This is a genomic window from Xylanibacter brevis ATCC 19188 (assembly GCF_000621725.1).
In the GTDB taxonomy this organism is placed as follows: domain Bacteria; phylum Bacteroidota; class Bacteroidia; order Bacteroidales; family Bacteroidaceae; genus Prevotella; species Prevotella brevis.
Map to the genome: position 1 here is coordinate 1 of NZ_JHXM01000003.1, position 115,343 is coordinate 115,343.

At 49.0% G+C, this 115,343-nt stretch carries 83 protein-coding genes, 1 tRNA gene and 1 pseudogene (1 of these 85 running past the window's edge); 34 read left to right on the forward strand and 51 right to left on the reverse strand.

Going from position 1 to position 115,343, the window contains the following annotated elements; all coding sequences use genetic code 11:
• Together T433_RS16715 and T433_RS0101970 are read left to right on the forward strand one after the other, a co-directional pair.
• A partial coding sequence (locus T433_RS16715; protein ID WP_044109080.1) for a hypothetical protein occupies positions 1-330 on the forward strand: 330 nt, incomplete at its 5' end.
• A 34-nt stretch (positions 331-364) separates the two neighbouring features.
• Positions 365-805 carry an Ig-like domain-containing protein gene (locus T433_RS0101970; RefSeq protein ID WP_081778314.1) on the forward strand — a complete coding sequence of 147 codons (441 nt, stop codon included), beginning with the start codon at positions 365-367 and terminating at the stop codon, positions 803-805.
• A 1,083-nt stretch (positions 806-1,888) separates the two neighbouring features.
• On the opposite strand, the gene T433_RS0101980 is transcribed toward T433_RS0101970, so the two are convergent.
• From T433_RS0101980 to T433_RS0102000, 5 genes are all read right to left on the reverse strand, one after another.
• Entirely contained in the window at positions 1,889-2,071 is a 183-nt protein-coding gene (locus tag T433_RS0101980) for a hypothetical protein (RefSeq protein ID WP_155808277.1), read from the reverse strand.
• Positions 2,072-2,212: 141 nt separating this feature from the next.
• A complete protein-coding gene (locus tag T433_RS0101985) occupies positions 2,213-5,416 on the reverse strand; it encodes an Ig-like domain-containing protein (protein WP_081778315.1) in 3,204 nt (1,067 codons plus the stop codon).
• A 551-nt stretch (positions 5,417-5,967) separates the two neighbouring features.
• A complete protein-coding gene (locus tag T433_RS16370; protein ID WP_155808279.1) occupies positions 5,968-6,150 on the reverse strand; it encodes a hypothetical protein in 183 nt (60 codons plus the stop codon).
• A 102-nt stretch (positions 6,151-6,252) separates the two neighbouring features.
• Complete coding sequence (locus T433_RS16375; protein ID WP_155808281.1) at positions 6,253-6,573, reverse strand: hypothetical protein; 321 nt, start codon at positions 6,571-6,573, stop codon at positions 6,253-6,255.
• Between the two features lie 7 nt (positions 6,574-6,580).
• Positions 6,581-8,398, reverse strand: coding sequence for a chitobiase/beta-hexosaminidase C-terminal domain-containing protein (locus T433_RS0102000; protein ID WP_162164156.1), 1,818 nt, complete (start codon positions 8,396-8,398; stop codon positions 6,581-6,583).
• A gap of 1,402 nt (positions 8,399-9,800) precedes the next feature.
• Here T433_RS0102000 and rplS point away from each other — a divergent pair.
• Positions 9,801-10,166: a 50S ribosomal protein L19 gene (gene rplS, locus T433_RS0102005; RefSeq protein ID WP_027450565.1), complete on the forward strand. Its 366-nt coding sequence runs from the start codon at positions 9,801-9,803 to the stop codon at positions 10,164-10,166.
• Positions 10,167-10,224: 58 nt separating this feature from the next.
• Here the strand turns inward: rplS and T433_RS14370 are convergent, their stop codons facing one another.
• Positions 10,225-10,404 (reverse strand): hypothetical protein, encoded by a 180-nt coding sequence (locus T433_RS14370; protein ID WP_044109081.1) that lies wholly within the window; start codon positions 10,402-10,404, stop codon positions 10,225-10,227.
• 89 nt (positions 10,405-10,493) lie between these two features.
• On the opposite strand from T433_RS14370, the pseudogene glf reads away from it, so the two are divergent.
• The 5 genes and pseudogenes from glf to T433_RS0102035 all read left to right on the forward strand — a co-directional run bounded on the left by glf (position 10,494) and on the right by T433_RS0102035 (position 16,012).
• Positions 10,494-11,618: pseudogene (gene glf, locus T433_RS14375) on the forward strand (UDP-galactopyranose mutase).
• 56 nt (positions 11,619-11,674) lie between these two features.
• Positions 11,675-12,979, forward strand: coding sequence for a phosphoenolpyruvate mutase (gene aepX, locus T433_RS0102020; RefSeq protein WP_027450563.1), 1,305 nt, complete (start codon positions 11,675-11,677; stop codon positions 12,977-12,979).
• Positions 12,976-14,109 (forward strand): phosphonopyruvate decarboxylase, encoded by a 1,134-nt coding sequence (gene aepY / locus T433_RS0102025; protein WP_027454652.1) that lies wholly within the window; start codon positions 12,976-12,978, stop codon positions 14,107-14,109. Before aepX ends, aepY begins: the two co-directional genes overlap by 4 nt.
• Before the next feature lie 62 nt (positions 14,110-14,171).
• A complete protein-coding gene (locus T433_RS0102030) occupies positions 14,172-14,891 on the forward strand; it encodes a phosphocholine cytidylyltransferase family protein (protein WP_027454653.1) in 720 nt (239 codons plus the stop codon).
• Positions 14,888-16,012, forward strand: a complete 1,125-nt coding sequence (locus T433_RS0102035) for a 2-aminoethylphosphonate aminotransferase (protein ID WP_027454654.1) — start codon at positions 14,888-14,890, stop codon at positions 16,010-16,012. The genes T433_RS0102030 and T433_RS0102035 overlap by 4 nt, the downstream gene beginning before the upstream one ends.
• Before the next feature lie 34 nt (positions 16,013-16,046).
• Here T433_RS0102035 and T433_RS0102040 read toward each other — a convergent pair whose 3' ends face one another.
• Positions 16,047-17,390, reverse strand: a complete 1,344-nt coding sequence (locus T433_RS0102040; protein WP_027454655.1) for an adenylyltransferase/cytidyltransferase family protein — start codon at positions 17,388-17,390, stop codon at positions 16,047-16,049.
• Complete coding sequence (locus T433_RS0102045) at positions 17,387-18,463, reverse strand: pyridoxal-phosphate-dependent aminotransferase family protein (RefSeq protein WP_027454656.1); 1,077 nt, start codon at positions 18,461-18,463, stop codon at positions 17,387-17,389. Before T433_RS0102045 ends, T433_RS0102040 begins: the two co-directional genes overlap by 4 nt.
• Before the next feature lie 463 nt (positions 18,464-18,926).
• Between T433_RS0102045 and T433_RS15755 the strand changes: the two genes are divergently transcribed.
• Entirely contained in the window at positions 18,927-19,844 is a 918-nt protein-coding gene (locus T433_RS15755; protein WP_052356944.1) for a LicD family protein, read from the forward strand.
• A gap of 9 nt (positions 19,845-19,853) precedes the next feature.
• Positions 19,854-20,900: a CDP-glycerol glycerophosphotransferase family protein gene (locus T433_RS0102060; RefSeq protein ID WP_027454658.1), complete on the forward strand. Its 1,047-nt coding sequence runs from the start codon at positions 19,854-19,856 to the stop codon at positions 20,898-20,900.
• Positions 20,901-20,926: 26 nt separating this feature from the next.
• Here the strand turns inward: T433_RS0102060 and T433_RS0102065 are convergent, their stop codons facing one another.
• Genes T433_RS0102065 through T433_RS0102095 form a run of 7 tightly spaced genes read right to left on the reverse strand, consistent with a single transcriptional unit; the run spans position 20,927 to position 27,646 of the window.
• A complete protein-coding gene (locus T433_RS0102065) occupies positions 20,927-21,799 on the reverse strand; it encodes a LicD family protein (RefSeq protein WP_044109082.1) in 873 nt (290 codons plus the stop codon).
• A complete protein-coding gene (locus T433_RS15760) occupies positions 21,774-22,823 on the reverse strand; it encodes a glycosyltransferase family 10 domain-containing protein (protein ID WP_081778318.1) in 1,050 nt (349 codons plus the stop codon). Before T433_RS15760 ends, T433_RS0102065 begins: the two co-directional genes overlap by 26 nt.
• Entirely contained in the window at positions 22,816-23,829 is a 1,014-nt protein-coding gene (locus tag T433_RS0102075; RefSeq protein ID WP_027454661.1) for a glycosyltransferase, read from the reverse strand. The genes T433_RS15760 and T433_RS0102075 overlap by 8 nt, the downstream gene beginning before the upstream one ends.
• Positions 23,813-24,562 carry a lipopolysaccharide kinase InaA family protein gene (locus T433_RS14390; RefSeq protein ID WP_052356945.1) on the reverse strand — a complete coding sequence of 250 codons (750 nt, stop codon included), beginning with the start codon at positions 24,560-24,562 and terminating at the stop codon, positions 23,813-23,815. Before T433_RS14390 ends, T433_RS0102075 begins: the two co-directional genes overlap by 17 nt.
• A 3-nt stretch (positions 24,563-24,565) precedes the next feature.
• On the reverse strand, positions 24,566-25,564 hold the full coding sequence (locus tag T433_RS0102085; protein ID WP_027454662.1) for an acyltransferase family protein: 999 nt from the start codon (positions 25,562-25,564) through the stop codon (positions 24,566-24,568).
• A 5-nt stretch (positions 25,565-25,569) separates the two neighbouring features.
• The gene (locus T433_RS0102090; protein WP_027454663.1) at positions 25,570-26,685 is read right to left on the reverse strand and encodes a DegT/DnrJ/EryC1/StrS family aminotransferase; all 1,116 of its coding nucleotides are present in this window, start codon (positions 26,683-26,685) and stop codon (positions 25,570-25,572) included.
• A gap of 16 nt (positions 26,686-26,701) precedes the next feature.
• On the reverse strand, positions 26,702-27,646 hold the full coding sequence (locus tag T433_RS0102095) for a lysophospholipid acyltransferase family protein (protein WP_044109083.1): 945 nt from the start codon (positions 27,644-27,646) through the stop codon (positions 26,702-26,704).
• Between the two features lie 96 nt (positions 27,647-27,742).
• Here T433_RS0102095 and T433_RS0102100 point away from each other — a divergent pair, with 96 nt between their 5' ends.
• A complete protein-coding gene (locus T433_RS0102100) occupies positions 27,743-29,572 on the forward strand; it encodes a sulfatase-like hydrolase/transferase (protein ID WP_052356946.1) in 1,830 nt (609 codons plus the stop codon).
• Positions 29,573-29,885: 313 nt separating this feature from the next.
• On the opposite strand, the gene T433_RS0102105 is transcribed toward T433_RS0102100, so the two are convergent.
• The 3 genes from T433_RS0102105 to T433_RS0102115 all read right to left on the reverse strand — a co-directional run bounded on the left by T433_RS0102105 (position 29,886) and on the right by T433_RS0102115 (position 35,598).
• A complete protein-coding gene (locus T433_RS0102105; protein WP_155808283.1) occupies positions 29,886-31,676 on the reverse strand; it encodes an LTA synthase family protein in 1,791 nt (596 codons plus the stop codon).
• 8 nt (positions 31,677-31,684) lie between these two features.
• A complete protein-coding gene (locus tag T433_RS0102110) occupies positions 31,685-33,514 on the reverse strand; it encodes an ABC transporter ATP-binding protein (RefSeq protein WP_027454667.1) in 1,830 nt (609 codons plus the stop codon).
• 95 nt (positions 33,515-33,609) lie between these two features.
• Positions 33,610-35,598: an LTA synthase family protein gene (locus tag T433_RS0102115; RefSeq protein WP_027454668.1), complete on the reverse strand. Its 1,989-nt coding sequence runs from the start codon at positions 35,596-35,598 to the stop codon at positions 33,610-33,612.
• 104 nt (positions 35,599-35,702) lie between these two features.
• Between T433_RS0102115 and T433_RS0102120 the strand changes: the two genes are divergently transcribed.
• Positions 35,703-37,076, forward strand: coding sequence for a purple acid phosphatase family protein (locus tag T433_RS0102120; protein ID WP_027454669.1), 1,374 nt, complete (start codon positions 35,703-35,705; stop codon positions 37,074-37,076).
• Here the strand turns inward: T433_RS0102120 and miaB are convergent.
• Complete coding sequence (miaB, locus tag T433_RS0102125; RefSeq protein WP_027454670.1) at positions 37,051-38,355, reverse strand: tRNA (N6-isopentenyl adenosine(37)-C2)-methylthiotransferase MiaB; 1,305 nt, start codon at positions 38,353-38,355, stop codon at positions 37,051-37,053. The two genes, T433_RS0102120 and miaB, sit on opposite strands and share 26 nt — an antisense overlap.
• A 140-nt stretch (positions 38,356-38,495) precedes the next feature.
• On the opposite strand from miaB, the gene T433_RS0102130 reads away from it, so the two are divergent.
• Positions 38,496-39,392: a YitT family protein gene (locus tag T433_RS0102130; protein WP_027449970.1), complete on the forward strand. Its 897-nt coding sequence runs from the start codon at positions 38,496-38,498 to the stop codon at positions 39,390-39,392.
• Positions 39,393-39,400: 8 nt separating this feature from the next.
• Here T433_RS0102130 and nrdG read toward each other — a convergent pair whose 3' ends face one another.
• The 3 genes from nrdG to T433_RS0102145 all read right to left on the reverse strand — a co-directional run bounded on the left by nrdG (position 39,401) and on the right by T433_RS0102145 (position 43,900).
• Positions 39,401-39,889: an anaerobic ribonucleoside-triphosphate reductase activating protein gene (gene nrdG / locus T433_RS0102135; RefSeq protein WP_027454671.1), complete on the reverse strand. Its 489-nt coding sequence runs from the start codon at positions 39,887-39,889 to the stop codon at positions 39,401-39,403.
• Positions 39,886-42,120: an anaerobic ribonucleoside triphosphate reductase gene (locus tag T433_RS0102140; RefSeq protein ID WP_027454672.1), complete on the reverse strand. Its 2,235-nt coding sequence runs from the start codon at positions 42,118-42,120 to the stop codon at positions 39,886-39,888. The genes nrdG and T433_RS0102140 overlap by 4 nt, the downstream gene beginning before the upstream one ends.
• Before the next feature lie 118 nt (positions 42,121-42,238).
• Positions 42,239-43,900, reverse strand: coding sequence for a nucleoside kinase (locus T433_RS0102145; RefSeq protein WP_027449973.1), 1,662 nt, complete (start codon positions 43,898-43,900; stop codon positions 42,239-42,241).
• Between the two features lie 134 nt (positions 43,901-44,034).
• Here T433_RS0102145 and T433_RS0102150 point away from each other — a divergent pair, with 134 nt between their 5' ends.
• Positions 44,035-45,765 (forward strand): Na/Pi cotransporter family protein, encoded by a 1,731-nt coding sequence (locus tag T433_RS0102150; protein WP_044109084.1) that lies wholly within the window; start codon positions 44,035-44,037, stop codon positions 45,763-45,765.
• A 1,029-nt stretch (positions 45,766-46,794) separates the two neighbouring features.
• Here T433_RS0102150 and T433_RS0102155 read toward each other — a convergent pair.
• The 15 genes from T433_RS0102155 to T433_RS0102225 form a co-directional block, all read right to left on the reverse strand.
• Positions 46,795-47,988, reverse strand: coding sequence for a hypothetical protein (locus T433_RS0102155; protein ID WP_155808285.1), 1,194 nt, complete (start codon positions 47,986-47,988; stop codon positions 46,795-46,797).
• Between the two features lie 16 nt (positions 47,989-48,004).
• Positions 48,005-48,535 carry a hypothetical protein gene (locus T433_RS0102160; RefSeq protein ID WP_027454675.1) on the reverse strand — a complete coding sequence of 177 codons (531 nt, stop codon included), beginning with the start codon at positions 48,533-48,535 and terminating at the stop codon, positions 48,005-48,007.
• Between the two features lie 95 nt (positions 48,536-48,630).
• Positions 48,631-49,623 carry a hypothetical protein gene (locus T433_RS0102165; protein WP_027454676.1) on the reverse strand — a complete coding sequence of 331 codons (993 nt, stop codon included), beginning with the start codon at positions 49,621-49,623 and terminating at the stop codon, positions 48,631-48,633.
• 27 nt (positions 49,624-49,650) lie between these two features.
• Positions 49,651-51,909: a hypothetical protein gene (locus tag T433_RS0102170; RefSeq protein ID WP_027454677.1), complete on the reverse strand. Its 2,259-nt coding sequence runs from the start codon at positions 51,907-51,909 to the stop codon at positions 49,651-49,653.
• 163 nt (positions 51,910-52,072) lie between these two features.
• Positions 52,073-52,972 carry a hypothetical protein gene (locus T433_RS0102175; RefSeq protein ID WP_155808287.1) on the reverse strand — a complete coding sequence of 300 codons (900 nt, stop codon included), beginning with the start codon at positions 52,970-52,972 and terminating at the stop codon, positions 52,073-52,075.
• Positions 52,973-53,481: 509 nt separating this feature from the next.
• Entirely contained in the window at positions 53,482-54,543 is a 1,062-nt protein-coding gene (locus tag T433_RS0102180) for a GTP pyrophosphokinase (protein ID WP_211249737.1), read from the reverse strand.
• A gap of 23 nt (positions 54,544-54,566) precedes the next feature.
• The gene (locus tag T433_RS0102185; protein ID WP_027454680.1) at positions 54,567-54,869 is read right to left on the reverse strand and encodes an STAS domain-containing protein; all 303 of its coding nucleotides are present in this window, start codon (positions 54,867-54,869) and stop codon (positions 54,567-54,569) included.
• Positions 54,870-54,882: 13 nt separating this feature from the next.
• A complete protein-coding gene (locus T433_RS0102190) occupies positions 54,883-57,273 on the reverse strand; it encodes a SpoIIE family protein phosphatase (RefSeq protein ID WP_081778320.1) in 2,391 nt (796 codons plus the stop codon).
• An 8-nt stretch (positions 57,274-57,281) separates the two neighbouring features.
• Entirely contained in the window at positions 57,282-58,235 is a 954-nt protein-coding gene (locus tag T433_RS0102195; protein ID WP_027454682.1) for an ABC transporter substrate-binding protein, read from the reverse strand.
• The gene (locus tag T433_RS0102200) at positions 58,232-58,792 is read right to left on the reverse strand and encodes an HD domain-containing protein (protein WP_027454683.1); all 561 of its coding nucleotides are present in this window, start codon (positions 58,790-58,792) and stop codon (positions 58,232-58,234) included. The genes T433_RS0102195 and T433_RS0102200 overlap by 4 nt, the downstream gene beginning before the upstream one ends.
• Before the next feature lie 133 nt (positions 58,793-58,925).
• Positions 58,926-59,267, reverse strand: a complete 342-nt coding sequence (locus T433_RS0102205; RefSeq protein WP_027449980.1) for a hypothetical protein — start codon at positions 59,265-59,267, stop codon at positions 58,926-58,928.
• A gap of 272 nt (positions 59,268-59,539) precedes the next feature.
• Positions 59,540-61,957, reverse strand: coding sequence for a TonB-dependent receptor (locus tag T433_RS0102210; RefSeq protein WP_027454684.1), 2,418 nt, complete (start codon positions 61,955-61,957; stop codon positions 59,540-59,542).
• A 348-nt stretch (positions 61,958-62,305) separates the two neighbouring features.
• Positions 62,306-63,280, reverse strand: coding sequence for a fimbrillin family protein (locus tag T433_RS0102215; RefSeq protein ID WP_081778321.1), 975 nt, complete (start codon positions 63,278-63,280; stop codon positions 62,306-62,308).
• A 4-nt stretch (positions 63,281-63,284) separates the two neighbouring features.
• On the reverse strand, positions 63,285-64,079 hold the full coding sequence (locus T433_RS0102220) for a hypothetical protein (RefSeq protein ID WP_155808289.1): 795 nt from the start codon (positions 64,077-64,079) through the stop codon (positions 63,285-63,287).
• A 3-nt stretch (positions 64,080-64,082) separates the two neighbouring features.
• On the reverse strand, positions 64,083-75,467 hold the full coding sequence (locus tag T433_RS0102225) for a LamG-like jellyroll fold domain-containing protein (protein WP_155808291.1): 11,385 nt from the start codon (positions 75,465-75,467) through the stop codon (positions 64,083-64,085).
• A 321-nt stretch (positions 75,468-75,788) separates the two neighbouring features.
• Here T433_RS0102225 and T433_RS0102230 point away from each other — a divergent pair, with 321 nt between their 5' ends.
• Positions 75,789-76,865, forward strand: a complete 1,077-nt coding sequence (locus tag T433_RS0102230) for a hypothetical protein (RefSeq protein ID WP_155808293.1) — start codon at positions 75,789-75,791, stop codon at positions 76,863-76,865.
• Between the two features lie 146 nt (positions 76,866-77,011).
• On the opposite strand, the gene T433_RS0102235 is transcribed toward T433_RS0102230, so the two are convergent.
• The 7 genes from T433_RS0102235 to T433_RS0102270 form a co-directional block, all read right to left on the reverse strand.
• Positions 77,012-77,470, reverse strand: coding sequence for a cupin domain-containing protein (locus T433_RS0102235; RefSeq protein ID WP_231478016.1), 459 nt, complete (start codon positions 77,468-77,470; stop codon positions 77,012-77,014).
• 753 nt (positions 77,471-78,223) lie between these two features.
• A complete protein-coding gene (locus tag T433_RS0102240; RefSeq protein ID WP_027454689.1) occupies positions 78,224-79,165 on the reverse strand; it encodes a M23 family metallopeptidase in 942 nt (313 codons plus the stop codon).
• A 128-nt stretch (positions 79,166-79,293) separates the two neighbouring features.
• Entirely contained in the window at positions 79,294-80,325 is a 1,032-nt protein-coding gene (locus tag T433_RS14395; protein ID WP_081778322.1) for a CapA family protein, read from the reverse strand.
• Positions 80,326-80,338: 13 nt separating this feature from the next.
• Entirely contained in the window at positions 80,339-80,827 is a 489-nt protein-coding gene (locus T433_RS14400; protein ID WP_052356948.1) for a C40 family peptidase, read from the reverse strand.
• Positions 80,828-81,066: 239 nt separating this feature from the next.
• Complete coding sequence (gene recG, locus T433_RS0102260) at positions 81,067-83,163, reverse strand: ATP-dependent DNA helicase RecG (RefSeq protein WP_027454691.1); 2,097 nt, start codon at positions 83,161-83,163, stop codon at positions 81,067-81,069.
• 9 nt (positions 83,164-83,172) lie between these two features.
• Positions 83,173-83,826: a 2-C-methyl-D-erythritol 4-phosphate cytidylyltransferase gene (locus T433_RS0102265; protein WP_027454692.1), complete on the reverse strand. Its 654-nt coding sequence runs from the start codon at positions 83,824-83,826 to the stop codon at positions 83,173-83,175.
• Positions 83,827-83,833: 7 nt separating this feature from the next.
• The gene (locus tag T433_RS0102270; RefSeq protein WP_027454693.1) at positions 83,834-84,403 is read right to left on the reverse strand and encodes a DJ-1 family glyoxalase III; all 570 of its coding nucleotides are present in this window, start codon (positions 84,401-84,403) and stop codon (positions 83,834-83,836) included.
• A 155-nt stretch (positions 84,404-84,558) separates the two neighbouring features.
• On the opposite strand from T433_RS0102270, the gene T433_RS0102275 reads away from it, so the two are divergent.
• The 14 genes from T433_RS0102275 to T433_RS0102340 all read left to right on the forward strand — a co-directional run bounded on the left by T433_RS0102275 (position 84,559) and on the right by T433_RS0102340 (position 100,456).
• Positions 84,559-85,446, forward strand: a complete 888-nt coding sequence (locus T433_RS0102275; RefSeq protein WP_027454694.1) for an NAD kinase — start codon at positions 84,559-84,561, stop codon at positions 85,444-85,446.
• A 3-nt stretch (positions 85,447-85,449) separates the two neighbouring features.
• Positions 85,450-87,141, forward strand: coding sequence for an ABC transporter ATP-binding protein (locus T433_RS0102280; RefSeq protein ID WP_027454695.1), 1,692 nt, complete (start codon positions 85,450-85,452; stop codon positions 87,139-87,141).
• A gap of 152 nt (positions 87,142-87,293) precedes the next feature.
• On the forward strand, positions 87,294-88,112 hold the full coding sequence (locus T433_RS0102285) for an ABC transporter ATP-binding protein (RefSeq protein ID WP_027454696.1): 819 nt from the start codon (positions 87,294-87,296) through the stop codon (positions 88,110-88,112).
• Positions 88,113-88,132: 20 nt separating this feature from the next.
• On the forward strand, positions 88,133-89,011 hold the full coding sequence (locus T433_RS0102290) for a hypothetical protein (RefSeq protein WP_027454697.1): 879 nt from the start codon (positions 88,133-88,135) through the stop codon (positions 89,009-89,011).
• Positions 89,008-89,367: a GntR family transcriptional regulator gene (locus T433_RS0102295; RefSeq protein WP_027450528.1), complete on the forward strand. Its 360-nt coding sequence runs from the start codon at positions 89,008-89,010 to the stop codon at positions 89,365-89,367. Before T433_RS0102290 ends, T433_RS0102295 begins: the two co-directional genes overlap by 4 nt.
• 80 nt (positions 89,368-89,447) lie before the next feature.
• A complete protein-coding gene (locus tag T433_RS0102300; protein ID WP_027450527.1) occupies positions 89,448-90,107 on the forward strand; it encodes an ABC transporter ATP-binding protein in 660 nt (219 codons plus the stop codon).
• Positions 90,091-91,329 (forward strand): ABC transporter permease, encoded by a 1,239-nt coding sequence (locus tag T433_RS0102305; RefSeq protein WP_027454698.1) that lies wholly within the window; start codon positions 90,091-90,093, stop codon positions 91,327-91,329. Before T433_RS0102300 ends, T433_RS0102305 begins: the two co-directional genes overlap by 17 nt.
• 6 nt (positions 91,330-91,335) lie before the next feature.
• A complete protein-coding gene (locus T433_RS0102310; protein ID WP_027450525.1) occupies positions 91,336-92,577 on the forward strand; it encodes an ABC transporter permease in 1,242 nt (413 codons plus the stop codon).
• A gap of 21 nt (positions 92,578-92,598) precedes the next feature.
• Positions 92,599-93,717, forward strand: a complete 1,119-nt coding sequence (locus T433_RS0102315) for an efflux RND transporter periplasmic adaptor subunit (protein ID WP_027454699.1) — start codon at positions 92,599-92,601, stop codon at positions 93,715-93,717.
• Between the two features lie 6 nt (positions 93,718-93,723).
• Positions 93,724-95,052: a TolC family protein gene (locus T433_RS0102320; protein ID WP_248616458.1), complete on the forward strand. Its 1,329-nt coding sequence runs from the start codon at positions 93,724-93,726 to the stop codon at positions 95,050-95,052.
• Between the two features lie 93 nt (positions 95,053-95,145).
• Positions 95,146-95,216: transfer RNA gene (locus T433_RS0102325), tRNA-Gln, on the forward strand.
• 20 nt (positions 95,217-95,236) lie between these two features.
• Entirely contained in the window at positions 95,237-95,932 is a 696-nt protein-coding gene (locus T433_RS0102330) for an SIR2 family NAD-dependent protein deacylase (RefSeq protein WP_027450522.1), read from the forward strand.
• A gap of 6 nt (positions 95,933-95,938) precedes the next feature.
• Positions 95,939-97,531, forward strand: a complete 1,593-nt coding sequence (locus T433_RS0102335; RefSeq protein ID WP_027454701.1) for a pseudouridine synthase — start codon at positions 95,939-95,941, stop codon at positions 97,529-97,531.
• A 93-nt stretch (positions 97,532-97,624) separates the two neighbouring features.
• Positions 97,625-100,456 (forward strand): M16 family metallopeptidase, encoded by a 2,832-nt coding sequence (locus tag T433_RS0102340; protein WP_027454702.1) that lies wholly within the window; start codon positions 97,625-97,627, stop codon positions 100,454-100,456.
• Between the two features lie 80 nt (positions 100,457-100,536).
• On the opposite strand, the gene T433_RS0102345 is transcribed toward T433_RS0102340, so the two are convergent.
• Positions 100,537-101,544, reverse strand: coding sequence for a 2-oxoacid:ferredoxin oxidoreductase subunit beta (locus tag T433_RS0102345; RefSeq protein WP_027450519.1), 1,008 nt, complete (start codon positions 101,542-101,544; stop codon positions 100,537-100,539).
• Between the two features lie 3 nt (positions 101,545-101,547).
• Entirely contained in the window at positions 101,548-103,395 is a 1,848-nt protein-coding gene (locus T433_RS0102350) for a 2-oxoacid:acceptor oxidoreductase subunit alpha (RefSeq protein WP_027454703.1), read from the reverse strand.
• A gap of 212 nt (positions 103,396-103,607) precedes the next feature.
• Between T433_RS0102350 and T433_RS0102355 the strand changes: the two genes are divergently transcribed.
• The 5 genes from T433_RS0102355 (at position 103,608) to T433_RS0102375 (ending at position 109,735) form a co-directional block, all read left to right on the forward strand.
• Positions 103,608-104,453 (forward strand): DUF3737 family protein, encoded by an 846-nt coding sequence (locus T433_RS0102355; RefSeq protein ID WP_027454704.1) that lies wholly within the window; start codon positions 103,608-103,610, stop codon positions 104,451-104,453.
• A 34-nt stretch (positions 104,454-104,487) separates the two neighbouring features.
• Entirely contained in the window at positions 104,488-105,657 is a 1,170-nt protein-coding gene (locus T433_RS0102360; RefSeq protein WP_027454705.1) for a MalY/PatB family protein, read from the forward strand.
• 3 nt (positions 105,658-105,660) lie between these two features.
• Complete coding sequence (locus tag T433_RS0102365; RefSeq protein WP_027454706.1) at positions 105,661-106,134, forward strand: C-GCAxxG-C-C family protein; 474 nt, start codon at positions 105,661-105,663, stop codon at positions 106,132-106,134.
• A 73-nt stretch (positions 106,135-106,207) separates the two neighbouring features.
• Positions 106,208-107,713 (forward strand): butyryl-CoA:acetate CoA transferase, encoded by a 1,506-nt coding sequence (locus T433_RS0102370; RefSeq protein WP_027454707.1) that lies wholly within the window; start codon positions 106,208-106,210, stop codon positions 107,711-107,713.
• 6 nt (positions 107,714-107,719) lie between these two features.
• Positions 107,720-109,735: a ComEA family DNA-binding protein gene (locus T433_RS0102375; RefSeq protein ID WP_052356949.1), complete on the forward strand. Its 2,016-nt coding sequence runs from the start codon at positions 107,720-107,722 to the stop codon at positions 109,733-109,735.
• A gap of 385 nt (positions 109,736-110,120) precedes the next feature.
• Here the strand turns inward: T433_RS0102375 and T433_RS0102380 are convergent, their stop codons facing one another.
• The 5 genes from T433_RS0102380 to secDF all read right to left on the reverse strand — a co-directional run.
• Positions 110,121-110,318, reverse strand: a complete 198-nt coding sequence (locus tag T433_RS0102380; protein WP_027450512.1) for a hypothetical protein — start codon at positions 110,316-110,318, stop codon at positions 110,121-110,123.
• A gap of 89 nt (positions 110,319-110,407) precedes the next feature.
• Complete coding sequence (locus tag T433_RS0102385) at positions 110,408-111,598, reverse strand: phosphoribosylaminoimidazolecarboxamide formyltransferase (RefSeq protein ID WP_027454709.1); 1,191 nt, start codon at positions 111,596-111,598, stop codon at positions 110,408-110,410.
• Between the two features lie 178 nt (positions 111,599-111,776).
• Positions 111,777-112,250: a cupin domain-containing protein gene (locus tag T433_RS0102390; protein WP_052356950.1), complete on the reverse strand. Its 474-nt coding sequence runs from the start codon at positions 112,248-112,250 to the stop codon at positions 111,777-111,779.
• Positions 112,251-112,269: 19 nt separating this feature from the next.
• Entirely contained in the window at positions 112,270-112,908 is a 639-nt protein-coding gene (locus T433_RS0102395; RefSeq protein WP_081778334.1) for a cytidylate kinase-like family protein, read from the reverse strand.
• A gap of 304 nt (positions 112,909-113,212) precedes the next feature.
• A protein-coding gene (gene secDF / locus T433_RS0102400; protein WP_027454712.1) for a protein translocase subunit SecDF crosses the window boundary here: on the reverse strand, positions 113,213-115,343 show its 3' portion. 914 nt of this gene lie beyond the right edge of the window; only the last 2,131 of its 3,045 coding nucleotides appear in the window; its start codon lies off the right edge, out of view — the gene reads right to left on this strand; its stop codon occupies positions 113,213-113,215.

Consider the following 115,343-nt stretch of genomic DNA (forward strand, 5'->3'; position numbering starts at 1 on the left):
CTTACGTGTTGTCCTTCCGCGTTTGTGCCTGAGAGCGAGCTCTCGCACAACGTGGAAGCCCACCACGGTTTGGTTCCCAAACTTGGTCATCACGAGTGGAAAAACCCCGCTTCGCTAAAAAACCATTCTTTCCAGTACGTAGCTGTTATAGGTGGTGTAGGCGCAGCCGGTTTTCTCGGTTTTTCCTCTGAGGATGTTTTTAGTTGCGCAGCAACGAGTGATGTTGTCAGGGCTTGTGCGGGAGCTTGCTCACAGGCACAAAGCCATGACAGCAGCACGGGGCTCGAAGAGCTAAAACATCAGCAGAGGGGTTTTCAAGGTTTTTGTTAAAACATAAGGAACAAAACAATAAAACATAGATATTATGAAAAAATTATTTTCGATATTTGCGATGGCTATGCTGATACTGGCTGTTGCCACAAGCTGCGACAAACAAGATATCTATCCCGCACAGCTGTTCATCAGCGGCGAGGGTATCCAGAATGGCGAGGTGAACCTGAAGGCTCAGGAGACCGTGCAGATAGAACTGTCGTACTTCCCCAAACATGCCATCAAAGAGGGCATCGTGTATAGCAGTAGCAACGAAAACGTGGCTACCGTCGATCAGAACGGTGTGGTGAAAGGTATCGACACCGGTACTGCCACCATCGTGGTGAACTGCACCAAGATGCCAGTGAGATACTGCTGGCTGGAGCACGACTACGCCGTAGCCACGCTCACCGTACACGTCACCGGCAGCACCCTACAGCTGCAGGACAGCGAGAAATCGCAGAGTGAGGCGGACTCACGACAGTTGGAATGGTAGCGTCCCACCGCCAGGGTGGCGCAAAGTAAGAACGTTATTCATGATTATAAGTTTTTTAAGGTAGTTTAGGATAACCTTGTCGGCGTACTCACTTCGTGTGGGTGCGCCGAATTTGTAACCCCACCCCATCCCTCCCAAGGGGAGGGGGTAAAAGGGTCATTTTGGTTTCTTAACTTATTTCTTCATTATGAATCTATCCACTCCCCTCCCTGCAGGGAGGGGCTGGGGGTGGGTCTCCCCCCTCCCCCTTGGGGAGGTTGGGAGGGGGTTGGGAGGGGGTCGGGAGGAGGTTGGGAGGGGGTTAGGAGCTTATGAAGTATTCTGGTTTTTTAGGACCGAAGGTCCGAGGTTTTTCCTTTTTGAGCCAGGCAGCCCCAGAATGGGGTAACGGTGGTGGTGGAAAACGGGCCGTGAACTTGTTCACGAGCAAGTTTTCCTCCAACACCGATAAAGCCTAGACAGAGGCTTCTGGCTCAAAAAGGGGTTTTATTTGGTTTTTGTATGTTTTCCTCCAACACCGATAAAGCCTCGACAAAGGCTTCTGGCTCAGAAAGGGGTTTTATTTGGTTTTTGTAAAGAAACAAGGGCTAGAACCACTAGTTTCGTCTCGCAAAACCTATATGGTTAATGGTCAATAGTCAATGTTTAATAATCCAACACCTACGCTCTTGAATCGCACCTAGCCCCTAGAATGCTCAATTCTAGACTCTAGAATGATGTGATCTAGACTCTAGAATGATGCATTCTAGACTCTAGAATCGTGCTTTCTAGACTCTAGAATGACACCAAAACCTATACTTTTGCAAGTCAAAACTGCCACTATTGGCTCGCAAAACAATAAGTATTGCGACAAGAAACAATAAGAATAGCAGCGCTATTGTTGAGAAAAAAAGGCCCCTCCTGGCCTCCCCAAGGGGGAGGGGAATGACCCCACCCCGTCCCTCCCAAGGGGAGGGAGTAATACAGAACGTGCCGCCATTCGCAATGAATAGCGGCACGATTGCTATATTTCCTCCCCTCGGGGAGGCTTATTATTTGTTGATGGGTTTACAATCCCTCCCCCTTGGGGAGGTTAGGAGGGGGTTATTCCTCTTCTTCCCACACGTCGTAGCGGCGGGAGAGGTTGTTGCCGGTGTCCTCTGTTATTTCCGTGAAGTCGGTTTGTTCAGGAGCAACTCCTTTTGTGTCGAGTAGAGAACTAGTCAGCAGATGCTGGGTCGCTATCTTAGTGATGGCCATCTCTGGCGCAATATATTTCTTTTTCATAATATCTAAATATTTTGACCCCACCCCATCCCTCCAATAACCCCACCCCGTCCCTCCCAAGGGGAGGGTGAAAAATTGGGGCTTTGGTTTATTATCCCCTCCCCCTTGGGGAGGTTGGGAGGGGGTCGGGTCGTTTTCTTTTTATTTAATCACTTTCTTTCCATTCAGGATATACACGCCCTTTGTTGGCTTAGCCACGCGGCGACCGCTGAGGTCATACCAGTTGCCATTCAATTCTTCAATTCTTGAATTCTTCAATTTTTCAACAGCGGTAGCCTCGTCGTCCAGAGAGATGAAGCCGCGGGCATAGGTTCCGCTTGGGATGTTTGTTGCGGGAATGTATGCCGAGTTAGCACGAAGGGTGAAGGGGTTAGCATTCTTATAGAAGCCCAGTCCGTTGGTGCCCTTCTTCAGCACGAAGATAGTGCCGGCATCTTTCACGGTCTCGGTAGTGACGCCCTCCATGATATTAGCCACAGGCTCGGCGCTAGCGCAGACAGGCACGCTGGCCGTCTCGCCGCTTACCAGCAAACCAGTATTTGCAGGCACCTTACCCGTCACCTCATTAAACTTCACCGTAGTGCCATCCACCGTAGCGGTGTAAGCAGTCAGGGCTGTAATACCTGTGAAGTCGAGAGGATAGTTAGAACAGTATGTTGCCCAACCTGCAGCAGAGATAGAAACTGTAACATCAGTTGGAAGTGTTGTCACATAACCATTAGGCTTAGATTCTGCATTTACGACAATCTCAGTGGCACGAATCTGATTACCAGATGTAGCATAACATCTCACTGAAGAAGCATTATTAAATGAATTTATGGTTTGAGTAGTTCCATTTGTTGTGAGAGTTCCTGCAGAAACAGAATTAATTTTATATTTTGACTCTGAAATTGTAGCAACAACACTTGTCAAAACACCAGTGGTTGAAATTTCGAAATAATTGGATGTGCCATCTGTTACAGTCCATGTATTTGGTGTTTTACTAGTATAATGCTGACCTGCAGACAATTTAAGAGTTATATCTGTAGCAGTATCCTTCCATGTCAAACTCTCATTTGTTACTGCTGGTGTCTTGGTAATATCACTAGCATTGAATACTGCAGTTAGTATTCTTTTCTCAACATATACAGCATAGTAATTGATATCAGCATCACCCATATTAGCCTCAGTTACTGTTGCAGGCTTAACAGCTGCAGTTCCATCAATGGCAGCAGTTGCCCATCCCTCGAACACAAATCCACCTACAGCAGGTGTAGGATTAGTTGGGAATACTATAGCAGCCTCTTCCTCTACACTTTCTTCACTAATCTTTGTACCATTATCATAGAAAGCTACTGTATGAGAAGGATTGTTCACAGTAATCTCAATGCTCTTACTGAAAGTTGTACCCTTCTTATAGTTAACATCGTCTTTATCCACATTCAATGTTGCTGTGATATTTGCAGTACCCTTGCCAACAGCAGTAATCACGCCATCAGCAGCTACGGTAGCAACATCGGTATTATCAGAAGCATAGGTATAAGCAGCAGTCCAACCAGCCTGGTCGTTGGCAACGGTTGTATTTGTCGTGTTGCCCTTAATCAGAGTTGTTTCAGTTGCTGTGAAAGAAGTGATATTAACTGCCTCGCGAGTGTCAGCTGCGACAGTGGTGCAGTAGTCTGAATATGTATCAGGAGTACCTGTTACCCAATCAACATCTATCTCATCAAGATACATAGCGCCACTATTAGAAGCCATTCCTATATACGCATAATCTCCAACAATATTAGCCTCAGTACTAGTTCCGTAAACAATAGTACCTAGCAATGTACCCTTTTTGTTATTATCATACAAATCAGATGAAGCCGTATAAGCACTATTCTTACCATAAATATTTAAAGTTCTGCCACTTGCAGTAGTACTTTTCCATGTTACAGTAACTTTCTTAGCAAAACCACCAGACGTGGTAGTCACGATACCACTATTTGTGTTATCACGCATTTGAATAGCACCACCATTTGATGTCGTGTTTCCAGCATATACTGCATCAGATCCCGAGGTTGCTTTTTTGTTTACCCAATTACCATAAGATGAAGGATTACCGAATGTTGCAGTCGTCAATTCGTCTGTCTTTGTTGTCGAACTTCCTGGAGTCACATCAGCATAACAAGCATAATAAGTAACATCTTCATCACCCATTGTTGCGGAAGAAACAAATGTTGGTGCTTCATCTGTAGTGCCGGTAATAGTAGCAGCTACCCAACCAACGAACACTTTTCCATCAACAGCTACAGGATTCGTAGCAGGAAATACAATAGCCTTTCCTACTTCGGTAGGTACAGTGGCATGTGTCTCGCCACCATTCTTTTTGAAAATTGCATTATGATATACTTTAGCAGCAAATGTTGCACTTAACGTAACATCATGTTCCGTCATTGTATAAGAAGTGGCAGCTGTATAAGTATGAGTTGAAGCATCTACAGCTTTCCAATTCACAAAATTATAGTCATCAGAGGGAGTAGCAGTAACGGAAAGAACAGTACCTGCAATAAATTTATCCCCAGAAGTAACTACATCATCTCCATTCTTAACAACAAGAGTTCCACCAGTAGGAGCTATGATTGTAACTGTATACGTTGGGATTTCCTCGAAGTTAATTCGAACCGTACAATTCTCTGTTGCCGTGACAGTAAATTTATTACCAGACTGTGATACTGTTGCTGAACCAGCAATCACCTCATAAGGTGTTACTGTACTTATACGGCATCCAGCAGCTGGAGTTGCAGTAATCACGTTATTCTCGACCGAAACAGTACCTAAAGATGTATTATTCGACTCGCCAGTAAGAGTAAAACTAACCCCTTTTACAACTTTATAGAAAAAAGCCATGGTACCGGTTGTATTGGCATAAGAACGCAGTCCACTTGTTCCGTTTATTCTAAGGTGTCGTGTTGTTGTCGTTTTATTAGCAACTGCATAATTTGTCCCAGAAACCTGCGTAGTACCAATAATAAGATCTGTATTTGTTCCTGTAGAAGTTGCCATACTAAAGGCATTAGAAGTAGGAACTTGCAAATAATATTTTGTACTTCCGATTGTAGCTTCAGCGGTGAATGAATTACCATCATTAGCTTTCTTCAAGGTATAATAGATTGGCGTTTGTGCAGAAGGTAACGCTGTCTTACCCCAAGAAGATGTACCTTCATAATGGAATCCCGTTCCATCAATTCCCAAAACATATTCAGCGGATTCATCAATGTTGGCGATTGAAGTCAATTGCTCATAAGTATCCGCCACACTACTCAAGCCCCCAACTATGAACGTGCATAGCAGGAGCAAAGTTTTTAGTAAAAATGTCTTTTTCATAAATATAATAAATTAGTTAGTCTATGGCAATTTAGTTGAAAGTCGGAGCAGACGTCTGTTTCGCAACAAACGGGGGGCGACTCTGCTAAATGTTGTTATGTTGATTTAATAATTACACAATCAACGCTGCAAAGATATACATTATTTATTTATTTTGCAAACAAATGAAAAGAAAAAAAAGCAATCTGCTCAGTACCAAAATGAGTACCACGTTTTGTACTGGTCGTACCAAGCGTTGGTACTGAGGCTACCAAGCGTCGGTAGCCACACTACCAAGGCGTGGTAGTCAGGCTACCAAGCGGTGGTAATCACGCTACCAAATGGCGGTACAAGTTTGTTTGCCCCTCCCCTCATAACCCCACCCCGACCCTCCCAAGGGGAGGGGGTTAGTGGGGCGTTATGTTTATTTACTTATTTCTTCATTATGAATCTATCCACTCCCCTCCCCTCGGGGAGGTTGGGAGGGGGTTGGGTTCTTTTTTTTGGTTTATTAACCCCTCCCCCTTGGGGAGGTCGGGAGGGGGTTGTGGGGAGGTCGGGAGGGGGTCCCGTTACTCTTCCCAATCTTCCCACACGTCGTAGCGGCGAGAGAGGTTATTTCCCGTTTCGGTAGTTGTCTTGGTGAAGTCGTCCTGTGTAGGAGTACTAGTGGTGTTGAGCAGCGATGATGCCAGCATCTGTCGAGTTTCAATCACCGTGATTGCCATTTCCGGCGCAATATATTTCTTTTTCATAATATCTATGTTTTATTGTTTTGTTCCTTATGTTTTAACAAAAACCTTGAAAACCCCTTGCTGAGAAAGATACTCTTGTCAGCGTATTAACGCCATTTGTCGTCATTCTGCTTGTGTGCAAGCACCCAGCAGCCTTCCACCAAATACCGTTATCCCTTTCAGGGACTCTTTTCTCATCAAGGAAAAACCAAGAAAACAGGCTGCGCCTACACCACCTATAACAGCTATGTACTGGAAAGAATGGTTTTTTAGCGAAGCGGGGTTTTTCCTTCTGCGGGCTTGAGCCACGTCAGTGGTGTGACAAGAGGCGGGGGTATGGCTGGAAAGCTCGCTTTCATAGCCAGAGACCTGCCGCTTGACACATGAGCTCTTTAAGAGCGTCAAGCCTACAGAAGGGGTTTTTCTTGTTTTTGTTTTCATCATCACTCTATCACTTTACCACGACCTTTTTGCCATTGAAGAGGTAGACGCCCTTCTTGGTCGGAACACTCTGCAGCTTGCATCCGTTCAGGTTGTAGAAGACTCTTTCGCCTTCGGAGAGGGCTGGGGTGAGGCTTCCCTTTATTCCAGTTGCCTCGTCGTCCAGAGAGATGAATCCGCGGGCAGTGGCTGGGATGTTTGTTGCGGGGATGTATGCCGAGTGGGCACGAAGGGTGAAGTCGTTCGCATTCTTATAGAAGCCCAGTCCGCTGGCACCCTTCTTCAGTACAAAGATGGTGTTAGCACTCTTCACGGTTTCTTTAGTGACGCCCTCCATGATATTAGCCACAGGATCGGCGCTGGCGCAAACAGGCACGCTAGCCGTCTCGCCGCTAATCAGCAAACCAGTATTTGCAGGCACCTTACCCGACACCTTGTTGAACGTCACCGTAGTGCCAACCACCGAAGCGGTGTAAGCCGTCAATGCAGTAACACCAGTAAAGTCAAGAGCATATTCAGAGCAGTAGGTAGCCCAGCCAACAGCACTGATGGTTGGAGTGACATTTTCTGGACGCTTGGTGTAAACTGTCACCGAATAAATATATCCGCTCTTTGTAGGAGTGAAGGTTGCATTACCATCTGCCGACACCACAAATGTAGAATTGCCGTTTGCAGAAGAAGTAAACACATCTTTTGACACATTAGTTCCAGCAGTAACAGCATCACCAGTAAATACGATCACGTCGCCAGCAGACAAATCAGTAATCACCATCGAGCCATTTACATTATATGGCCAAAGACCCGTATTTTTTTCTTTTGTCGCTCCATAATAACGGACTTGCCATACCACATTATTTACACCAAAATTAGAATGGAAACCAGCATTAGTAATATTATAGTAGCCAGCAACCAAATTCTCTCCGCTCAGAGTTAATGAGGCCTGTTTGTTATAATTGTCTGAACCAGATCCGATAATGCCTTCTGCCAAAGCTTTAAAGTCATTAGACCAATCTTGACGATATGAAGTAACGTCAACATAGGTAGGAACGGCGGTTACTTCGTCAGAGTTTGTATACCCCTCTACATACGACCAGAACTTGTAGGTTGAGCCAACAGATGCATTAACCGTCTCACCACTGTTAATAGTCTGAGTTTCGCCATCGTTTTCTGTATATTTAATAACGGCAGTAGGTGACAGCAGCTTATCTGTCTGCGTAGATGTGAGCGTTAATGTATAAGCCCCAGCGCTATATGCGCCAATGGTATAAGACGGATTATTCAGTTTGATAGCTGTGCCTGCCTGGAATGACAGCTCGTCAGAAACAGCCTCCTTAGTATTTTTGGTTGCCTTAACCTTCAATGTTGTATTAGCAGAGATCACTACAGAGTTTCCTTCAACATAGGCACCCCAATCTTCGCCATCCTTGATTGAATAATATAATGTAACACCTTCTGTTGTACAACTGAACGTGACCGTACGATTAATGCCATCAACAGCGGAAATTGCAGCAGTTGGTACGTCTATTACATCCATATCAATCAACTGAGTGGTGACAGCTGATGGAGTAGCAGCAGACGAATTACTGATGGTAATTGCTTTGACAGTTGCAGTCTCACTAATATTAAATGGACCTGTGTAAAGAGTAGATGATGCGGTTGGGATACTGCCATCAATTGTATAATAGGTCTTAACACCACTAAGCAGATTAGATACACCATCGGTAATCGTTACAGTGCGTTCATCACCAGCCGCTTCCGAATCAATACTTGGAGCGGTGACGGTTTCAGCTTTTACCGTCTCGATTATAATAGAGGATATTTTACACAAGGTCTTAGCTTGGAACAAAAAGTTTGTATTAGCACCTAACGTTATCTGTGTTCCAGAGGTATAATTTGTCCAATCTGTAGTTATACCAGTATAATCAGGAACTCCACCTCTTACCATTATAGCACCTGGTGTGAAGTTAATTTTCACCTTATCACCTTTTTGCATTCCGACAATACCCACATGGTCTCCATTTGTTCTTTGAGCATAAAGTCCATCGTTCTCTATTGAGAACGTTCCAGCAAACTGGAATGCAAAGCGATTATGCACCTCTGCTAAATTAGACGCATAGTTAGCGTTTACAGACGCACCGGAAAAGGCCTTTGTTCCTGAATTTTCAAGCGTTCTGTTTGAATACGAAGTAAAATCATACGTTACCGTATTCGACAAATCTGCCGCTGTAATCTGCAAGTAAGCATAGTGAACAGACAAACGAATGTCAAGAGAAGCTGGAGAACTACTTAAGGTTTTGTTATAGCTATATGTGTATGTGGCCGAGCTTTTTCCAGTGATATTTGCCGTCATAGAAAAAGAAGTGCCATTCAAGCTGACGTACATATCAACAGTAGATCCGTCCATGTCAGCACGCCAAGCATCCCAATCAGACCAGCTCGTTGTAAAGCCATCTCCTTTTCCGGCTTTATTTTCCCAAGCGTCAGGGCGCATTACAATAATATCTTCGTTTCCATCGTTTACTATCAAATGATAGCCATTCATATTGTTCCAAGCACCACCGTCTATTCTATTCTGACTGAATGTGTAATGGATAAACTTTCCATTAGTCAGTGTAATTGGGGTTGATGAATCGGTGAGATCTGTTGTTGAGCAATCAGCGTTACCAACCGTTTCGATTGGATCCGCCCATACACTTCCACTCATGCCCAGCAATACTGAAACGAGTAGCATTTTGGTTAGTAATTGTAGTTTTCTCATAGTCAATAATAGTTTTGTTAGTTTTATATATATTAGTAGTTATTCGTAGGTTACAGGCCCCGTTAACCAGCCTGTCTGTAAGAGTTTCGATATCCTAAATATCGTAAATTGCCATCAAATTTCGGTGGTAAAGGTACACAATATATTTAAAAGCGCAAAATTATTTAATACATTTTTGAGTTTCGCACCAAAAAAAGTATGTTCGTTTGTTCTTTCAGTCGCTCCGCATTCTTGCCTTGCAAGCGTCACCCTTCGGGATGCCGAGCGGGTGAATGCGGCAGAGCCGAGCGATTATGCCTTTTAGTTAAAAAATCATAAAGGTTGAGTTAAATACCTGTTTTCCAGCATCGTGTGTCGGTAAAAAGCAGTACCTTTGCATCCGCTTTCCGCGTAATCGCTGGCAGGAAGATAGGAGAGTTGCCTGTTATGTTGCGTTGGAACGATACAACAACCATTTAATTATAAAAAGAAAATGAATTTAATTAAAGTTGCTGAAGAAGCATTTGCAACCGGCAAGCAGTTCCCTTCATTCAAGGCTGGTGACACTGTAACTGTCGCTTACAAAATTATCGAGGGTTCAAAGGAGCGTATCCAGCTCTATCGTGGTGTAGTAATCAAGATTGCAGGTCACGGAGACAAGAAGCGCTTCACTGTACGTAAGATGTCAGGTACCATTGGTGTAGAGCGTATCTTCCCCATTGAGTCGCCCAACATCGATAGCATCGAGGTAAACAAGGTTGGTAAGGTTCGCCGCGCCAAGCTGTACTACCTGCGCAAGCTCACGGGTAAGGCTGCCCGTATCAAGGAGAAGCGTTCTGCTATCAAAGTGGAAGATTAAGACATTCCCCTTCGAAAAGAATAAAAGCATCGATTCCCGCATGGAGTCGATGCTTTTTTTATTCACCATAGTTGCTCTTTCCGTCGGCCTCGCCATGAAGCGCATCGCGAAAGGTGTCCCAATCCTGAAAGCCAGCCAACAGCGCCAGGCGGTCTAACGTCTTGTGATTGGGTTTCTTGAGCAACTCCTTCTCTACAGCCTCCAACAGTTTGCGGAGTTCAAAATGTTTCTTTTCCATAGGGATGCTAAAATTTTCGGCAAAGTTAGAAAATTATTATGAATATTTTGTAACTTTGCAGCAAAATATGACAAAACACCGATAAAAAAATGGCAGACAAGTACTACGACTATCTGATAGTGGGTTCGGGTCTCTTTGGTGCCACCTTTGCATACAAGGCGCACCAAGCAGGCAAGCGCTGTCTGGTCATTGACAAAAGGCCACACCTGGGCGGCAACATCTACTGCGAAGAGGTGGAAGGCATCAACGTGCATAAGTATGGTGCCCACATCTTCCACACGTCGAACAAAACCGTGTGGCAGTTCGTGAACAGCATCGTGGCGTTCAACCGCTACACCAACTCGCCCGTGGCCAACTACCAAGGGAAACTGTACAACCTGCCGTTCAACATGAACACCTTCTACCAGATGTGGGGCGTATGCACACCCGACGAGGCACAGCGCATCATCGACCAGCAGCGCCACGAAGCACTGGCACACATGGACGGCGAGCCGCAGAACCTGGAAGAACAGGCACTATCGCTGGTGGGCCGCGACATCTACGAACGGCTGATAAAAGGCTACACCGAAAAACAGTGGGGGCGCCCATGCACAGAGCTGCCCGCCTTTATCATCAAGCGTCTGCCCGTGAGGATGGTGTTCGACAACAACTACTTCAACGACGACTATCAAGGCATCCCCATAGGCGGCTACAACAAACTGATAGACGGACTGCTGGAAGGCATTGAGACGCGCACCGGCGTGGATTTCTTCAAAGAGCGCAGCTACTGGGAGGCACAGGCCCGCCAGATTGTGTTCACCGGATAGCTGGACGAGTTCTTCGACTATCGCTTCGGAGCGCTGGAATACCGCACCGTGAGCTTCGAACAACAAACGCTGGACACGCCCAACTACCAGGGCAATGCCGTGGTGAACTACACCGATGCCAGCGTGCCCTACACACGCATCATCGAACATAAGCACTTCGAACTGTTTGGCGACCGCGTGTACAGCGTGCCCAAGACCGTGATCTCGCGCGAATACAGCACAGAATGGAAGCCAGGCATGGAGCCCTACTACCCCATCAACGACGCACGCAACAATGCCGTGGCCGAGCAGTATAGAACTATGGCACAGCAGTGCGAAAACGTGATTTTCGGCGGGCGACTGGCAGAATACAGATACTATGACATGGCGCCAATCGTAGAAAAAGCGCTAAGCCTGCCTATTTCTTGAATATTTTTACTACCTTTGCAAACTATAAACACTATAAAAATACTTTAAACATCAATATGAGCAAGAAGATTTACCTTGGCATGATTGCCGATATAATGCACCCAGGACTTATCAACATCATCAACGAGGGCGCAAAACACGGCGACTTGATTGTGGGTCTGTTCACCGACAAAGCCATTGCGCAGCACAAGCGCCTGCCATACCTCACCTACGAACAGCGTAAGAGCGTGGTGGAAAATATCAAAGGCGTGAGCCAGGTGGTGCCACAAGACGAATGGAGCTATGCAGAGAACCTGCGCAAGCTGAAGCCCGACTACATGATTCATGGCGATGACTGGCAGCAGGGAGCCGACAAGGAACTGCGCGAAGAAGCCATCAACGTGATGAAGGAATGGGGCGGCGAAGTGATCGAGATACCCTATACGAAAGGCATCGAGTCTTCATCGCTCGACAAGGAAATCAAAAAGATTGGCACAACACCCGACATCCGACTGAAGTCGCTGCGCCGACTGATAGAGGCCAAGAACGTGGTGCGCATCCTGGAGGTGCACGACGGTTTGTCAGGACTGATCTGCGAGAACCTGGAGGTGAAGAACGGCCTGAACACAGAGCGCTTCGACGGTATGTGGAGCAGCTCGCTGACCGACTCTACATCGAAAGGTAAGCCCGACATCGAGGCTGTGGACCTGACCACCCGTATGCAGGACCTGACCAACATCCTGGAATGTACCACAAAGCCCATCATCTACGACGGCGACACGGGTGGCAAGCTGGAGCACTTCGTATTCACCGTGCGCACACTGGAGCGCAACGGTATCTCGGCAGTGATTATCGAAGACAAGGTGGGTCTGAAGAAGAACTCGCTCTTCGGCACCGACGCCATACAGACACAAGACACCATAGAGCACTTCTGCGAGAAGATTCGTGCCGGCAAGAACGCACAGGTGACCGACGACTTTATGATTATTGCCCGCTGCGAGAGCCTGATTGCCGGCAAGAGCGTTGACGACGCCATTGAGCGCTGCTGCGCATACGTAGAACAGGGCGGTGCCGACGGTATCATGATTCACTCGAAGGAGAAGACGGGCGACGACATCCGTGAGTTCTGCCGCCGCTTCCACGAGCTGCACCCCTACGTGCCCATCGTGGCTGTGCCCACCACCTACAACCACTTCCGCGAAGAGGAACTGGCTGAGTGGGGCATCAAGGTGGTGATCTATGCCAACCACATGTTGCGTGCAGCCTACCCCGCCATGGTCAAGGTGGCATCGAGCATCCTGGAAAACCATCGCTCGAGCGATGCCAACGACCTGTGCATGCCCATCAAACAGATTCTTGAACTTATTCCCGGAACAAAATGATAGACGTAAAAGAAGCCTACGAGGCACTGATTGCGAGCGGCATCGACATGTTTACTGGTGTGCCCGACTCGCTGCTGAAGAACATTTGTGCCTATATCACAGACACAGCACCACGCGAGAAGCACATCATCGCTGCCAACGAGGGTAATGCGGTGGGTATTGCTGCCGGACACTATCTGGCCACCGGCAAACCCGCACTGGTATATATGCAGAACTCTGGTCTGGGCAACACGGTGAACCCGCTGCTGTCGCTGGCCGACGAGAAGGTGTACAGCATCCCTATGGTGCTGATGATTGGATGGCGCGGTGAACCGGGTGTTCACGACGAGCCTCAGCACGTGAAGCAGGGCGAGGTGACACTGGCACTGCTCGACGCCATGCAGATTCCTTACATCATCCTGGAGGATGCCAGCCAGATAAAGGCACAGGTGGAGCTGTCGCTGGAGCGCAAGGCTCCTACGGCCATCGTGATTCGCAAAGGCACGTTTGGCAGCTACAAGCTGAAGAACGCTCGCAGCAACAATAACCCACTGAGCCGCGAAGACGCCATGAAGCTGGTGGTAGATCACCTGAAAGACAGCGATGTCATCGTATCGACCACCGGTAAGCTGTCGCGCGAGCTCTTTGAATATCGTGAGGCTAAGCAACAGGGACACGGCCACGACTTCCTGACCGTGGGCTCGATGGGCCACAGCAGCAGCATCGCGCTGGGCATTGCACTGGAGAAGCCCAACCGCCGCGTGTTCTGCTTCGACGGCGACGGGGCTTTCATCATGCACACCGGTGCACTGGGCATCGTGGCTAGCATGAACCCTCGCAACTACTTCCACATCTTGTTTAACAACGATGCTCACGAGAGCGTGGGCGGACAACCCACCATCGGCTATGAGCTGGATGCGGTGACCATGGCAAAGGCCAGCGGCTATAAGCAGGCTATGAGGGCCACAACACGCGAAGAGATGATTGCGGCACTGCAACAGCTGGAGACCACCGAGGGACCGGTGTTGCTGGAGCTGCGCGTAAAAATTGACTCGCGCGAGGACCTGGGACGACCCACCACGACGCCTATCCAGAACAAAGAGGCGTTTATGGAGGAACTGGGTGCGCCTTTGGCGCAAGATGAGAGATGAGAGATGAGAGATGAGAGGTGGGTGCGCCTCTGGCGCAAGATGAGAGGTGAGAAGTTTTTATTATGATTAAGACTGCTGTAATTATGGCTGCGGGCATGGGAACCAGATTTGGGACTATGACCGAGGAACGGCCTAAGGGATTTATAGAAGCTGGCGGCAAGGCAATGGTGGTGCGAAGCATCGAGACATTGATTAGCTGCGGCATAGAACGTATTATCATTGGCACGGGCTATCTGCGCGAGGCCTACGAAGAGCTGGCTAAGCAATATCCACAGATTGAATGCTGCTTCAGTCCTCGCTATGCCGAGACGAACAGCATGTACACGTTGTACAACTGTCGTGAGATGATTGGCGACGAGGACTTCCTGCTGCTGGAGAGCGACCTGGTGTTTGAACGCCGGGCCATCACGGCACTGATGACGTGTGAGCACCCTGACGTGATGCTGATTACACCGGTGACGAAGTTTCAGGACCAGTACTACGTGGAGAGCAACGACCATGGGGTGCTGACCAACTGCTCGGTGAACAAAGACGAGCTGAACTACAAGGGCGAGCTGGTAGGTATCCACAAGCTGAGCGGTGCGTTCTATAAGAAGATGTGTGCCGACTACGCACAGAAGGTGGACGAGCTGCCTAAGCTGGGCTACGAATACCAACTGCTGTACATGTCGCAACACATCAGCCCGGTCTTCGTGCTGTGCGAAGAAGGACTGAAGTGGTACGAGATTGACGATATCGACGATTTAAAGTTTGCTGAAGAACATATTATTCAATACTTATGAATATCAAAAGAAATGTCCTGCTGAACCCAGGACCCGCCACCACCACTGATACGGTGAAGATGGCACAGGTGGTGCCCGACATCTGTCCGCGAGAGAAGGAGTTTGCCGGCATGATGAAGCAGCTGCGTGCAGACCTACTGCGCATTGCACACGCACCCGCCGACAAGTTTACGTCTGTACTGTTCTGCGGATCAGGTACCATCAACATAGACATCTGTCTGAACTCTCTGTTGCCTGAAGGCAAAAAGGTGCTGGTGGTGAACAACGGCGCCTACAGCAGTCGTGCGGTAGAGATTTGCCAATACTACGGACTGCCACACATCGACCTGAAGTCGAGCGTGTTTGAGCGCCCTGACCTGGACGCAGTGAAGAAGGCACTGGACGAGAATCCTGACGTGGCACTGGTGTACACCACCCACCACGAGACAGGTACCGGCGTGCTGAACCCCATCCGCGAGATTGGTGCCATGGCTCACCAGCACGGAGCTATCTTCGTGGTTGACACGACCTCGTCGCTGGGCATGATACCCTTCGACATGGTGGAAGACAACGTGGACTTCTGCATGGCGTCGGCCCAGAAAGGACTGATGGCTATGACGGGTCTGTCGTTCATCATCGGCAACGAGGCTGAGATTCGCAAGAGCAAGGACTATCCTAAGCGTTCGTACTACTGCAACCTGTATCTGCAGTATGACTTCTTCGAGCGTACGGGCGAGATGCACTTCACGCCACCTGTGCAGACCATCTATGCCACCATGCAGGCGCTGAAGGAATATTTTGAGGTTGGCGAGAAAGAGAAGTTTGCTCGTCATCACCGCGTCATCGAGGCTATCCACAAGGGACTGGAAGAGATGGGACTGAAGGAGGTGATTGACCGCAACATACAGTCGGGACTGGTGGCCAGCGTGCTCTACCCTAACGACGAGAACTGGGACTTTGAGCGTGTGCACGACTACTGCTACGACCATGGCTTCACCATCTATCCTGGTAAGATATCGACCACGAACACGTTCCGCCTGTGTGCGCTGGGCACGATAGACACGCCAGACATCGAGGCCTTCTTTAAAGTGCTGAGAGAGGGATTTGAGAAACTGGGTATTCAGGTTCCTGCCAAATACTAAGCAGGGAAAGAGATAGAAAAAAAAGATACGGCCATCAGATGATGACCGTATTTTTTTTATGATAGAAATCGCTGATGACCGCCACAATGGCATCAGACGTGGGTTCGTCGACATAGCCCATGGGGCGCCCCGACTGAACGGCTTTCATGAAGGAGAGCAACTCGTAGCGCAGGCCCTCGCCGTCGAGCTGGTAGAAATAACGACGGTTGTTGGCTGGATTCTCGTAGCGTATCTCGAAATAGTCGGTCTTCCACCAAGGGGCAGGCACATAGATATAGCCCTTGGTGCCAGAGATGACCAGCGAGCCTTCTGACTTAACACCCTGACCGACCTTCAGCGAGGCAACAGCATGGGGATAGGTGAAGGTGACCTTCGTGAAGGCATCGAAGTCGCTATCGTCGCCAAGCAGATGGGTGGCAATGGTCTTGCTGCAGTAGTCGATGCCCAGCAACTGGAAGATGGGCAGCATGGCCGTGGGGCCCCAGGCGCAGATACTGTTCCACAGATGGGCTGCCTTCTTTTTCTCGGTGGCCTCGAAGCCTGCCAAACTGGTACAGGTGGCATCTACCGACACGATGTCGCCAATGGCACCGCTCTTGGCCAGCAGCACCAGACGCGAATAGGCCATGGAATAGGCGGTCTTCAGGGAATCGACCAGCAGACAACCTTTTGCCTTGGCCAGCGCACGCAGCTCGCTGAGCTGTTCGGGTGCAATGGCAATGGGCGACTCGCACAACACATGGCGGCCCTGGCTGAGTATCTGCTTGATATGTTCGAAGTGCCTACGGGGGTTGGAGATGACATACACTGCATCGCTCTTCTCTATCAGCTCACTGAGCTGACTCATGGGCATCACCAGCTGATGGAGGGTCTCTGACAGCATGGTGGCGTCTTCGGTACAGACACCGCTGATCTGCATGCCATTGACAAAGTGGCTCTCGCGTTCAATCTTATTTAAGATGGGCGACTCGCCAATCAATCCCAAGCGAAGTGCATGTTGCTCGGAACGCAGCTCGGTGCTGGAAATGCCTTCGGTGCGGTCGAGATAGACCACCTCGCAATATTCTTTCAGGTAGTCGAACTTGCCACGCCAGTCGCTGCCCACGGTGAAGATATCCACACCGTAGCGACGGATATCGTCGATCTTCTGACCTTCGTATTCCTCGACGATAATCTCGTCGGCCAGACCGGTAGCACGTACTGCCTCGATACGCTCCATGAGCGACTGCTCGACGTTGAGCTTGCCGCGCTGCTGATCGAAGCTGTCGGCCGTGACGCCCACTATCAGATAGTCGCCCAGCGCCTTGGCGCGCTCGAGCAATCTGATATGTCCGTAGTGAAGCAGGTCGTAGGTGCCGTATGTGATGACTTTCTTCATTTGATGAGTCCGCGTTTTTGCATATCTAACATCGCATTAATCAGCGTCGTATTGTCGTCGGTGGTCAGGGCACCGAGGTGTCCGACACGGAAGACACGGTCGCGAAGGTCGCCACCATTGGGACAAATCCATATCTGGTATTCGTCTTTCAGGGTGGTGAAGATATCATAGGCAGAGATACCTTGTGGCGACAAAGCCGTGACGCCGTTCTGAGGCGAAGTGGTGAACATCTTAAAGGGCAGTGGAGCCACCTTCTGACGGAAATCCTGCGAGAGCATCTTCATGCGTTTCAGTTCGCTCTCGACACCGCCCGCTGCCTTGATGTCGCGCAGGCGCTGATTGATTTGCAGGAGGGTACCTACCGCAGGTGTAAAGGGAGTCTGGCCGCGCTCGCCATTCTTCAAGGCTGACTTCAAGTCGAGATACATCGAAACAGAATGGTTCTGGTTCACACGCTCTAAGGCGCGGGGCGACAAGACAATGAGTGAGATGCCCGGAGGACAGGCCAGCGCTTTCTGAGAGCCTGTGATCATCACATCGGCACCCAGCGCCTCCATATCGAACGGGTCGGCCAGGAAGGTGCTGATGGCATCGACAATGAGCAGCAGCCCGTTGGCCTGACAGAAACGTGCAATCATGGGCATATCGTAGAGCACACCTGTTGAGGTCTCGCCCATGTTCACCAGGAATGCGGTATATCCCTGGTTGGCAAGGGGGGCCAGATGTGCTTCTGTCAGCGGCTGACCATAGTCAAGACTAATTTCATGATGGGGTATCTGGTGGAGTTGCAACAACTCAACAAAGCGATGGCCAAACGAGCCGCCGTTGACGACAATGGCCTTGTCTTTCGGTGACAACACATTCATCACCGTAGCTTCCATGGATGCCGTGCCGGAACCAGTCATGAAGCAGACGCGACTGTCCTGTGGCGCATGAGCAAATTCGCGAACCAGACGCTCGTTCTCGAACATCACCTCGGAGAACTCTGGGGTACGAAAATAAGGTACATGCTCTTGGCCAATGGCGCGAACTGCTTCGCTCGACATCACGGGGCCTACAGTAAAATTCAGCATTTTTCTTTCTTCTATTTTTTTATTTCACTTCTATATAACTAAGGTTACAGAATAACTAAGGTTACAGACCCCACCCCCTGCCCCTCCCCTTGAAGGGAGGGGAGAACCGCAGAGGAAGCTGCCTCTCTCCCCTCCCTTCAAGGGGAGAACCGCAGAGGAAGACGCCTCTCTCTCCTCCCTTCAAAGGGAGAACCGCAGAGGAAGCCGCCTCTCTCCCCTCCCTTCAAAGGAAGAACCGCAGAGGAAGCTGCCTCTCTCCCCTCCCTTCAAGGGGAGAACTGCAGAGGAAGCCGCCTCTCTCCCCTCCCTTGTAGGGGAGGGGCAGGGGGTGGGGTCAGTATTGTTATTATTCACCTCTGCTTTCGTTTTACGAAAAGTTCACTGCAAAAATACAAAACTTTTTTGAACACTGGACCATATCTATGAAAAAATGATTAACTTTGCAGCAAAATTAAGGTTAGCCATGCACGAAATAATAGAAAAACCGGGTTACGAACTTGACGAGACACTGAAAGAACTCTGGCAGGTACAGCTGGACCTGCTGCAGAAGCTGATAGATGTGTGCAACCGTCATAACCTGCGTTGCTGGGTGGACGGAGGCACCATGCTGGGCGCTGTTCGCCACAAGGGTTTTATACCCTGGGATGATGATATCGACGTAGCGATGATGCGAGAGGACTACGACCGCCTGAACGAGATTGCGGCACAGGAGTTCGAGCATCCCTATTTCTATCAGACGGCATATAGCGACACCGACTATTATCGCAGTCATGCGCAACTGCGAATGGATGGCACTACCGCCATTCGTCCCAGCGACTGCTTTCAGCCATTCCACCAAGGCATCTTTATCGATGTGTTTCCCATCGATGGTATTCCCATGGACGACGTGCGCGTGGACAATGCGCTGAAACGGAGCCGTCGCATCCTGCGCTTTCTGAAAGCAAAGAACACACGCATCTGGGCGTCGGGACGCATCGGACTGATTGGACGTAAGTGGCGCGCCCGCTACGCAGTCAAGAAACGTGGCTGGAGTACCATCTTCCGTGAAGCAGAAGACCAGTACCGCCAGTTCCCCGTGGAAACGAACAAATACGTTGGCGAGCTGTCGTTCACCGGCAAATCGCTGGTCTATCCTAAGGAGATTTACGACAAGACACTCTGGCTGGACTTTGAGGATATCAAAGTGCCTGTACCCATGGGATGGGACACCTATCTCACCATTCAATACGGTGAAGACTATATGATACCGCTCAAAGACCCCACAATGCATGGACAACTGATTATCGACGCGCATCGCGACTATCGCGACGTGCTGCCCGAGGTTCAGAAGGAATACAGCAATTCGGTATTCCAACGACTCTGGAAGAAAATCATCAAATAGCTATTGAACATGAAGATACTGCTATTCTGTGAGAACAAATATGCCGTGGATATCGTCAGACCACTGCAAGCAGAAGCTGACCGCCAAGGTGGACACGAGGTGTTGTGGTATGTGCACCAGAAGAAGATACCTGTCTTTCCACTGAAGGACGAGGTGCGCTGGACGCATTCCATGCAGGAGGCTTATGATTTCCATCCCGATGCGGTCTTTGCACCGGGCAACATTGTGCCTTACTACCTGAGCGGCGTGAAGTGCAGCATCTTCCATGGCTATGCAGCCGAGAAGCGCGACCAGTTTCATATCCGTAACTACTTCGACATCTACATGACGCAGGGCCGCTACTTCACCGAGGAGTTTCTGAAGCTGCAGAAGAAGTACCGCGATTTTGAGGTGCTGGAGACGGGCTGGACACGCCAAGACTGGATAGCCCGCCATCGGCATGACTTCGACCAGGAGCGAGAGGAGCTGCTAAAGAGGCATCAATGTGAACGCATCGTGCTGTATGCGCCGACGTTCTCGCCCCGCCTGACATCACTGCCAAAGATTAAAGAGGCACTGGTAAAACTGGTTGACGAGAAGAGGGTGCTGCTGCTGATAAAGCTTCATCCGCTGACCCGCCAGGAATGGGTGGAGGAATACAGGCAGTTGGCTGCTAGTCATCAGAACATCGTCTTTGAGGATGACTTCGCCGTGAGCAAGTATATGCTGATGGCCGACGCCATGGTGAGCGACACGTCTTCGACCATCTACGAGATGCTGCTGCTGGACAAGCCCGTCATCACGGTGGACACCGTGAGTCAGGACCCCTACTGGAAAGACATCCACGACGTCGGTCTGTTGACAGCCGCCTACGACGAAGTGTTCAGCAGTCAGATGCTGACAGAGAAGCGCCAATGGATCATTGCCAACTACGACCCTTACACCGACGGTCACTGTGCTGAACGCATGCTGCAAGGCGTGACAGAATACATCAAGCGCCACGGTGTGCCTGCTAAGCGCAAGCTGAACCTGTGGCGCAAGTATGTGAGCATTAAAACTTTCGGACGTGTGAAGTAGTCTCATTCTACTTCACACGTTTTTTTCTATTTCTTTTGTTCAGCAACATATTCCCTCCATGGCTTGTTCAAGTCAAGGAAGCGATAGTTGCGTGGCGGTATCTCGCTGGGAATCTCCATGTAGTTTCCATAGAGATGCGTGAGATACTCATCGGGCTTTGACACGCCCATCAGCATACAATCTTCGAACTTAACAGGGACGGGCTCGCCATACCACTCCTTGGGCATGGCACCCTTTTCCGGACGATAGTCGTGATCGGCCAACAACGGACTGTCGGCTATACGCCACTGACGGCGCACCTTGTCGAGCTTGGCATGCACATAGTTGGGCTTGAACAAACGGCGCAGCAGCAAGGTAATCATGCTGCGAATACCACGACCGTGCTTATAGGGATCGGTGTGGGTGAAATACAGCAGTTTCCACCACATCTTATAACGCGCATAATGACGGCGACGGGCACCGCAATCTTCTATCATGCCATCAAGGGGAAACAAGTCGATGGGAAGGCCGCCTACAAAATCATAACTGCGATGCATGCGATAAGTGGAACCGGCCTCTTGGACGCGTGCAAAAGGATAAGGATAGCCCTCGGTGCGGCCACCGCTTACCACCTCGTAGCCCTCGGGCATCCACTCGTCGGCATGCGCCAACAGGGTGTCGTAGTCCTCGCGAGGCATACCTACATCGGCATCGTCGTCCCAGGGAATGAATCCGCCATGACGCACGGCACCCAACATGGTGCCACACAGCAGGTAGTAGGTGAGATGATGTTCACGACAGACGCTGTCTATCGCTTTCAGTATATTCAACAGGCGTGCCTGCACTCGACGGGTCTCTTCGTCAACACGGTCACCGTGCAGCGCCAGAGCCTGCTCATTTGGATTGTAACTGGTTTCCATATCTTAAAAAATGCAATTTTGTTTGTAGCTTATAGTAGTTCTGGCTAAAGGCATAATGCACCATGTTGCGCCAGTCCATGCCCGAACGACAAGGATGAATGGTGACCGTCTGCTTGGGCGCATCAGGATTCATCTGGTCGCAGAGGCGTGCCACGTACTCAAACATGTTGTACTCGCCCAACACGCGCTGCTTCATGGCGTCGAGCACAGCCACCGACTGCTCGTAGCGCTGCTTCTGCAACTGCTCCTCGATGATGCGGATGGCCTGTTCGGGCTTGCGGATATCTATGGGTTCGAAAGCATCACGACTGAAATAGTCGGCCAGATTGGTACAACCGTGATAGATAGGGAAGGTGCCTGTGAGGTAGCAGTCGCTGATTTTCTCGGTCCAGTAATAGCGCTCTGACGAGTTCTCGATGGCGATGTGATACTTATAAGGACGCAGCACATCCCACTTATCGTCGAAGGAACGGAATCCGCGACCGAAGATGTCTAGCTGATCGCCAAAACGGGCTTTGAGCTTCTCTACAAACTTGATGCGATCCAGGTGGCCACGGGTGAAGGCCTTATTACTGGTAATAACAGAGAGAAGCTTCGTCTTTTCCTGTGGTTCAACTGGACGTTGAAGAGAATCATAATCCTCGGTGAATACATATCCCCCCTTTCCATCAGGCTTGTAACCCACGAACCAAGGAAGAATAGCCGGACCATATTTCACATGACGATGATGCATCTGCTGCTGACAGCTCACCACCAGTCCGAACTGATCAATGTAACGTTGTGGATATACCAACACAGAACGAGGCTCCGTGGTCAATAGAATCGTATTCTCTGGCGCCACACGACACGTCTGAAGGTCACGCACACCTTTACCCTGTACCACCCAGAAGTCAGCTTCCTCCATTGAATCATCCAAACAGAACTCATAGCGACCATCCTGTGAACGCAGGTTATGTCCAGGTGTCTGGCGATGCATGATGGTTGCGAGCCCTTCGCGGTAGGGCATAAATCTTACTTTATACATGTTGATTAAGATAATCGTTGGCTGCTGTTAGTCCTTGTTTAATATAATAGCCCTCATTAAGGCGTTGACCCATGTCAAGCGCATTCTGTCTCATTTGAATATAGTTATCAGACGACAGTTGTGCCACACGCTCCGATATCTGCGAAAGGGAATCAACACTAATACCCACCTTCTCGCTTACGATAAAGGGAGCCATTGCAGCTTGGCTCCATACGATAACAGGAATGCCGGCACGCAGATAGAACGATGTTTTGTGCGGATCGTTGATACGCAGGTATTCTCCCCAATCGCCCGTACATTCATCCAGTGAATCACCATCCCATACAAGACCGAAGTCTGCCTGAACCCTTGCTATGAAATCATCACTAGCCATAAAGCCATGATAGTGCAAAGATGGATTACCATTGGACTGATCATCGAATCCCTTACCATAGAGATCCATCTGCCAACCTTTCATCACGGGCTCCAGCTTATAAAGAAAATCATTACGCCAGCGCCCTAGATTACCTGCATATACGATGGTTGGGAGTTCCTGTGAAGCCTGTACAGTCTGAGTGTTATGGCTTTGCGACAAGTAATCAAATATCTGTAAGCAGTGAACACCCCCACGGAACCCATGCTTTATGACGTAGTCACGCATGGTAGGATTATGAACAATCAGAAAATCAGTCTTTGAGAGGCGCTTATTCTCTTTTTCTGCCGTGAGCTTATGGCGACGGAAAGCTCCTAAGTCATGGATAACCGTTACGACTTTAGCACCTTTCCATTGCGCCAAGGTACATGCCATATAGTAGAACTTCTTCATTGGATACTGCAAGAAGAGTACATCGTTCTTCTTGAGGTTCCATAGAATACTGGTTACACTGACTAGCTTCGTAAGGAATCGTCCGACCCCACCTTCGCCAAAGTTATGGCGAGTAAGATTGCGAAAACCCTCACGACGGCATATCTCATCAATATCTTGCTTAGCCTTATTATTGGTACCTACTTCAATGTAATACTTCATATTTTCCAAGATGAGTTATTTTCTTTCTACGTATCCATCGCTTATCATGGCGTTCCTTCACTCGGATAGCCTCTGCAATATCCGCTTCTGTCCATCCTCGCTGACGAGCATACTCTTTGAGAATGAAGCGATAGGCAGGTGTCAGCCAATAGAAAAGAGTCAGATTCTCCATACAATCATTTTTAGGAACCGGTCCGTCAAAGAACCTCATACGATTGATATCTATCAGTTCAAAATGATTCTCCGCATCGACCAAGACATTTGTAGGATTAAGATCGCGATGCAATACGCCGGCTGCATGAAGAGAAGCCACATACTGCGCATAGACCATAGCCAACTGTTCATCGAAGGGAGTCTGTTCAATCAGTCGTGGACGAATAGGTTGACTATCTGTGTACCCACAGACATAATAGACCTGCGAAACAAGACCAAGGCTAGTTTCCTCGATGTATGCAACCTCATGTGGGGTATGAAAACCTCGTTTACGCAACAGTACCGCATTCTCGTACGAGCGACGTGCCTTACTTTCGCGAAAGAATGTATATACTATCCTTTTTATGATATCGTTACGCTTGAAACGCTTCACGACTAACTTCTTCCCCTCTACCTCGAATAGACGCACCTGATTTCGTCCTTTAAACAACAAATCGCCATCGCCTGTAGCAAACAGACGTGGAATCTGATGAATCCAATTGCTCAGATACTGATATTCAGGACAAATAACTATTCTCATAGACTATATATTTTTTGCACGACGTCCCAAAACGACGGGTAAAACACGCTTAACAATCATAATAATTGGAACAAAGGCTATCAGGACTAATGCAGACGAGAAGAATAAAGCCAAATTAGCTGAGAAGATGTCCATATCCGAATTCTTCACCAGCTTAATAGGCGTATGAAGCAATTCACGATGGAACACAAGCGTTACGATAGAACCCAGGGATGATATACGTACCCATTTCCAGTCAATGCCATTCAAGCGCACGGACAGGAGGTAAATGATTGCACTACCCGTTAAGGACGCAAGAGAGAATAGCCAAAAGCTCTCACCATAGTGTCCTTCATACATCTTGGCGGTATCATTCCAATAACTGATTGTATAAGTGAGAGCGATGCACCCTGCCAACAGAAGTATCCATAAACCCCAGTTCAGAGAACTCAACTTAGCATTTATCTCTTCAAAGCGCTTTTGTGATGCAAAATAGTTACCCAGCATAAAGAACGGTAATGCCAGTAGCATATTAACAGCCGACCATGCCAAATCACTTTCGTACTGATTATAAGCCACGGCCCCACCAATACAAAGGCAGGACAATAGCAATCGGTAATTGGGCAATAACTGATAGATAAACTTTATGAGAATCAAAGTATAGACAAACCACAGATTACTACATCCATAGGCATCGTGCAGTTCATGGAATCCTCCCAAGATAGCCAAGACGGACCATAGCCACTGACCATCAGAGAAATGAGCGAACATATAGCCGGCAGCCTTGATGAAGGCAAGAATGAAATATGGGATAATCAGGTTGTGAAGGGTTTTCTCGAAACATACCTTCATGGATGTTTCCTGATGAGTGAGATAACCTGAAATTAAGAAAAACACAGGTACATTAAAGGCATAAACGAATGCCGACATCCCATCAGGAAAACAGTGTCCCCATATAATGGTTAGCATGCCAAGGGTCTTCATCCAGTCAACCCATACTTTCCGATATTTTGTTTGAGTCATAAATACTATTCCGCGTTTAAACTAAAACTATTCAAGACAGACACCACCTGGCGTGCCTCATCCTCCGTCATCACCTGACTGATCGGCAGACTCAGTTCCTGACAATGGATTTGCTCAGTAACAGGCAACGACAACTGACGCCATTGACTATAGCATTCTTGTTGATGAGGTGGTATCGGGTAATGAATGAGTGTTTGCACACCATGTTGAGTCAAGTAATCCTGTAGCAAATCACGGCTCTGACACAATACTGGAAAAATGTGATACACATTCTGCTGACTTGGCAGGCGCTTAGGTAGAGTGATTAATGGATTACGGAGCTCTGCATAGTATATGTCTGCTATGGCTCTGCGTTGCTCATTGTCTTCATCAAGATACTTCAACTTCACATCCAAGACAGCTGCCTGCAACTCGTCCAAACGACTGTTGCGGCCTGTATATTTAAAGACATACTTACGTTGCGACCCATAGTTTGCAAGCGCACGCACCGTGTCTACAAGCTCTTTATCATTACTTGTCACAGCACCTCCATCACCCAGTGCGCCAAGATTCTTTCCTGGATAGAAGCTATGTCCGGCAGCATCGCCAAGAGAACCCGTTCTTCTTCCGTCATAACAATGACACCCGTGTGCCTGAGCATTATCTTCCACAAGTTTCAAACCATGCTTCCGGCATATCTGAGAGATTTTCTCCGTATATGCGCACCTTCCATAAAGGTGAACGAGTAAAATAGAACGAGTACGTGAGGTGATATGCTTCTCAATGGCGTCTTCATCAAGTTCGAGCGTGTCTAAACGCGGTTCTACAAGTACAGGTACCAGGTTATTCTCCGTAAGTGCAAGAATGGAGGCGATATAGGTATTTGCCGGTACAATAACCTCATCACCAGGATGCATAACACCCAGTTCTATATAAGCACGATAAATCCATATGAGTGCATCGAGTCCATTGGCACAGCCCACACAATAACGGCAACCAATATACTCTGCATAGTTTTTTTCGAAGCGTTCGTTCTCAGAGCCCTGCAGATACCATCCAGATTCAACGACTCGTTGTATGGCCTTACTGATCTCTGCACCATGCTTCTGCGTAACCTTCTGTAAGTCTAAGAATTTTATCATGGCTTATCTCCTTGACTTATTTATATTCCTCCTTACGTATGATTTTACCATCTATCACGTCATACTTCCTGTTGAATTCCTCGCGTCCTCGTTTCCATCGGTTATGCGTCCACAGATAGAAAGATGGTTGACGGCGGATGCTCTCTTCGAGCAACTCGAAAAAGCGACGAGTGATAGCGAATTCCTCTTCTTTGGCGGCCTCGTTAGTTATCAGGCGGAAAGTGCAGATATACTTTCCCCGACGAGGGCGCTGCATGTCAACATAGAACACGGCATCATTCATTTTTTGCATGATGCGCTCTGCACCTGTAAAAACAGGGGTGTCATGATTCAGGAAATCAACCCATAGATGCATATTCTCCCACTTCGGACTTTGGTCACTAATATAGCCAAAGAGCGAACGACGATTCTCACGTTTCAGGGAGATGAGGCTACGCAAGATGTCTTGTTTTGGTACACATTGTCCGCCATGCGAAGAACGAATATCAATGAACAACTGATTGAACGCCTCGTTATAGAGCGGGTGGTAAATAAGTCCCATGACAGCACTCGGGTGACGTTGGAAAGCCAGCCCTGTTGCCGAGAGCCACTCCCAGTTACAATAATGTCCTAATATAGCAGCACAATTGCGGCCTTCATCAAAAACCTTCTCCAACTCCTCAACGCCTCTGAACTCAATATGTTTCAGCAGACTTTCATTGCTAATACTCAGCAGTTTCACCGTTTCTGCCACATAGTCGCAAAGCCAATGATAGAACTGCCGTTCAAGTTGGCTACGCTCAAGCTGACTCTTCTCCGGAAAAGAGTCTGAAAGATTATTCTGCACCAATTTTCGTCTGTACCTTACTATATAGAAGACGATGAGGAAGATACAGTCGGAAAGAACGTAATGCACGCACAAAGGCAGTAGCGATAAACTATAAGCTATGCCATAAAGCAAGTGGTATGACAGTCTCTTCATTACTGTTTTAGCTTTCAACGTTGCAAAGGTACAAAATAATTAGCAAATCATCAAATAAATTTGGCATTTCTCATGATTATTCGTAACTTTGCACTCATGAAAGAATCGCTTACCAAAGGTTTTATATACTATATCATAACGTCACTGTTCCTTGGCTGTTTGTTCATGTGCTATATCCAAGGTGACTCGGTGGTAGGAAAAATTGATTTCGTGGGATGGGTCTTCTTTATTTTCTCTTGCATCTCACATGCAGCATTGTTAGAACTGGCATTATTTCTTGTACTATTCCTCCCATTAGTGCTATTGCGTTGCCGACGTGTAGCTACGACAATGTTTGTGAGTAGCGTGGCGCTATTATATGCCATTGTTTTCTTAAACATGCAGGTGTATAAGATATATCGTTTCCATATCAACGGTTTTGTACTGAACATGTTAACGGGGCCTAACCCTGGCGACATCTTTCAGTTTGATGAATCGCTCGTTCTACGCGAAGGAATAACGCTCCTCATTATAGCACTTGTCGCCGTGGGCGCATGGTGGGCAGCTCACTGGCTATCACAGCGATGGAGACGCAACTATAATCATTGGGCTGCCGGGCTACTGGTGTTTTCATTATTGGTGGCCAACGGATTGCATATCTATGGAGCCTTTGTCGTTAAGCCTTCAATCCTACTAACAGCCCGTTTGGTACCTTATTACTTCCCTATATCCATGAGTTCTGACCTCGAGGCAATGGGATTTGAACGTAACATTCTTGATATCGACGAGAATGATGGTGGCAACGGAGAACTACAGTATCCACTACACCCCATCGAAGCCCAACCAGACTCAGCTAAAACGAATATCATCATGATTCTGATAGACTCATGGACCCGTAGGGCGCTTACCGAGGAATGCATGCCCAATCTGTGGAAAATGGCGCAAGAAGAACAGTTCTTTGCCAATCACATGAGTTGCAGCAATGGCACGCGCTATTCCGTTTTCGGACTTTTCACAGGATTGCAGCCTTACTATTGGCCTGCATTCCAAGGTAGCCATCAAAGTCCTTTGCTCATCGACCAGTTACTTTCTGAAGGGTATGATTTCCGTGCCTATCCAAGTGCTACGCTGCAGTCTCCCCCATTTGCACGCGTTCTCTTTCACCACGTTCCTAATCTAAGAACAGAAACATCTGGAAAAACGCCCTACGATCGCGACCATCGCATCGCTGCTGACCTGATAGGCGATATGCCGAAGATGGCAAAAAGCAAAAAGCCTTTCTTCGCATTTGCTTTCTTTGACATGCCTCATTCGCTAGCTTGGCCTGAAGACAAACCGCAACACTTCAAGCCCGCATGGCCGTATGCGAACTATGCCACATTGGATAACGATACACCTGTAGAACCATTCTGGAACTTGTATCGCAATCTCTGTCATGCCACCGATTCGCTCATTGGCAATATCATCAACGGACTCAAGCAAAATGGAATCTATGACAACACGCTCATTATTATCACAGGCGACCACGGGCAAGAGTTCAACGAAAACCACAATAACTACTGGGGACACAGCAGCAATTTCTGCGTTTATCAGGTAGGTGTACCATTCATTGCGCATATACCAGGCAAGGAGGCGAAGACCTATTCCCATCGCACTACGCACTACGATGTTGTCCCAACACTCATGCATAACTACCTAGGGGTTCAGAACCCGATAGAGGATTATTCTGCAGGACGGTTATTGACGGACACGACTCCACGTTTATGGCACTTCGTAGGTAATGAACTACGCTATGCCTTTCTTCTGGAAAAGGATACCATCCTAACCAAAGAAGGAGCGGGATGGATAGAAGTGACCGATGCCAATATGAAACCTGTGGACAACTATCAGATAAAACCCAAGGAATTCGACAAGGTGATAAAGAACCTAAACAGGTTCTTCAGATAAGAATTGCATCATCTTGTTTATTCTGCTTCTGTGCAAGTTTAACGTAACTAAAGCTGCACTTTAGCGGCACTAAACCATTAGTTTGGCGGCACTAAAGTGTAGCTTTTGTAGTGAATCTAAAGTCTGGAAAGGGGAAATCTAAAGTCTAAAATGATAAGTTTCAGACTCTAGATGCGACACTTCTAGAGTCTGAAACAAAACAACAGTGTTACTTTTACATTTAAAAAGCATAACTTTTCCCTGTAAAAAGCTTAACTTTTCTCTATCAAAAGCTTAACTTTTCTTCGTCTATGCCGCAATGATGTTGGGCACACTATTTATTGATGAGATCGTGCGAGATGAGCTGTAGCAGGGCCTTTCCTTGCTGCATGAGTCGCTCGCTATTTTTTCCCTCCTTAGCAACGAAGTTCTCCACATCGATATTGTAGGCCATAAAGCCCGTTGAGTCATACATACTCATGCCTTCTGTATAAGTATGGAATGCCATACTGCGAGTATAACTCTTACTGAGTACATCACGACTGAACGTAAAGTCGTCATGCTGAATGCCTAACTGGCCTAAAAGAGTGGCAGGAAGATCGCTCTGGTTACATATCGCAGGAATCTGCTTAGCTTCTTTTACCGCGCCACCTGTCCATATCATAGGAATATGATTGAAGAGGCGAGTACTTTCGTTGATGTTCTTATAGCGATAGCCGTGATCGGGCAATATGACAACAAGAAGATTGTCCCATGCCGGCAATTTCTTCAGTTGAGCCACAAAACGTCCGACGCACTTATCAAGATAGTTGAATGCATTATACACCTCATCATCAATATCATGGGTAGGAACATCCCAGGGTTCATGACTAGACAGGGTGAGCAAGGTCTTCATCCAAGGTCCGTCCGATGGTTCTGCCTTGATATCATTAAGCAACGACTCAAACATGATCTCGTCTCTCACTCCCCATTTTGCAGTACTCTGCTCATCACGACTATAATCAGCTTTCCATCTTAAATGCTCATAGCCTGTGCTCATCACATAGCTACGCATGTTGGTGAAATTAATATCGCCACCATAGTAGAAACTATTCGTATAGCCTTCCTGATGCAATGCCGACGCAATGGATGGCAACTTACGACTCTTCTCTGGTATTTTCATGATAGAAGTAACGGGCAATGCAGGATATCCACTCATGATACTAACCACGCCTTTGTCCGTACGCCATGAGTTCGCGTAACATTGAGTAAAGTAAACTCCCTCATGGGCAAGACGGTTTAAGTTGGGAGTTATATCCTTGTTTCCGCCTATCTCCGTGAACTGTCCGCCACAACTCTCCATGACAACAATCAGAATATTGGGTCGGGATGTCTTGAGAAGCGTGTCAGAGTCGATACTCTTCGTATTATAGAAGCCTTCTGTCAACTGGCGACACGTATCATCGTCGTAATAGTTGTAGTCAATAATATAATCGCTTGACTTACCAAGAGAATACAAAAAGGAAAAGAGAGGATTGACAGCCGAGTGGTTCAGGAACTGATTTTCGCTGTAATACACCTGTCCAATGTTGGTCGTTGACTCGCTTAGTCCGCCACGAATACCAACGACTATTAGAGGAGCCAGCAGCAAATAAAGAAAGACTTCGTGCCAAGTGCCACGTCTCTGCAAGGGTTTTGCAGCCTTGTCATATGAAAGAAATAACGCTATAACAAACAAAAGCCAGAAGAAGACTCTCATCACTAAATATCCCGTACTGACACTTGCAAAGGCCTCTGTAGGGGTATCCAGATATCCTAGACATAGAGCATCAAGCTTGAACTGCCAGAAAGCGTAGAGGCTCGTGTCTGCGACAAAAGCCAAAGAAAAGACAATAGCGATAATAACATAATAAGTACGATATACCCAACGCGGTATCCGTACCCATATATTAGCTATTACGAGTAAGAAGGGAACAATAAGGAAATAAAGAGCCGTTGAAAGATCAAGCGACAGCCCATGCCATATCACTTCTCCCACATCTGCCAAGCCAAACGGATGGTCTGCCTTATAGCAAAGCATAAACACAGGTTTGGCTACTACAAAGAAGAGTACCGTCAACAGGTAAAACTTCAACAGATATTTCACACTACTTTTCACAGCGACTGCATATCATTCAGTTTCTTGTAATAGCCATCCATATTGAGTAGCTCATCATGTGTGCCTCTTTCCACAATACGACCATCATGGAGAACACAAATCTCATCCGCGTTCTTGATGGTTGACAATCGGTGGGCAATAGCTACAGTCGTGCGCGTCTTCATAAGGCGTTCCAATGCATCCTGTACCAAGCGTTCACTCTCCGTATCAAGAGCAGAAGTAGCCTCATCAAGAATCAGGATGGGAGGATTCTTCAATATGGCCCGGGCTATGCTGACACGCTGGCGCTGTCCACCAGACAAGCGTCCGCCACGGTCACCGATATTCGTATCAAAGCCATTCTCACTCTGCGTAATAAACTCATAGGCATTGGCAATCTTAGCAGCCTCGATGATTTGTTCATCGGTTGCATTATCTACGCCGAAGGAGATGTTATTGCGGAAAGAGTCATTGAAAAGAATGGCTTCCTGATTGACATTTCCTATAAGCTGTCGTAGGTCATGTATGCCTAAATCCTTCACGTTGATACCATCAATGAGCACCTCACCTTCCTGTACATCGTAATAACGAGGTATCAAGTCTACGAGTGTGGACTTTCCGCCTCCGCTTTGTCCCACCAAGGCTATTGTCTTTCCTTTAGGGATAACAAGATTAATATTTCTCAGCACCCACTGGTCGGCATACTTAAACGACACATTGCGGAACTCTATCTCGTGTTCAAACGAAGCAATATGTTTAGGATTCTTCTGTTCTACGATAGTATTCTCAGCCATCAGTATCTTATCAATACGCTCCATAGAAGCCAATCCCTTCGGAATATTATAACCTGCCTTTGAGAACTCCTTCAATGGATTGATAATTGAATAAAGAATGACCATGTAGTAAATAAACGTAGGACCTGTGATTGTCTGGTTGTTGAGCACCAGAATACCACCAAACCACAACACGATAACAATCATGACCGTTCCCAGGAATTCACTCATAGGATGGGCAGACGACTGACGTATGTTCACACGCATCAGATTATCACGATACTGGGAGTTGATACGGTCAAAACGCTGGTTCATCTTATCTTCTGCACAGAAGGCCTTGATAATACGAAGACCGCCTAAGGTCTCCTCCACTTGGCTCATGGTATCACTCCACAAAGCCTGTGCCTCAATACTCTTACGCTTCAGCTTTCGGCCGACAACACCCATAACCCATCCCATCACAGGGACAATAACAAGGGTAAAGAGGGTCAATTGCCATGAGATGAAGAGCATCGTACAGAAATACGCAATAATCAGCACAGGATTCTTGAACAGCATGTCGAGCGACGACATAATAGAACTTTCCACCTCCTGCACATCACCACTCATACGGGCAATGATATCACCCTTACGTTCTTCAGAGAAAAACCCTAAGGGCAAAGACGTAATCTTTTGATAAAGCTGATTACGAATATCGCGAACCACACCTGTACGAATAGGAACGATGCATGCCGACGTCAGGAAATAGGCGCCTGTCTTCAGCAGGGTGGTAACAGCCAGGAACAAGCCGATAAACAGCAACGTCGTTGTTTGACCATAATCGCGAATCAGACAATTAACAAAAAAATTCAAGTTATTCATCAACACTGCCTGAACATCGCTCCAGTCCCATGCCATATAGCCACTCGCGGCATCAGTCTCACCCGTCTGGAACAGTATCTGTAAGATTGGAATCAATGCTGCAAACGAGAATATATTGAGAACGGCCGACATGATATTGAAAAATACCGACGCAGCAAGATATCGATTATATGGAGGAACAAACCTACGTAATACTTGCAGGAATTCTTTCATCTTCTTTTTCTATTTATATTATTTGTTTGCAAAGATACGAATATAAATCCAAATAACAGGTACGATAACGTGTAAAATTAGGAAAACGCCCTATCCTATTGATGTTTCGCAGATGGAGCTATCACCAACTTATCGTTATTCATACGATACATGTACTGCTGGATAATGGATTTCATCTGACTGGTCATGTGCTGCAGCGTGTCGGCAGGCACCTCCTTGAGTATGTTCTTACTAAAGACTGAGTCAGTGCGATAACGGTAAGCTGCCGTCACTTCTTGTCCGTCGAACTCCAGCACGTATGGACCTTTCACAAACTCATAGCCATTGCTCTCTGGCACCCAGTGCAGGGCATGTGTCTCTTCTGCTGGCGTATGCAGCATATCTTTTCCAAAGGCCAGATAAGGCTGGTCGTAATGAAGATAAGCCAGCACCGTAGGCATGATATCAATCTGTTCCACCACACGTTGGGTGTCATAGCCACGCAACGACTCGTCGCCGGGCGCATACAGGATGATAGGCACGTTGAACAGTCCTAATGTTGTCTTGTAGAAGGGGTCTATGGGCGAACTGCTATGGTCTGCCGTCAACACAAAGAGGGTATTCTTGAACCAAGGCTGTTTGCTGGCTTCCTTGAAGAACTGTCTCAAGGCGTGGTCTGTATATGCCACACACTCTTGCAGGGGAATCTCGCCTTTAGGGAACACGTTCTTGTAGCGTGCGGGCAGGTTGAAAGGCGTATGCGAGGTTGCCGAGAACAAAGCAGTCATAAAGGGTTGCTTCATCTTGTTCATCTGAGCGGCATAGAACTGCATAAACTCTTCATCCCAAATAGCCCAGGTGCCATCAAAGTCTTTATCGCCATTGAAATGCGGATCCTCGTTATACTCTGTTCTGCCATAATAACGCTGGAAACCGGTGGCACGGGCAAAAGCCTGGAAGCCCATCGAGTTGTTCTGAGCACCGTGGAAGAAGGCGGTGGTATAACCTTTCTTCTCGCCTAACTCACGCGCCAGACCTGACATATGGTTCAGGGAGGCAGGCGTCAGGAACAACGGCTCTACGTAGTTTGGCAGCGACGACAGCGTGGAAGGCATTCCTTCGATACTCTTTCGGCCATTCGAATAAGAATATCTCCAAGTGATAGCGCCATGAGCAATCAGCGAATCCACGAAAGGAGTAAAGCCCTTGTAAGCACCGCCACGCAAGGTCTGGTTGTAGTAGCCCATGTGCTGTTTGCCCCAGCTCTCGAGTATAAGCACCACTACGTTCTTGGGCTGAAAGGCCACCGAGTTGTTGGGCACATGGATGGGCGTATAGAAAGACAGTGCCTCTTCCTCGCTCATATAACTGGGAGTCACAAGGGGTTTCTTGCTGAGCGTACGGTAGATGCTGAAAGGTGTGTTCAGTACAATGCCTGTCTCTGCCGGACGATCCACAAACTGATTGGCATTGCTGATGGTGATAGGGCGCACAGCATGCGAGAAGCCTCCGCGCATACCGGCAACGACCAGCGGAACAGCTGCCACGAGTATCACGGTCTGAGTGGCATAATAGCGCCAGGACGCCTTTACCGCCGACACCTGCTGCGGGCGGAACACCTTCCACAACAGCCACGACAGGGAAAAGGCCAACAATACCAGATACCAGTTTGCCAAGAACTGTTCGCCCATAATCTTTGTCATTCCGCCCACGCCCTCATGACTAAACTCGTAGAATACAGAGGTGGTGGTTCGCTTTCCCGTATATGGGAAATAGACGCAGTCGCACAGGTTTGCCCATATAGCTACAGAGTTGCAAACCACGTAAATCCATTTCACCACTTGGTAATATCCTTTCCGCTCTTTCCAATGCAAGGGAAACAGCATCAGCAAGATAACCAACGCATTGGTATAAAGAATGGCAGTGGTATCAAAGATGAGACCCGCAGCAAAAAGACTGGCAGCATGGCCCCACGTCATTGTATCAGCATAAAGCGACCAGTTTACCAACAAGAAAACCAATCTGCAAAACGTGAACAGTAAGAATATGACAAATAAATTGCTAACCAAGCCCACAACGGGATATCTAAAGAATGTTCTTCTCATAATATTCGTCTTTAAAAGCGAGTGCAAAGTTACAAAAAAGTGGATATAATATGGCACTTTTCAAAGAAAAAGTAGTAATTTTGCGACCAATGAAACAGAAAAGAATGAAGAGAAAAGTAACCTGGACCATCGCCACCCTTCTATTGGTGGGTCTCGGGTCTTGGGTCTATAGCCGTTGGAACGTATGGTTCCACAACCCTGACGAAGAGCCTTATACCGCCAACAGCACACCTCACTGGGTGCTACTGACCTTTGGCGACTCCACAGAATGGGCACGCAATGTGAGCTGGCAAGGCGACAGCATGGTGCGCCCGTCGCACCTGGAATTGGCACAGTTGCCCGATGGCGACACCATCCAGATTTCTGCCAATGGCGAGGTCTTCGAGTCTCGCGCCGGAAAGGCTGCTTATTACGTGGCCCGACTGCGCAACCTGCAACCCAACGCTTGCTATGCCTATCGGGCAGTGACAGACGGCAAGGCCTCTGAGTGGTATCATTTCAACACCAGCAAACAGACGCACGACGACCTCTCGTTCCTCTACGTGGGAGATGTTCAAGACACCCTTTACGGCGAGGCCAACCGCTTCCTCCGTGAGGCTCTCCACCGACACCCACAGAGTGAGTTCCTGGTTTGTGGCGGAGACCTGACGGAACGTCCCACCAACCAGCACTGGACAGAGACCTTTCGTGACCTCGACAGCGTGGCTCAGCATCTGCCACTGGTGTGCGTCACCGGCAATCACGATTACCTGAAAGGGGTTATCGTATCGCTGGAGCGCCGCTTCTCGCTCATCCACTCTTACTATCTCGACTCGAAGGTTGGCGACAATCAAGTGTTTACGTTTCACTACGGTCCCGCCCAGTTCTTCTTGTTAGACAGCAACCGCGAGTTTCCTTACCTCTTCACCCAGCGCAACTGGCTAGAAGAACAGCTCAAGCACAGCACTGCCCGCTGGAAGATTGTGGTGCTCCACCACCCTCTTTTCTCTCTGAAAGGCAACAACAACCTGATTCAGCGCTGGATGTTCAACGACCTCATCGAGGTGTATGGCGTTGACCTCGTGCTGCAAGGCCACGAACATGCCTACGGACGTATGACTCGCCACACCGACGAGGGCCAAGCCACCACGCCCATCTATACCGTCAGCCACTGTTCACCAAAGAACTATTACATCCAGTTTGACGACCGTTTCGACAAGTTTGGCATCTCTAGCCGTTACTATCAGACCGTGAACATCTCTGGCGACACGCTAACCATGGCTGCCTACGAGGTGTACCAGCACACGCTCTACGACTCTGTTTGCGTGATTAAGAAGGGGGCAAACACCCACATCCAAGACTACGGAAAGGCCATTCCCGAATATACAAAATTTACGCCCGACCTCTCTCGAAAGAAAGACCGGGCGTATGCCGAACGCATCGAAGCGTACAGAAAACGTCATCCCGAACGCATCAAAGGGCTTCGCCCAACAAAGTAGCACTGGTGCTACCCGTGATACGCACGCGAACTGTTTCGCCTATATGGTGGTTCTTCTTGTCGAAGACCACCATTTTATTTTGTTCTGTTCTGCCGCACAACTGCTCGCGCGAACGCTTTGAGAAGCCTTCTACCAGCACATCAAACTCCTTGCCCTCATCCTTCTTGTTCTGTTGGGCAGAAATCTCTGTCTGCAATGCAATCATCTCGTTCAATCGACGAATCTTCTCTTCCTCTGGCACATTATCAGGCAAATGCTTTGAGGCAAACGTGCCGGGACGCTCTGAATACTTGAACATAAAGGCTGAATCATAACCCACCTCGCGCATCAGCGACAGTGACAACTGATGATCTTCCTCGGTCTCGTCGTGATAGCCCACAAAGATATCTGTTGACAAGCCACAGTCAGGGATGATTCGACGGATGGCAGCAACACGGTCCAAATACCACTCACGCGTGTATTTACGGTTCATCAACTTCAAGATACGGTCACTACCACTCTGCACTGGCAGGTGGATATGCTTGCAGACATTAGGCATATCAGCAATCACCTGAAGGGTCTCGTCGCTCATATCCTTAGGATGCGAGGTCGTAAAACGGATACGCAGCTCGGGAGCCTCCTCTGCCACAGCCTTCAGCAACTTTGGAAATCCCATACCTTCGAAGTTATAGCTGTTGACATTCTGGCCAAGCAGGGTTACCTCCTTAAAACCGCGGTCACGCAAGTCGCGCACCTCACGCAGGATGCTCTCCACATCACGACTACGTTCACGACCGCGAGTATAGGGCACAATACAGTAATGACAGAAGTTGTTACAACCGCGCATGATGCTCACAAAACCGCCAATCTTATGTCCAAGACCAATACGCTGAGGCACTACATCACGGTAGGTCTCGGTTGTAGAAAGTTCAATATTGATAGCCTTATGTCCCAGCTCTGCCTGCGCTACCAGATCGGGCAACGACAGATAGGCATCAGGACCTGCTACGAGGTCGGCACCATGGTTCTGCAGCAGGTCGTCTTTCACACGCTCTGCCATGCAACCCAGCACGCCAACCACCAAACTACGCTTACGCTTCACAGCATTTAGCGCTTCTAATCTATGATAGATCTTCTGTTCGGCATTATCACGCACCGAACAGGTGTTCAGGAATACAGCATCGGCCTCATCAATATTCTCGCAGTTCTCATAGCCTGCCATCTTCATGACCGATGCCACCACTTCCGAGTCTGCCACGTTCATCTGGCAGCCGTAAGTCTCAATAAAAAGTTTCTTCATTAGCTAATTTCTCAATTTCGACTGCAAAATTAAGAAATAATTATGAATTACAGACTTTAATAAAAATAATTTCACCTTTATATGTATATAATTAGTAAATATTTGTACCTTTGCATCTGAATTACACAATAACGCAAAAGATGAGTTTTTCTAAAGTTAACATTTGGACCGAAATACGTGATTACACACTTTTGGCTATCGCCATGATCAGCTATAGCATTGGATGGACCGTATTTCTCTTGCCCAACAACATCACTACGGGCGGTGTTGCGGGTGTATCATCTATATTGTTCTGGGCCACAGGCATTCCCATCAACGTCAGCTACTTCCTCATCAACGCTGTATTGTTGCTCATCGCCCTGCGTATCCTGGGATTTAAATTCTGCTTGAAGACCATCTTTGCCGTCTCTGTGCTGACCACCGCACTGACCATCATGCCGCAATATATCACGGTTCATCTGCTCCGCGACCAGCCATTCATGGCCGCCATCATCGGTGCCGTTTTCTGTGGCAGTGGCGTGGGCTTGGGTTTGGCTGCTAATGGCTCTACCGGTGGCACCGACATCATTGCGGCTATCATCAACAAATACCGTGATATCTCACTGGGACGCGTCATCTTGATTTGCGACGTCGTCATCATCTCCAGCAGCTACTTCGTACTAGGCGATATCGAACGCGTGATCTATGGCTATGTGGTTCTCTATGTCACCTCTTTCTGTATAGACCAGGTCGTGAACTCCATGCGCCGTTCGGTGCAGTTTTTCATCATCAGTGACAAGTACGAGGAGATTGGCCAGCGCATCAATCGCGAGCCTCATCGTGGATGTACCGTCGTTGATGCCCATGGCTTCTATTCTGGCAAAGAGGTCAAGATGCTCTTTGTTCTGGCCAAGCGCCGACAGAGCGATGTGATCTTCCGCATCATCAACGAGATAGACCCCAACGCTTTTGTTTCTCAAAGTGCCGTTATTGGTGTTTACGGAGAGGGCTTCGACCGCTTTAAGGTGCGCAGCAAAAACCCCAAGAAGATAGAATAATCCGTAACTTATTCTTTATAAAGACACACTTTACCTTCGCGCAGCGAGGCAGGCACGTCTATCAGACGCTGATTGCGTGAGCCGCGAAAGTGAAGTGTTTCGTCGCGTTGTGACTTCACAAACGGACCGTCCACCAACACGTCAATCTTTTCCAGGAGTGCCTTCTGGCGCGGATTGCTCACCAGTGCCTCATAGGTAAAGCCGGTGTAGCACCATATATCCTTGTCAGTACGTGACTTGATGGCTTTTGCCAACTCGGTAAAGCCCTCGGGCTGATACATCGGATCACCACCCGAGAAGGTCACGTTAGCAAAGGGGTCAGCCTCTATGACGCTCATAATCTCGTCGGTCGTCATAGTATGACCGCCTTCAAAATCCCACGACTGCGGGTTATGACAGCCAGCACATTGATGTCTGCAACCAGCACAATAAATGGAGGTCCGGAATCCCGGACCATCCACCATTGTATCTTCTATAATGCTTAATACGCTAATCATGAAAACAGTTTCTGATCACCATCGTCAATATGTGTCACGCGGTCGTTGAGCTCAGCCAGCTTACCGCTGTTCCATCGGTCGGTTGTGCCCACCAGATAGCCAGTGATACGCTGAAGGCGGTCGATATTGGTTGAACCGCACTTTGGACAAGCTTTCAGGTCGCTCTGTGCATTCTCGTAGCCGCAGTCCATGCAGCGGTTGCGGTTGTGGTTCACCGAGCCGTAGCCCATATTCAGGCGGTCCATCATGTCAACCACGCTCATAATCACCTGTGGGTTGTGTGTAGCGTCACCATCAATCTCCACATAGAAGATGTGTCCACCACGGGTCAAGTCGTGATAGGGAGCCTCAACCTCTGCCTTATGACGTGCCGAGCACTTGTAATACACAGGCACATGGTTTGAGTTGGTATAGTAATCGCGATCTGTCACGCCAGGAATACTGCCGAAGTCGCGACGGTCTTTCTTTGTGAAGCGTCCGGCCAGTCCCTCTGCAGGTGTTGCCAGTACAGAATAGTTGTGATGATACTGTTCACAGAATCCGTTGACACGGTCGCGCATGTAGGTCACAATCTTCAGTCCCAGTTCCTGAGCCTCCTCACTTTCGCCGTGATGTTTTCCAATCAAAGCCACCAAGCACTCTGCCAGGCCAATGAAACCGATGCCCAGTGTACCCTGGTTAATCACGCTTTCCACTGTGTCGTTGGGGCCCAACTTATCAGCACCAATCCACAAGCTCTTCATCAGCAAGGGGAACTGTCGGGTGAAGGCGGTCTTTTGGAACTGGAAGCGGTCGTCCAACTGCTTGGCCGTGATTTCCAACAGGTCGTCGAGCTTAGCAAAGAACTGACCGATGCGCTGTTCCTTGTCTTTGATATCGCGGCACTCCAGCGCCAGACGTACGATATTCATTGTCGAGAACGAGATATTACCTCTTCCCACACTGGTTTTCGGTCCGAAACGGTTCTCAAACACACGCGTACGGCATCCCATCGTTGCCACCTCGTGCAGGTAGCGTTCAGGATCGTCGGCACGCCACTCCTCGCTCTGGTTGAACGTGGCATCGAGGTTCAGGAAGTTCGGGAAGAAACGACGGGCCGTCACCTTACATGCCAACTGATAGAGATCGAAGTTACGATCCTCGGGCAGGTAGTTCACACCACGCTTTTTCTTCCATATCTGAATGGGGAAGATGGCCGTTTCGCCACCGCCTACACCCTCGTAGGTAGAGAGCAACAACTCGCGCATCACGCAACGACCCTCTGCCGAGGTGTCTGTACCGTAGTTGATAGACGAGAACACCACCTGATTACCACCTCGTGAGTGGATGGTGTTCATATTGTGGATAAAGGCCTCCATGGCCTGATGCACGCGTCCCACCGTTTTGTTGATGGCATGCTGGCGCACGCGGTCCAATCCCTTCAAACCATCCAAAGGCTGTTTCACATAGTCGAGCAGCGGCTCCTGGTAGAGGGCTGAGTAGTCCTCACCATTCAAGTCCTCCAGATATTTCAGCTCCTCGATATACGACAGGCGTACAAAGGGTGCCAGATAGAAGTCGAATGCAGGGATAGCCTGACCTCCGTGCATCTCGTTCTGCGCACACTCCAGCGAGATACAAGCCAGCACCGAAGCTGTCTCAATACGCTTGGCGGGGCGCGATGCACCGTGTCCGGCAATGAAGCCACAGTTCAGGATGTGGTCCAGCGGGTGCTGTACACAGGTGAACGACTTCGTGGGATAATAGTCTTTATCGTGGATATGCAGATAGTTGTGTGTCACGGCATCACGACTCTCGGCCGACAACAGATAGTCATCGACAAAGGGCTTGGTGGTCTCTGAAGCGAACTTCATCATCATGCCAGCAGGTGTGTCGGCATTCATGTTGGCATTCTCGCGCGTGATATCATTATTCTTAATGTTCACGATATCCAGGAACACGTCGCGGGTCTTTGCCTTACGGGCAATAGAACGCTGGTTACGATAGGCGATATACTTCTGAGCCACGTCCTTACGACTTGACTTCATCAGCTCCAGTTCCACCATATCCTGGATTTGCTCCACCGTCATCTGTGTCTCACCACGCTGGGCCACATGATCTGTTATCTGATTGAGCAGGTTGTCATCCTCACCTTTATCGGTGGTCATCATCGCCTTACGGATGGCAGCGATGATTTTCTGCTCGTTAAACCCGACGATTCGTCCGTCGCGCTTCACAACTGTCTGTATCATAATACCTTCGAAAAAAGTGTTTTATGGTTATCAAAAAATTCTCTGCAAAGATAACAAATTCTTTCTATAATCCGTACTTTGCAGAGAACTAATTTCTAGTTAAAAAATGTTTTAGTCATCAATATTCAAAAGACGACCCGCCCAGGAACTCGCGCAGCAGCGACGTTGGCGGAATTTGGTCTTCTGGTATTGGCTTAATATATTTCAATAACTTATGCAATCGGTAGGCCTCCGAATACTCCGGACAGTTCTCGGGCACCTGTTCCAACAGCGGTTCCGCCTGGCTCTTGATGACGGCCAACTCGAAGAGCATGGCCGAGTTGAACATCTGGTCGGCATGTTCCTGGAATGGGAATATCCACGTGTTCTCGCCCCTGCGCACCGATGGCCAGCGGCGAATGGTCTCCTGTGCCGATACGCCACGGTACTTATGGTCGCGCACGATGCGGCGCAACAGTCGGTTGTCGGTAGTAGCAATGTAGTTATGACTATCCAGCAACAGGGTGGTAAGTGCCGAGGCATAAACACGATAGATCTGTTCTTGCGGCACACCTGCAGTCAGTTCTGGGTTGAGGGCATGAATACCTTCCATCACCAGCACCTGGTCGTCTGCCAGGCGCAGTTTCTTGCCACTTTTCACGCTTTTTCCTGTCGGGAAGTCATAACGAGGCAGTTCCACCTCTTCGCCCCTGAAGAGAGCATTCATCTGTTCGTTCAGCAAGGGCAGGTTCAGGGCATGAAGGTTCTCGAAATCATAGTCGCCAGTCTCATCTCTCGGAGTTAGGTCGCGATCCAGGAAGTAGTCGTCCAGCGAGATAGGCACCGGTTTGATACCATTCGTTATGAGCTGCACCGACAGACGTTTGCAGGTAGTGGTCTTACCGCTCGACGACGGACCGGCAATCAGCACCAGTCTCACTCCCTTTCTGTTGGCTATATCATCAGCAATCTTAGCAATCTTCTTTTCCTGTAGGGCCTCGCTCACCTGTATCAGCAGGTTGCTATAGCCATTCTGGATAGCCTCGTTCAGGTCGCCCACGGTTCTCATGCCCATCAGCTGCTGCCAGCGGTGGCTCTCCTTGAAGATACCAAACATCTTGTCTTGCATCACCAGCTCGCCCAACTCATTAGGGTGTTGGGGCTGCGGTATGCGCAGCAACAAGCCATCGTAGTATTTCTCTACGCCAAAGAGGTATAGATTTGACGTGGTGGTCAGCAGCGAGCCGTAGTAGTAATCATAGTAACCATCTATGTCGTATAGGGTGGTAAAGATCTCGCCACGACTCTTCAGCAACTTCACCTTCGACATAGAGCCCAAGTCGGTGAACAGGCGGATGGCCTCTTCGGTGCTGGTTTCATGGCGATGGATAGGATAGCCCGCATCCACAATCTCCTGCATGCGGCGGCGTATCTTGCCGGCATCCTCTACCGTGACGGGGCGTCCCAAGTCCAGATCCACATAATAGCCATTCGACACCGGAATGTCGATGCTCACCCTGCATGGGTTGTAGAGGTCGTGACAAGCCTTACATAATACAAAAAATAAGGTACGCGTATATGTACGTATGGCCGTGGGCGAATACATATCCAGGAACTCCACTTCCTTGGGCTTATACACACGAAAGTGGATGCCCTCTATTTTATTGTTGACACGTGCACACACAGGACCATACTCCATCGTCAGCCCTGAAATCTTAAAGATGTCCAGCAGGTTGCATCCCATGGGCACTTCAAGCATTTTTCCTATGTTCTTACAGAACACGTTTATCTTTTTCTCCATATCTTTCCCGTTTTGATTAGTAGTGGAAAATACGCTTCAAAATTACAAAAAAAAAGTCATATTACCACATAATTAAAATTTATTTATTAAATTTGTCCCCAAATTCATAATCAAAAAAAAACATTTCAACGTTTATGGTGATTACACTATTCACGATGCTCGGCTCACTGGCACTTCTCATGTTTGGTATGAAGTCCATGAGTGAAGCCTTGCAGAAGATGGCCGGCCCTCAGTTGCGTCACGCACTGGGAGCTATGACTTCCAATCGTCTTACAGGTCTTCTTACAGGTTCTGTCGTAACGGCCTCTGTACAGTCATCAACAGCCACCACTGTGATGACTGTATCGTTTGTTAATGCTGGCCTTCTCACATTGGCACAAGCCATCTCGGTCATCATGGGTGCAAACATTGGAACCACGTTTACCGCATGGATTATGGCGCTGGGTTCATCGTTCGACATCAGCATTGTCAGCTACATCGGTTTCTTCCTTGGCATCATCATGATCTACATGAAGAAGCACCGTTACATCGGTGACTTCCTCTTTGGATTGGGCCTTCTGCTGTTAGGACTCACCACGCTGCGTCTCACCGGCCAGGCCATGGACTTGGGCCACAACCCCGACGTGCTCAACTTCTTCGAGTCGTTTCCCACCGATTCTTATCTCACCATCCTGGTGTTCCTGCTCTTAGGTGGCGTGCTGACCTTCTGCGTACAGTCGTCGGCAGCCGTCATGGCCATCACCATGTTGCTCTGCGGCAGTGGTGCCATGCCTATCTACATGGGTATTGCCTTGGTGCTGGGCGAGAATATCGGCACCACCATCACGTCAAACCTGGCTGCACTCTCGGCCAACACGCAGGCCCGTCGTGCCGCCTTGGCCCACATGTTCTTCAACGTGTTTGGCGTCATCTGGATACTTATGGTGTTCTATTGGTTTGTTGACGGCGTTGTATGGGCCGTAGATTATATTGGCACCAACGCCCTGCATCAGGATATGGTCAACATGTCAACCGATAAGAAGCTCACGTTCACGCTGGCAGCCTTCCACTCGGGTTTCAACATTATCAACGCCAGCATCCTTATTTGGTTCATCCCACAGATTGAGAAGTTCGTTTGCTGGGTCATCAAACCCAAGAAGGTGGACGAGGAAGAAGACTTCCGTTTGCACTTTATCACCGCTGGTTTCATGAAGACTCCCGAGCTCTCCGTGCTTGAAGCCCAGAAAGAGATTCGCGCCTTTGGTCAGCGCATGCAGCGCATGTTCAGCATGGTTCAAGACCTGCTCAACATGTCGTCTAGCACCACCAACAAAAACAAGAAAAACAACGAGAGCGATTTCAATAAGTTGTTCACGCGCATCGAAAAATACGAGAGCATCTCAGACAACATGGAGCTCGAGATTGCCAAGTACCTGGAGAGCGTCAGCGATGCTCACCTCTCTGACGAGACCAAGGCAAAGATTCGCGCCATGCTTCGCGAGGTCAGCGAGCTGGAGTCTATCGGCGACTCGTGCTTCAACATGGCTCGCACCATCAACCGCAAGTTCAGCGACAAGAAAGACCACTTTATCGAGAACCAATACAATCACCTGCACCAGATGATGGGCCTCACCGATCAGGCACTGACGCAGATGAACCAGCTGATGAGCGGTCGCAAGGAAGCCTACGACGTGAACCGCACATTCAACATCGAGAACGAGATCAACAACTACCGCAACCAGCTGAAGGCTCAGAACATCATCGATGTCAACAACCACGCTTATACCTATGCCGAGGGTACCATCTATATCGACCTCATCAACGAGTGCGAGAAACTTGGCGATTATGTGGTTAATGTGGTAGAGGCCCGCATGGGACTTAGATAAAAGCGACACAGAATATTTAACTGATATTTCAAGAAAAACGGGTCTTCCTATTGGTTGACTCGTTTTTTTTATCTTACTTTTGCAGAACTATTATCAACCATAAAACAATTATAATTATGAGAAAACAAGTATTCATAATTATCATCTTTCTACTTCTGTTATGTGTAAAAGTGGTCTCAGCACCATTTACGATAACAGGGACTATAAAGAACCAAATAGACTCCTTGTACTAACGGTGTAATCAGAAAAATCTTCCAATATGAATTTGACGAAACAAATACCAATAATGTAAGTTACGCATTAGATGATTTTGATGGTTACATATCTCAAGTAGAAGAAGGCGTGGAAGTCTTGTCGAAGGCATGGCAATCGAATAAGAGCCTTTGTCCACGTATCCCGAACGTATCACAGGACAGGTGATTCGATTGCGCCCAAATATAATGCAATCTTATTATGGAATTTATATTAAAGAACGTTTTTGATGTTAATGTTGGGAAAAAGCATCGCAATAATTTTGAGAAAATGAGTAAAGCATTGCAATCCCATTTTATGGAGCGCACGTACTCACCCATGTTGTATTTTTGGTGAAAAAAAACTAACGTCTAAAATAGGCTACGTAAGGAAAAAGTTAGAGAAACAAAATGATTGGGATAAAAGTGAGATAAATCAGAAAGATATAGAAGATTTATACATAGGATTACTAAACATCGAGCACCAGTTAAAAAATGAGATGAAGATTCACTTTACTGAATCTGTGGACAATGAAGGTGATGAAGAAATTACGTCTGTCGATTATTAACACAATATATGCGCGTGAGGTGTTTATGTGATTCTATCAATAATTATTTTTTAAGAGCGTTCTTCGTGAGAAGGGCACTTTTTTTTTATTTTCGAGATATTCCTTTGTCTTTACAAATAATATTTGTATCTTTGCATCATGCCAGAGATGACAGGTACCTGTACCCTGGCGTCCTATGCGTCTGAATAAAAAAAAGAGGGCTGTCATTTGACAAGCCCTCTTTTGATAAGCTACCGATAGTCTATTCTTATGATCTTTGCATCCTCCTTTATGTCTTCTGCCTTATAAGGTATTTCAGAGTCAGGATTTACAAGGTCAGCAGTTTTAATATAATAGGTATAGTCTCGTGCTTTTCCATAGACCCAGCCTGCGTAGTCGTTCTCCCAGTCCATTTTCTTTTGTATAAACAGTTTTCGTGCAGAATAGCCCACGTAGATTCCGTCGCGGTCTTTTATATTTGTTGAGCCTTCTAACAAACATATGTCGTAGGCTACGTCATCAATTATGTTAATACGGAAAGCCTTTTTACCATCCTTGGTGAACAAGTAGTATTCTTCTACCCACTCACCGTCCATTTCATCTTCATGAGTTTCAATTTTATGTTCAAACTTGTCATATAGCCCTGCTACTGATTGGGGAAGATTTGATATAGGTTTATCGATTTCGACTGGTCCTAATTTTCTATTTTCAAGCACGAAATGGTTTGCAGACCAACAAACTGTAAGATGATGAATTTGGAATAATCCCTTACTGATACCTTCAGATGTATATCCGGCACTTACTTCTGTTTTAATAATGAACTGAGTTCCAGCTGGATATACATCATCCGGCCATGAGCCACCAACAATGCTTATTGTGTTTTTTCGGTATGCAGATACAATCTCATCACTATCGTTCTTACATTCTGCTTTCATAAGCATACTTCCGTTGTATTTATGAATATAGTCTGCAGGACTTTCCTTGGTCAATTCAACAATACATTCACATTCCATTTGAAGACTTCCGCTAAGTTTTTTTATTTTGAAAGGTTCTACAATCTTTAGTGGCGCTCCGTCTTCTATTAGAGTCGTTATTTCTTTTCCTTGTAATGCAGCGGATGCCTCTTGTACTTTTTGTTTGAGTTCTACTTGGAGAGCTTCACGTTTCTCATTAAGTTCTTTGTATTGTTTTCCTATTTCGTCGCTTGTCTTACCTGTTTCCAAGTCGATTTCCTCCTCACCTTTTTTTATTAACTCTTTAATGGCTTGTGGAATAGTAATATCTATTTCCGTCATCATATCATAAAAATACGGGCCATATTCTCCCAATATGCCATCAGAAGGAATATCAGAATTGTTATTACTATTGCTTGGGACATCATTGCATGCTGCCATTGTAATGCATACAATAGCCGCTCCCATTGATTTTAATAAAAGCTTATTCATAGTCATTTTATATTAGTTAATTGTTTACCCTTTGGAATAATTCTGAGCCATATTCTGTAATAACCACACGATTTATGCCGCGCAACTTCTCATCTGCCTTCTCACCACCTTGGATAATATTTCCCACATTGAGGAAGAATCTGATATTGCAGGACTCATCCTCGTTCCACTCTGGATCGTAATTCAATATGATTATTGGTTCACTGTTGTTGCATGCAATATATACATAATCTTGAGGTCTGTCAGTTTTGATGATAGCTTCAAACTCAATACCGCCATATAAAGGAGAAACGCTAATAACTGTAAAAGGCTCTATAATATCAAAGGATACATTATCATCCAATTCCGTTGCTAATGTTTGTCCCATAAACTGGTCAGCGATTTCTGATATCATTTCACCATTAGTGTTCTCTCCTTTATACATCTTTTCCCTTGCTTTTTCCAAGGAATTGCAGTATTTACTAATAGGCGAACTGCCGCCTCCACATGCTGTGAATCCCATGCACAGCAGGACGATAGTCATTAATAAAAAAATAATCTTTTTCATATTGAATGTTAATTAATAATCATTAGTTAATTGCTTCACATCCTCTAATAAAAGTACTGACAATATACACCTTGACTATTTCCTTATATTATTAATCAAAACTCCCAAAGGTCTTCTTTCTCTTGTTTGCCGTTTGCCACAGAGCCTTTTCTTGCCTGTTCTAATTCGGCAACAGCTTTTTTCACTTCATCGTCAGTATAATAAGTTATAGTACGTGTAATAGTAAAGGAGTTACTGTCATAAAGGTTTCCTGAGAGCTTTTTAACCTTCCATTTAGTCCAATTACCTTTACTATCAAATATAAAAGTACTTTGATAAGTATTGGTATATTGTGTTCCTACATTCTTCTTTGTTTGAAGATCAAATTCCCCATAGCGTTTTGTAATACTTGATGGAAAAACTTCATTTCCTTTATAATTGAATATAACCTGTGTTTTATAGGTACATTCATCGTAGTCTGGTGAAATTTCAACATATCCAGTCCAGCGACCCTGTTGATCGTATGTTAGCGAAAGAAAGTAGTCGCCTTCCATTTCGAATTCTTTTATGAACTTATCGTTATTAAAGAAATAACGCTGTACATTATTCGTCATTTCCGCAAGGGCGTTATTTTCTTCATATTTGTAAATATACTCACCATTTGCGCCATCTTCTATGCATTTAACAAGACGATTATTCTTGTCATAGACATATTTGCAAATTAGCTCGCCATTTCCTTGATTATTCATGATATTCTGCAGCCTCCATTGCGTATCGTAATTAAATACTTTCACGCCTACATCTTTGGCACATTTCATAAGACCATTAGGGTACAGCTCATATTCACTTTTCTTAGGGGAATCATCATCTCCAGAATCCCTCGTGATAGTACTGATTATTTTCTTTGCGCCAGGCGCCTTCAACCCAAGACATTGTCCTGGTGTTCCACTCACGATTTCTCCCCAATAATATTGAAAGAAATAAATAACACGCCCCCCGTCAAGTCCCATATATCCTTCATTATAAACGGAGGGGAACTGTCCTTGAGCACTTATACTTCCAACTATCAGTAGAAGTGTTACAATTAGTGTTGTTAATCTTTTTTTCATAACAATAAGTTTTAGAACTGATAATATTTAATTCCTAACAAATGTCCTGTGGTACCTCATGTTAAAGAAGCGGTTTTCTACAACATGCTCAACCATTCCGCATTTTCTGCACCACTTGAAGTAGATAGCATAAAACTTACCAGGCTGAGCAATAGTCTTGATAGCATGCTTCTCAGATGTAATGGCTTTAAGATAAAAGGCCGTATTGTCGTCATATGTGGCAATATCAACCATTTTCACTTGTCCATCCATATCCATGCGCCCAACCATTATACGCAATTTTGCGCCCTCTGGTGCTGTAGCAAGCTTATCTGCTGGCACGAGTCGATTCTTACCATCATATACTTCTATACTGTCGACATAAAAAGAAGTAATCTCCTGAACCTTGTAATTATCCAAGTTCAACTGTTTCTTTTTCAGTAATTGTCGCATCTCATCTACTGAAGGCAAAGAGAATATGATTTTGAAATTAAAACCAAAATCTTTGCTATTAAGTTTCTCAATAAAGTCAAATGCTTCCTGATAAGTAATACCAGTAAGTAGTCCAGCATCTTCTTTTGGAAAACCCAAATAGTTATTGTAACGATTAACATCTATCCATTGCTTTCGACTAACAGGCAATTCAGAAATATATGTGTATTCACTTATTCTATTCATCTTAATACCAGTAGAATCAAGCAACAAGTCTATCGAGGCTTCGTTATATGGAGGCCGTATAACTTTCTCAACAGAAATCTGCTTAGTCTGGCTTAACCATTGAACAGGTCCATAAAGCCAGTCATGAGGGGGACATCCAGATGGTGGTGGAGGTGGCGAGATGATAGTCTCACTAATAGTGTCTCGCTTTGAATTCGTATAATAACAACAATAGTTCTGACACTTGTACCTAACATCAAAGACTTTTGTTTCGACTATAATATTATAGTCATTATCATCAACCTTTCTGAAGACGCCAATTAGATTTCTATTAATCTCTTTCAGGTTATGTTGTATGCAACGATCACCAATAAACTTGGTAATCGGCCTATCGTCCAAGGAACATCCGCACTTTTTACAAGAAGTCCAAATGTGATATTCTTCAAATTCAATTGTACATCCGTCCCCCATTGGTATGCTGAATTCACCTGTTTTATTTACACAAGTCTCTTTTTCCAGATGTAGGCATGTGTCGCACGGATCTACGGGTGGCTCTATGACTTCTATTTCAAGACTAACCCACCCTTCATAATCATAATCGTGATTATTTACCGGATTTTTGCCATCATTACTCAAAGTAAGCGTATAGTAACCATAGCACACATGGTTGTCTTTTGTCGCTTCAATACCTTCCCTTCCCCAATAATCAATAGCTCGATATGGTACGAATAAAGACCAGTCATCAAACCCTTTATGAGGATATGCGATATAATTACGATTCGTTTCCATCTCTGCAGGATTATTCGAAAAGCCTCCAATCCAGAGATTTTTTTTGAAATACTCAATATTTAATGGTTTTGTATGAGCTTCATCCTTCCAAAAGGTTAAAATAACATAGTGATTTTCGTTGATCTTATCTTTAATATGACTCTTGATTCCATAACTCATATTGAAAAACCAACCAGCGTCTTCATAAACCATCTCTCTGTCAAAGTAATACTTCCTCTGGGGATATTTGTCCATATACAGATGCGCTTCATCTGACCATTCTACTTTATTACTTAGAAAAATCTCATTAGGATAGTAGTGGTAACTCCAATTTTTTACCGTATATGGATGGGCTATAGGAAGAGCTGTTTCCGATGGCCATTTAGATGTAAGAGAGCGAGCAAAATATAATCGAAGACTAAAGTTGAAAATAGGAGTAGTGTAATGCGGGTCCCCATGTGGGATACGCTCTATTAGTTCATCTTTGCGAAGGAAAAGAGCAAAAGGCGATTTATCTTTTCTTTGTATATCCAAGTATTGTAGCGTTTGTGCATCAGACTCGAAAAGGCCAAAGCGTTTCCACCCACTTAGACTTTGTTGACCAGCTTCTATCCATACCCTAAAATTGTTACTTGGCACCGTTGAAGTGTGAAGAGGTGACGCCCATGCTCGCTCAGGAAAAGGCTTTATAACAACCACAATCCCTTCTGCGTTTTGATTCTGATTTCCATATACAATATCTATGCGCGGGTATTTTTTGTGGTACTCGCTAATATTGTTTACACATTCCGCATATAGGTCGAAAGGTTCTTCCGCAACCCTTTGTGCTTTGGACTCATTAGGCAAAAAAACAGAGAATGATATGATTACTAATGTAAACATATAGCATAGAAAGTTCTTTTGCAATAGAGTCGTGAGTTGTAAACTAAGCATTACTAGTGCCATATGTATTTTGTTTTAAGTTATCTATCCTGCACATGCTGCCAGTCCTTCACATAATAGGGCGGCAGCATGCGTAGGGGTAATAATCTCTGTCGAAGAACTACTACTCGATAGGAATATTAATCAATCGAACAATTGGGTCACTAAACAGATAGGACTCACACTTCAGTTCATTACAAATAGATATCTTTGTAGCGTTTCCTGTTCTGTCGAAGTCGGCAATACGTGTGATAATGGTCTTTGACTCGTTATTAGCTATATCAAACGTAAGCGCAAAACTGTAACTTTCATTATTCTCTGCATGATAAAGGTTCCGGTATGTTTGTCCCAGATCGTCCTGTGCCACAAACGTAAACCCTTTCGTCATGTAGTTCGCCTCCAGGAAACTTACATTCTTCAATAGGCTACCAGTATTGTTTTTCATATCGTAAGCAACATAAAGATAGTCGCCTTCACGCTTACAACTCTTCAGTGTCCATTCGATTCCTGCATCATTTGTCTGAATGCCATTATCCAACACGCGATTATCTACTATTTTTGCAGAGGCTTTGATGGTATTCTTCTCAAGATCAACATCCTTTATCCTTCCAGTAACAACAAGGTTGACGCCTGTGGCTGTATTGTTAACATCAAATCCTGCTGCAACTACTTCAAGCTGCTTTACCTCGTCCTTTTGAAGACTGATAGGACCAACTTCATATGGACGATTCAAAGCACCCTTTATGCGCATACCAATATTGTCAAAAGTACTGTATTCTTTGCCAGAATTGTCTGTCAGTGAAGATGGACTAATAGCAATACTTGATATAACGTTTCCACTTTTATTCTTCATATCAAATTCCACAACGATTCTCTCACCTACTCGCTCACAACGGGTAATGTTGATATCAACATATCTTGATAGCGAGGTTGTACTGTCTTCTTCATCTTTTTTGCAAGAAGAAATAACATTCAAAACACATAGAACTGCTACCAGCCAAAATAACAAATTATTTTTTTTCATATTCATTTATTTTAGGTTAATAGATATAGTAGTTAATATACAGCTGCAAATATAGGAATTATATTTGAAGCTTGCAAACATTTACTCGATATTTTCGCATTTGCGTTTGAAGAGTCTATGAATAGATCCACAAGTTCAGTATGAATTGTGCCGCTATTCTTTTGGTTTTGCGCTGCTATAGTTTAGGTTTTGGTGTCTACCCAGCCCTTAGACGAGGTGATTCCAGCCCCTGGAAAAGGTTGTTTTAGCCCCTAAAAGTGACTCATTCAGGGGCTAGAAGCGTGGTTTCCAGGGGCTGAAAGTGAGACTATTGCTTTGGTTTTAGACTCTAGAAATGCCGTTTCTAGACTTTAGATCTACCAATTCTAGACTTTAGAACTGCAACGTCTAGACTCTAGAATGATGCTTTCTAGACTCTAGACGCGAATCAATAGTTACACTTTTGCCGTATAAAAGTTATGCTTTTGCCGTATAAAAGTTATGCTTTTCGCCCGCAAAAGTTAAGCTTTTCAATTACCAATTCTCTGCATGAATGGCAGTGTCTGAGCCTGTTCCAACATCATATCTGCCAACGCAGCATTTGCCACGCTCTCTCCATTGATGGTATCAAAAATAGCTTTCAGACCTTCACGCCCTCCATCGTGCTTCAACACATGGACCAAACAAAGATACTGCAAGGCAGCACTCGAGGAGAGAATGTCCAAGTCGGTAACAGCCAGTTGTGAAAGAGCCAATTGATAGGCCTCATCAGAATTCTCTTCTATGAAACGTTGCACATCACCGAGCGTTACAAGTCCGAAAGACTCAAGAACCGGCAGGAACGGCATCAAAGAGACGGGATAAATCTCTGCCTGATTAACAGCAGCAATGCGTTTATTCAGCCTGTCGAAGGGAGCCAGATCGAGGTAACTGCGAAACGAGTCAACCGACAAAGGAACCTCATCAAGCTGTCCATCCTTTACCAGCGAACGAATCTGACGCCTATAGTCGGTGAGCACCATACGCAGACGACTGAACTCATCGTCAATGAGTTCCAACATGCCTGCCAAACGACTAAACTGCCGCGCATACTCACGGGGAATCTTCACATCGCCCTTATAACGTATATCGTGTTCGATGGTCGACCACACATGCTGCAATCCTGTGCGCATCTGCAGTTCGAAACGAGGTCCGCCACTCTTCATTCTGCAGATATAGTGCAGCGAGTTATAGCCAAAAGAATCCAGTTGGTGCAGTTTACGCTTGTCAACACTCTCTTTCCAGTCAATGTCAAAGACACTCTTGGCTATAGCCGCCACCTTATCCACATCATCAGTATAGAAAGTGATGACGCGCATGCCTACCAGATCGGTAATATCATCAATACTCTTATACTTCGCCCCTTTCAGCTCCAGCTTACCAGCCAGCGAGTTCTCTGCCTTCACTCTATATTCAATGGCAGTGACATAGATGCCCTGCTCACGAAGCGCACTACTCAAAACTTCGTAGGCCTCTTTTGCCAAAAGCTCAAGCGAAGGACGCCGTTCGCGATACTGCTGCATCAGTGCCTCGCCATGCGAATCTAATGTCACATTCTTTCCCATTGCGTGATGATTTACTTAAACTCAAACAGATTAATAAAGCCAGTCATGGCGAAGACAGCACGAATGTCGTCTGAGATACCTTTAATATATACATGGCCTCCCTTTGCCTTGGTATTTTTCAGAATTCCAAGGAATATACGCAGGCCACTCGATGATATATATTCCATATTCGTGCAGTCGATAATGACGTCCTGTCCATCGCAGTCATAAAGAGGCTGTATGGCCTTTTCCACCTCTTGGGAAGCCGCAGTATCGAGGCGTCCCTCCAGAATGGCAATCAGATTTCCATCTTGTTTTTGAATTGTTGTCTTCATTGTTTTTATACTTTTAATTATTTTTTCTCAGTTTCTTTCTCAGCGTCAGCACATTGAGATTGTCCACGCGCTCGTAGTTCACCGAGTCCATGATTTCACGCACCAGATGGATGCCCAGTCCACCTATGGGGCGGTCTTCTGCATCCTGATGGATGTCCACATCCTCCATGGCTGTAGGATCGAAGGGAGTGCCGCTGTCTATGATGGTGAACTTCAGGCGCACATCGTTTGTCTTAGCTTCAATAGTGACATCGCCATGCGTTCCTTCCGGATAGGCATAGTTCATCACATTGACCACGGCCTCTTCCAATGCCAGGTTCATTTGCATCGTCACGGCGGGGCTGAAGCCCACCACCTCGCAGACCTCATCGACAAAGGCTGTCAGCTTTGAAACCTCCTGTATGTCATTGGGCAAGACGATGCGCTTACTGAATCTCACGTCTCTCTCCAGCTTGGTGTATTGTATCGCCATCATTGTCAGGTCATCGCTCTGCTCGGCTTTGTCCACAAACTGATGGACGGCATTGGTCATCATGTCTATCAACTGCTTCGGCTCGTGCTGCTGATGGGCCAGAGCCTGTGAGGCCACCTCTTTGACACGTTCCATACGGAACAGATCGTGATTGGCATTCTCGGCCTCGGTCAGTCCATCTGTAAACAGGAATATGGTGGTACCCGTGAAGATCTGTGTTTCCTGCAGCGAGTACTTCCAGTCTTGCATCACACCGATAGGTATATTAGCATCGCACGTCAACGAGCCCAAGCCGGCGCCAGCCAATAGCGGAGCGTCGTGTCCGGCATTGCAATAGCGCATGCGCCCTGTAGGCAGGTCGAGCACACCCACAAAGAGTGTCACAAACATGTTGGTATCGTTGGCATCGGCAATAATCTCGTTCATGTTCGACACGATGCGGTCTGGCATCGCCTCGCGTGCCGACACCGTTCGGAAGATGGAACGCGTCACGGCCATGACGAGTGAGGCAGGAATACCCTTACCCGACACGTCGCCGATGCAGAAGAACAGCTTCTCGTCGCGGATATAGAAGTCGAACAGGTCGCCACCCACATCCTTCGCTGGTGTCAGCGAGGCATAGATCTGCACATCGTCGCGGTCGTCCTTGGTGGGGAAGTTCTTAGGCAACATGCCCCTCTGTATAGCGCTGGCAATGTGAAGATCGCGCTCAATGGAGGTCTTCTGTGCCGTGGTGTTCTTCAGCTCGTCGATGTATTTCACCAGTGATTTCTGCATACCGGCAAACGACTGGCTCAGCTGTCCTATCTCGTCGGTACGTTGGATGTCTGGCAACTGCGTCTCAAAATTGCCCGAAGCAATGGTCTCTGCCTCATCAGCCAGACGACGTAGCGGACTGAGCTCGCGGGTAATCACTTTGATAAAGATGTAAAGCATGAGCAACAAGCCCACCACCACGATGCCCATCACGGCGTGACGCACACGGTCGAATCCACCGAAGATATCGCTCTCCGGACACACGATACCCATGCTCCATCCCGTATCTGCCAACGGCTTATAGAACACATAACAATCCTGTCCGTCGATGGTCATTTGCTTCATGCCTTCCTCACCACGCTGCATAGCATGTCCCAGCGCCGTCAGGGCGGTATCTGGCTCCAACAACGTCTTCGTAAAGATGGTCTCGCGCGTAATCTTAGTACTGTCAGGATGCACAAAATAGGTACCGCCACGCCCTATCATGATGCTGTAGGAGTTGGGGTATGGTTTCACTGCCGAGATGGTCTGCGAGAGCCAGTTCAGCGATAAGCTGGTGTTGATGACACAGATCACCTTTCCCTCGTTGTCCATGATTGGGTAGCAATAGCTGGACACCATCTCACCGGTGTTCGTTGACATATCAACATCCACATAAGGTTCGGTCCAGCAGGCATGCTTAAAGAGCTTAGCCATCAGATACCAGTCCATATAGAAATACTGGAAGCTGTCGCTGCCACCCAGCGAAGTGCGTATGGTCTCACCCATTTTGTTGTTCTTGGGTGTGTCACGGCGGGAGTAGGCCGAGAAATAGCGGCCGCGGTCTTTGAAGAAGTCAGGCTCGAAAGCGATAGAACAGTTGTAGAAGTCCGGGTTGTTCAGCAGCATGGCCCTACTGTACACAAACATCGAGTCGGCCTTGTCAGGATGGCGCTGCACCAGCCATTCAGTCATCTTCGAAGCCACCTCCACACGGTTCATGATGCCCTCCACGCGCAGCGAGGTCTTGTCCAGTATCTGTGTGGCACGATTGATAGCCTCTTGACGGATAGCCTCGCGCGACTGATAGAACAGGAAGCCCAAGGCCGTGATGAAAATCAGGGCAGCAAACATCACCACCCACAGACTGACCCTGACAGAGAGCTTTCGGCGTATATACGATATGATTCCATCCATAGCCCTATTCACTTTTCACTGATTAACTCATTGTATGTCACCTCACGTTTCAGCATGTGGTTCTCTCGCATCAACTTGCAAGCCTTGCGCACCATGTCGGGGCGCAGTCGGAACTCACGACGTTTGGACTCGCGGTCCACCTGCATGCGCAGCACATCCTTGAGCATCAGCTCCTGAATCACGCGGTTGGTAGGTATGCGGTTCTTTTCCACATACTGCATCACGATGTCGAGTGTCTCCTTCGGATGACGGGCAGCCCACTCCCACCCTTGCCGACTGGCTTGGGCAAACTTCTTTGCCAGAGCGGGATGCTCCTCGTAGAAATCACGCAACATATAGAGACCGTCTTCCTGCACGTTATAGCCGTGGTCACAGAAGCGGTACACATTATCTTCGGTCATCACCACGCCGGCCTGCACCAGCTGGTAATACTCGTTATAGCTCATGGCCAGCATGGCATCGAGGGCACCTGCCACAAAGAGATTGATGTTCTGCGCAAAGCGTATCCATTCATAGTCCAGGTGTTCCTTCTGACTCATGCAGATGGCCAGCTGACCGAAGCCCACACTCCAGATGCCCACACGTGCACCTTTATGCTTCAGCGGGTTACGATTGCGTGCCGAGACGATGACCATGGCATTGTTCATCGAGGTCTGCAGGATATTCACCAGTGGTGTTCCGGCATCAATAATCTCCAGAGCCTGACACAGCTGCAACGTGGTGGCCTGACACACGTTCTTGCGCAGACGGCTCATGGCCGGCTGTGTAGAGGTGGGATGTTCAATGCGCACGTTGACCCCGGCCTTACGATAGAATCCTTTTGCCTCGGCCACATAATAGCCGGCAAACTGTGCCTGTGCCGTCCATTGGGGCGTAAACACGATGGTTTCGTCCTGGGCACTGGCCATCTGGGGCAACAACAGGGCCACCGCCAGCATGAGGTATTGTATATGTTTCTTCATCCAAAGACTTGTTTGATGAGTTGTTCAAATTCTTGATAGGCGGTCGTGCCATCCAACTCGCGGAGGGCATCGGCCAATCCGCGATAGTGCCAGGCATGTTCCTGAGGGTCGGCCGTGCGGAACAGCTGCCACAGGCGGTCGTTCTGTGCGGCATAGTCGCGTGCAATGGCTCGCATATTCGAGAGTTTATCGCCCAACGCCACCATCTTAGCATCCGTAGAGGCCTGCGCCAACCGGTCGATGGCTGCCTGCTTGCGGGCGTGCCAACTGTCTTCTCGCTTCATGCCATCCATGCGTATGTCGGTTTCGGCAGCCACCAATGCTGCCACACGCTCGCCAAACTCCATGCGTATCTGCTCGGTGGTCACGTCGGTATCTTCCACCGTGTCGTGCAGCGCGGCAGCAGCCAACAGCTCCTGGTCGGACGTCATCGTGGCCACAATGGCCATGGCCTCCATCGGGTGTACGATGTAGGGGAAGCCCTTGCCACGCCGCTCAGTGCCAGCATGAGCCCGTACGGCAAACACGATGGCGCGGTCGAGAAGTTCCGTGTTCATTGGCTTATTTGGCATGTTGTTTTAGTGTTTCATTGTTACTGATAGTTGTTTTCCCTGGCTGATAGTCTTCATCCCATATTTTTAGGCGAAAAGAGGCACTATTCTTTCGGAATAGTGCCTCTATATCAGCTGTTTATCGTCGGCTCACAAATGGAGGAGGCACGTCACGGCGGATGCTTAGTACCCACTCATCACCTTCGGGGTGATACTCTATGCGGTCGGTATGGTCGCCCATCACCCACACCAGTCGATCGTCGATAGCGCGCCCGCCATGGCGCATGGTCACCGTCAGGAACTTCTCCGATCCTTCGGCACTCATCAAGCAGTCGCGCCCCTTCAGTTCGCCCAACACGATCTCCACCAGCTGCTCAATGATGCGCAGTGGTACCCTGTCTGGCTGCAGGTCAATAACGCGGTGCACAAAGTCCAGCGCCTCCTCGTCCTCTTCTGGTATGTAGGTTTCTATCTTCATCATTAGGCCTATACAATTTAGTTATTTGCGGCGTCAGATTAGCGTTTCTATCCATTAGGAAGAATATTCATCAGCAAATATACACTTTTTTTTTAAAACCACCATACATTTTTCATAAAAATTTTTCCAAGTCTATTACTTTTGTTCGTACATAACTCTATGACCTACAAGTATGTTCGTCTTTTCTTTAAGTCGGCTCTGCCCTTAAAGAAGCAGCAGAGCCGGCGATTATGTCGTTACCTTGTTATTCTGTCCTTAAAGTTTGTTGTTCTGTCTTAGAAGTCTAGGCGGTAGAAGATGTTGGGCAGCGAGATAGAGCTCTTGTCTATGCGCACGTCGTTGGTACCCAGATCATAGCGCTGGTATATGGGAGTCTTGGTGCCTAAGACGTTCAGTCCCTCGAAGGCGATGGTGTGACTCACGCGACGCTTGTTGATCTTATAGCTCACGGTGAGGTCAACGATGCCCGTTGGGTCAAAGCGCTTGGTGAAAGCCTCATCATCCTTATAGATGGGGTTATCGTCTATCTTACCTTCGGCCACTCTGGCGCGCATCGCGTCGATGTCAACAGGCGTGTAGCGCAGACCACCCTGGATGCTATACTTAGCACTGACGTTCAGTACGTTCTTGCCTATCATCCACTCCTTACCGCCCAGCACCTTCATCATGAAGCCGCGGTCATAGAGCTGATTGCGCCAAACCTTGTCCTGTCCCTTGTACTGCGACTTATACACAGAGACGTTAGCCTGTCCGAAGAAACCGTGATACATATAGTGTTCCAAGGTGATATCGCCACCATAGTTACGCGTATTACCCTTGCCCACCAATGCCTCTTCTGTATAAGAGAACAGGCGGTTGGTCACACAGTAGGTGCTGCCAGGTGCCGCTCCCACGGGGGTGTCGAAGCCATACTCATAGAACGCATTCAGGCGCAGCGTCAGGTTGGGGTTTAACTTATACATATAGGTGGCATGCAGGTGGTGCGCCTTTGACAGGTCCAGATCCTTGTTGGGCATACGACCCAGTTCGTCACGATAGAAGTAGGTGTCCAGTTTCTCGATCATAGAGTGCAGACCATAGCCCAGCGAGATGCTGTGCTTTTCGGTGGGATCCCACTTCATGCTGACGCGCGGCTCCACCGAGAAGTCCTTCGAGAGCAGGAAGTAGTTGGCGGCCACACCAGCCGACAGGCTCAGCTCGTCGCTCAGCGTGAACAGGTTCTGCCAGAACATGTTTGCCAGGCCCGTGTTATCCTTCATCTTGGTATATTCTACCATCGGGTTCTGCGTGTCGTAGAGCTGGTCGTGAGAGCGATAGTAGAGGTTGAAGAAGCGGTGTGAATATTCGGCGCCAAACTGTGTCAGCCACTTAGCCGTCAGCTGTTTCGACAGTTCGGTGTTGATCATCAGTCGGTCTTCGTTCATCTGCTGCTGACTGAAGGGGTACTTCTTGCTCTTGGGATTATCGGGATCTTCAAAAGCCAATGGAGATACAGGAACGCCATTAGCGTCACGCCTCAGTCCGAAGTAGAACATATCGCTCTTCAGGTGCTGCATGTTGTAGGCCGCCGTGGTGCGCCAGGTCCACTTATTGCCAAAGTGAATCTTGTGTGACGCGCCAGCCAGAATCTGCGTCAGCTTACCCTCGTTATCCGAGGTGTCATAGACGGCGTTCACGTCTTCCAGATCCAACGGGTCATCATAGGTGCTGTCGTGAGACGCCAGTCCAAAGAGCGAGAACGTGCCCGCGCGCTTGGTGGGGAAGTTCAGTTTGATGGAGAAATCCTGGAAGCCCATGTGCGAACCGTCCATATCAACCAGTCCCAACTTATCTACCAGCGACGTGAAGCCATAGCGGTAGTTCACGATATAGCTGCTGTTGTTCTTGCGCGAGATAGGACCTTCGAGTGTCAACTCCTCAGACACGGTACCTATCTGCAGGATATTCTCATGTTTGTTGTTGTTGCCGGCACGCATCCTCACGTCGAACACGCCACTGAGGGCATTGTTGTAGTTGGCATTGAAGGTAGAAGTAAAGAAGTCTGAGTTGCCGATCACGTTAGAGTTCAGTGCGCTCACCAGACCGTAGCCCGCACTCCACAGGTCATTAAAGTGGTTGGGGGTGAACACCTCCACACCCTCGATGCGATACTTCATGCGCTCGGGGGCGTTACCGTGGATAGACAGTCCGCTACCATCGGCCTCGCCCGACACACCGGCAAAGGCCGTCACCAGACGGGCCGGGTCGTTGTAGCCACCAGCAAAACGGCTGGCCTCTTCCATCGACAGCATCACACCGCCAGTCAGCACGGCGGGATTCACGGTGGCTTCCTTGTTCACGCGTGGGCGCACCACCACCTCTTTCAGTTCGGTGCTGTTCTCGCGCAATGCTACGTCGAGCACCACCTCCTTGACACCCGAAATCAGGATTTCCTTCATGATGCTGGGCTCATAACCGATATAGTTAGTCTCAATGGTATAGCGGCCGCCCTGCTTGACATTGATCGTATAGTTACCATCAATGTCAGTCACGGCGACCGCATTAGCTAACTCCACAACTTTCACAGTCGCTCCTATCAGAGTCTCGCCAGTAATTGCGTCTTTCACGGTACCACGCAGAGTCTCTGCTTGTATATCTATTGTGCCGCAGATTATCAGGATGGCGGCAATCATCCATTGTCTTATTGTATTCATCAGATTGTAATTTATAGATTTTTTGCAAAGTTAACAGATTTTCTTAAAATACGTTTATTTTATATGTTAAAAATGAAGTTTTTGTGAAAAATAAATGAATTTAAGGTGTTTTTCCGTTCGAAAAAGGTGTGGTAACAGTCGCAGACCACTCATAACAACAAGCTCCGACCTGGCACTCGTCCGGGTCGGAGCTTATTGTTTTCCGTACTATCTATCATTAAGAATCAACATCTCCAATACTGATCGTATCACCACGCTTATAATCTGTTACATCAACAGAACCAGAGACCATTAGCACTGGGCCTTGAAGCTGGAAGATGCGCGAAGTGGGTTTTATATATTTCTGTTTCATGAGGGTATAATTTTAGTTACATTACCGTTATCAAGCTTATAAAGCGAATTCTTGCCTATGTTAATATTCACATCATACTCATAGCCTTTCTCCAGCACGGCGCCAAAAGGAATATAGGCCTTGCCATTGTGCACCACGCCACCGTTACTGATAACGCAAGTCAGTTCAAGATAGGTATTGGCAGGCGCCCCCGAACCACTCCACGCCGTGAGCGTTTGAGGAAGCAGGAAGAGATAAGGAGCTTTGGAATCACCCAAAGGTACATAGGATTCTATTCCCAGAATCAAGCCCGCACCTGGAGTCAAGCCCGCACTTGAATAGAGAGTATAGTTGGACTTAGTAGTATCCAGCGTCCACGATGAGGTTTTGAAATAATAGTCGCCCCGACTCACCACATTGCAAAGCTTCACCTCGCTCACCGTCAGCGTATAGTCAGTCAAATTCTTGGCTTTCTTCACATTGAAGCGCAAAGCGCTGCATACATGATTAAAGGTGAAAGAGAGTTTGCCACCCGTTTCAGCATACGTTCCGCGGGCAGTAGCCACCAACAGGTCTTTCTGGTCTGAAGCTGATTCAACGACGGAGAAGTTGATGTAAGGTCCACTCGTATTAAAAGTAACATCCTCCGAACAAGCATACCAATCCAACGTATCTTCCGTTAATGGCCATCCTGTAAAGCCATCGTCAACCTCCCAGCCCTTCTCACCATCTTTCGTAGCCACGATGGCATCACCGTTTGTTAGCAGCCCTGAACCGTATATATAGTTCAGATAAAACTTATCAAGCGAACTGACAACAGCAGCCCTTGTGATACGACGACTTTCGCCAGGTTTCTCATAGGGAGTCTCCGACACCTCGAAAGACAGCGCACGCACTTCAGGGCGCTGCGGTGTGGCGTCGTTGTCATCGCTGGAACAGGCAGCCATCGTGGTTGCTACCAGCATCAAAGAGAATAATTTCAATAGTTTCATCACATTAATTGATTGTTATGGTATTTGTTGGTAATTGTTTTATCCTCACCGCATCATTAAAGGTATATATGCGATTATTTGCAGCTTCATAGTACTTCAGGGTCACCTTCTCGCCTTCCTCACGACCATAGACCACCATACGTCCGTTGGCATGCGCCACGCCGCGGCACTCACCGCCAACGAAAGCACCCACCATGTCATCACTGGAAGTTTCCAGATCTACATTGGCCAAAGGGGTTGAGTCGAGCGACAGGTTCATGACAATAGGATACTTAGCGGGTCCTAACGTGAACTTTGGAACAAAATCCTCATCAATACCTATCACCTGATCTGTCCTATACTGGAAAGACGCAGAACGTGAGAACACGTGCTTTAATTGACTATTATAATACTTCAATGTGACGTCCATCCACTCCTCGTCCGTTTCATTACCGAAAACCTTCATAAGATAATAATCGCAACTGGAGCCGGGGTTATCGACACTGATAGCAGGACTGGCCAGCCCACGCAATTCGTCTTCCACGAAAAGAGCCATCAAGTCATCCTTACTGGTATATTCCTGCAGCTCTTGCTCAATCTTCACCAGTATAACGACCCAGTTCTCGAAGCTTTGCGATTGTGGCTTCTGCCAATTGGGAGTCTCTTGATTGAAGTTCCAATCCATCTGCCACGCGGGCGCCATCGTTGTGTTCTCCAACGTATAGCTCAGGGAATTGTTGCTATCGTCATCACTATCGCAGGCTCCCATTGTGAGTCCTGCCAGCAGAATTGCGACAAAGGAAAAGATACGATATTTCATAACTTATTTGATTACGACTTTATTACCATTATATATATATATACCTTTCTTCGTAGGACGCTTTGGCAACTGTACACCATTCATGCTATACCACTTGCCGTCGGCATTGTCACTACGTGCAAAGCTGATTGTTGTAGGCTGGTCAGGAGAGCCCACCACAGCATTAGCACGGAAAGACATCTGCTCCATCGTGCTTGCTACAATCTCATCATCGCGTTCAATAGCGAACCATATGCCCGTCTGCGCTTCACCACTGATGCTGAGATAGAAGATAGGAGCATCCGTGTGGTCCTTTGCAAGCGACTGGGCCGCCTTGGCCTCTCCAACCTTTTCTCCATTAGCGTAAGCCACCAGACGATCGTCTTCCTCAAGACTGAAGCCATCGACTACAGCCGATACATTCATCGTAGAACGAAGCTGAGCAGAAGGCGCCCTGAACGTTGTGGTGTAGTTCCACTCATCGACAAACGTGCTTCCAACCTCGAAGAACGGATAGCGGAAGGTTACGGGTGTACTGTTCTTGCGAAGTAGCATATAGCCCTCGCCAGGTTTCATATACTGCAGACTACCACGCCAGCGCCCTGTGCCACCGGTTTGTGCGAAGTAAGCAAACTCATTGTGGCTCTTCACCACATCACCCACCTCTGCTTTGTCGTAATAGTCACTCAAAGCAGTTTCAACACTCAGGTTCATCATCGGCGTATATCCAATACCGTTCCACCCGTTCTTCACCTCAATGGTTCGCTGGTCGGCTGCCTTAATGATACTTCCTGAAACGGGGAAGGAGATATCATTCTGCACCTTGATAGCGTAAGCCTTACGTGTAGAGAGCATGACATTATTCAAACCACCTGACGACAACCAGTGTCCGTCAGTATAAAGCAGCGTCAGATCAGTATTCATATCGGTCAGCACGTCGCCCTCGCACCATGGCAGTCCGTCGAGGAGATTATTCAGATTGAATAGTTTCTCACTAGACACGTTGAACGATACCCAGTTCCAACCTTTCTTCAAGTTGAAGGTCTGGATGAAGCTCTTAGTACCCTCGAAGCGCACAGGCTTGTCGATGCCAAGGACAGTAGATTTCTTAAACTCCAACCATTCCTGACCATCGGCTCTCAACATCTGCTCCCTGCCAGTAGAATACTGCCACAACTTGAAAAGCAGCTTACGACCATTAGGGATGTTGTCATAGACAGTCAGATAGAGACCATTATCATCAGTCTGAGCCGAATGTCCGATATGAGCAAAGCCGTGGCACTGCCCCTCATAATCGAATGCGCCAATGATGTCACGCGTGTCAATATCAATCTCGTCGTTGAGGTACACTTGACCTGTGATATTCATAGAGTACTGAAGCAGGTCGCCAGGAATATCGAGTGCCCAGTTAGGTTTCTCTGCCTCAATGGTAACATTCAGATAGAGTGGTTCCCTGACACCCTCCTCGTCGGAGAAATAGATAATCTCATCATACGTACCAACATTCAGATTTCTGCTCACCGTACCAGTTATAAGCGCAAAGTCATTCGGACCGACGATATCGCTGTATTTTTCCAGTTGCAACCACTTCGGACAGTTCTCTATCGTATAGGTATGACTCACAGCACTGTTATTTCTAATGCTCAGGTAAACATCATTAAAGCTATCTTCTTCTGCAGATATTATCATTGTCTCGCGGTTAGGCCACCATTCCAAATTACTGTTGTTCACGTAATAGCAAGCTGTCTGAGGCGATGCCATTGCATTGCCGTTCTTATCCTCGATATCACGCAGAGTAACATAGATGTTACAACGATTGATGCGCGAGGTCTGTTCATCGACACTCACAAGTACCTGATTGTCCTTTCCCACATAACTGTAGGTCAGGTTCTTCAGTTCCTCGTATGGCACCACAGGTGCAGCCGTCGTACCGTCAATATGTGCCTTGACTGTCTCGATGCTCACCTCGTCGGCAAACGGATAGTCGCGCACTGGAATGGACGTCGGTTCCTTTGTCTGCGGGTCTAACTCATAACGAGTGTCGCCCTTCTCATCCTTATATATCTTTCTGCTATAAGGATAAGGTGCAAGTTCGATGTCATTATTCGACTGACGTTCCTGGTGGTCGAACGACAGGTAGGTCAACAGTCCGATCTCATCACCACAAGGACTCTTCGACGAGTAGTTCTTGATCATTGTTGCTGGCAGAGCCTGCTCGAAGAGGCACAGCTCATCTATATAACCTCTCAGCCAATTGCGAGTATCGACTGTTTCAATCTTTCCCTGTTCATTCTTCTTGTCAGAGAGCGCTGCACCAACAAGAGGATGTCCGCCACTGATGCCTCCCAAAGAGTCGGCAGCAAAGCTAGCGCGCAGAACAGCATCCACATAGATGTTTGCCACGCCATGAGAGCGTTTCACCGTCATGGCAAAGTGGTGCCACTGATTATCGCTCCAATCGCCAGGCACTTCAACACCCATTCCATGAGTTCTATACATCAGTTTCTCTGCTTCAAAAGCAATATTGAACTGGTTCCTTGCATTGTCTTCGTCAGCACTTCCAGCACCATTACTTAGCAATACGCCTCGGCCTTTTGAGTCAGTCTTGAACCAGAACATCAACGTATAGTCTTGTTCAGCTGTTCGGTTCAAGGTGTTCTGATTGAGTGCCAGTCCGCGATCTTCCCAGTCCAGGTAGAGCGAGAATCCGTGTGGCATGGCCCACGATGCGCCCTTCAACTGTGCATTAGCGCCTTGCGTGTGGTCCATAGCATAGTCGCCGTGTCCTTCGTTCATCGGGTAATAATCCACAAGACCAACCTCGTATCCTGTCAGTCGACGACTACCATAGGTCGATCCCAGCAATCCGCCACTAAGGGCGCGATACCACAAGCGAGCCTCCATCATACGTCCTTCGTAGTATTGACTCTTTGTGCGGTCTGTCTCATTTGTTCTACCAAAGATAAGTGGTCCTGTGCCGGTATAAAGCGTCGTCATCTTAGAGGTACCGATTTCTTCTCCACCATTGTAGAATGTCAGCACACTATCTTGACTAATGGTCATGGCAACCTGCGTAAAGCCGCCCTTGGCGATGGCCTTGGTCGAAGTGTATGTCTGGTCGTCAACAACAGCCTTCAGATGATAATCCCCTGTCAGCCACAGTTGAAGTTTCTTGCCATTGGTGCCATGCGAGAACAGCGGCATTTCCCTGCCACTCTCATTTGGTTTAATCATCATGTCGATGGTCAGGTTCTTACCATTGAAATTGCGTTGAGCCTCACTCTCCACGCTGGCATTATTGCTAAACTCCAGACTTACCGTCTCAGTTATATTATCGTTGTTCACCTCACCCTTTACCTCGAAATTGGTGATGTCGTTCAAATAGTTGTATTCTATATCCTCAGAGAAGTTGAACACAATATTGTCTTTATTTGTTATGGTACCATCCTTAGGCTCTGGCATTCCAAACAACTGTGGCCGACGTGTATCCTTCACACCGCTGATGATTCGCGAAGGCGTAGTCAGGAACGAGTTACCATCACGACAGTAGAGCACGGCCCTAAGGTCGTAGGCTTTTTCCATCACCGTTCCTTCACCATAGAACTGTGTAATGATGTTGCCATTCTCTGGAATCATCTCACGTACGCCATTAGCTTGAGCCATCAGCGTTGAGTCGGCATAGTACGAACACAGGTTCGTCCAACTGTTTTCGCCGCGCATCGATTCTTTATACTGGAACTCGATGTGGTCAAAATTCTTCTGGTGCTTGTTGAATCCGTCAATGGTGATAGGAATGAACCAGCCACGCTTCTCGTTCCATGGCGCATCGGTATTCATGACCCACTTATCGCCTGGCGATGAGATATTCACAGACCCAGCCTGACGCAGATAGTGTACATCGAACTTCACCTTATTCTGTGTATTAGCGAAGTCAGAGTTGGAGGCTACGCCAAGAGTGATACCCTCATAGTCAAACTCACTACCAGCATATACCTCCATGGTTTTCTCCACCACTTTATTTGGATAAAGAACAATGGTTACGCCATTGCCGTTGAGCGGTGTACCATCCACGTAAATCTTTGCGCCATTGGGGTTCGACGTTTCATCAAGGAAGAAGGAGAACAATGTCAGGCCACCAGTAGCCGCTTCCGGTTGCTCACTCTCGTTGGTCAGATATACCTTGAAGCGAGCTGGGTCATTAATGGCTATACCACTCAAACTCTGTCGGTCAAGCGTAATCTTTGGATTACTGATTTTCTTTGTACGTTCATCGAGCAGCGTTCCCGGGCGATAGGCCAGCGTGCGTCGCTCGTCTTCCCATGGATTACAGGTTGCGCCACTACGTGTGCGATAGATGAAGCTGCGTGGATATATCGCATCTCTATAGTCCACGCCCCCACTCACGTGGTGGTTGACACACTCCATCCAGTCATCGAAATTAGCATTGTGGAACACGTCAAAGTTATCTGCATTCACTGACTTCAAAGTATCGTTAGCCAGCGTTCTTACACGGAACACATCCAGGTTCAGATGGCTCTTGGGATCCATTGATATTGTAAAGCTCTCCTTACGAGTGAAGTTATGGGTTGTCCCATAAGTGCCGATACTTGAGTAGTCGATCACAGGTACGATACCAAACTTGAATGCCACGCCAGCAAATTTCATCTCTACACTGCCAATGCCAGCCTTGTTATTCTCCTTTACGCCATCCTTAACAACCTCGCCAAAGCCCAGTTGCTTTGACAGCATTTTAAAGACAGATGCCAGTGCGGGTTGCGACAACAAGGTAGCGCCTGCCGCTGCAAGTCTGTCGTAACGGTCAGTTCCATCATCGCCAAAATAGTCGGCCGTGGTAAACGGATAGTTGATATTCTGTGCTACGCTATATTCGCTCTCGAACGTTTCATTATACGTCACCTTGGAACCACCGTCCACGTCGTAGTTAGCAACAAGATCATAGGCGCTCAACTTCTCATATTCGTTCTCACCTATCATCTTCACCCACGCCAAGAACACATTCTGTTTCTGCGCCAGTTCATCGATTCCTCCTGTCACGCCCGTTGGACGAACAACGTCGTATTCCACGCCAAAGTCCTCGTGTGTGGGTTCCACCTTTGACCAATAGACGGCCTTGCCCGTAGCATCAGCCAACTTTTGCGCCTCATCCTTTGTACCGGTGAATAGCATTGCGTGGATTTCGTTTGCCAACTTAGGCAGCAGCTCTGACACGATGTACTTCTGCGAGTGTGCAAACTGCGATGTCACTTGTGGACCATAGGCCAGCGATTCGTCGCGTACCAAGTGATATACAGAGTCGTAAGCGTCACGTCCTTCAGCAATATGTACCAGAGAGCCGTACTTCAGCGTATTACCAGTTGCCAAGGTACTGCCACCCAGTCGTCCTAACATGTGTTTGTAGATACTGTCAGGAATAGCGCGAATTGTGGACATCGGAGTAACAATCATGTTCTGTACCACGCCGATATACACGTCGGCATCAGCACCCACCATCGTAGGAGCACTACTGGTGGTGATATCCTCGGCCACGTTCATCGTATAGGAATAGCCCTTCTTACCCGTGCCACTGAAGATAATATCAAGGTCTATCCAGTTCTGCGACGAGCCTGAGTTTATCAGACCATACTCGGCTACACCGGCTATAACGCCCGAATAGTTATCCAGTGCGGTACCCGTACCAAACGTCAGTTCCACACCAGCCTTGAACTTCATATCTACGGTATAGTTGTACTTCAGTTTTGATCCCTTCGACAATGTTGCAGTGGAACTGCCGCCTGGCGGGTCACGCAAGATATCGATCAGGAGTGGTTCGTCTGTAGAGATGGCATCCTTTGAACCACCGGTGGCAAACATGTTCAGGATATAGCCCTTCAAAGGTTCTGCCTCATAGGTGGTACCGTCTTGTTCCAGTGTCATGGTCACAGTACGCAGGGCATCATCCTTAGTCAATAGGCGCGTGGTTTGTTCTGCTTCCAGCAGGAACACGCCCTGGCCTAGGCTATCAAGCGTCACAAAGTCTTGATGAAGACCGTTCTTCATGCCGTTGTGAACAATCACCTTTCCACCGCCAATTCTTACCAAATCTTCCTTCTTACTACCCTTCACGCCGTTCCACGGATAGCGCTCCACAACAGAAATCTGAATAGGATACTTACGTTCCAGGCTGAATACGGGATAACCGAAGGTATAGTATGCACTGCTGCTCAACAAGGGTTCTGGCCCATGGTCTTCTTCCGGCTTATTGTCGGCATCTCCCCTACAGGTCAGCGCCAGCTCACCCAACTGTACCTCATAGCCCTCATAGGTGCCGATATTACCCCAGTTGGTCGTAAGAATTTCCAAGCGGAAGAATTGATAGAAATTGCGGTTGGCAATCTTATAACTATAGGTTTTGAGGTTGTAGGCCTCTATGCCAGCATTGTTGGTTTCATACAGTGTTGTCCACTCATCGGTCTCTGCAGCACGAGCCAGCAATCGCATACCCTTGGGATTGCGTCCATCGTATTTTTGACTATCATTGCCGGTAGTCAGGTCGAGCGAACTTACGCTGACAGGTTTATCAGCTTTGAAGTTGACCCACCAGTTACTAGAGTTGGAGACAACACACCACTTGGTGTTTGAATCTCCATCAAACAGGTTAGCATATATATCCGTTCCTATTCCCGCATGGCTTGCCTGTTGTCCATTCAGTTTAGCTGTGTGAGTATAAATGTCGAATGGGTTTGTGTAATTCGAATAGCCGTCATACTTCTGACCAGCCAGCGGAACCTCTATCTTATCACCGCCAAGTGTCTGGGCCATATAGCTCTTATCGCCGAAATAGTCGAACGTATCATACCCCAACTGACGGTAAGTAATCTCTACAGGAGCATGATAGATGCGGTTATAGCGATAGTTGTAGATTTCAGTAGGCTGATAAACGCCGTGTCCATCAACATCGATGAAAGAGCCTTCATACTTGATGGTGTCGGGGATAAGACATTCCGTGAGGTCGATAACCTCGCTCACCTGGCCATCCTGGAACAGTGTGGAGTAGCCCTCGCAATACACCTGCTGCACCTTCCATCGCACAGGTGGCAACATGAGCACATACTCGCCAGTCAAGGAGTCGGGCTTTACAACCATACGTTTGCGCTGCATCTCAACGGTGGTCTTATGTCCGCCACCAGCGGGATGATCGAACGTGATGTTACGCTTCGTGACGCCGGTGTTCTGGTTGTCATAGACCAACCATGATGTATTATCGCCCTCCAAGGTGAGTACCATTGACAAGTCATCTCCAAGGTTGTTGCGCGACAGGTTATTGTCCAAAGGCAAGTTGCCTTGGTCCTTACCGCCAACCACACGACCTGTGAGTTTCACCAACGTAGAGTCGTAGAAATAGGTCTTTCCCACCTTATCGGTCAGCACCACGCCATCCGCACTCTTATACCAGCCGCCATTGGTGAAAGTGTGATGATCCATCACGGCCTGAATCTTGCTAAGCGTGTTATTAAGCACCTGGAACTGAACGTGTCCCTCGAAGTCGGTTTCTACATAGTCGCCCTTAGCATTGTGAAGCAGTTTTCCATTCACACGGAAGCGTACGCCCTTCACAGGAATGCTCGTACCATCGTACATCACATAGGCATTGAACTGAAGACCATTCGTGATCGTAAAATCTTTTACCGTTTCATGATTAGACATGTTATTGAAAGTCACGGAAGACTGACCGTTTTCCAACCTGATATTACCCGTGGAAACAGGAGTCACATCGTAAGAGACACTCGTCTTTCCGAAGTAAGACAGGTCGTCGGCCACGAAGTAACCACTTTCGTCGGTCTTCACCTTTCTGATGGCATCTGGTTGCGCACGGTCTTCCTCCGACGTGGGGACTATTTCCACAACAATACCATCCACACCCGTGCCATCATTGAAACGCACATAACCCTCCAAGAGTCCGGTGTGCTTGCAGGCACCCTCTTCCACTTCAGTCTCCGTATAGCTTATGCCCTCGCAGTCATTGATCGCACGTACCTTATATTCATAGTCCATCAACGGAGAAACGCTTTTATCCTCATAGCTTTTCTGGTCGATGTTGCTCTCCACCGTTGTCCAGTCGTTGTCGCCAGCACCTTTCTCACGACGCAACACCATGAAGTAGTCCACAGGATTTTCATCGGTTTCCCAAGTCAGTAGCACACTGCTCTGACGAGTCTCGGTCTTAAGTGTCTTCTCTATCTTACCCATGCTTTCATGGTAGAACGTAGGACATGTTGACGCAGACGTAGCCGAGTATGCATAGAAAGTCGTAACAACAGGAACAACAGTTTTGTTTTCCTTCTTCCATCCGCCACCAAAGGCGTTAAGCAAAGCATCGGCATTCATATCATTATCTGCACCTATATTCAGGACATCCATGACAGGTAGGATAGCACCACTTTTATTATCCCATGAACCGCTTAGCTCACGATTAAAAATAACGAGTGCGTCAGAGCCATAGGTGCTACGATACTCAGCCTTAACCTCATCAAAATCATGGTATGAGACACAAGTAGTAGAGGCGTCGTTGTACCCCCACTTATGTATTGTGTTGTTACTTTGATTATTCCAAAAACTGAATGCAGCATGATTTATACCACTGAAACTAACAAACTCATAAACACGATGCAAGGTCCAACTTCCACCATGTCCCCATCCAAACACAGCGCCACCGTAAGAATCACTTCCAACAGCATAAACATAGCCATAGGACTTACAGTCTTCCATGACGATATTAGCACCATGCGTATGTCCCACAACACCGCCAACATAGTTCTGGACGGTCGTAACACTGTTTTTCAGATATAGATTTTCAAGTCTAACCGTTGGAGAACCTTCTAATGAGCCCACGAGACCAGCTGAACAATTACCACCTTTCACCTCTCCACCTACAATCAAGTTCTTGATAGTACAGTCCTTGGCATAGCGGAATGGTGCAATATAAGCCTCGCTACCTCCTTCTATATTCGCTGTGAGAGTATGGCCATTTCCATTGAACACACCACGGAACGGATAGTTCATGGCACAGCTATAGACGGTACTGAAGTCTGCATCCATGATGGCATTAACATCGCTATTTCCCTTAGCAGCTTCCACTTTGGCTCTGAATGCATCCCAGTCACTACTTGTACGAAGCACCATATACTCCGCGCCATCAATGGTGACCGTACTCTTATCTGGTTCGTAAACCATGGAGCAATAGCTGTTAATCACGATCAACTTTGCATTGCCTCCACATCGGGCATAGGTTGCGCAGTTCTGTTTCTGCGTAGATATCTCGGTAGGTGCAAAATAGCAATTAGTCACTGTGGCAGTGGTGTTCGGGTTCATATAACCTATGAGACCACCATTGGCATAGCAATTATCACCTGTAAACTTACCACCAAAATAACTATTGGTAATGGACAGCGTACCAGAGGTCAGATAAGCAACAAGACCACCATTGGTGGCATCACCAGTGATGCTGCTATGGACGGTTGCTGTTGATGCACAATTCTCAATGACGTTCGTGCCACCAATAACGCCGGCAACGATGCTCGCGGTGAACTTACTCGACGAGGAGAGACTGCCTTTGACTTTCAGATTCTTGATAGTGGCATCCTTAACATAGCGGAACGGCGCACAATAGTCGGCAAAACCAGACATATTCACGGTCAGCGTATGGCCGTTGCCATCAAAGTGTCCGCGGAAGGGAGCCGTACTAAAGCCCACACTGGACGTGATTGTGATGTCGGCATACAGGCGCGCGTTGATGTCGCGCTCACCCTTGGCACTGGCTATCTTCTCATCGAAGGTCTGCCAGTCGGCAGCACTGCGAATAGGGAAATAGTAGGGTTCCAGCTTGTCCCATGTACACAGGGGCGAGGTACCACGGTCCACAAACATCTCAATATGATAGTCCACACAGGGGCGCGAGAGGCTGATCACCTTGTAGCGATTGTCGCGTTCATCGGCTGTAAGCACATAGACGGCAGTATCCACGGGTTCTTTCTTTCGGTTGACCGATGTTACGCGCAACTTCATCTCCGCACGTTTGTCCCATACGGCATTGTACTCGTCGCCATACTCCCAATTAACGCGCACGGTATAGGCTCGTTCGTCTTCCCATTTAGCAGTATAGTTGTCAATGGTCAGCAAGTGTATGTCATCGACTACACACGAAGCCGAGGCCGAGGCAGGGTTGCCGTTCCATCCCCATGTCTGGGTAGCAGTACGACGAATACGGTAGGTCAGATGCTCCAGCGTGCCACCACCCGTCAAATGTCCTTCAGCAATGGCATCCACAAGGGTGCTGTCGATATAGGTATAGTTCTGTTCGTCGGCGGCAAATTCAACTGTTCCGATAGTGGTAAAATCGCTTTCTTTACCCGTCAGCGAACGCTGCACCTCAAAGAAGTCCACATCCATCAAGTCGTTTGCGTTGGGATACAAGATGTTCCACATCAGCTTTACCTTTGCCTTGTGGTCGCCCATCGGTGTGGCAGTGAAACCAATAGGCGCATGAATCATCTTCAGATTCTGCGTCTTTGATGGTATGTTCTCAATCAGGTAATTATTATTGTCCCTATAAGATACTATGATACGGAAATTGTTATGAGGTTTTGTTGCATCAAGATAAATAGTTCCACTATTCATATTGGTGGGCAGAGACTCGCTCACCACCTGACCATTGTCGCCGGTAAATTCATAGCGTGCCGACGTAATGTTCGTAGATGCAATGAACCAAGGAATCTCCAATTTTCCCTGTTCACTATAGGCCAAGGTAGCCTCAGTAACTTGCGGAAAAACCACATCGGCAGCTTTTGGCATAGTAATCGTTACGTCGTTGAGTCCCTTCACATGCTCTTCACTACGACTGTTTCCGTCGCGTTTCACATCCCACGTAAACGTCAGTTTCTTACCAAGCATGTCGTAAGGCAAGCGCCACACGGCATAGATGGCATAGGTCTTTCCGTCAGAGTTTCTATAGATAAGACGTTCTATATCCCCATTTGCCGACGTCAAAGTGAAGTGGTTGGCCGAATTACCCTGAGTAACATCGATTTCGCCCCCAACTCCGGTTGAGAAATGAACCCAGATGTCCTTGCTGTCACTATCGGTATCACCATTACGATACCAGTGGAACAGGGTCTTCGTCTGTCCATCCCACGACACCTTCAGATAACCATCGTTCACCCAGCAGTCGGCACTTTCTTGATCATATACGGGCACTTGAATCTTAACCATGTTCGTACCGTTGAGTGTAACACTATAATTATAGGTTTCATCAACGTAAGTAGCCATAGCCTGCTTTGGCACCAACCATACGAATAGTGCCACCAGCAACATCTGCCACTGTTGCACAAAAGCGGATTGATATTTTGTAGTCATAGTAAGAAAGGTATAAATATCGTATTCACTAGTTAATTTTTGCAAAGATATATAATTTATTTTAATTACAATGCAAAACAACCCACTTTTTTTTGTATAAACCGCATGGAAAAGCCACGCGAGTTTTTCCAGTTATCTACAAAATATTCTTGTTTGGAAATAAATATTCACACCCTACCACCCGTTTTTAGTAAATAAACATTAAAAATAAAGGGAATAAGCGAGAGTTTTTTGATATTAATTTCATTACAAAGAAAATAATTACTATATTTGTTCCCAAACAGCGCAATATTTTTAATTACTAACCAAAACTCTTAAATTATGAAAATAATGTTTAAATGGATGTGTGCTATCATAGTAGTTGTGATGAGTACTTATGTGTTTACTGCATGTGGTGATGACAGTGATGATCCCATTAATCCCAATGCGCCCTCTTCCTCATCAATTGTGGGCACTTGGGAAGTAGTTTCGTCACCTGTTACTCAGAATGGTCCCACCAAAGGCACATTATTCTACATGGCCAGCAATGGTGTGATGAAGATGCAGCTGGGTGGTATAGGTGAAGTGAATACTGGCAGATATTCCTACATTCCAGCCACAGGTCTTTTAACTCCCTCTTTCGAAGGAGTAAAATCAGGTACCGCTGTATTGAGCATGCGCTCAGATGGTAAAATCAGCATGCTGGTATCTGAATCCGATAATAACTACACCCTTATCCTCGAGAAGAAGTCTAGTAATGACATCATCCAGAGTGGTGAAGGTGGAGGCGGTGACCCAGGAGAAGTACAAGCTCGAGAGATTATTGGTACTTGGATATTTCTTTATGATGAAGGAAACGTTAACAACAGCGAAGGTATTACAATAGTATTCAACGAGGATGGAACAGGTTACTACTACGATGAGCGATCTCAAAGAGAAAACATTACCTTCACATCGAGTTACGACAGCAAGGGACGTATCCGTGCAGAATGGACATACCAAGTAAATGGATCAAAGGCCGAGCTGAAAGCGATAGCCGTACAAGGCGGCAATGTGCTGAACGGAGAAGGTCGCATGATGCAAGATGGTGTTGACTTCGCAGGTGTTACGATGATGAGGAAAGACTACACGATTCCTTCAGAGGGCATCCTCGGTCGTTGGAAGGTAACTGATGTAAACTTCAATGGTCCAAGAATCGGTGGCGTATTGGTATTTGCCAACAATAACGAGTTCTACACAGAGGGTGACGCTCATGCAGACACTTATGATTGGAATGCTACAACAAAGGAACTGGTGATTCATCTTACTGAAGATGGCGACATCCAGGCCACTGTTGAAACCAATGGTTGGACAACAGGCTCACAGGCCACTGTAACCTTAGTTGGCGCAGATGGTACACTTAAACTAGAGAAACTATAAGATATAGCTCTATCGATTAACTTGACGGCATTATCCTCCTTGGATAGTGCCGTCAATTCTTTTTCATTATGAACCTTTCAGTTGTGTCCAACTTTCTGGGTTCACTTCATCCCTCGTCATACTTATATTATATAAGGTGTTCTCGCTTAAAGTGGTATCTCAGGATGCTGCACCGCTAGCGGCAGCTCTTTCTGCGAGAGGTAGAACATATAGAGGATGACGGGTTTCGACCCGCGGTTCTCGCCATGGTGTATGGTGTTCACCATCTCTACAACGGCCTCACCCTCGTGCACCGTCTTTTCGGTGCCGTCCAGCCCGATGATGGTCAGTTCGCCCTGCACCAGAATGCCGTAGTTCATCACGGGATGATGGTGCCAGCCCAGCTTCTTACCGGCAGGAAACACATATTTCACAGCCACCAGTTCGGGGCGTCCCTGCAGATAGTCGGGCAGTTCCACGCCGTCCCAACTCTGACTGGTGCGGATCAACTCTTGAGAAACGACCTCTTCTTCATTTTTAGCTTCCGACCGACAGCTCACAATAACAACTGCTATGGTGCACAGGAACAGTAAACCGGCAGTCAGCTTCAATAATTTTTTGTTCATGATCATGTTATTCTTTAAATAATAGGTATAATAGTTCACCTGCAAAGATACATTATTTTCCCGAACCATGGTACATTACGCCCTAATTTTTTCTCTGAAATTAATCACTTTGATGCCTGCATGCTCCAGTTACAACTTAATAGAAAACTGGCACCTTTCTAGCGGAAAAGTGGCAGTTTGACGATGCAATACCTTTTGTTTTGCGATGCAATTCGGTAAGTTTTGCGATGCAATTCGGTAAGTTTTGCGATGCAATTCGGTAAGTTTTGCTCCGCATCTAGCCCCTGGCCAGCGCCATTCCAGGGGCTAGATGCGGTCGTTTCAGCCCCTGGATGTGGTTGATTCAGGGGCTAGAAGTGGCAGTTCCAGGGGCTAGAACAAAAACTATAGTTTTGGTTCTAGAGTTTAGAACGGCCATTTCTAGACTCTAGAACTACTACTTCTAGACTTTAAAACAACCCATTCTAGAGTCTAGAAATGGGGTTTCTAGACTCTAGAATGGATGCAAAAGTGCCACTATTGGCACGTAAAAGCGTAACTATTGGCACGTGAGAATGCCACTATGAGCACGTAAAAGTGCCACTATTGACCTTTAAAAGGGAAGTAACGAGCAGTCGTTTCGGTCTTTCTACGGAGCTTGTACTGCTCCCACTAGTCTATTCGTCTTTCGGAGAGGGGCTGGGGGGGAGGCCGAAACAACAAAAAAAGAGCAAGCCTCTAAGTGCTTGCTCCTTCATATCGGATGATGATTGATTAGTATTTCAAGATCTGTCCGGGCATCAGGCGCACATTGGTGCTGATGCGGTTCAACTTGCAGATGGCATTCACCGAGGTGCGATGCTTGCGAGCAATGGCCGAAAGGGTCTCGCCCTTTGCCACTTTGTGATAGCGAGCAGCCTGCACCTCACGGCTCTGGCGCTTGCTGGCCGTGGCACGGTTCATGTTCTCCTCGAGACCATCACCGCCACGATACTCACCACCGGTGCCACGCAGACGAGTGGCCTGAGCCGACTCTGCATTGTATGTGCTCTTGCGGAAGGTGTAGAAATCGCCTGTGACGTCCTGATTGTGGAAGTCGAACATCAGCGCTGGGTTCAGGGCTACACCGCAGAGACGGGTCTCGAAGTGCAGGTGCGAACCGGTGCTACGACCGGTGTTACCACCCAGACCGATAGGATCGCCAGCGCGAACCTCCTGGTTTTCAACTACCAGATGCTTGGACATGTGACCATAGATGGTCTCCAGTCCGTTGCTGTGGCGAATCACCACGTATTTGCCATAGCCCTTTGGCTCATAGCGCACGATGCGCACCTTACCGGTAAATGCAGCACGGATGGTGTCGCCAATGTACACCTTGATATCCAGTCCTTTGTGCTGACGGCCCCAACGGGCACCGAAATTAGAGGTGATGATGCGGCTGTTGGTTGGCATGCAGAAGTCTCGCAGGTTGATGCGGAACGAGTCGGGCAACTGCGTAGCCTGGTGGGCATAACGGTTGTTCCAATCGTTGTAGAGGCTGGCTGCGGGCGACTCGTAAACTTCGTAGTCGAGCATGCGCTGCAATGCTATTGAATCTATAGCTCTCATCTTGCGATCAATAGGTGCCTGACTGGCCAATAGATCTTGACCAGCAGCTGGAATCACTGAGATAGAGGCTAATGCCACAAGGGCTATTTTTCTTATTGTTTTAAACATTCCTTAATTGATTAAGTAAAGTTATGTGTACAAAAAAATACGCTGCAAAGTTACAAAAAATAATCTATTCCCTCCAAATTAATAAGGTATCTTTTGGGGTCTTTTAACATAAAAGTTGCATTTTTACACTATTTCAAGGGTAAAATACGGCCTTTTTCATCGATACGGGCCTGACTATGAGGCACATCGCACTCGGTGAGCATACGCAACTGTTTGATAAGATTACCGGTCTTGTCGTGGCGCGGACCGACGCCTCGCGTCTGCGTCATGGGATAGACGCAGCCTTTCAGAAAACGTCCGTTTTCATCGATGCCTACCACCACCAGTGGTGCCTGACCGGAGATGCCGACAAGGCTCACATTATACGGTGTGCAGAAGTTGCCCAGACTGTAGGCTATAAAGCGATCCTTATAGACCTCGACGGCACGCATCACATGCGGACCGTGGCCATAGACGATGTCGGCTCCATGGTCTATACAGAAGTGTGCCAACTCACGAATGGAACCGCGATTCTCACCCAGGAACGACTCGGGGCCATCGGGGAGATGACACTTGTCGCGCCCCTCGGCACCGCCGTGAAACGACACGATGACGATGTCGCACGTGCTGACCAGCGAGTCAACGATGCGTGCCACATTGTCAAAATCGATATGGCGCACGGTGTAGTGATTATGACCGAAGGCACAGAGTCCTATCTTCCGCCCATGACGCTCCACGACAGCACACTCCTTCCTGCCGGCAATGCCAGCATAGAGGATGCCCTGCTCGTCGAGACAGCGCTCGGTGGACTCGATGCCTTCCAACCCGAAGTCGTTGGCATGGTTATTGGCCATGCTCAGGAAGTCGAAGCCTGCCTCCTTGAGGCGCGGTGCATACTTGGTGGGCATGCGAAAGGAATAGCTGCCAGGGCCGCCACTTTTGGTGCTGGTGCCACCATCGCAGAGCACACCTTCAAGGTTGCCTACGGCCAGGTCGGCCCGCAGCAGAATGGATTTTGAATCTTTAAAGAGATTGGCGCCATCGTTGGCCGGGAGCATCACTGTAGGATGGGTCGTGCCCATCATGATGTCGCCAACCATAGCTACCGTTAAAGTGTCAGCATGGCTGCTCAGCAAGCTGGCAGCCATGACAGTAAGGGTGGTAAAGATCGTTTTTCTCATTTCTTATTGTGCACTACTGCACACGGCGTACGCCTACGAAGCGGCGGCTGTAATAGCCATCGGTCGATTTGCTGACCTTCACGCCATCCTTTGTGCTGGCATGAATGAAGGTGAACACCTGTGTGACAGGATTATAATCGATCACAATACCTACATGGCCCACACCGCGACCCGAACGGGGACTGGTGAAGAACACAAGGTCACCGGGCTGCATCTCGCTGCGCTTCACGGGGATGTTGCGCGCATACTGGTCGCGAGAAGAGTTGCCGATATTCATATTGCTCTGGCGATAGACGTAGCTGGTGAAGCCCGAACAGTCGAACGCATTGGGACCCTTGCTGCCAAGACGGTAGCGTGCACCCAGGTGCTTATAAGCCTCGTTCATGAGGTTATCGACCATTGTTCTATCGTATTTGAAAGATTCTTTGCCATCATAGAGAAAGTCGAAGTTGTCGATCTCCTCGTCTGCGCCCACCTCATACACATCTTCAACTTCGCTCATTGCTTCTTCGAGGGTTAAAGGTTGTGACTTTGTGGTCTGTCCGAACACGGTTGTGGCGGACATCGCAAGACTTAAAATGGTACAAAAAATAAGTTTATTCATTCTCTATAAATTACCCGAGGTTACGGTTGTTTTGGTTTTGTTGGATGCAAAGATAATAAATAAATATGAGAAAAACATACAAGCCAACCGTAAATTAATAAGACTTAACATCTTTTAATTTATTCATTTTCTGCATGTTAGGAAATGGCAGACCAATTGACATTCGTTTTACGAAGCTGTTTCAGGCGATCCCACAACAGTTGAAACTTTGGCGACTCGCAGGTGGGATCCTCGTCGATAATTGCCTGTGCGGTGTCGCGTGCCATCTGCACGATCTGACCATCGCGGGCGATGTCGGCAATCTTCAAATCGAAGGCCATGCCACTCTGCTGGGTTCCCTCCAAATCGCCGGGGCCACGCAGTTTTAGGTCGGCTTCGGCAATACGGAAGCCATCGTTGGTCTCGCACATGATGTCGATGCGCTTGCGAGTGTCTTCACTGAGCTTATAGGTGGTGACGAGGATGCAATACGACTGGTCGGCACCACGGCCCACCCTACCCCTGAGCTGATGCAGCTGTGAGAGGCCAAAGCGCTGAGCATCAAGGATGACCATCACCGACGCATTGGGCACGTTGACACCCACCTCGATCACGGTGGTGGCCACGAGAATCTGGGTCTCACCGCTGACAAACTTCTGCATCTCGTCTTCCTTCTCCTTGGGTTTCATCTTGCCGTGCACACGACTCAGACGGAACTCGGGGAAGGCCTGGCGTAGCACCTCGAAGCCCTGCTCCAGGTTCTTCAGGTCGATCTTCTCGCTCTCCTCAATCAATGGGAACACGATATAGACCTGACGCCCCTGACGTATCTGCTGACGGATGCCGTCGTAGAGGGTGGTCATGCGGGTGTCGAAGACGTGGGTGGTGCGGATGGGCTTTCGTCCGGGTGGCAGTTCGTCGATGACGCTGACATCCAGATCGCCATAGAGCGTCATGGCCAGCGTACGGGGAATGGGGGTTGCGGTCATCACCAGCACGTGCGGGGGATTGGCACTCTTGGCCCACAGCTTGGCGCGCTGAGCCACGCCAAAACGGTGCTGTTCATCGACAACGGCAAGGCCTAGCTGCCGGAACTGCACAGCATCCTCGATAACGGCATGCGTGCCCACCAGTATCTGGACACTACCGTCCAGGAGTCCGTTCAGCACCTCTTCTCGTTTTTTGCCTTTCACCATGCCCGTCAGCAGTTCCACGCGCACAGGCATATCCTTTAGGAAGGCCTTGATGGTGGACAGATGCTGTTCGGCTAGGATTTCAGTGGGTGCCATGATACAGGCCTGGAAGCCATTGTCCAGGGCTATGAGCATGGTCATCAGGGCCACGAGCGTCTTGCCGCTGCCCACATCGCCTTGCAACAGACGGTTCATCTGTCGGCCACTGCTCAGGTCATGACGTATCTCGTGCATCACGCGCTTTTGTGCACCGGTCAGGGGGAAAGGAAGATTCTGGTGATAGAACGTATTGAAAATGTCGCCAATACGATTGAACACATAGCCGCGATACTTGCGACGCTGGTCGCTGGCATAGCGCAGGATGTTCAGTTGGACAAAGAACAGTTCTTCGAACTTCATGCGCACACGCGCCTTTTCAAGGTCACGACTGTTCTGGGGATAATGCAGATTGCGCAGCGCCTCATCACGACTCATCAGGTGATGCTGCGCGATGATGAAGTCGGGGATGGTCTCGGGCAACGGGGGGAGTTTCTCAACGAGGGTCTTGGTAAGTCGCTCCACGGCCCGCGAGTTGAGCCCCGCCTTCTTCATTTTCTCGGTGGTGTTATAGTAGGGCTGCATTCCCATGGCCGTGGTGTCCACCTTGCTGGCGTCGTCGAGGTCGGGATGCTGCACCTGTATGCGGTTGCCATAAACCGAAGGGCGACCAAACAGCAGGTAGTCGGTACCAATCTTGTAGTTCTGCTTGGCATAGCGACCGCCATTGAACCACACCAAGTCCATGATGCCGGTGCCATCGGTGAAGTGGGCTACGACGCGTTCCTTGCGCGGTCCCATTTCAAAGGTCTCGAAACTGAGGATGTGGCCCACAACCTGAACAAAGGGCATGTCGCCAGTGAGCTCGCTCACCTGGTAGATACGACTGCGGTCCACATACTTATAGGGATAATACTCCAACAAGTCACCAAAGGTCTCGATACCGAGCTCTTTGCCCAGCATCTTCTTGCGAGTGGGGCCTACGCCCGGCAGATAGGTGATGTCTTGTTCGAGGAAGTCGGTCATAAAAGAGGCTTATACCAGCGTTTCTGCTATTTTTAGGTCGAAAGGTGTGGTGATCTTGATATTCTCGCGGTTGCCTTCGACCATGGTCACCTGTTCGCCATAGGCCTCAACCACCGAGGCATCGTCGGTGAAAGACTCGGTATAGGGTTGCTGATTGGCGGCCTTCAGCAGTTGTATATCGAACGTCTGCGGGGTCTGTACCAAGCGGTAGTCAGCACGATAGACATTACCCTCGCCCACATGGCGCAAGGTCTCAACAACGGGGGTGACGGGAATCACGGCCTTGTGGCTGCGCGCTGCCTCATAGCAGGCACGAATCACATCGACCGACACGAAAGGACGCACACCGTCGTGCACGCCAACCACGCCCTGTGCATCGTCGGGAATCAGTGCCAGGCCGTTCTGCACGGAGTGGAAACGGGTCTGTCCGCCATCGGCCAACAGATAGGGCACATCGAACTGATAGGTGGCACAGAGTTCGCGCCAGTAGTCCTGCTGCGCCTTGGGCAGCACGAGGATGATCTGCAGATCCTTGGAATAGTCGCGGAAGCGCTGCAAGGTGCGCATCAGCACAGGTATGCCACCGATGGGTAAAAACTGCTTGGGCACCTCGCCCCCCATACGCAGGCCTTTTCCACCTGCTACGATGATGATGTAGTCCATAAACGTATCAGCGCTGCATCAGGTGTTTGAAACGCATGCCTTCAGCTATCTGGTCGGCCGTCTGCTGGTCAACCAACTGCGACAGCAGCTCGTAGGCAAAGGGGAATGCGGCGGCAGGGCCCTCGCCCGTGGTGACAGGACCATCTACGGTACAAAGGTCGGCAGTATAGGAAGCGCCTTCAAGCAACTGCTCAAAACCGGGATAGCACGTGGCGCGCTTGCCCTTCAACACACCCAACTGACCCAGCACCACACCGGGTGCGGCACAGATGGCAGCGATACGTTTACCAGCCTCGTACTGGCGGAGCACAGCTTCTCTGACACCCTGATGAGCATAGAGATTGCTGGCACCGGGCATACCGCCGGGAAGCAGCAGCAGGTCGGCATCAGAGAAATTGCAATCCTCAATCATTGCATCGGCAATGAACTGCACTTTGTGTGAGCTCTCTACCACCTGGCCCTCGCCCGTGGTGCTCACCGTTACTACTTCCACACCGCCACGACGCAACACATCGACGGGTATCAGGGCCTCGACATCCTCAAAGCCGTTGGCCAGAAATACATAAACTTTTGCCATATCTTGATTGTTCAATATAACTTCTACTTCAACTTCTTGATGGAGCAAAGTTAGCAAAAAAACCGCAATAATGCCTATTTTTTCGACAAAAAACCGCATTTCATGACAATTTATGTATTATTTTTGTACTTTTGCAAAAACAAAACGAATGAGATATGCCACAACAACCTTTTCGCTTCGCGCTTTTCGGTAACGTTTACCAACACGCCAAGTCGGCCGCCATCCGCCAGGTGCTGACCACCCTGCAGGAGTATGGTGCCACCGTACTCATTGACGAGGAGTACTACGACTTCCTTTGTTGTTCGGAGATGATCGATGTGCGCAATTACCAGACGTTCAGCGGCTGTAGCTTCGAGGCTGACTTCGCCATCTCGATGGGCGGTGACGGCACACTGCTGAAGACGGCCAGCCGGGTGCGCGACAAGCAGATTCCTATACTGGGTGTGAACATGGGGCGACTGGGATTTCTGGCAGACATATCGCCACGCGAGGTGGAGTCGTGCTTCAAAGCTCTGTTCACTGGCGAATACCGGGTGGAAGACCGTGCGCTGATACAGGTGCACACCGACGGCGAGAGACTGACAGGCTACAACTGTGCGCTCAACGATGTGGCTATACTGAAACGCGACACGGCATCTATGATTTCCATACGGGCCTCGGTCAACGGCGAATACCTCACCACCTATCAGGCCGACGGACTGATTGTCTCGACACCGACGGGCTCTACGGCCTACTCGTTGTCGAACGGTGGTCCTATCATCGTGCCGCAGACGGGCGTCATGCTCATGACGGCTGTGGCGCCCCACTCACTGAACGTACGTCCTATTGTGCTTCCCGACACGGCCACCATCGAACTGACGGTGAGCAGTCGTAGTCATACGTTTCTCGTGGCCATCGACGGCCAGGCTGAAAAACTGCCTGAGGGGACCACGCTACGCCTTTCGCGCGCGCCTTATCAAATAAAGGTGGTGAAACGCAACAGCACACACTACTTCTCGATGCTACGCGAGAAAATGATGTGGGGAGCTGACGGCAGAAACTAAACCATGAGGCTACTAAAGCTACTACACAAAAACGAAAGCCACTACACAACGAAAGAGATTTTCAAATGGCTGTGGCGGGCACTGAAGGGCAACAGACTTCAGGCCTCGATGAACGCAACCATCGGACTGGTCGGCGTGGGCTTCAGCCTGCTCTCGGTATGGGCCATGCAGCGCGCCATCGACATTGCCGCACATGCTTACACCACCGATTCGGATCAGAAGACGGCACTCTACTGGGCCGTGGGACTGATGGCACTCATCATACTGGGCGAGTTTGCCGTTGGCATCTCGCGCGTATGGGTACGTAACATACTCGGTGTGAAGGCGCAAAACCGACTGCAACAGCACATGCTGGCACGACTGCTGCGCTCGGAATGGCGCGGACGTGAGGCCATGCACACGGGCGACGTCATCAGCCGACTGGAACAGGACGTGAAGACGGTGGTGCAGTTTCTCACCGAGACCATGCCTTCGGTGCTCTCGACCATCACTATGTTTATCGGTGCTTTCTTCTACTTGCTACAAATGGATGTATGGCTGGCATGCATCACGGTGGGCATACTGCCTATATTCATCCTGATAAGCCGGTTCTACGTAACACAGATGCGCCGCTTCTCACGAAAGGTGCGCGACAGCGACAGCCGGGTGCAGAGCCTGCTGACCGAGACTATGCAGCACCGCATGCTGGTGAAGACGATGGAGGCCGACAACCTGATACTGGACCGACTGAGCGACACGCAGACGATGCTGCGCGGATGGGTACGCCTGCGCACGGCATTTTCGGTGACAAGTCATCTGTTTCTGAACGTCGGCTTCTCGCTGGGCTACCTGATAGCGTTTCTATGGGGCGCCCTGCGCATGCAGAGTGGCACACTGACCTTTGGTGGTATGACGGCATTCCTGCAACTGGTGTTCCGCATTCAGGGACCTGCACGCGAGCTGACCCGACTGGCGCCTGCCTTTGTCAGCGTATTCACTGCCGCCGAACGACTCATGGAACTGGAGGAAACACCGGAGGAGCAGCAGGGAGAGGCCATCATGTTGCCGGCACCTTGCGGCATCCGTTTCGAACAGGTGACATTCAACTATGGTGCCGACGGACAGCAACCTGCGATGGACAGCTTCTCGGCAGACTTCAAACCAGGAACGTGCACGGCCATCATGGGCGAGACTGGATCGGGAAAGACCACACTGATACGACTGCTGCTGGCGCTGGTGAAGCCTCAACAGGGAGAGATTCTTCTCTATGGCGACCACCACGAAGCCACATCACTGTCACCGCTGCATCGTTGCAACTTTATCTATGTGCCACAGGGCAACACGCTGTTGAGCGGTTCGCTGCGCGACAACCTGCTGCTGGGCAACCCACAAGCTACCGACGAGGCTATGAGGGAAGCACTCAGCAAGGCTTGTGCCGACTTTATCGACGAGCTACCACAAGGACTAGACACGCACTTCTCGGAACTGGGCGGTGGGCTGAGCGAGGGACAAGCACAGCGCATCGCCATTGCACGTGCACTGCTGCGACCGGGAAGCATCCTGCTGCTGGACGAAGCTACCAGTGCACTTGACACAGAAACTGAACGAAAAGTACTTGAAAACATTCTCAGCGACCATCGTCGCACCGTTATCTTCGTGACTCACCGCACCGCGGTTATAAATTACTGCGACCAGGTTATCACCATTGGTCAATAGTAATAATAAACAAGGTGGATTTGTTAAAGTTTTGTTAATTACGTAAAATAATCGGCCAAATATTTGGTTGGTAACATCAAAACATCTACTTTTGCGGTGTACTATTAAACTGGTACACTATTACTGAAGTGTTTTTAAGTTATAAAATAAGTATGATCAACGTAAACAACATTAACTTTAATTATGCCAGACAGAAGCATCTGGTATTTGACAACTTCAGTTTGACGCTGGAGGAAAATCGTATCTATGGTCTTCTTGGCAAGAACGGTACTGGTAAATCAACCTTGCTCTACCTGCTTTCTGGCTTGTTGCGCCCCACTGCGGGTAGTGTGAGATGTGATGGTATTGCCACCTACAAGCGACAGGCAGAGATGTTGAGCCGTATCTTCTTGGTTACTGAGGAGTTTGAACTCCCTGCAATCCATCTCTCTGAGTATGTGAAACTCTACAAGCCATTCTATCCCCAATTCTCAGAAGAGATTTTGAAGGACTGTCTGGCTGACTTTGAATTGCCCGAGGATGTGCATCTGGGAAAACTCTCAATGGGACAGCGCAAGAAAGCCTACATTGCCTTTGCAATAGCTACCAATACGCAGTATCTGTTGATGGACGAGCCTACGAATGGGCTGGACATTCCTTCTAAGTCGCAGTTCCGCAAAGTGATTGCACAGCACATGACAGACGACCGTACGGTGATTATCTCTACCCACCAGGTGCACGATGTAGAACAGTTGCTCGACCACGTGTTGATTCTCGACCAACGCAGCGTGCTGCTGAATGCATCTATGCAGGAGATAGAAGAGAAGTATGTCTTTGAATATCGCACACCACAGCAGATGGATGCCGATGTGCTCTATGCCGAACCCACGCTCCAGGGCAATGCCGTCGTTGCCAAGCGCAAAGAGGGCGATGCTGAGACGCAGGTCAACCTTGAACTATTGTTTAACTGTATTACCCAAGCAAAGTTTTAACTAAAAACCGAATAGAAAAAATGGAAAACTTCAATATAAAAAGATTTGGTCAGGCACTGAAGTGCCACTTCCTCGTATCACGTAAGTCGTGGATCCGCATCTTTGGCATCTACACGTTGGTCTTGTTCTTTGCTAACTTGTTCTTTACGCGTGTGGAAGGTATGAGATATTCAGCGATGGTGGAATTCTTTCAAGGAGAAGAATTGATTTTCCAATATTCTACTGTTGTAAAAGACTCAACACCTTTCTTCATGATATTCTTTTATATTGCTATGCTCTTTGGTGCCAGCTCTCTGTTTTCGCAGATGAAGGATACACGCAAGCGCTCTGCTTATTTGCTTTGGCCTGTGTCGAATTGTGAGAAATATATCATCAGTCTGCTTCACTCTGTCGTTCTGATGGCCGTTGTCACCATTGTATCTATCATTGCGGCAGATGCACTGCGCATCTTGACAGATGCCATTACTGGACGTATCATAGTGTGGGGCGTTCCTTTGTATGTGGATTTCCTCTCAGATGATCTTGAATGGCAGAAATTATTGTTAGTTGCAACCTGGATGTTCTATTACCATTCTCTCTACATCGTAGGCGGTACGCTGTTCCGTCGTCTCCAGTTCCTGCCAACGAGTGCTATTATTATCATTGCCACGATTCTGCTGGCGATAATCATCAAACAGACGGGACTGGACAAAATAGACTATCACTTCTTAGAGTATCAACAGGACAAGATGTATCAACTATCTAACGGTAAAACTTTTTACACCTATCGTACAATTTATAATCTCCGCTTCTATTTCGCTTTGCTGGGCGGCTGGTTTGTCATCGCAGCTCACTACTGGGCTTCGTATAAGATCTTCTGCCGCATACAGGTGATAAACAATAAATGGCTGAACGTATGATTTTTAATTCTGATAAACCGATTTTCTTGCAGATGGCCGATAGGCTATGTGACGAGATACTGGCCGACAAGTACAAGGACGACGACCGCATCCCATCGGTGCGTGAGTACGCTGTACTGCTGGAGGTGAACACCAACACCGCCGTGAGGGCCTATGATGAATTGGCACGTGCGAACATTATATATAATAAAAGAGGACTGGGCTACTTTGTGACTAAAGGGGCGAAGAAACAAATTATGAAAGAGCGCAAGCACGTGTTTATGAAAGAACAACTACCGGAACTGTTCCGACAGATGCAACTGCTGGGTATAACGTTAGAAGATGTTAAAGAGGCGTATGATATGCAACAAACCTGACATTGCGTGCGTCTAAGAACTAAAAAAACGATACTTCGTTATGACGTCATATCATTATAACGAATATTATAAAGAATCGAATGATACACTTAGAGAACATCAACAAAACCTATTTCGGCGCACAGCCATTGCATGTGCTGAAGGGCATAAATCTCGACATCGAAGCAGGCGAGTTTGTCAGCATCATGGGAGCCAGCGGCTCGGGTAAGTCCACCTTATTAAATATATTAGGTATCTTGGACAACTACGACTCGGGAATCTATGAACTAGCAGGCACACGCATCTGGAACCTGTCGGAGAGAAAAGCCGCAGAGTATCGTAACCACATGATTGGATTTATCTTCCAGTCGTTCAACCTGATCAACTTCAAAACGGCGGTAGAGAACGTAGAGCTGCCCCTGTTCTATCAGGGGGTGAGCAGGAAGAAGCGCCACCAGCTGGCTCTGGAATATCTGGAGAAGCTGGGACTGCTAGACTGGGCTGAACACTACCCCAACGAGCTCTCAGGCGGACAGAAACAGCGCGTGGCCATTGCACGTGCACTGATCACAAACCCGAAGATTATCCTGGCCGATGAACCTACGGGCGCACTGGACTCGAAGACCAGCGTAGAGGTGATGGAACTGCTGAAGAACCTGAACAAGGAGGAACATATCACGCAGGTCATCGTGACGCACGACCCTGGCGTGGCACAACAAACCAACCGAATCATTAGAATCAAGGATGGAGTTATTGAATGAGATATGGCAAACGGTGCAACGCAACAAGCTGCGCACCGGCCTGACAGGTTTCGCAGTGGCATGGGGCATCTTCATGCTGATTGTGCTGTTGGGTGCAGGCAACGGACTGATCAATGCACAACTGCTGCAAACCAACCGTTTCCTGTCGAACTCGATGGTGGCTTTCGGCGGCTGGACGTCGAAACCGTATCAAGGCATGAAGGAGGGACGCATGATTCAACTGCAGCAACGCGACATTGCCACCACCGACAAGGAGTTCAAAGGGACTATCGACGAGGTCGGCGCTCAATATCGCGTGAGCCCACTGGTGAGTCATGGTTCTCAGTACCTGTACCCACAGGTCATGGGTGTGTACCCAAACCATATCCGCATTGACAAAGTGGACATGACGCAGGGTCGATTCATCAACACCATCGACATCCGCGAGAAGAGAAAGGTGCTGGTGATTAGCGAAAAGCAAGCCAAAGAGTTGGAAGCCAAACTGGGTGACAATATCAACCTGGGAAATTTCTCGTTTAAGATTGTAGGCATCTACAAGGAACAAGAAAACGGACAGCCCTATATCTTCTCATCATACACGGCCATCAAGGGTATCTTTGGCACCAACAGTAGTGATGCCGGCAACATTGAGTTTACGTTCCATGGACTGGACACCGAGAACGATAACGAGGCTTTTGAGAAGAAATACCGCAAGCGACTGAATGCAAACCACATGGTACACCCTGAAGACGAAGGTGCCATCTGGCTCTGGAACAGACACATGCAGAACATGCAGATGAACAAAGCTATCGGCATCATGAGAATGGCTCTGTGGATTGTAGGCTTGTTTACGTTGCTGAGCGGCATCGTGGGCGTTTCGAACATCATGCTGATCACCGTGAAGGAACGTACACACGAGTTTGGCATCAGAAAGGCCATCGGCGCCAAGCCGTGGGCAATCCTGAAACTGATCATCACCGAGAGTATCATCATCACCACCTTCTTTGGCTATATCGGCATGGTTCTGGGCGTGGCCACCTGCGAATATATGGATGCCACAATAGGACATACGAAGGTAGATGCCGGACTGTTTAAGGCGTCCATGTTCATCAACCCTACCGTGGGCATCGACATTTGTATCGAGGCGACCATGGTGATGATTATTGCCGGCACCATTGCAGGACTGATTCCTGCACTGAAGGCGGCAAAGACCAGACCTATTGAAGCACTTAGAGCAGATTAAGAACTTATGAGAATAGACTTAGACAACTATCGTGAAATCCTTGACACTCTGACCCGCAACAAGAGTCGTTCGCTGCTGACTGGCTTCGGCATCTTCTGGGGTGTGTTCATGCTGGTATCGCTGATAGGCGGAGGACAAGGACTGAAGGAACTGCTGAACTCTAACTTTGAAGGGTTTGCCACAAACTCAGCTCTTGTATGGGCTCAGCCAACGTCGAAAGCATACAAGGGCTTCCGCAAAGGACGCTACTGGAATATGGAATACAGAGACACCGAGCGACTGCGCCAGCGCGTGCCAGAACTCGATGTAATCTCGCCCATACTCTACGGCAATGGTGGTTCGGCCTATTATGCCGACAGAAAAACTTCTATCGACGTGAACGGCGTGCTACCTGAATATCAGTTCTTCAATAGTCCGAAGATGTTCTACGGACGCTTTCTGAACGACATGGACATCGCCCAGAAACGCAAGGTGTGCGTCATTGGCAAGAAGATATACAAGGAACTGTTCCCTGGCGGTGGCAACCCCTGCGGAAAGTTCATCCGCGTGGACTCCATCTACTACCAGGTGATTGGTGTGGACTATAATACATCGGGAGGCATGACGGGTAGCGACGGCTCAAAATTGCTGTTGCCTATCACCCAGATGCAACAGGTCTATAACCGCGGTAACACGGTGGACATGATTGCCGTCACAGGACGACCAGGCGTGGTGATGACTTCCATCATCCCGCGTATCCGCGAGGCTCTGGGAAGAGCACATACCATCGATGCCAACGACGAACAGGCCATTATGGTGTTCAACACCGAAGTGCTGTTCCAAATGCTGGACTCACTGTTTCGCGGTGTCAACTTCCTGATATGGCTCGTGGGATTGGGCACACTGCTGGCCGGTGCCATCGGCGTTTCGAACATCATGCTGGTGACCGTGCGCGAACGTACCATAGAGATAGGAATACGTCGCGCCATTGGTGCCACACCCAGAATGATCCTGTCGCAAATTGTGGCAGAGAGTATCGTGCTGACGCTGGTGGCAGGTATGAGCGGCATTCTCTTTGCCGTGTTTATCCTGCAAATGCTAGAGATGGGCAATACGGAAGACGGTATTGTGAGTGCCCACTTCCAGGTGGACTTCTGGACAGCCATCATGGCTGCCTTGGCTATCGCCATGATGGGCGTATTAGCAGGTATCGCTCCTGCAGCACGTGCCATGAGCATCAAACCCGTAGATGCAATGAGAGACGAATAAAAACAATAAAACATAAAGATTATGAAAAAGTACATGAAACTCATCATTGCGAGCATCATCGCACTGATATTCATCGGAACCTTTGTGTTCCTGTGGCAGAAAAGCCAACCCAAAGAGGTGGTTTACACAGAGTTTACACCTGAAACAACCGACCTGAAGAAGACAACGATCATCACTGGTAAGATAGAACCACGCAACGAGGTGAGCGTGAAGCCTCAGATCAGCGGCATCATTGCTGAACTGATGAAAGAGCCTGGCGACTTTGTACAGCAAGGCGAGGTGATTGCCAAAGTAAAGGTGATACCAGACATGGGCCAGCTGTCTAGTGCCGAGAGCCGTGTACGACTGGCTGACATTAACCTGAAACAGGTGGAGAAGGATTTCTCACGCACACAGTCACTGCACAACCAGAAACTGGTCAGCGATGAAGAGTTTGAGAAAAGTCGTCAGCAACTGAAACAGGCACAGGAAGAGAATGCTGCTGCCATCGACGCATTGCAGGTGGTACGCGATGGTGTGTCAAAGTCGAATGCCTCGGCATCGTCAACGCTGATTCGCTCTACCATCAGTGGCATCATCCTCGACATCCCCGTAAAGGTGGGTAACTCGGTCATCAACTCTAACACATTCAACGATGGTACAACCATCGCTACGGTGGCTAACATGAAAGATCTGATCTTCCGTGGCAACATCGACGAGACCGAGGTGGGCCTGCTCTCTATCGGCATCCCCATGAAGATCACCATCGGTGCTCTGCAGGATATGCAGCTCGACGCCACACTGGAGTATATCTCGCCAAAGGCAACAGAGAGCAATGGTGCTAACCAGTTTGAGATAAAGGCTGCCGTGCTGCTGCCCTCACTAAAAGAGGAAGGACAGAGCTTGCGCTCGGGCTATTCGGCCAATGCTGAGATTGTGCTGGCTCAAGCACAACAGGTGCTGGCTATCCCCGAAAGTGCCATCGAGTTCAGTGGCGACAGCACCTTCGTTTATTTGGTGAAGGGTGAGGGCAAGCAGAAGACCTACGAGCGCCAGCCTGTGGTGACAGGCCTGAGCGACGGTGTGAACATTGAAATCAAGAAGGGCCTCACCGCCAAACAGAAGGTGCGCGGTCCGCAACTGATTGCTGAAGAACAATAAAACGACATGAAGATGATGAACAAAAGCATAGCATTTCTACTCTTCGCCGCTGCGTCGCTGCCCATGAATGCCCAAAAGGCATGGAGCCTGCGCCAGTGCTGCGACTATGCGGTGGAGCACAACATCACTGTAAAGCAGTATGACAACCAGCGCCGCCAACGCGAGCTGCAGCTATCCACTGCCCGCAACTCGCGCCTGCCAGACCTGAATGCCAGCGCAGGACAGAACTTCTCGTTCGGTCGTGGTCTGACGGCAGAGAACACGTACACCAACACGAACACGTCATCGACCTCGTTCTCGTTGGGCACAAGCATTCCTCTCTTCACGGGATTCCAGATTCCAAACAACATCCGACTGAACGAGTTGAACCTCGAGGCCGCCACACAGGACCTGGAGAAAGCACGCAACGACATCCGCATGCAGGTGGCACAGGCTTACGTACAGATACTCTACGACCTGGAACTTTCTGAGGTGGCACACCGACAGATAGCCATCGACTCTGCTCAGGTGGCACGACTGCAGGCCCTGCTCAACGTGGGGAAAATCAGCGAGGTGGAACTGGCTCAGCAAAAGGCAACACTCTCGCAGAGTCAACTCACGGCAACACAGGCCGACAACAACCTACAACTGGCTTTGCTCTCAATGACGCAACTGCTGGAACTGGAAAGTCCCGAGGGCTTCATGGTGGAACGCCCACAGGTATCAATGCTTACCGCAGAACCTGTTGCCATCACGCCCGACGACATTTTTGCCGAGGCGCTGGCCATCAAACCCGAGATTCAGGCACAGCAACTGCGACTGCGCTCTACAGACAACAACATAAAGATTGCACAAGCCGGACTCTATCCTCAGCTCAGCTTCAGCGCAGGTCTTGGCTCTAACTACTACAAGACTTCGGGCTTCCCTGCCGAGACATTCAGCAAACAGATAAAGAACAACTTCAGCCAGTATCTGGGCTTCAGTCTAAACATACCCATCTTCAACCGCTTCCAGACACGCAACAATATCCGTGCTGCCAAGTTGGAGCGCAACAACCAGCAACTGCAGTTGGACAATACGAAGAAGGCACTCTATAAGGAAATCCAACAAGTGTACTACAATCTGGTGGCCGCCAATAGCAAACTGAGCAGCAGCAATCAGGCACGTCAAAGCAGTGAGACGGCATTCCTGCTGACACAGGCAAAGTATGAACAGGGCAAAGCCACACTGACCGAGTTCAACGAGGCTAAGAACAACTATCTGAAAGCCGAGAGCGAGCTCACGCAGTCGCGTTATGAATACCTGTATCAGCAGGCCTTGATACTCTTCTACCGCGGACAAGAGCTATCACTGTAGGACGTAAAAAAACTGAATAATATTTGGTAGTATCGTAAAAAAGCGCTACCTTTGCAGGCGATTTCAAGAAGAATCGCCTGTTTTTATTTTTTTTGGACGATGGTGTAATGGTAACACTACAGGTTTTGGTTCTGTCATTCCCGGTTCGAATCCGAGTCGTCCAACTTCATACAGGAGGAAGCTTATGAAAAAGAAAATCGTTGTTTTGACGGGTGCAGGTATGTCTGTGGAGAGTGGTCTCCGCACATTCCGTGATGCTGATGGCTTATGGGAGGAATATCCCGTTGCCCAGGTAGCTACACACGAGGGTTGGGAAGCCGATCCTACACTGGTGACGAACTTCTACAACATGCTGCGCAAGAAGTGTTGGGGTGTGAAACCCAACGAAGGACACCGACTGGTAGCTGCACTGGAAGAGAAGTACGACGTCACCGTGGTAACGCAAAACGTGGACAATCTGCACGAGATGGCTGGTTCGACAAAGGTCATCCACCTGCATGGCGAACTGATGAAGGTTTGTTCTAGCCGCGATGTAGATGACCCACGCTACCAGCAAACGCTGACACCCGACAACTGCGAGATTGAGCCAGGCACAAAGGCTGGCGATGGATCGCTGCTTCGTCCTTTTATTGTTTTCTTTGGCGAAGCCGTTCCCAACATCACCATTGCTGCAGAAGAGGCCATGAGTGCCGACATCTTTATCGTCATTGGCACCAGCCTGAACGTTTATCCCGCAGCAGGTCTTCTTCACTACGTGCGCCCCAACGTACCTGTTTACCTGATTGACCCCAACCCCGTGAGTGCTGGAAGCAACGTCAAGCAGATTCTGAAAGGAGCAAGTGCCGGCATGCAGGAACTGAGCGAACTGTTGATGAAATAGCTTATTGTGCGGTTCCACCAACTAATCACATCCCTTCAACCACCCGTCAAACTGAACAATCCGTTTGACTATGAGCCTCATCCGCTGTCACTATTGGCTGCGGAACAGGTTGCTGATTATATAAAAGATAAGGATGACTGGTGCGAGGAGATCGCTGCCGGCAAGATGTTTGGCGTGCTGGTGTGTCAGGATGCAGAAGGAAAACTGGGATTCCTGGCGGCCTATAGCGGACAACTGGGCGGACGAGCCGATTGGCCATGGTTTGTGCCAGCCGTCTTCGACTACCTGCAACCCGATGGCTATTTCAAACAGGAAGAAAGCGCTATCACGGCCATCAACCATCAGGTGGACACCATGGAGAACAGTTATCAGCTTCTGCATCTGCGACAAGAGGTGGCCCGACTGAAAGAACAGGCCGATGCAGAGGTGAACGACTATAAGGAGATGATGCGCAAAGCGAAAGAGGTTCGCGCCGCTGCCACCGTACGAACAGAGGCAATGACACGCGAGAGCCAGTTTCAGAAGGCCGAGCTTCGCCGACTGAAAGCACGCTGGAAGGAACGCATCACAGAAGCCGAACGCGGTCTTTCACCTTTGGAAGACCAGATTACTCAGTTAAAACAAGAACGCAAGCATCGCTCCGATGCACTGCAACAGTGGCTGTTCAGCCAGTTCGTCATGCTGGATGCGCGTGGCGAACGCCAATCTCTCTTAGACATCTTTGCACCAACCTCACAAGGTATTCCACCGTCAGGAGCCGGCGAGTGTTGCGCCCCCCGACTGCTTCAGTATGCCTTCATGCATCATCTTCGTCCGCTTTGCATGGCTGAGTTCTGGCAAGGAGCATCGCCAAAGATGGAGATACGCCACCACGGCCAATACTATCCTGCCTGCCAAGGCAAGTGCAAGCCTATCCTTTCGTTTATGCTCCAAGGCCTGGAGGTAGAACAGCTGACGCCATCAGCAAAGACATCCCCGCTAGACATCATCTATGCCGATGCAGACATCGTGGTGGTCAACAAGCCAGCAGGGATGCTATCGGTACCGGGAAAGACGGAGGCCACATCTGTCTATGACCTTCTGAAGGCCAGATATCCACAGGCAGAAGGGCCCATCATTGTGCACCGCCTGGACATGGACACGTCTGGCATCATGGTGGCTGCTCTTTCCCTCAAGGCCTACCACCACCTGCAGAGTCAGTTTATCAATCGTTCCACACATAAGGAATACATCGCTTTAGTACAGTCAAAGAACCACTTTACTCATCGTAAAGGGCAACTTTGCCTACCTCTACGCGCAGATATAGACGACCGTCCACGCCAGTTGGTGGACTTTGAGCACGGTCGGCATGCATTAACCACCTACGAAGTGCTCTCAGAAAGCCAACACATCGTGCGTCTGAGACTGGTGCCTCACACAGGGCGCACCCATCAGTTGCGCGTGCATTGCGCTCATCATCAGGGACTCCAAGCCCCCATTCTGGGCGATAATCTCTATGGAAAAGCCTCCGACCGTCTCTATCTGCATGCAGAAAAGTTGTCATTCACCCACCCCACCACCGGCGAAGAGCTTACTTTCTGCGCCCCAGCACCTTTTTAATCAACGTATAAAAAACATTAATTAAAAGCATCAATCACTATCAATTCATAAGAAAACACCTACCTTTGCTAAAAATATACTATTTAATAACAAATAAAAATGAGAAAATTATTCATTAGTGCACTGTTCCTAATAATCAGTGCGGTGTCAATGGTGGCCCAACAGATGCCCCCCATTCCCGTTGACCCAGAGGTACGAATTGGTAAGTTGGACAACGGTCTGACCTACTACATCCGTCATAACGAATGGCCCGAGCACGTAGCCAACTTCTACATTGCCCAGCGCGTGGGTTCTATTCAGGAGGACGAGACGCAGCGCGGTTTGGCTCACTTCCTTGAGCACATGGCTTTCAACGGCTCGGAGAACTTCCCCAACAAGCCCGGCAAGAGCATCATCGACTTCACCCGTTCGCTGGGTGTTGAGTTTGGTAGCGACCTGAATGCCTACACTTCTATCGACCAGACCGTCTATCGTGTCTGCAACGTGCCTACATCTAAAGGCCAGGCAGCCCTCGACTCTTGTTTGCTGATACTGAAAGACTGGTCATGCGGTCTTTCGCTCGAAGCCGACGAGATTGACAAGGAGCGCGATGTGGTTCACAACGAATGGCGCCTGGGTGAAGGTCCCTCACAGCGCATGATCACCCGTTCACTTCCAAAGATATATCCGGGTTCAAAGTATGGTGAGCGCATGCCTATCGGACTGATGAGCGTCATCGACAGCTTTAAGCCTGCCACACTTCGTGCCTATTACCAGAAGTGGTACCGCCCAGACAACCAGGCCATCATCGTCGTTGGCGACATCGATGTCAACCATACCGAGGCTATGATCAAACAGTACTTCAGTGGTATCAAGGTGGCTGCCAATGCTGCACAGGTAGTAGCCGAGCAGGTGCCCGACAACGAAGAGCCTATCTTCGTCTTCGAGAAGGACAAGGAGATGCGCATCAACAACATCCTCCTGTTCATGAAACACGATGCCACACTGCCCGAGGAGAAGGCCAACATGGACTACCTGCTTGAGGTATATATCAAGGGTGTTATCTCTCAGATGTTCAATGCTCGTATGCGCGAACTGGCTGAGGACCCCAACTGTCCTTTCCTGCAGGTAGCAGGCGATGACGACGACTATCTGCTGGCAAAAACCAAGGGAGCCTTCCAGATGATGAGTGTGCCCAAGGAAGGACGCGACATGGAGACGCTTTACACCATGATCCGTGAAGCACGTCGTGTGGCTAAGTTTGGCTTTACCGCCACCGAGTACGAGCGTGCCAAGGCCGACTACCTGAGTGCTCTGGAGAAGCAGTACACCAACCGCGCCAAGATCACCAATGCGCAGTATGGCGACGACTATCGCGACAACTACCTGTCGAACGAACCTATCCCTTCTATCGAATCACTCTATCAGATCATCAACCAGATTGCGCCCAACATCCCCGTTGAGGTGGTCAATCAGGTGTTGCCCCAGCTCATCAGCGACAGCGACAAGAACCTCGTGGTGATGGAGTGGGCACGCGAAGCCGACGGACTGACCTACCCCACCGAGGCCGACATGAAGGCTGCCGTGGCTAAGGCTCGTGCCGAAGAGCTCGTTGCCTATGTTGACAACGTGAAGAACGAGCCCCTGATGGCCAAGTTGCCAAAGGCTGGTAAAATTAAGAAGGAAAAAGAGAATAAGGCCCTTGGCTACAAGGAGCTGACCCTTTCTAACGGTGCTACCGTCATCCTGAAGCCCACTGACTATAAAGACGACGAGGTTCGACTCGAGGCATTTGCCATGGGCGGCAGGTCACTCTATGGCGAGAGCGACTTTGCCAACCTGAAAGTATTCGACCAGGTGATCGGCTATAGCGGTCTCGGCAACTTCTCAAGCACAGAGCTCAGCAAAGCCCTTGCTGGTAAGAACGTCAATGCCGATGCCACTCTTGGACTGACACGTCAGTATATCACGGCACATGCTACGCCTAAGGATCTGGAGACCATGTTCCAGATGATGTATCTCTACTTCACCGCCGTCAATAAGGACGAGAAGCAGTATCAGAACCTGATGACCCAGATGGAGATGCAATTGAAGAACAAGCACCTCTCTCCCGATGCCATTTACAGTGACTCTCTGACCAACACCATCTACTGCCACAATCCCCGTTTCCAGAACTTGGAGGTAGAGGACCTGAAGAACATCAGCTACGACCGCATCCTGGATATCCATAAGGACCGTTTCAAGAATGCGTCTCAGTTTACTTTCATCATCGTGGGTAAGTTCGACGAACAGCAGATTCGTCCCTTCATCGAACAGTACATCGCTGCTCTTCCTGGCAAGGGTAAGGCCGACAAGTACAAGGATGTAAGAACCATCGCCACCGGAGAGATTGTGAACAAGTTTACACAGAAGAGCGATTCGCCCAAGGCTACTGCCGTTGAGGTATGGACAGCCACGGCTCCCTACACGCTCGACAATATGGTGAAGCTCGATGCTGCCGGACAGATCCTGTCTATCCTCTACCTGCGCACCATCCGCGAAGAAGAGAGTGCTGCCTACTCTTGCGGTGCTTCAAGCCAGTTCTCACTCAGCGGCACCCAGCCACTCATGCAGTTGCAGGCCTACTGTCCCATGAACCCCGACAAGGCCGAGATTGCCGTCAGATTGCTGCACGAAGGTATCGAGAAGGCTTCTCAGGAGATTGATGCCAACGACCTGGCTCAGGTGAAGGAGAACATGCTGAAGAATGCCGATATCATGGCAAAGAACAATGGCTACTGGATGAACACGATCAGCACCTGGAAGGAGTACGGTCTGGACACCCACACCGACTATAAGAAGACCATCGAGGCACTGACACCTCAGTCGCTCAGCCAGTTCATCAAGAATCAGATTCTGAGCAGTGGCAACCACGTTGAGGTTATCATGACCCCCGAGGCCAAATAACCTTTTAGACATACCCCATAAAGAAGGGGCATCGCTCGGTTGAGCGATGCCCCTTTTACATTTGTATCTATCAGGAACGATTAACGTACTTCCCAGATATCGTTGGTCTCCAGCAACTCGGTGAAGTTGTGATACTTCTTCTGAGCGCTTACCTCTGCCAACTGAGCATGAACGGCCTCGTTGTAAGTAGGAGCCTCCACATCGCGAATCACACCGAGGGCGATGGGGAATCCATCCTCTGGCGACATCATGGCCAACTTCAGCTGCAGGGTGTTGTCCTCGCAGTGAGCATCGTGTACCAATACATCGTCGATGGTGTAGCCATCCTTACCAATCTCTACAACCTTCAAGCCGAAGCCCTGCTGCACCAGTCCGAACTCATTGTTCTCACCGAACACCAGTTTCTCGCCATGCTTCACGTAGATAGCGTTCTTCTTGCGGCCCTCGTTGTTGTAAACCACATCATGACAGTGGTCGTTGAAGATCACACAGTTCTGCAAAACCTCTGTGACTGAAGCGCCTTTATGCTCATAGGCAGCCTTCAGCACCTCTACGGTACCCTTGGCATCGGTAGCGACGCAACGGGCAAAGAAGTGACCGCGAGCACCGAAGCACAGTTCGGCAGGACGGAAGGGATCCTCCACCGTGCCGTAAGGGCTAGACTTCGACACGAAGCCACGAGGTGAGGTAGGACTGTATTGACCCTTTGTCAAACCGTAGATACGGTTGTTCAGCAGGATCATGTTCAGGTCGATGTTACGACGATTAGCGTGGATGAAGTGGTTACCACCGATAGCCAGTCCGTCGCCATCGCCCGACACCTGCCATACGGTCAGGTTGGGGTTAGCCACCTTAGCACCGGTAGCGATGGCAGCAGCACGACCGTGGATGGTGTTCATGCCGTAGGTTGCCATGTAGTGAGGCAGACGACTAGAGCAACCGATACCAGAAATCACTGCTACGTTCTCGGGGGCTACGCCAATCTCGGCCATAGCCTTATGGAGTGAAGCCAGGAAGAAGTGGTCGCCGCAACCAGGGCACCAACGAGGCTGGCCTTTCTTAAAATCTTGTGCTGTATAACTCATAATGCTTTACTTTCTAATAATCTCCTCGAATGCGTTAACTAACTCTTCTACGACGAATGGCTGACCCTTCACCTGATTGAACTGATAGGGCACGAAGCCATCTACCTTCATGCGCAGGTAGCCAGCCAGCTGTCCCATGTTCTGCTCAGCCACAACCACCTTCTTATATTTAGTAAGTACGGCAGCCGTGTTCTTTGGCAGGGGGTTCAGATACTTGAAGTGAGTCTGAGCAACCTTATAGCCCTTCTGGCGTAACTCGTCCATGGCTGAATGCAGATGACCATAGGTAGAACCGAAGCCTACGATGAGCAGGTCGGCATCTTCTGCGTCGCCACTTACCTCGAGGTCGGGCACCTGGATATTGTCAATCTTCTGCTGACGCAGACGAGTCATCAGGTCGTGGTTCTCAGGATTTGTTGAGATAGCACCCGTGTTAGAGTCCTTCTCCAGTCCACCCAAGATATGAGCGAAGCCCTCACGACCAGGCACAGCCCAGTAGCGGGTTCCATTCTCTGCACGCATATATGGTGTCCACTTACCCTTCAGTTCCTCGGGAACGTAAGGAGGATTGATGGCATCAAGCTTTGTGATGTCGGGCAACTTGAAAGCACCTGAGCCGTTGGCCACAAATGCATCGGTGAGCAGCACCACAGGTGTCATGTGCTCCAATGCTATCTTACAAGCCTGGTAGGCAGCGTCGAAGCAGTCGGTAGGACTGGTGGCAGCCATGACAGGCATGGGGCTCTCACCGTTACGACCGAAGAGAGCCTGCAGTAGGTCGGTCTGCTCTGACTTCGTAGGAAGACCCGTAGCAGGACCACCACGCTGTACATCGAGCACCACCAGTGGCAGTTCCATGATGACAGCCAGGTTCATAGCCTCGCTCTTCAGACAGACGCCAGGTCCAGAGGTTGATGTCACACCCAATGCACCAGCGAAAGAGGCACCGAGTGCAGAGGCACATCCACTGATCTCATCCTCGCACTGCACAGTGATGACGCCACATGACTTATGCTTTGACAACTCGTGCAGCACGTCGGTGGCAGGTGTAATGGGATAAGAACCCAGATACAGTCTCAGTCCGGCCTTCTCGGCAGCGGCGATGAAACCATAAGCCGTAGCCTTGTTACCGGTGATGTCCATATAGCGACCGGGGGTCTTCTCCTTGGTCTCTACGCGATAAACGTTGATGGCGCTTGAATGTGTGTTGTGACCGTAGTCCCAACCAGCCTGAATCACCTTGATGTTCGCCTCGGCAATGGCAGGCTTCTTTGCGAACTTCTCGCGCAGGAAGTTTGCAACGAGGTTCAGATCGCGATCGAAGAGCCAGCAAACCAGTCCCAATGCAAACATGTTACGGCACTTCAACATGGCCTTGTTGTCCATACCGCTGTCGGCCAGACAATCCTTCACCATCTGTGTCATCGGACAAGCCACCACGCGGTCGGCATCGATGCCCATCTCGCCCAGATAGTCTTCACTGGCAAACTGAGCCTTCTCAAGATCCTTTGGTCCGAAAGAGTCGGTGTCGATGATGATCGTAGCACCAGGCTTAGCATAGCGATACTGTGTCTTCAGTGCGGCAGCGTTCATGGCCACGAGCACGTCGCACTTGTCGCCAGGTGTGTAAACCTTACCAGCACCGATGTGCACCTGGAAACCAGATACACCTGTCAGCGAACCTTGCGGGGCGCGGATATCAGCAGGATAGTCGGGGAATGTTGAGATGCCATTGCCTACAGTGGCACTGACAGTAGAAAAAATGTTTCCGGCCAACTGCATACCGTCGCCAGAGTCTCCAGAGAAGCGCACGACCACCTGATCGAGTGCTTTCACTTCCAAATTTTCAGCCATATTTTTAAATAATTATACAAAGTAAGTTTAATTTTGGGTGCAAATTTCGGAATATTTATCGAATTATCAAAACTTTCATGCAAAAAATGCACAAAAATGAATAAAAAATCACTTTTTACTTACAAATTGCTAATAATTGTTAGTTGATTTCCCCATATCGGGATTTCTTTGTACCTTTGTGCCGCTAAAATAAGAATAAGAAAAGGGATATAATGGAAACTATCAAGAATCAACATTTTGAAGGTGAGCGTCCGCTGTTCGAGGTACACAACGTAAGATTGGAACAGGTAACAATTGGAGAAGGCGAGAGCGCCATTAAGGAGTGTTCAAATATTGAGGCCGAGGATTGTCATTTCTGGGGCAAATACCCCTTCTGGCATGTTCACGGTTTCAAGATTAACCGTTGTCAGTTCGATGCCGGTGCACGTTCTGCATTGTGGTATAGTGATAATATGGACATGCGCAACACGCGCATCGACGGTCCTAAGATGTTTCGCGAGATGCACGACATGTATCTGGAGAATGTGGTTATCAACGATGCCGACGAGACATTCTGGAAGTGTCGCAACATTGAGGCACGCAACCTGGAGCTGCACGACGGCACCTATCCTTTCATGTTCTGTGAGAACGTGAAGATCGACGGACTGAAGAGCGACTCGAAGTACGTATTCCAATACTGTAAGAACGTAGAGATACACAACGCCAATATCGTTACGAAAGACTCTTTCTGGGAGTGCGAGAACGTGAGCATCTACGACTCTGTGCTTGATGGCGAGTATCTGGCTTGGCACTCAAAGAACGTACGTCTGGTCAACTGTCACCTGGCTGGCGAACAGCTGTTGTGCTATGCCGACCAGCTGGTACTGGAGAACTGCACCTTCGCACCCGACTGCGACCGCGTCTTTGAATATAGCTGCATGGAGGCCGACATCAAGGGACATATTGAGAACATCAAGAACCCCACCAGCGGTCACATCGTTGCCGACTCTATCGGTAGCATCACCATCGACAAGAACATCAAGCAGCCAGCCAACTGCGTGATCGAAACAAGAAAGTAAAGCATCAATATCTATCATAAAGAAAGAGAAGAACATGTCAAAATACAATTTCGATGAGATAGTCACGCGCCGCCATACGGGCTGTGTGAAGTGGGACGAGCCCCGTCCGCTGTCCGTTGAAGGCGAAGATATCATCCCCCTCTGGGTGGCCGATATGGACTTCAAGGCTGCCCCTGCCATTCAGGAGGCAGTCGTCAAGCGAGCCCAGCATGGTGTCTATGGCTACACCGTGGTCGAGGACGACTATTACGACGCTGTCATTTCATGGTTCAAGCGCCGTCATCAGTGGGACATCCGCCGCGAAGAGATTATCTACACCACGGGTGTTGTGCCTGCCATGTCGGTAGCCATCAAGGCGCTGACCATGCCTGGCGAGAAGGTGTTGATCCTCTCGCCCGACTACAACTGTTTCTTCTCTAGCATCCGCAACAACGGCTGCGAGGTTCTCGAGAGCATTCTCAGTCCGGTGGGCCACACGTTTGAGGTGGACTGGAGCGATTTCGAAGCAAAGTGCGCCGACGAGAAAACCACCGTATTCCTGCTTTGCAACCCTCACAACCCCACCGGTCGTGTCTGGACCAAAGAGGAACTCAGCCGCATGAACGACATCTGCATGAAGCATGGCGTCAAGGTGGTGAGCGACGAGATCCACTGCGAGCTCATCATGCTAGGCCATCGCTTCCAGCCTTTTGCTGCGGTCAGCGAGGCCTGTCGCCAGAACAGCGTCACGCTGAACTCACCGTCTAAGTCGTTCAATATTGCTGGTCTGCAGGCAGCCAACATCATCTGCGCTCAACCCGAGTGGCGCCGCCGTCTGGACCGTGCGGTCAACATCAACGAGGTGTGCGACCTGAATCCCTTCGGTCCTGTGGCCCTGAAAGCTGCCTATAATGATAGCGAGGACTGGATCGACGAGCTCAACGACTACCTGTGGTCAAACTACCAGATGCTGTGCAATTACGCCAAAGAGCACCTTCCCCACTGGAAGGTCAGCCAGTTGCAGGGCACCTACCTGTTGTGGATAGACATCACCGCTACGGGCATGACGGCCCAGGCCTATACCGACCACCTGTTGCGCGACTACCACGTATGGGTCAACCCCGGCACCATGTATGGTCCGCAGAGCGGCGAAGGCTACATCCGCTTGAACATTGCCTGTCCGCAGGCTTTACTTAAAGAGGCTTTGGAAAGAATCAAGGAGTAGTTTATGAGTATTCTTATTGACAGAGAACAACGTATACGGCGAGCAGAAGAACTCTTCATGCAAGGGTTCAACTGCTCGCAGTCGGTTGTAGCCGCCTTTGCCGACATCTACGGCTACACTGAGGAGCAAGCTCTGCGCATGAGCGCAGGCTTTGGTGCCGGCATCGGTCGCCTACGCATGTCTTGTGGTGCCTTCAATGCACTGGCATTGCTGGCCGGATTGGACTGCGGGTCGGTGACTCCCGGCGACCGCGAAGGTAAGTCCTATAATTATAAAGTGGTGCAACAGTTGGCCGAGCGCTTTCGCGAGGCCCATGGTTCGCTCATTTGTGCCGAACTGCTGAAACTCAAGAAAGACGCACCACTCACCTATGTGGCCTCCGAGCGCACTGCCGAATATTACAAGACACGCCCCTGTGTTAATCAAATCATATCCGCCGCCCATATATTTGCTGACTATTTGGAAGCAAAACAGTGATTTTTCTTACGAATCATTCGTTATTTCAGAATAATTTTGTACTTTTGCACGCAAAATTATCAAATCCCTATATATGGCTTATACACGCATGACTGCTGCTGAAGCTGCAGCACTGATAAAAAATGGAGAGAATATTGCCATGAGCGGCTTTACGCCTGCAGGTGTGGCAAAGGCAACGACCAAGGAGTTGGCAAAGATTGCTGTAGCCGAACATGAGGCTGGTCGCGAGTTCAAGGTAGGTATTTTTACGGGTGCATCTACCGGTCAGAGCACCGATGGCGACATGGCCAACGCACAGGCCATCAAGTATCGTGCCCCCTACACCACCAACCCCGACTTCCGCAAGCACGTGAACCAGGGAGAGATTCCCTACAACGACCTGCACCTCAGCCACATGGCACAGGAGCTTCGCTATGGTTTCTATGGTGACATCGACTGGGCTATTCTCGAGGTCTGCGACATCGAGGACTGTGGCAACGACTACCATGTCTATCTCACCGCAGCCGGTGGTATCAGTCCTACTGCAGCCCGCCTGGCTAAGCACGTCATCCTGGAGCTGAACAGCTTCCACAATCCCAACGCCAAGTTCATCCACGACGTCTATGAGCCATTGGATCCCCCCTACCGTCAGCCAATCATGATCACCAAGGTCAGCGACCGCATCGGTGTGCCCTACGTCTCTATCCCCAAGGACAAGGTGGTAGGTGTCGTAGAGTGTAACATCCCCGACGAGGCCCGTGCCTTTAAGGATTCAGATCCCGTGACCGAGAAGATTGGTTTCCTCACAGCCGAGTTCCTGGTTGAAGAGATGCACAAGGGTCGCATTCCCAAGGAGTTCCTGCCTCTGCAGAGCGGTGTGGGCTCAACGGCCAATGCCATCCTGGGCGCTTTGGGCGAGGACAAGCATGTGCCCAACTTCAACATCTATACCGAGGTGATCCAGAACTCTGTCATCGAGATGATGCTCAACGGACGTGTAAAAGACGCTTCGGCCTGCTCGCTCACCGTCAGCAACGAGTGTCTGATGCAGGTTTACGACAATATGGACTACATGAAGGATCACCTTACGCTGCGTCAGAGCGAGATATCTAATTCGCCCGAGGTCATCCGCCGACTGGGCGTCATCGCTATCAACACAGCCATCGAGGCCGACCTCTATGGCAATGTCAACTCAACGCACATCAGCGGTGTCAAGATGATGAACGGCATTGGCGGCAGCGGCGACTTCATCCGCAATGCCTACCTCTCGATCTTCACCTGTCCTTCTGTGGCTAAGGGTGGCGTCATCTCAAGCATCGTGCCCTTCGTCAGTCACCAGGACTCTTCCGAGCACGATGTCAACATCATCGTCACCGAACAGGGTGTGGCCGACCTGCGCGGCAAGAGCCCCGCACAGCGTGCCGAGTGCATCATCGAGAGCTGTGCACACCCCGACTACAAGCAGTTGCTGTGGGACTACCTGAAGATTTCAAAGAAGGGACAGACCTGCCACAACCTGACTGCTGCCTTTGCCATGCACGACACCCTGGCTCGCAAGGGCGACATGCACCTGACCGATTTCTCAGAATACGTAAAATAAATACTGATGCGACATCAGCGCACACAACGATGGCTGCTCTTCCTCTTTGCGGGATTAGCAGCCATCAGTGTTTCTGCGCAAACCGATGCCGGCACTGCCGACTGGCACCAGGCTTACCAGCAGTTGCTGGAGGACTATGCCGACGACGAGAGCGCCACGCTGAGCGAAGTCAACCTGGAACTGCTGCAGCAGCTGGCCGACCACCCCATCAACCTCAACGCCACGACACGCAGCGAACTGGAGCAGTTGCCGTTCTTGTCGCCCCAGCAGGTCATGGACCTCATAGAGTATCTGGACCGCTATCGGCCTGTGCGCTCTCTGGGCGAACTGCGCATGGTGCGCTCTTTGAGCTATCAGCAACTTTCACTATTGCCTTACTTCGTCTATGTGGGCGAATACACGCCGCCGGAGACCATGCGCCCACCCGTCGTGGTGCGCCAAGCGCTCACGGCCACGGCCAACATACCATTCTACAACCGCAAAGGCGACGACAACGGCTATCTGGGCTATCAATACCGGCACTCGCTGCGCTACGAGCTGGACTACGGCAAGAAGCTGCGGGCGGGCATCATCGGGGCGCAGGATGCTGGCGAGCCCTTCTTCACCGACAGAAACCGGTGGGGATATGACGCCTACTCCTACTACCTACAGGTCAACGACCTGGGACCTGTCGCCACGGCCATCGTCGGGAAGTATAAGCTCTCGGCCGGCATGGGACTGGTGCTCAACAATGGGTTCTCAATGGGAAAGACCATCACACTGCAGTCGCTGGGTCGACTCTCTCAGGGACTTCGCCCTCATAGCTCACGCTCCGAACAAGGCTACTTCCAGGGCGCCGCTGCCACCATCAGCCTCGGCAAACCGCTATCCGTGACGCTCATGGCCTCGCATCGCGGTGTCGATGCCACGCTCAACGACGACGATGGCACTGCCAAGACTCTTATCTACAGTGGCTACCACCGCACGCCCGGCGAGATACAGAAGAAGTACAACACGCACCTCACGGCCTTGGGTGCCACAACTGCCTTTCATGCTGCTGCCTTCCGTATGGGAGCCACGGCCATCTATACCGAAACCGATCGCGCCCTGCGCCCGGATCGCAGCCAACCTTTCCGCCGCTACTACCCGCATGGTGAGCGATTTTTCAACGCCAGCCTGTACTATGGCTACGACCATCACCGCTGGACCGTTCGCGGCGAGACAGCCATCAGTCAGGAAGGTGCCCTGGCCACCATCCATGCACTGAGTCATCAGTCGCGCAGCGGCACCAGCATCACAGCACTGCATCGGTTCTACAGTCATCGCTACTCGTCATTCTATGCACACAGCTTCAGCGAAGGGTCACGCATACAAAACGAGCAGGGTTTTTACCTGGGTGCCACCTGTCGCCCCATTTCCCACCTGCAACTTCAGGCTTATGCCGACTATGCCTATTTCCCGCAGCCCCGCTACCGCGTGTCAGCGTCCTCGCATGCGCTCGATCTCTTTCTGCAGGCCAACTACCAGCGCGCCCGTTGGGACCTCAGCGGACGCCTGCGTGCCCGCTTCCGCCAGCAGGACAACGACGAGCAGACGGCGTTGGTGCCCGTCAGAGAACAGCGTGGACGTCTTGCCGCCACCTATCGATACTCGGAACGACTCTCGCTGAAAAGTCAGCTGGACCTGGCACAGATGACGTGCCCCACCACGAGTCGTGGCATCATGGTGAGTCAGCAGGGCACCTATCAAAGCAAGAAGCATCTGTTGTGCGCCTCTGCCGCCCTTTTCCACACCGACGACTACGACAGCAGGCTTTATCTCTACGAGCGCCAGATGCGCTACGACTTCTCGTTTCCCATGTACTACGGTCAGGGCATGCACCTCATGCTGTTGGCACGCACCGCCATCACGCCCCAGCTCCATCTCACTGCCAAATTGGGCTACACCAACTACTTCGACCGTGCAGTCATCGGTTCGGGCCAACAGCAGATTCCCCACTCCAGCGCCACCGACCTCTCACTGCAACTTCACTACCGCTTCTAACAAAAACTGCATGCCTACAGTCCCCTGAAAGGGCCACTATCAGCATAAGACAGCAGCCCTTTTGAGGCACCATTGCGCCCCTATTAAAACACAATACTTATGGTTTCATCTTCGCTCTAGAGTCTAGAATACACATTTCTAGACTCTGGAATAGTGCGATCTAAACTCTAGAACACGCCATTCTAAAGTCTAGATCAGGATCAAAAGTGGCACTATTACATGTCAATAGTGCCACTTTTGGATCACAAGACAAGCACTATTAGACTGCAAAAGGAACGCTATCAGATGGTGATAGCACCAATATAAAACAAGGATAGCCACCAGTCACGCTGATGGCTATCCTTATTGTGATGTGCGTTGCCCTGTTTGCGACAAGGCGTCACGCTTAATGCTTGCGGTTGGCACGTTGCTCGCGGTACTTTGCCTTCTGACGGGCCGAGCCACTGCCGTGCGCACCGGTGATGTACTTCTTCTTTTTGGCTTTGGTCTTCACCTTACCCTCATTGGGGTCCTTGCGTTCTCCACCACGGCCAAAAGAAATGCCATTCTCCAGTATCGACTGAAAATCATCCTCTCTACCCATAACTATTCGTTTTTTGTTTGATTAGATATCTAACCACTCCCCTCCCTCACAGGGAGGGGTCGGGGGAGAGTCTTCTATTTGGTTTAATTTTAATGGTGGAACAAGCGAACGCCCGTGAAGGTCATGGCGATGCCGTACTTGTCGCACGTCATGATGACATGGTCGTCGCGCACCGAGCCACCGGCCTGAGCAATGAACTCAACACCGCTCTTGTGGGCACGCTCAATATTGTCGCCGAAGGGGAAGAAGGCATCTGAGCCCAGAGCCACCTTGGTATTCTTGGCAATCCATTCGTGCTTCTCCTGCAGTGTCAGCACCTCAGGCTTCTCGGTGAAGAACTGCTGCCAAGCACCATCGCGCAGCACGTCGTCGTGCTCTTCCTCAGAGATATACACATCGATGGTGTTGTCGCGGTCGGCACGACGGATACCCTCCTTGAAGGGCAGGTTCATCACCTTCGGATGCTGACGCAGCCACCAGATGTCGGCCTTCTGTCCGGCCAGACGTGTACAGTGGATACGGCTCTGCTGACCAGCGCCGATACCGATAGCCTGACCGTCCTTCACGTAGCATACAGAGTTAGACTGTGTGTACTTCAGGGTGATGAGGGCAATGATCAGGTCGCGACGTGCCTCTTCGGTGAATGTCTTGTTGGCTGTGGGGATATTCTCGAACAGAGCGGGATCGTCCAGACGAATCTCGTTGCGGCCCTGTTCAAAGGTAACGCCAAACACCTGTTTGGTCTCGATTGGTGCAGGTGTGTAGGCGGGGTCTATCTTAATCACATTATAAGTACCCTTGCGCTTCTCCTTCAGGATCTCCAGCGCCTCGGGAGTATAGTCGGGTGCGATTACACCGTCGCTCACCTCGCGCTTGATGATCAGTGCAGTCGTTGCATCACAAGTGTCGCTCAGGGCGATGAAGTCACCGTAAGACGACATACGGTCGGCACCACGTGCACGTGCATAAGCACAAGCGATGGGCGACTCATCGAGTCCCTGGATGTCATCTACGAAATAGATATGCTTCAGTGTGTCGCTCAGGGGCAGACCTACAGCTGCGCCGGCAGGCGATACATGCTTGAACGAGGCAGCAGCTGCCAGTCCAGTAGCAGCTTTCAGCTCCTTCACCAGCTGCCAAGAGTTAAATGCGTCAAGCAGGTTGATGTAGCCGGGACGGCCGTTAATCACTTCGATGGGTAACTCTGAGCCATCCTGCATGTAAATGCGTGATGGCTTCTGATTCGGATTGCATCCGTACTTCAATGCCAATTCTTTCATACCTTATAAAAAGAGAAAATAATACCTTTTCTGGGTGCAAAGTTAGTGCAAATTGAGAGAAAAACCAAATTTATTTGAGTTTTTCCGAGATGCAGCCTACCTTCAAGCGTCAGCTAAAAGGTACGAATAAGCGAAGAAAGAACCCCGAAAGTCAGCAAGTGTACTTTCGGGGCTTAGCTTACTCTAATGGTATTTCAGGGTGTTGGACTGCCAGCGGCAAGTCTTTCTGCGAGAGATAGAACATGTAGAGGATTACGGGCTTGTCGCCACGGTTCTCACCATGATGAATCGTGTTGACCATCTCTACCACAGCCTCGCCTTCATGCACAACCTTCTCGGTACCGTCCTGTCCAATGATAGTCAGTTCGCCCTGTACCAAGATACCGTAGTTCATCACAGGATGGTGATGCCACCCCAGCTTTTTGCCAGCGGGGAACACATACTTCACGGCAACCAGCTCCGGACGTCCTTGAAGATAGTCGGGCAGTTCCACACCATCCCAACTCTGACTGGTACGTATCAACTCTTCGCTGACCACCTGATTGGCAGTCTCATCAGACGAAGCGTTGTCGGCTGTTTTTGTCTTTTGACAGGAGGACATGATACCAACGCCGAACACAAGGGCCATTGTCCAAAGGAAAATCTTTCTCATAATGACTGATGTTTTGTAGTTAACCAATATACTTCAGAATCAGATCCACAATCTCCTCTTCCGTCTTTTCGTCGGCAGAGATGACCAACTGGTAGTTGCGCGTATCATAGCGCGACGTCTTAGTGTATTTATTCACATAGTTCTCACGCATCTTGTCCACCCGTTCGATGGTCTGGCGAGCCTCCTTCTCGGTCATATTCTGCTTGCGCATGACACGTGCCACACGGAACGGCATAGAGGCCTGGATGAGGATGCTCAGGTGGTTGGGATGATCGCGAAGCACATGGAAGCCCGTACGTCCGGCAATGACACAAGAGCCACGCTGCGACAGACTCTGCAGTATCAGCGTCTCCTTCTTATACACATCATCGGTGGTCAACGAGTCAGGTTCGTCGCCCCGTTGCGGAAGGAAGTAGTTGGAGTTCATGCCCGGTCCCAACTTCAGGATGCGCTCCACCTCAGCCCAGAAGCTATGCTCACGTCCCTTCAGATGTTCAATCTCGTCGGCACTGAGGTTGAACAGCTTCTGCAACTCATGGATGAGCGCCTTGTCATAGAAAGGCACGCCCAACTTCTCTGCCAGCAGCCGACCCACGGTGCGTCCGCCACTGCCCAGTTCACGATTAATCGTGATAACAAAATCCTCGTTCTTCTTCATACTTATTAGATTGGTAGTTTTCACATTTTTCATTATGTCATCATGTGGCTTCCCACATTTCTTGCGGTAAAGATACAAAGATTTTCCGAAAGCACCATCACAATCCCTCCACTTTAACACATCCACGCCCCCTTCCCAGCGCCATCGCTCCCCCTTCCCAGCGCCCCCCACCACCACTCCCGGCGCATCTCCGCCGGGAATAAACGCGTCTCCGCCGGGAAAAATGCATCTCCGCCGGGGACAAAAAAAGAGTACGCGCACACACGTACGCGTACTCTTTATATATTATACAGAGCGCTAATGCTTACTCAGCAGCAACGGCAGTCTCTTCCTCCTTGCGGTCCTTCTTGCTCATGGTGAGATAAGCAGTAGGAGCAGCGATGAAGATAGAAGACAGCGTACCGAATACAACACCGAGGATCATTGCGAACGAGAATGAACGGATGCTGTCGCCACCCAAGAAGAAGATGGTGAGCAGTACGATCAAGGTCGTCACAGAGGTGTTGATTGTACGAGCCAGAGTCTGGTTCAGTGAGTCGTTGAACAGGGTCTTACGATCGCGCTTAGCATAGATCTGCATGTTCTCACGGATACGGTCGAATACCACCACCTTATCGTTGATAGAGTAACCGATCACCGTCAGGATAGCACCGATGAAGGTCTGGTCAACCTCGAGAGACCAGGGCACGATGTGGTGCAGCAGTGAGTAGAAGCCGATAACTACCAGTGCATCGAGTGCCAGAGCAACGATAGAACCTACAGAGAAGGCTACGTTGCGGAAGCGCAACAGGATGTAGAGGAAGATAGCAATCAGAGCCAGAGCCACACTGATGATAGCACCCTGAGTGATGGTCTTAGCCACAGAAGGACCTACCTTAGAAGACTCGATGATAGAACCACCATTACGATCGTCGGGGTTCTTGAAGGCAGCCACATTCTCCTGAGAGATGAGACCTGCACCCTTTAATGTCTCGAAGAGGATATTCTCGGCCTGGTCGTCGATGGTAGGATCGTTAGAGGTGATGTTCCAGTTGGTAGAGATACGAACGGTCTTCTCTGAAGAAGCACCCAGAGCAATCACGCTGGTGTAAGCCACTTTACCCTCTTCCTCGGTGAATACGTTGCTAACGAGTGAACGAACCTCCTCTACAGGTACTTCCTTGTCGAGAACAACCACGTAGTTACGACCACCGGTGAAGTCGATACTCTGGTCGAGACCACGAGTAAAGAAGCTGGCGATGAATACGAGTGCTGCAACACCCCAGATGCAATAAGAAGCCTTGAACTTGCCCATGAAGTTAACGTGCATGTTCTGCATCATGTTCTTAGAGAATGGAGTGGTGAAAGAGAGGTTCTGCCACTTGTCCTTCTTCATCTGACGGTCGTAAACCAGACGAGTCATAAATACGGCAGTGAAGAACGACACACAGATACCGATGATCAAAGTCGTTGCGAAACCACGGATAGGACCTGTACCGAATACGTAGAGGATGATACCAGTGATCAACGAAGTCAAGTTAGAGTCGAAGATAGCTGAGAAAGCGTTAGAATAACCGAGGTTCAGAGCCTCCTTGATATTCAAACCGCGGCGCAGCTCTTCCTTGGTGCGCTCGTAGATAAGCACGTTAGCATCCACAGCAGTACCCAGTGTCAGCACGATACCGGCGATACCAGGCATGGTCAGTGCAGCCTGGAACGATGTCAGGATGCCCAGTGTGAAGAACAGGTTGAACAGCAGAGCCATGTTGGCCAGCATACCAGGAATCCAACCGTAGAGCACTACCATCACGCACATCAGCAGGATGAAGGCTACAACGAATGAGATGGCACCCTGCTGGATAGACTGTGCACCCAGTGTAGGACCAACTACCTGCTCCTGAACGATACGTGTAGGAGCTGGCATCTTACCAGAGTTCAGTGTGTTGGCCAAGTCCTTGGTCTCGGTCTGTGTGAAGTTACCTGAGATCTGTGAGTTACCACCAGTGATCTCGTCGTTCACACGGGGAGCGCTGTAAACCACGTTATCCAGAACGATAGCGATGGCGCGCTTGATATTTGTCTTGGTGAGGTTAGCCCAGATGCGGGTACCCTCGGTGTTCATCTGCATAGAAACGATAGGCTCGGGAGTGCCCATACCGCGTGAGTAGTCGTCCTTGGCAGAGGTGATCACGTCACCAGAGAGAGGAGCCTTACCAGAAGGATCGCTCACCTTGATAGCGTAGAGCTGGAAGTAGTTGCCCTTCAGGGTGCCCAGGCGCTCGCCCTTAGCACTCCACAGCAGCTTCACGTCAGAAGGCAGGTCTTTCTTAGCAATGTCTGAGTAGATAACTGAGTTGACAGCAGCGGTATCCAGCTCGTTGACATCGCCCAGCATAGCCAGACCGGCACGCTCGGTGTGGAGGTAGTAGAACAGAGGATTCTGCTTCTTTACTCGC

Bases quoted from the DNA above. Each gene is read 5' to 3' on its own strand.
- T433_RS0102090 (WP_027454663.1), bottom strand. From the start codon at position 26,685: ATGATAAAATTCTTAGACTTACAGAAGGTTACGCAGAAGCATGGTGCA.
- T433_RS0102140 (WP_027454672.1), bottom strand. From the start codon at position 42,120: ATGATACAGACAGTTGTGAAGCGCGACGGACGAATCGTCGGGTTTAAC.
- T433_RS0102305 (WP_027454698.1), top strand. From the start codon at position 90,091: ATGGAGTTATTGAATGAGATATGGCAAACGGTGCAACGCAACAAGCTG.
- T433_RS0102290 (WP_027454697.1), top strand. From the start codon at position 88,133: ATGGAAAACTTCAATATAAAAAGATTTGGTCAGGCACTGAAGTGCCAC.
- T433_RS0102200 (WP_027454683.1), bottom strand. From the start codon at position 58,792: ATGAACACGGAACTTCTCGACCGCGCCATCGTGTTTGCCGTACGGGCT.
- T433_RS0102040 (WP_027454655.1), bottom strand. From the start codon at position 17,390: ATGAAGAAAGTCATCACATACGGCACCTACGACCTGCTTCACTACGGA.
- rplS (WP_027450565.1), top strand. From the start codon at position 9,801: ATGAATTTAATTAAAGTTGCTGAAGAAGCATTTGCAACCGGCAAGCAG.
- T433_RS14370 (WP_044109081.1), bottom strand. From the start codon at position 10,404: ATGGAAAAGAAACATTTTGAACTCCGCAAACTGTTGGAGGCTGTAGAG.
- T433_RS15755 (WP_052356944.1), top strand. From the start codon at position 18,927: ATGCACGAAATAATAGAAAAACCGGGTTACGAACTTGACGAGACACTG.
- T433_RS0102190 (WP_081778320.1), bottom strand. From the start codon at position 57,273: ATGGATGGAATCATATCGTATATACGCCGAAAGCTCTCTGTCAGGGTC.
- T433_RS0102390 (WP_052356950.1), bottom strand. From the start codon at position 112,250: ATGAGAAAGATTTTCCTTTGGACAATGGCCCTTGTGTTCGGCGTTGGT.
- T433_RS16370 (WP_155808279.1), bottom strand. From the start codon at position 6,150: ATGAAAAAGAAATATATTGCGCCGGAAATGGCAATCACGGTGATTGAA.
- T433_RS0102360 (WP_027454705.1), top strand. From the start codon at position 104,488: ATGTCAAAATACAATTTCGATGAGATAGTCACGCGCCGCCATACGGGC.
- T433_RS0102295 (WP_027450528.1), top strand. From the start codon at position 89,008: ATGATTTTTAATTCTGATAAACCGATTTTCTTGCAGATGGCCGATAGG.
- T433_RS0102365 (WP_027454706.1), top strand. From the start codon at position 105,661: ATGAGTATTCTTATTGACAGAGAACAACGTATACGGCGAGCAGAAGAA.
- T433_RS0102220 (WP_155808289.1), bottom strand. From the start codon at position 64,079: ATGAAATATCGTATCTTTTCCTTTGTCGCAATTCTGCTGGCAGGACTC.
- T433_RS0102155 (WP_155808285.1), bottom strand. From the start codon at position 47,988: ATGAATAAGCTTTTATTAAAATCAATGGGAGCGGCTATTGTATGCATT.
- aepX (WP_027450563.1), top strand. From the start codon at position 11,675: ATGAGCAAGAAGATTTACCTTGGCATGATTGCCGATATAATGCACCCA.
- T433_RS14395 (WP_081778322.1), bottom strand. From the start codon at position 80,325: ATGAGAAAAACGATCTTTACCACCCTTACTGTCATGGCTGCCAGCTTG.
- T433_RS0102350 (WP_027454703.1), bottom strand. From the start codon at position 103,395: ATGGCTGAAAATTTGGAAGTGAAAGCACTCGATCAGGTGGTCGTGCGC.
- T433_RS0102315 (WP_027454699.1), top strand. From the start codon at position 92,599: ATGAAAAAGTACATGAAACTCATCATTGCGAGCATCATCGCACTGATA.
- T433_RS0102320 (WP_248616458.1), top strand. From the start codon at position 93,724: ATGAAGATGATGAACAAAAGCATAGCATTTCTACTCTTCGCCGCTGCG.
- T433_RS0102095 (WP_044109083.1), bottom strand. From the start codon at position 27,646: ATGAAGAGACTGTCATACCACTTGCTTTATGGCATAGCTTATAGTTTA.
- T433_RS0102210 (WP_027454684.1), bottom strand. From the start codon at position 61,957: ATGAATACAATAAGACAATGGATGATTGCCGCCATCCTGATAATCTGC.
- aepY (WP_027454652.1), top strand. From the start codon at position 12,976: ATGATAGACGTAAAAGAAGCCTACGAGGCACTGATTGCGAGCGGCATC.
- T433_RS0102310 (WP_027450525.1), top strand. From the start codon at position 91,336: ATGAGAATAGACTTAGACAACTATCGTGAAATCCTTGACACTCTGACC.
- T433_RS0102145 (WP_027449973.1), bottom strand. From the start codon at position 43,900: ATGGAGAAAAAGATAAACGTGTTCTGTAAGAACATAGGAAAAATGCTT.
- T433_RS0102375 (WP_052356949.1), top strand. From the start codon at position 107,720: ATGCGACATCAGCGCACACAACGATGGCTGCTCTTCCTCTTTGCGGGA.
- T433_RS0102205 (WP_027449980.1), bottom strand. From the start codon at position 59,267: ATGATGAAGATAGAAACCTACATACCAGAAGAGGACGAGGAGGCGCTG.
- T433_RS14400 (WP_052356948.1), bottom strand. From the start codon at position 80,827: ATGAGCGAAGTTGAAGATGTGTATGAGGTGGGCGCAGACGAGGAGATC.
- T433_RS0101970 (WP_081778314.1), top strand. From the start codon at position 365: ATGAAAAAATTATTTTCGATATTTGCGATGGCTATGCTGATACTGGCT.
- T433_RS0102065 (WP_044109082.1), bottom strand. From the start codon at position 21,799: ATGGAAACCAGTTACAATCCAAATGAGCAGGCTCTGGCGCTGCACGGT.
- T433_RS0102030 (WP_027454653.1), top strand. From the start codon at position 14,172: ATGATTAAGACTGCTGTAATTATGGCTGCGGGCATGGGAACCAGATTT.
- T433_RS0101980 (WP_155808277.1), bottom strand. From the start codon at position 2,071: ATGAAAAAGAAATATATTGCGCCAGAGATGGCCATCACTAAGATAGCG.
- T433_RS0102115 (WP_027454668.1), bottom strand. From the start codon at position 35,598: ATGAGAAGAACATTCTTTAGATATCCCGTTGTGGGCTTGGTTAGCAAT.
- T433_RS0102280 (WP_027454695.1), top strand. From the start codon at position 85,450: ATGAGGCTACTAAAGCTACTACACAAAAACGAAAGCCACTACACAACG.
- T433_RS0102185 (WP_027454680.1), bottom strand. From the start codon at position 54,869: ATGAAGACAACAATTCAAAAACAAGATGGAAATCTGATTGCCATTCTG.
- T433_RS0102170 (WP_027454677.1), bottom strand. From the start codon at position 51,909: ATGTTTACATTAGTAATCATATCATTCTCTGTTTTTTTGCCTAATGAG.
- T433_RS16375 (WP_155808281.1), bottom strand. From the start codon at position 6,573: ATGATGAAAACAAAAACAAGAAAAACCCCTTCTGTAGGCTTGACGCTC.
- T433_RS0102370 (WP_027454707.1), top strand. From the start codon at position 106,208: ATGGCTTATACACGCATGACTGCTGCTGAAGCTGCAGCACTGATAAAA.
- T433_RS0102110 (WP_027454667.1), bottom strand. From the start codon at position 33,514: ATGAAAGAATTCCTGCAAGTATTACGTAGGTTTGTTCCTCCATATAAT.
- T433_RS0102275 (WP_027454694.1), top strand. From the start codon at position 84,559: ATGCCACAACAACCTTTTCGCTTCGCGCTTTTCGGTAACGTTTACCAA.
- T433_RS0102235 (WP_231478016.1), bottom strand. From the start codon at position 77,470: ATGAACAAAAAATTATTGAAGCTGACTGCCGGTTTACTGTTCCTGTGC.
- T433_RS0102175 (WP_155808287.1), bottom strand. From the start codon at position 52,972: ATGAAAAAAAATAATTTGTTATTTTGGCTGGTAGCAGTTCTATGTGTT.
- recG (WP_027454691.1), bottom strand. From the start codon at position 83,163: ATGACCGACTTCCTCGAACAAGACATCACCTATCTGCCGGGCGTAGGC.
- T433_RS0102130 (WP_027449970.1), top strand. From the start codon at position 38,496: ATGAGTTTTTCTAAAGTTAACATTTGGACCGAAATACGTGATTACACA.
- T433_RS0102240 (WP_027454689.1), bottom strand. From the start codon at position 79,165: ATGTTTAAAACAATAAGAAAAATAGCCCTTGTGGCATTAGCCTCTATC.
- T433_RS0102100 (WP_052356946.1), top strand. From the start codon at position 27,743: ATGAAAGAATCGCTTACCAAAGGTTTTATATACTATATCATAACGTCA.
- miaB (WP_027454670.1), bottom strand. From the start codon at position 38,355: ATGAAGAAACTTTTTATTGAGACTTACGGCTGCCAGATGAACGTGGCA.
- T433_RS0102045 (WP_027454656.1), bottom strand. From the start codon at position 18,463: ATGCTGAATTTTACTGTAGGCCCCGTGATGTCGAGCGAAGCAGTTCGC.
- T433_RS0102195 (WP_027454682.1), bottom strand. From the start codon at position 58,235: ATGAAGAAACATATACAATACCTCATGCTGGCGGTGGCCCTGTTGTTG.
- T433_RS15760 (WP_081778318.1), bottom strand. From the start codon at position 22,823: ATGTATAAAGTAAGATTTATGCCCTACCGCGAAGGGCTCGCAACCATC.
- T433_RS0102270 (WP_027454693.1), bottom strand. From the start codon at position 84,403: ATGGCAAAAGTTTATGTATTTCTGGCCAACGGCTTTGAGGATGTCGAG.
- T433_RS0102035 (WP_027454654.1), top strand. From the start codon at position 14,888: ATGAATATCAAAAGAAATGTCCTGCTGAACCCAGGACCCGCCACCACC.
- T433_RS0102075 (WP_027454661.1), bottom strand. From the start codon at position 23,829: ATGAAGTATTACATTGAAGTAGGTACCAATAATAAGGCTAAGCAAGAT.
- nrdG (WP_027454671.1), bottom strand. From the start codon at position 39,889: ATGATTAGCGTATTAAGCATTATAGAAGATACAATGGTGGATGGTCCG.
- T433_RS0102120 (WP_027454669.1), top strand. From the start codon at position 35,703: ATGAAGAGAAAAGTAACCTGGACCATCGCCACCCTTCTATTGGTGGGT.
- T433_RS0102060 (WP_027454658.1), top strand. From the start codon at position 19,854: ATGAAGATACTGCTATTCTGTGAGAACAAATATGCCGTGGATATCGTC.
- T433_RS0102215 (WP_081778321.1), bottom strand. From the start codon at position 63,280: ATGAAACTATTGAAATTATTCTCTTTGATGCTGGTAGCAACCACGATG.
- T433_RS0102355 (WP_027454704.1), top strand. From the start codon at position 103,608: ATGGAAACTATCAAGAATCAACATTTTGAAGGTGAGCGTCCGCTGTTC.
- T433_RS0102395 (WP_081778334.1), bottom strand. From the start codon at position 112,908: ATGAAGAAGAACGAGGATTTTGTTATCACGATTAATCGTGAACTGGGC.
- T433_RS0102085 (WP_027454662.1), bottom strand. From the start codon at position 25,564: ATGACTCAAACAAAATATCGGAAAGTATGGGTTGACTGGATGAAGACC.
- T433_RS0102165 (WP_027454676.1), bottom strand. From the start codon at position 49,623: ATGAAAAAAAGATTAACAACACTAATTGTAACACTTCTACTGATAGTT.
- T433_RS0102330 (WP_027450522.1), top strand. From the start codon at position 95,237: ATGAAAAAGAAAATCGTTGTTTTGACGGGTGCAGGTATGTCTGTGGAG.
- T433_RS0102230 (WP_155808293.1), top strand. From the start codon at position 75,789: ATGAAAATAATGTTTAAATGGATGTGTGCTATCATAGTAGTTGTGATG.
- T433_RS0102150 (WP_044109084.1), top strand. From the start codon at position 44,035: ATGGTGATTACACTATTCACGATGCTCGGCTCACTGGCACTTCTCATG.
- T433_RS0102285 (WP_027454696.1), top strand. From the start codon at position 87,294: ATGATCAACGTAAACAACATTAACTTTAATTATGCCAGACAGAAGCAT.
- T433_RS0102225 (WP_155808291.1), bottom strand. From the start codon at position 75,467: ATGACTACAAAATATCAATCCGCTTTTGTGCAACAGTGGCAGATGTTG.
- T433_RS14390 (WP_052356945.1), bottom strand. From the start codon at position 24,562: ATGAGAATAGTTATTTGTCCTGAATATCAGTATCTGAGCAATTGGATT.
- T433_RS0102160 (WP_027454675.1), bottom strand. From the start codon at position 48,535: ATGAAAAAGATTATTTTTTTATTAATGACTATCGTCCTGCTGTGCATG.
- T433_RS0101985 (WP_081778315.1), bottom strand. From the start codon at position 5,416: ATGAAAAAGACATTTTTACTAAAAACTTTGCTCCTGCTATGCACGTTC.
- T433_RS0102380 (WP_027450512.1), bottom strand. From the start codon at position 110,318: ATGGGTAGAGAGGATGATTTTCAGTCGATACTGGAGAATGGCATTTCT.
- T433_RS0102300 (WP_027450527.1), top strand. From the start codon at position 89,448: ATGATACACTTAGAGAACATCAACAAAACCTATTTCGGCGCACAGCCA.
- T433_RS0102385 (WP_027454709.1), bottom strand. From the start codon at position 111,598: ATGAAAGAATTGGCATTGAAGTACGGATGCAATCCGAATCAGAAGCCA.
- T433_RS0102265 (WP_027454692.1), bottom strand. From the start codon at position 83,826: ATGGACTACATCATCATCGTAGCAGGTGGAAAAGGCCTGCGTATGGGG.